Here is a 112,850-nt window from a genome sequence, read left to right on the forward strand (position 1 = left end):
GACCACAGGGCCAGCAGCACGAGCACCGGCTGGAAGAACAGCCGCACGAACCGCTTGATCTCGGTGTCGAGGCCGAAGCCGTCACGGTGGTGCACCCATTGGGCCAGGTTGCCCGGGAACACCGCGATGAAGAACAGGGCGGCGATCACCCCGACCAGTCGCCGCTTTCCGTGCGCGAACAGCAGCGCGGAGCCGAGGCCGATCTCGACGACGCCCGAGGCGAGCACGGTCGTGTCGGGGTCGAGCGGCAGCGACTCGGGCACCTGTGCCCGGAACTCCTTCCGGGCGAACGTGAGATGCGAGACCCCCGCGAACACGAGCGAGGATCCGAGGAACAGACGGCCGATCGTGCGCGCAGGTGTCGACATGTCGCGAGTCTACGCCGCGGTCAGATGAGGCGGCGGAGAGCCTCTTCGAGCGAGACGCCCTGCGCATCGGCGCGGTCGGCGAGGCGAGCGTGCTCCTCGCCCGTCAGCGTGACGCTCAGCTCGACGGGGTCGGATGCCGGGTCGTCGCCGAAGCCGTCGAACAGGTCGGGTGCCTCGGCCCACAGGGGCTCGACGAAAGACGTTGCGGAAGCGGGCGACGACGCGGATGCCGCAGCCGCACCCCCGCGCGCACCGGTGCCCCCGTTCGCTCCCGCACCGTGGTCGGCATCGGCACCGTCGTTCGCGCTCACCCGCGCCGAGTCGGCCTCGACGGCATCCGCCCATGCTGCGTCGTCGGACGGCGACCAGCCACCGGCGCTCGCGGCGATCGGTGCGGATGCGGCCGCGGCGGCTCCGGCATCCGTCGCGAGGGTGAAACCGGGGCCGCGACGGGGCTCCTGCTTCTGCTGATACGCCTTCGCGGCGGCATTCGCGCGCTCGTCAGCAGCCTCGTTGAGCGGGTGGCCGGCGTGCCCCTTCACCCACGAGAACTCGACGTCGCGGCCGCGGATCGCCTCGTCGATGCCTTCGAGCAGCTCGCGGTTGAGCACTGGGCCGCCGTCTGACTTGCGCCAGCCCTTGCGCTTCCACCCCGGCATCCACTTGGTCACCGAGTCGATCACGTAGCGGCTGTCGCACTCGATCATCAGCTTCTCGGTCGTTCCCGCGGTCGCGCGCAGCAGTTCGAGCACGGCCTGCAGCTCGCCCTGATTGTTCGTGCCGTGCGGCGAGCCGCCCGCGGCCCAGTTGGCGTCGTCGATGTACCAGGCCCATCCGTTGGGGCCCGGATTGCCCAGGGCGGAACCGTCTGCCGCGGCGGTGATCGTCATCCCTCCACCGTAGCCGCGGCGAGCGACATCGCCGGATCGGGCCGTTCGCACTCTCGCGCCCCGGTCGCAGAGTTTCGCGGAATCCGTGCGGCGCGGGCGCGATTCTGCGACGCGGCGGTCAGGCCAGGGGGTCGGGCCAGGGGGTCGGGCCAGGCGGTCAGGCCAGGCGTTCAGTCCCCGGGATCGGGGTCGGGCTCGCGATTCTCCGCCGATGCGGCCGACGGAGTGGGCGGTGCCACCGGGAACACGATCGAGCTGACACCCGCTCCGTTGTCGACGCCCAGCCCGATCGACAGCGGGTCGACCGCCGGCTCGCTGCCGAGCACCTCCGACTCCGAGCGCTCGAGCGGCTCCGAGGGCAGCGCCCACTGGTTCTCTTCTTCTTCGGGTCGTTGCTGGAACAGTCCCATGGGTCCATTGTCACCCCGGTGGTCGGGCACCGCCCCCGATTCACGCCGGATCGATCGAATGCGCCGTGCGCACCGCCGCCGGCATCCGCCCTGCCGTCCCCGCTCGTCCAGCCGGCGGTCAGAGGGCCGCGCCTAGGGTGGGGGATATGCCCGAAATCGTCTGGGAATCATGGATCGGCACCGTCGCGGCGATCGGCATCGCCCTCGTCGCGGGTGCGGCGGCCATCGCACTGATATCGCTCGTCATGGCTCTCGTGAGCCGCCGCGTCGTCTGGGTGCGTGACATCGCGCGCCGCTCGCGCGGAGCGCTGTTCACAACCGCCGCGGTGGTCGCGGTGTGGATCGCCTGCGCGGTGTCGCAGCCGGCGCAGGCCGAGTGGTGGCCGTCGCTCTCGCGGCTGTTCCTGATCGGCACCATCCTCGCGGGCTCGTGGCTGCTCGGAGCACTCGCGTCGTTCGGCTTCGAGCGGCTCATGGCGCGCGAAGACGAGGGACGCATCGGTCCGGATGCGCGTCGCCGCCGCACCCAACTGCTCGTCATCCATCGCCTCGTGCTCGTCGCCATCTCGGTGCTCGCTCTCGGAACGGTGCTGTTCACCTTCCCGGAGATGCGCGCGGTCGGCACGAGCCTCCTCGCGTCGGCCGGCATCGTCAGCATCATCGCCGGTCTCGCGGCGCAATCGATCCTCGGCAACCTCATCGCGGGAGTGCAGGTCGCTTTCACCGATGCCATCAGGGTCGGCGACGTCGTCGTGGTCGAGGGCGAATGGGGGCGCATCGGAGAGATCAACCTCTCGTACGTCGTCGTCTACATCTGGGACGAACGTCGACTCGTCGTTCCGTGCAGCTACTTCACCACGACGCCGATCGAGACGTGGACGCGGAAGTCGGACAAGATCCTCGGCACCGTGTACATGGATCTCGACTGGCGAGTGCCGATGGCAGAGGTGCGCGCCGAGTTCCAGCGCATCATCGAGGGGTCTCCGGCGTGGGACGGCCGCTCGGCCAGCGCCCTGGTGACCGACTCGCAAGGCGGTTTCGTGACCGTGCGCTTCGTCATGTCGTCGAAGGACTCCTCCGACCAGTGGGATCTGCGATGCGAAGTGCGCGAGCAGATGATGACGTGGCTGCAGGCCACGCACCCCGAAGCCCTGCCGCGCACCCGCGTCAGTATCGACTCCGTCGCTACTGCGGACTGAGCAGTACTCGGGCGGATCGGTAGCGCGGATCGGTACCGCGGTTCGAGCGCACGTCAGGCGGAGCGGGTCGCGCGGTTCGAGCGCGGGTCAGGCCGAAGCGGATGCCGTGCGCACCGCGTCGACCAGATCGCGCCACGGCCCGTCCAGGGCCGAGTCCGGCAGCTCGCGCTCGCGTCGCTCCGAGGGGGTCCGCACGCGGATCAGCCAGACGAAACGATCGGCGCCGCGCCCGGCATCCGCATCGTCGTCCCACGGCAGCCTCTCGACCATCGTGATCCAACGGGGTGCCTCGGCGGGGTCCGGTTCGACTTTCCACTGACGGCGGATGCCGGCGATCCCTCCGGTGCGCACGACCGCGATGACGACGGGACCGTCAGTCTGTCGAGGGGACTCGCTCATCCCCATAGACTCCCACGGTCGTCCACGCGCGTCGAGCGGCAGCCTCGGTGGCCTCGTCGACGGCGGCAGCCGCGGTCACCGTCGCGTCGGCGAACTCGGTGAAGTCGGCGGTGCTCGACAACCCGCCGGTGAGGGCGGAGTACCAGACCGGGCCGGCCGTCTCCCAGGCGTTGCCGCCCAGATCGATCGCGAAGAGGGCGAACGCCCGGTTGGGGATGCCGGAGTTGATGTGCACCCCGCCGTTGTCTTCGATGGTGCGGACGAATCCGTCCATGTGCGCCGGCTGCGGGTCTTTGCCGAGCTCGTCGTCGTCATACGCGGTGCCCGGTTCGATCATCGAGCGCAGCGCCCGACCCTCGACGGCGTCGGTAAAGATCTCTGCGCCGACCAGCCACGTCGCCTGGTCGGCCGTCTGCCCGAGCAGGTACTGCTCGGTGAGCGCGCCGAACACGTCTGCGACCGACTCGTTGAGCGCGCCCGGCTGGCCCTGGTACTCGAGGTTCGCGGTGAACTGCACGACGCCGTGCGCGAGCTCGTGTCCGATCACAGTGGTCGAGCGTGTGAACCCGGTGAAGACCTCGCCGTCGCCGTCGCCGAACACCATGCGCTGGCCGTCCCAGAAGGCGTTGTCGTAGTCGACCCCGTAGTGCACGGTGGCTTCGAGCGGGGCGCCGGCGTCGTCGAGCGAGTTGCGTGAGAATGCCGCGAGCAGCAGCTCGAAGGTCGCCCCGAGTCCGTCATAGGCCTCGTTGACGGACGCGTCGTCGACGGGCGGCTCGTCTTCACTGCGCACCACAGCGCCCGGCAGATTCTGGGTGCTGCCGGCGTCGCTGATCGTGCGGTTGGGGGCGTCGCTGAGCTGCGCCACGAGGTCGCCGTTCTCGTCGATGGAGAGATCGATGCGCGCGCGGAACGGAGGCCGCCCGGCGGTGAGCGTCTGCCGCGCGGCGGCCGCCGCGCGGGGGTAGCGACCGGACTCGGCCAGGCGGGCGAGCAGGTAGGACGGGACGACTCCGGGGGATGCGACGTGGCTGCTCATGGTCTGACCCTACGCCGGGGGTCGGACATCGAGGCGCGGCTGGCAGCAGTCGGCACATCCACGAGCAGCACGTCAACTTGAAACTGAGAATCATTATCAATAATGTGGAGTCCCGTGACACCTCCCCTTCTTCGCCGCGACGGCGCCCTGGCCGCTCTCGCCCTCGCGGTCGCCTTCTCTCTCGTCGCCTGCGCCGGAGCGCCGGGCCCCGACCCGAGCCCGGCACCGAGCTCGGCATCGACCGCGCTCCCGTCGAACGACGGTGTCGACGGAGGCGGAGCCGCCGAGGTCGCGTCACCGGCATCCGCTCTCGTGATCGCCGACGACGACGGCGGGCTCACCCTGCTCGACCTTGAGACCGAGCAGCGCGCGGACCTCGACGGTGACGGAACGGTGACCGGCTCGGGGCGGTTCGTGCACCGCATCCGCGAGGCCGGCGGCGAGACAGCCGTCGAGGTCGTCGACTCCGGTCGCTGGACCGTGCCGCACGGTGATCACTCCCACTCCTTCCGCGGCGAGACGCGCGTCGTCGGCACGATCGAGGGCGACGGGCCGGCCACCGCGACCGTCGGCGACCAGGCGACCGCTGTGCGCTTCGACGGCGGGGTCGTCGTGCTCGACCACGAGACGCTCGACGTCGACGACGCCCCCCGCCTCGCACTGCCCGGTGCCGGCCCGGTCATCCCCTTCGCCGCACATCTCATCTCGGTGAGCGGCTCAGCGGTCGACGTCCTCGACGCGGCGGGCGCTCCCACCGGCATCACCGTGCCGTGCACCGAACCCTCGGATGCTGACATCACGCGCGTCGGCGCCGTGATCGCCTGCGCCGAGGGGGCGGTGCTCGTCACGCGGGAGATCGGCGGGCAGCTCGCCGCCGAAAGCATCCCGTACCCGGCCGGACTCACGCCGCCAGTGCAGCTCGCCGGCCGCGCCGACCGCCCCGACCTCGCCGGGATCGCCGGCGACCAGGGCGCGCTGCTGCTCGACACCCGCGCCCGCACCTGGACCCTGCTGCCCGCCGACGCCCCGCTCGTCACGGCCACCGCCATCGGAGACGACGACAGCCGCACGGTCGTCGTCGCGCTCGACGGAACCGTGCGCGTGCTCGGGGAGGACGGCGCCGAGCGCTCCCGCACGGAGCCGCTGCTGGCAGCATCCGCGTCCGATCCCGTCGCCCGCGCCCGCATCACCGTGCTCGTCGATGCCAGGCACGCGTACGTGTCCGACCCGGCATCCGGCGCCGTCCACGAGATCGACCACCGCGACGGCACCGTCACGCGCACGTTCGACGACCTCGAACCCCGGTACGTCCAGCTCGTCGGCTGACCAGACCCACCGACGGCGCAGCCGTCACGCGCACCCGCGCATCCACCGAGAAGAAGGAGAACATCCATGTCCCGACCTGCACGCAGCCGCCTCGCGGCCGGCGCGCTCGCCACGCTCGCCGTGGTCGCGCTCGCCGGATGCGCGACCGCCGCGCCGTCGGCATCCGACGAATCCGAGGCCCCCGCGCACGATCACCAGGCCGACACCCGCGTCGCCGTCGCGTACGACGGCGGCGTCACCGTGCTCGACGGCGAGACGCTCGAACCGATCGACGCGGTCGACCTCGACGGGTTCCTGCGGGTGAACGCCGCCGGCGACCACGACGGACACGTCTTCATCACCGCGGCCGACGGATTCCATGTGCTCGACACCGGACTCGCGTCCGACACCGTCGAGCTCACCGGCGAGGTGTTCGAGGCGACAGCCGCCGGGCACGCGACCCCGCACGCCGGACGCACCGCGCTGTTCGACGACGGCACCGGCGACGTGCGCATCTTCGACACCGACGCGATCGGCACGGGAACGCTGCCCGACTACGACACCGTCACCTCGGAGCAGGCGCACCACGGCGTCGCGATCGAGCTCTCCGACGGCACCGTGCTGTCGACCATCGGCACGTCGGAGTCGCGCAGCGGCGTGCGGCACCTCGCGGCCGACGGCTCGGAGCTCGCCCGCAACGAGGAGTGCCCCGGCGTGCACGGCGAGGGAGCGCTGAAGGGCGAAGCCGTCGTGTTCGGCTGCGAGAACGGCGTGCTGCTGTTCGACGGTGGCGAGTTCACGAAGGTCGCGGCCCCCGACGCCTTCGGCCGCTCGGGCAACGCGTACGTCAGCGACACGAGCGCGATCGCCGCGATGGACTACAAGACGGATCCGGATGCCGAGGGCTACCTGCTCTCGAAGCTCGCCCTCGTCGACACCGACGCGAAGGCCCTGTCGATCGTCGACCTGCCCGTCGAGTACACGTGGCGCGGCGTGGGCCGCAGCGGTCACGACGACATCGTGCTGCTCGCCTCGGACGGATCGCTGAACGTGCTCGACGAGTCGGGCGAGATCGTCGACTCGTGGGACGTCATCGATCCCTGGGAGAGCCCCGAGGAATGGCAGCAGCCGCACCCGGGCCTGCGCGTCGTCGGCGACATCGCCTACGTGACGGAGCCGGCGAGCGACCGCATCCTCGCCGTCGATCTGCACACCGGCGAGGTCACGGCGGACGTCACCCTCGACGTCACGCCGAACGAGTTCGTCGTCGTGGGGGCTGCCGGACACTGAGGCCGGGTGCGCGGCTCGTGTCCCCGCGCGTTCGGTTGGCGCCTCCGGTGGGAATTCCGCGCGGATTCCCACCGCAGGTGCCAACTCGGCGCAGGGGGACGCGGGCCCACGGGCACGTCGCGGATCGCGTCGGAGAGCGGATGCCGTGGCAGCGCGAACACGCGCCTCCGCCGCCCAGTTCACTCGCGTAAAATCGGCACAATGACTGACGCCCACTCCGACGCCGCACCCGACCTCGGACCGGGCCTCGACCCCGCAGATCTCGCCACGACGCTGCGCGTGCTCTCCGAGCTGCACAAGGTCGACAACGAGCATCCCGACTTCATCGCCGTGCGCCAGGCGACCGCCGCGATGTTCAAGGACGTCAAGCGCGTGCGCCGCAAGCAGATCCGCGATGCGATCGCCGAGGCCGACAAGGCCGTCGTCGCGCGCACGGCCACGGGTGCCCCCGACCGCATCGACGACGAGACCCGCGGCAACGACCTCGCCACGAGCGTCGTCGACGCTCCCAGCGCGGGCGAACTGCTCAAGCCGCGCAACTGCTACATCTGCAAGCAGCCGTACACGCTCGTGGACGCGTTCTACCACCAGCTCTGCCCGGACTGCGCACGCTTCAGCCACGGCAAGCGCAACGCCCGCACCGACCTCACCGGCAAGCGCGCCCTGCTGACCGGCGGACGCGCGAAGATCGGCATGCACATCGCGCTGCGACTGCTGCGCGACGGCGCCCACACCACCATCACGACGCGATTCCCGCGGGACGCCGTGCGGCGCTTCTCGGCGCTGCCCGACTCGGCCGACTGGCTGCACCGCTTGCGCGTCGTCGGCATCGACCTGCGCGACCCCGCCCAGGTCATCGGCCTCGCGGATTCCGTCGCCGCGCAGGGACCCCTCGACATCCTCATCAACAACGCCGCGCAGACCGTGCGGCGCTCTCCGGGCGCGTACTCGCTGCTGGCGGATGCCGAGTTGCAGCCGCTTCCCGACGGTCCGCTGCCCGAGATGGAGACGTTCGGACACACCGCCGATCCGCACCCGCAGGCGCTGCAGGCGTCGGTCGACGCGCATCCGCTGCTGTCGGTGGCGGCCCTCGGCGGCACCGTCGCCGAGCAGGGCGGCCAGGCGCTGACGGCCGAAGACCTCGCGCGTCTCGCGATGGCCCCGGGGTCGTCGTCGCTCGAGAAGCACGCCGACGGCACCGCTATCGACGCCGGGGGACTCGTGCCAGACGTCAACCGCGTGAACAGCTGGGTGCAGTCGATCGACCAGGTCGATCCGCTCGAGATGCTCGAGGTGCAGCTCGCCAACACGACGGCGCCGTTCCTGCTCATCAGCCGTCTGCGCGCGTCGATGGCGGCGTCGCCGGCCCGGCGCACCTACGTCGTGAACGTCTCGGCGATGGAGGGGCAGTTCTCGCGCCGGTACAAGGGGCCGGGTCACCCGCACACGAACATGGCGAAGGCCGCGCTCAACATGCTCACGCGCACGAGCGCGGGGGAGATGCTCGAGACCGACGGCATCCTCATGACCGCGGTCGACACCGGATGGATCACCGATGAGCGCCCGCACTTCACCAAGGTGCGCCTCGCGGAAGAGGGCTTCCACGCTCCGCTCGACCTCGTCGACGGCGCAGCCCGCGTGTACGATCCGATCGTGCGCGGCGAAGCGGGCGAAGACATCCAGGGTGTGTTCCTGAAGGACTACCAGCCCAGCCCCTGGTGAGGGTGCCGCCCGCGATTCGGGGCGGATGGCGGGCGATGTCGCGGGCGGGCGCGGGGACGGATGGCTGGTGATTCCCCGGATGGCGGCGGATTCCGTGGCGTGTCGCCAGCCGGGCGGGGCATGGCCAGCCGGGTGGCACGGCGGGCGGATGCCGGGCGGGTGCCGGATGCCGGGCGGGCGCCGGGCGGATGGGGTTACCGCGCCGGGGCCCCGAGGGTCGATGACGCCCACTCGCCGAGCTGATCGAGGATCGGCAGGAGGCCGCGTCCGCCGTCGGTGAGCGCGTAGGACACCGTGACGGGCGGGCCGGCGTCGACCGACCGCTCCACGAGTCCCGCGTCGGTGAGTTCGCCGAGTCGATCCGACAGGACGGTGTCGCTGATGCCGGTGACTGCGCGGCGCAGCGCGACGAAGGTCGACTGTCCGCCGCCGAGCGAGGACACGATCATGCCGTTCCATCTCTTGCCGAGCACGCTGAAGGCCAGGGTGACGGCCGCGTCGCACCTGATCAGATCGTGGTCGGCTTCGGACATGACTCCATTGTACCTGTGCTACGTTAAAACGAGTCGCTAAGAAAAACGAAGCGACTACGAAAAACGAAAGGCTGTCACATGTCCCTGTTCCGCCTGGATGCCAGCATCCTCCCCGCGTCGTCCGCCAGCCGATCGCTCGCCGACCTCGTCGAGGCCGAGTGGACGGCATCCCACCCCGACTCCACCGTGACCCGCCGCGACCTCGCTGCCGACCCGGTTCCCGCGACCGCCTGGGCGGATGCCGTGACCGGAGGCTTCGTCGACGAGGCGCAGCGCACCCGGGCGCAGAACGACGCCCGCGCCCTCGCCACGACGTTCGCCGACGAGCTCCTCGGCGCCGACGCCCTGCTCTTCGCCGTGCCGCTGTACAACTACGGCGTCTCGCAGCACTTCAAGACCTGGTTCGACCTGGCCTACACCGACTCGCGCATCGACCCGCAGGGCACGGCGCTGCGCGGCAAGCCCGCGACCCTCGTCACGGTGCTCGGCGGCAACTACGCTCCTGGCACGCCCAAGGAGGGGTGGGACCACTCCACCGGATGGCTGCGCCGCGTGCTCGCCGACGTCTGGGGCCTCGATCTGCGCGTGGTCGAGCGTCCGTTCACGCTCGTCGGCGTCAACCCGGCGCTCGACGCTTTCGCCGACACCGCGCGCGAGCTCAAGGAGAATGCCGAGTCCGACGCCCGTACCTACGGCCGCGAGCTCGCGGCGCTGCGGGGGGAGGTCGCCTGACCCGACTCCGGCCTCCGACATCCGGTATCCGGTACGCCGGCCCTCGGCCTCCGGCCTTCGCTCCAGTTGGCACCTCCTGCCGCAATATTCGGGGAATTGCGGCAGGAGGTGCCAAGTGAGGCGGGCGGAGGGCGGCGGACGGAGCGCCAGAGGGCCGCGCGTCAGGGGGCGCGCGTCAGGGGCCGCGCGTCAGGGGGCGCGCGTCAGGGGGCGCGCGTCAGGCGGGGCGCGCGGGGTACGGATGCGGCAGCCACACCGTCACGTTCAACCCGCCGCCCTGCCGCGGGGTGAGCACGAGCGATCCGTCGTGGGCCTGCGCGATGCGCTGCACGATGGCGAGACCGAGCCCGACACCGGCGTGATCCCCGGATCGGGCCTCGGCGCGCACCCGTTCCGCGCCGCGCTGGAACGGCTCGACGAGCGTCGACACGAGGTGCGGTGCGAGCTCCTCGCCCGTGTTCTCGACGACGACCGCGACGGCCTCGGGCAGGACGTGCGTCCGCACGACCACGGAGCCGTGGGAAGCCAGGTTATGCACGATCGCGTTGTGCACGAGGTTGGTGATCAGCTGCTGCAGCAGGGCGGGTGAGCCGAGGACGTTCGCGGTGTCGCCGCCCTCGTCGATCGTCACGCCGCGGCGCTCGGCGAGCGGGAGCAGCGTCTCGACCGACTCCTCGGCCAGCAGCGACAGGTCGATCGGCTCGCGCGTGAACGCCCGCCGTTCGGCACGGCTGAGCAGCAGCAGCGCCTCGGTCAGTTCGATCGCCCTGGTGTTGACGTCCTGCAGGCGGGCGATGAGTCCGTTGACGTCGCGGTCGGGGTCGTCGCGGGCGACCTCGAGCAGGGTCTGCGAGATCGCGAGCGGGGTCCGCAGTTCATGCGAGGCGTTGGCCGCGAAGCGCTGCTGCTCCGCCACATGCGCCTCGAGCTGTTCGAGCATGGCGTCGAAGACGTCGGCGAGATCGCGGAACTCGTCGCGCGGCCCCTCCAGGTCGACGCGGTGCGAGAGCGACCCCTGGGCGGCGAGCTGAGCGGCGCGGCCGATGCGGTCGAGCGGCGCCAGCATCCGTCCGGCGAGCAGCCACCCGCCGCCGAGGCCGATCGCGAGCAGCACGAGCATCACGACGACGGCGGCAGGGACGAACGCGCGAGTGAGGTCGGAGCGGTTCGGGAACACCTCGGCCACATCGGGCACATAGCGCAGCAGCCACAGCGCGACGGCGGTGAGCAGCAGCACGCCCGCCACCACGACCACGCCCGCATAGCTGAGGGTGAGCTTCCAGCGGGCGCTGATGCCGCGCCGTCTACGCCTCGGCGCCGGCATCCGCGGTCTCCTCCGCTCCGATCCGGTAGCCGACGCCGGGCACGGTGCGGATGAGCCAGGGCTCGCCGAGGCGCTTGCGCAGCGACGACACCGTGATGCGTACGGCGTTGGTGAACGGGTCGGCGTTCTCGTCCCACGCGCGCTCCAGCAGCTCCTCGGCGCTGACGACACCGCCCGCCGCATCGACGAGCACCTCGAGCACTGCGAACTGCTTGCGGGTGAGGGCGACGTAGCGTCCGTCGCGGTACACCTCGCGGCGGAACGGGTCGAGCCGCAGCCCCGCGATCTCGAGCACCGGCGGCCGGGCCCGCTGACGGCGCCGGTCGAGGGCGCGCAGCCGCAGGACGAGCTCGCGCAGCTCGAACGGCTTGGTGAGGTAGTCGTCGGCGCCGATCTCGAAGCCGGTGGCCTTGTCGTCGAGGCGGTCGGCTGCCGTCAGCATGAGGATCGGGATGCCGCTGCCCGACGCCACGATCCACCGGGCGACGTCGTCGCCGGAGGGTCCGGGGATGTCGCGGTCGAGCACGGCGAGGTCGTAGCTGTTGACGCTCAGGAGTTCGAGCGCGGTGTCGCCGTCGCCGGCGATGTCGGCGGCGATCGCCTCGAGCCGGAGTCCGTCGCGGACGGCCTCGGCGAGATACGGCTCGTCCTCGACGATCAGCACGCGCACGACAGGACTCCCATGTGCTCAGAGCTTACGCACCCCGACATATCGCGAACGTATGCAAAACCGCATACGACCCGGCAACACGCGCGCTCGTTGACTGAGTGCCATGAACACTTCCCCCTCTCTCAGACAGCGCCGTGCGACGGTGATCGGCGCCGTGCTGCTCGCCGCCGTGATCGCCGGGTCGGCGGTGCTGATCGGACAGCAGTCGTTGGCCGCGGCATCCACTCCCCTCCGGTCAGGTCCCGTGACCGAGGCCGACGGTCTGATCCGCACCGAGGGGGCCGTGTCGGTGTTCGACGACGTGCCGGCGGTGACGAACCTCGACGCCGACCTGCTCGCCGCCGTGCGCGAGGCTGCGACGGCCGCCGCCGACCGCGACGACGTGCGCATGCACGTCAACAGCGGGTGGCGTTCGGCCGCGTACCAGCAGCAGCTTCGCGAGGATGCTGTCGCGCGATACGGCTCGGAGGAGGAGGCGGCGCGCTGGGTGGCGACGCCGGAGAACTCCGAGCACGTGTCGGGGGATGCCGTCGACCTCGGGCCCCTGGCCGCACAGGACTGGCTGTCACGGTACGGCGCCGAGTTCGGCCTCTGCCAGATCTACGCCAACGAGCGCTGGCACTTCGAGCTGCGGCCGGGCGCCGTCGCCAACGGCTGCCCGCTCATGTACGACGACCCCACCGCCGACCCGCGGGTGCAGCGATGACCCTGACGGCGCCGGTCGCGCGCCTCACCCTGTCGCGGCTGCACGCGCCGATGCTCGAGACGATTCCCGCCGCGGTCGCCGCGAACGTCGCCCGGATCCGCCAGTCGACGAACGCCCGGATCATGGCCGTCGTGAAGGCCGACGGCTACGGACTCGGCGCGCTCGCGGTCGCCGGGGCCGCGCTCGCCGCTGGGGCGGAATGGCTCGGCGTGACGGATGCCGCAGACGGCGGCGCGCTGCGCGCCGCCGGGATCGAGGCGCCGATCCTCGCCTGGCTCAACCCGTCGGGGGTGGATGCCGCGCAGGCCGCCGCCGACCGCATCGACATCGCCGTCGGCTCGGTTGACGAGCTGCGACAGCTGGCCGCGGACGCCGTGCCGGGCGCGCCTCTGCTGCGTGTGCACCTGCACCTGGACACCGGCATGACGCGCGGCGGGGTGCCGCTCGACGATTGGGCCGAGCTGCTGCGGGTCGCCCGCGGAGCGCGCGACCGCATCGACGTCGTGGGCGTCATGGGGCACCTGCCCGACGCCGACAGGGCGGACCCGGCGGCGAACGCCCCGGCCGTGCAGCGCCTGCGGCACGGCCGCGACGCGGTGCTGCGCGCAGGGTTCGGGCCGCTGCTCGTGCACCTCGCCGCGACATCCGGCGCGCTCACCGATCCTGCGACGCACTTCGACCTCGTGCGGGTCGGGGCGGGGCTCGTCGGCATCGACCCGTCGGAGACCGTCGCCCTGCACGGAGCGGCGCGGCTCTCGGCATCCGTCGTGCACAGCACTGCCGTCGCGGCCGGCACGCCGGTCGGCTACGGCGGGGCGTACACGACCGACCGTGCCACGCATCTGGCCGTGATCGGGGTCGGGTACGCCGACGGCATCCCTCGTGAGCTGGCGACGGGCGCGGCGATGGCGATCGACGGCATCCGCTGCCCGCTCGTGGGGCGGGTGTCGATGGACCAGATCGTCGTCGACACGGGAGACCGCCACGTGCCGCGCGGTGCGACGGCGGTGGTGTTCGGACCAGAGGGCGGTGCCGTGCCGAGCGTGCAGGAGTGGGCGCGGTGGGCCGGCAGCATCCCGCACACGATCGTCACGGGGATCGGGGCGCGGGTGCAGCGCGGAATCGCAGGAGATCTCGCGCATCGAAGGACGGATGGGGAGAGATCATCCTTCGTTACGGAAGATCTCCTTCGTTGCGGGCGCGGGCGCGGGCAGGGGCAGGCTGCGCGCGGGCAGGCTGCGCGCGGGCAGGCTGCGCGCGAGCACGCAGCGCACGGACCGGAGGGACTCGCATGAGGGTGCTGGTGATCGGAGGGGGACAGAACGCCGAGCACGCGGTGTCGCTCGCCTCGGCCGCCGCGGTCGCGGACGCGCTGCGGTCGCGCGGGCACGCGGTGAGCGAGGTGACGATCTCACCGGAGGGGGTGTGGCAGGTGCCGGGGCTCGCGGAGGGGGCGGATGCGGCGGCCTCGCTGGCCGCCGCACTGCCGCTACTCGGCGACGTCGACGTGGTGTTCCCGGCCGTGCACGGCCCGCTCGGGGAGGACGGAGCGCTCGCCGCGCTGTGCGCCCTCGCCGGGGTGCGGGTGGTCGGCTCGGGTCTGCGCTCCGGGGCGATCGGCATGGACAAATGGGCCACGAAGCTCACGGCTCAGGCGGCCGGTCTGCGGATCGCGCGCGGCACGGTCGTCGATGCCGCCGCGGTGGGGGATGCCGAGTTCGACGGGCCGGTCGTCGTGAAGCCCGTGTCGAGCGGATCGAGCTACGGGGTGGGGCTCGTCCGCGAGGAGCGCGAGCTCGCGGCGGCGCTGCGCGAGGCGGCGCGGTACGACCGGAGGGTGCTCGTCGAGGAGGTCGTGCGGGGGCGCGAGATCGACGTCGCCGTGATCCGAGAGGCGGGCGGTGTGCGCTGGGCGGCTCCCCCGCTCGAGATCGAGACCGTCGGCCTGTTCGACACCGCGACGAAGTACGACGGTACGGCGCGGTTCACGGTGCCGGCCCGGCTGACGACCGCCGAGCGCATGGGGCTGACCAGGGCGGCGCTGACGATGTTCGACGCCCTCGGCTGCGCCGGCGTCGCGCGCATGGACTTCTTCCTCACCGCCGACGGACCGGTGCTGAACGAGGTCAACACGATGCCCGGCCTCACCGCCGCATCCCAGGTCCCGCGCATGTTCGCCGCGGCCGACGTCGCCTACCCCGACCTGGTCGAGCGCCTCGTGCGCGCCGCCGAGGTGCCGGGGCGGTGAGCACGAGGGTCGGCTGGCCGGACGTCGCGAAGGGCCTCTGCATCATCCTCGTCGTGCTGTGGCACGTCGTCACCAAGCACGCGGTCGGGATGCCGGATGCCGGCACCGTGACCGACGTGTGGGCCACGGTGAACGCCCAGCTGCTGCCGGTGCGCATGCCGCTGTTCTTCCTGATCTCGGGGATGTTCGCAGGGCGGGCCGTGCTGGCAGCCGACGGGTCGTGGCGACGCCGCGCTGGTCGGCTGCTGGCGGTGTACGTGATCTGGGTGCTCATCCAGACCGCAGTGCTCGCACTGACGCCCGACTTCGACACGGCCAGGGCCGAGACCGGGTGGGAACTGCTCGCGCAGCTGACGATCAGTCCGACGAACCTCTGGTACCTGCTGGCGCTCGCCGCCTACCTCGCCGTGGCACGGCTCACCCGCGACGTATCGACGGTGGTCGTGCTGCCGGTGGCGTTCGCGGTGTCGGCGCTCGCCGCGGCCGGCGTCATCCCCGACCTGGGCAACCTGTGGCAGGTCGCGCAGAACCTGTTCTTCTTCCTCGCCGGGCTGCGGCTCCGAGAGGTGATCGAGCGGTTCGCCGCGGCATCCGATCCCGTGCGCGCAGTGGGTCTCGGTCTTCTGTACCTCGGGGCGGCGAGTGTGGTCGGTGTGCTGGGGATGCGGCAGTGGCCCGGGGTGTGGCCGCTGCTCGGCGTGGTGGCCGTGGCGTGCGGGGTCGCGGTGTGCGCGCTCGTCGACCGGAGTGCGGCGCCGCTCGCCCGTCCGCTGCGCTGGATCGGCCGCAGGACGCTGCCGATCTACGTGCTGCACATGATCCCGCTCGCGCTTCTCGACGCGGGGATGCGCGCCGCCGGGTGGCGGGTGGACCCCGTGACCGAGGCCGTCGGGCCCATCGTGCTCACCGCCGTCGTGATCGCGACCTGCCTCGCGCTGCACGCCCTGCTCGTGCGGTGCGGGCTGGGGATGCTGTTCGACCCGCTGCCGCTCCGCCGCGTCCGGCCGAGGCCTAGCCGGCGAGCCGCGCCCGACCCCCTCGGCGGCGGGCTGAGGTGACGTACACCGCATCCGATCCATTCGCCTGCATCTTCCGAGCGCGAAAAGCAAGCCCGAGAAACCAAGTCCTTTTCCTCCTAGCGTGGTCGCATGCCGCAGCGCGATCAGTACGACCAGGTCAATCCCGTCACCCAGTACGAGCGCGTCGAACCGCCCGTCCAGCATCAGCCCGAGCCGGGGGTGCAGGCGAAGATGACGCCCGTGCCCGACCTCGGCGAGGCCACCTACCGAGGCAGCGGTCGACTCGCCGGGCGCAGGGCGCTCATCACCGGCGGCGACTCAGGCATCGGCGCCGCCGCGGCGATCGCGTTCGCGCGCGAGGGGGCTGATGTCGTGATCGCCCACCTCCCCGGCGAGGAGGAGGATGCCGCGCACGTGCTCGCGCTGATCGAAGACGCCGGTCAGAGGGGTCGCGCCATCGTCGCCGACGTCTCGCAGGCCGAGCAGTGCCGCCGTCTCGTGTCGGAGGCCGTCGACTTCCTCGGCGGCCTGGACGTGCTGGTGAACAACGCCGGAAAGCAGATCGCTGTCGACCGGGTGGAGGACCTCAGCGACGAGCAGTTCGAGGAGACCTTCCGCACGAACGTGTTCGCGAACTTCTGGATCACCAAGGCGGCGCTCGCGCACCTCGGCGAGGGGGCGAGCATCGTCAACACCGCGTCGCTCGAGGCGTACAAGCCGTCGCCGGATCGCCTCGATTACGCGGCGACCAAGGCGGCGATCAACAACCTCTCGAAGGGTCTCGCGCTGCAGCTCGCCTCGCGCGGCATCCGCGTGAACGTCGTCGCGCCCGGTCCGGTGTGGACCGCCCTGCAGGTGTCGGACGGCGTCTCCGACGAGCAGATGCAGAACTTCGACGATGAGAACACCTACCAGCGCGCGGGTCAGCCGGCCGAACTGGCGCCGGCCTTCGTGTTCCTCGCGTCGGCGGAGTCGGGCTACGTCTCGGGCGCCACGCTCAACGTCAACGGCGGCATGGTCACCCCGTGACCGTCGCCGCGGAGTGCACGGTCGTCTTCCTTCCCGGCCTCGGGCTCGATGCCTCGGCTGTGGTCCCGGTGGCGCGCGAACTCGACGCGCGCTTCCGCGTGATCGCGATCGAGCTGCCGGGGCAGGGCGAGGCCGCCGACGCCCCGGACGGCTCGGTCACGGCGCAGGTGGATGCCGCGATCGCGGCCATCGCGGCGCGCGCCGACGGCGGACCGTGGGTGCTGTGCGCGCACAGCATGGGCGGGAAGATCGCGGCGGGGATCGCCGCGCGGGTGCGTGACGGCAGTGCCCCGCTGTTCGGGCTGCTGGGCGTCGTGCTGCTCGCGCCATCACCGCCGACGCCCGAGCCGATGCCCGAGTCGAAGCGGCACCAGATGCTCTCGTGGGTCGAGGACGGCCACATCGCCGAGGACGATGCCCACACGTTCGTCGACGACAACGTGGGTGCGCCCCTGCCGACGGAGTCGCAGGCAGCGGTTCTCGAGTCCGTGCAGGCGATGTCTCCGGTCGCGTGGCGTCGGTGGCTCGAGCAGGGCAGCGTCGAAGACGTGTCGGCCGAGGTCGGCATCCTCGACCTGCCGTGCAGAGTGCTGGGCGGAGATCAGGACGAACTGCTCGGCGCCGAGGCACAGCCGAAGTTGCTGTCCGACGTCTACCCGCGTGCGCGTTTCGTCGCGCTGCCCGGGGCCGGGCACCTGCTCTCGTACGAGCGTCCGGCCGAGGTGGCGCGGGCGCTCGCCGACCTGTGGGACGAGATCTCCGCGCACAGCGCCCTCGTGCCGCCCGAGTGGGGGCTCGTCATCGCCTCACCCCGCTCGACGCCCCGGGTGCGCAGCGCGCTCTCGCGTCGGGCGCTGCCCGACGACCCGCGCTATCGGCCGCGCGTGCTGAGTCCGGCGCAGCTCGACCTGCTGCGTCGCATCTCGGAACGCCTCGTGCCGCAGCCCGACGGCGGACGCATCGACCTCGCCGCGCGCGTCGACGCCGACCTCGCTGCCGGGGGCGGAGACGGATGGCGTCCCGCGGGGGCGCTCTCCGACGACGAGGCGTACCAGCAGGGACTGGACGCGCTCGCGACCGTGTGGCCCGAGTCTGCCGATGAGCAGGACGCACTGATCCGCGACATCATCGACGGCGATGCGGAGACGGGCGGTCGGCTGCCCGCCGACGACCTGCGCCGCTGGTTCGAAGACCTGCGAGTCGACGTGGCGCGGGAGTGGCTCACCCACCCCGCCTCTCTGGCGCGGGTGGGCTACGACGGGTTCGCGACCGGTGCGGAGGACGTCGACTTCGCCGGGTACCGTGACCTCGCGGCAGGTGTGCGGGACGAGTGGGAGCCCTCCGACCTCGGGCGCAGCACGACACCCGACGCGAGCCCCACGAAGAAGGAGGATGCCGCGTGAACCTCGACGCGATGAAGACGTACGACCTCGACGACACCGTCGACGTGGTCGTCGTCGGGACGGGAGCCGGCGGCGCCCCGCTGCTCGCCCGCCTGGCGGAGCACGGCCTGCGCGTCGTCGCCCTCGAAGCAGGACCGAACCACGACCCCGCCGACTACACCCCCGACGAGATCGACGCCACGGCGATCAACTGGATGTCGAGCCGCTTCAGCGGCGGCGACGCCCCGACCGCCTTCGGTCCCAACAACAGCGGTTTCGGGGTCGGCGGCGGCACCGTGCACTGGGGGGCGTTCACTCCGCGGCCCGACGCCCGCGACCTGCGGCTGCGCACCGAGACCGGCGTCGGCCGCGATTGGCCCGTCGACCATGCGGAGCTCACCCGCTATGTCGCGGAGGTCGAGGCGTACATCGGCGTCTCCGGCCCCACCCCGTACCCGTGGGACCCGTCTCGCACCTACCTCTACGAGCCGCCGCAGCGCAACGCCCCCGCCGACCTCATGGCCGTCGGGACGGCGGCGCTCGGCATCCGCTCCGCCGATGCGCCGGCTGCGATCATCACCCGCGACCGCGAGCAGCCGCACCACGGTCTGCGCCACGCGACCACGAACGTCGGCTCGATCCATCAGGGCGAGCGCCACGGCGCCAAGGCTACGACCGCGATCACCTACCTCCCCGCCGCGGTCGCGGCCGGGGCCGAGATCCGACCGGATGCCGTCGTGCACACGATCGAGCGGGACGCGCGCGGGCGGGTCACCGCCGTCGTGTACCGCAAGGACGGCGCCGACCATCGGCAGCGCTGCGCCGCGCTGGTGCTCGCGGGCGGCGGCATCGAGACGCCGCGCCTGCTGCTGCACAACGGGATCGCCAACTCCAGCGGCCAGGTCGGGCGCAACTTCCTCGCTCACGGCGCCGTCCAGGTGTGGGGGCGCTTCGACGAGCAGATCCGCGGATACCGCGGCTATCCGTCGGCGCTCATCACCGAGGACTTCATACGCCCCGACGACGCGGACTTCGCGGGGGGCTACCTGCTGCAGAGCCTCGGCGTCATGCCGTTCACCTATGCCACAACCCTCGTGCGCGGGGGTGAGCTGTGGGGCCCCGAGCTCATGCGGGAACTGGAGGCGTCGCGCTACAGCGCGGGCATCGGCATGAACGCCGAGTGCCTGCCGTCGGACGACAACCGGCTGGAGCTGTCGTCGGAGGAGGACGAGTGGGGGCTGCCCCGCGCGAGCATCTCGTTCTCGCAGGGAGCCAACGAGAAGGCGCTCGATCAACATGCCGTCCGCACGATGACCGCGATCCTCGAGGCCGCGGGAGCTCGCAGCACGCGGGTGCTCGCGCGCACCGCCCACACACTGGGCACGTGCCGTATGAGCGACGACCCGGGTGACGGCGTGGTCGACGGCGACGGACGCTCGCACGACATCGACAACCTCTGGGTGTGCGACAACTCGACGTTCCCGAGCGCGCTCGCCGCGAACCCGGGACTCGCCCAGATGGCGCTGTCGCTGCGCACCGCGGATCGGATGCTCGCGGCGCGATGACAGGTGGGGGATGCCGCGGCATCCCCCACCGTCAGTTCGTCGTCCGGCGGTACCCGCCCGCGTGCGGTTCGACGGCGCCGGCGGCGACGAACTCGTCGATCCAGCCGCCCATGGGCCACTCGCCCCAGCGCTCGGCGAACAGCGCGCCGTTGCGGAGGATGTCGTCGAGATGACGCCACGGCGGGGAACCTGCCGGGTGCCACTGGTGGTACGCGTGCGCGCCGCCGACCCAGTGCAGCGGGATGCCGAGCGATCGAGCGCGCCGGCCGAGATCGGTGTCTTCGGCGCCGTAGCCCTCGTAGCGCTCGTCGAACCCTCCGAGCCGAGCCCAGGTCGCTGGGGTGACGGCGAACGACAGCGACCAGAACAGGTCGTAGTCGGCGGGAGCTGCCGTGTCGACGGTGCCGGGTGCGGGGTTCGGGCGTCCGCCGTGCGGACGGGTCAGCGCGTCGAGCTCGTCGGCCGCCGACGGCCGCTGCACGCTCCGCAGGTAGGTGACCGGCCCGCACAGGATGCCGTCAGGGTGCGACTGCGACGCGGCGACGTACCCGTCGATCAGATCGGGTCCGGGCAGGCAGTCCACGTCGAGGAAGACGAGCAGGTCGGCGCCGCCGGCGAGAGCGACCTCGGCGGCAGCGTTGCGCGCGGCGCCGACGCGCATGCCGTCGCGCCCCGGCGGCATGTGCACGTGCACGGCGGCGTCGAACGCGGGCGGCTCCGACTCGTCGAGCCATGCTTCGATGCGGACGACGTCGTGCGTGGGCGTCGAGACCTCGCGGAGGAAGCGGCGTTGACGGTGCAGGTGGGCGAGCCTGTTCTCGGAGGCCGGAGTGATCACGGCGATGCGGCGTGTCATGAGGCGGCCTCCGTGATCGCGCTCGCTGCACGGGCGGAGGCGCCATCGACGCCCCATCCGGTCCAGTCCGGTGTCGAGGAGGCTGCGTGCTCGACGAGCTGCGCGACCTCCGATGCCGTCGAGTCCGCTGATGCCGTCGACGCATATCCGCCGGCCTGCAATGCCCGTCCGGTGTGCTCCTGCTCGCCGAACGGTCGATCCTGGGGGAGGACGACCGCCCTCGCCCCGGCGGCCGCGAGGTCGGCCACGCTGTTCTGGCCGGCCGCGCTCACCACCACCGTCGCGCGGCACAGCAGCGGCCAGACGTCGTCGATCCGGTCGTCGTCCCGTGCGCCGGCGGTCTCGACCGTCCACCCCTGCGCGGTCAGCAGGTCGATCGTCGCTTCGAGAGCGGTCGTTTCGAGAGTGCGACCGAGGAAGAGCGCGCGTCGCTCGCCGTCGTCCGGTGCGGTGCGACGGTCGCGTCCCTCGTGCCGTGAGATCGCGCCGACGTGACGCACGCGATCACCGCGCTCCGTCAGCTGTGCGGCCTCGATCACGCCCGGCGCCCAGGGCGCCACGATGCGATCGGCGAGGTCGTATCCGAGGGCGTGCGGGCGGTCGGTGCGCTCGCCGGGCTGCGCGAACACCACGGTCGGCACTCCGAGCAGGCGCACGAAGGCGGTGAGCTCGACGCTGACGTCTACGACGAAGACCGACACCGGGTTCCGGGCGATCCACGCGGCGATGATCGCCAGTCGCTCCTGGTGGCCGGGGTGGCCGATGGGCGCCCAGTGCAGGGCGCCGCGCGCGGTGACGTCGCCGAGCTCGCGGGCGTCGCGGGTCGCCCCGTCGGCGTCGACGACGGGGTCGGCGTCGAAGGGCAGGTGCACCCAGGTGAGGCCGTCGTCGAGCGCCTCTGGTGCAGGGAGGCTCGAGAAGACCGTGACGTCCTCGTCGAGGTGGCGGCTGATCGCCCGCATGCGCGTCACGTGTCCCCACCCGTGATGGTGGACGTACCAGCCGATCATGCGCCGACCGCTTCGACTTCCTCGACGGGCCGAACCTCGTCCGCGATCACGGCGGGACTCTGCGCGGCGACCGAGAGGACCCGTTCGACCTCTCGGTGGCGACGGGCGAGCGAATGGCGAGCGGTCGCCGCGGCGCGCACCCGGTCGCGAGCAGCGCTCGACGCGGAGCCGTGCGCGAGGGCCACGGCCGCCCGAGCGAGAGCGCCCACGTCTCCCCCCGGCACGACGGAGCATCCGGGAAGGCCGGCGAGCACCTCGCCGGCGCCCCCTTCGTCGAAGGCGACCACAGGCGTGCCCGTCATCAGCGCTTCGGCCAGCACGAGACCGAAGGGCTCCGACCAGACGGGTGTGACGAGCGCGACCGATGAGGAGCCGACGAGGGCGCAGAGCTCCGGCTGGCGGAGGGGTCCGACGTACTCGATGCCGTCGCCGAGGCGGGGCTCGACCTCGCGCGCGAAGTACTCCGGATCGCCGATGCGGCCGGCGATCTGGAGGCGCGCACCGGCCAGGCGGGCGGCCGCGATCGCGAGGTGCGGCGCCTTCTCGGGGACGATGCGGCCGAACCACACCCAGTCGTCTCCGCCGGGTCCGCGCTGCCACTGCGCACTGTCGACACCGTTGGGGAAGACGAAGGCGTCCACCCCTTCGGCCGACCACGCGCGTGCCGTGTACTGGCTCACCGCGAGGAACCGGTGCGGCGCAGACGCGGGCAGCGATCGCGCGGCCTGCACCATGTCGGGGAGCGGCGGGGTGTGCAGGGTCGTCACGACGGGCACACCGGCATCCCTGCTCCAGAGGATGGGATCGCCGTGCAGGCTGTGGTTGTCGACGACATCGACCCGGTCGAGCGGGTCGGTGATGCGCCTGCGGATGCGGTCGAACGTCTCCGACATCCGTTCCCGGTGCCCGGCGGGGTTGTCGGTGTCCGACACGTCGAGCGTGCGGTGCCAACGGGGGCTCGGCAGGTGCAGCTCGGTCGACGGTCCGAGGAAGTCCGAGCCGACGGGGGCGCACAGCTCGACGTGATGTCCGCGGCGCCGCAGCCACCTGACCCGGTTCCAGACGACGGCTTCCAGCCCACCGGCGTGGGGCTGCCGGAGCGCGTGCCGCTCCGGCGCGACAACCAGCACCCGCAACCGCTGCCCGGGGGTCACGCCGAGACCTCGGCGACGGCGTCGGTGTAGAGGCGGACGTGCGCGTCGCGGACGGCCTGCCGCTCGTCGCGCCGCTCCGCGCGCCGGGTCGCGAGATGATCGACGCCGACGGATGAGGGATGCCGCGCATCGCCCGCCCACGTCACCGCATCGGCGAGCGTGCGCGCGTCGCGGAGATCGATCACCCGGAACTCGGACGGATGCTGTGACCGGATGTGTCCGACGTCGGTTCCGGCGACCCGCACTCCGAGGTCGTAGCAGAGCTCCACCCACCCCGAGTGGGTTCCATGGCGGTAGGGCAGCACGAACAGGTCGAGCCCGTCGAGCCAGTCCTCGATCTGTGCGTCGTCGAGATAGGCGGTGCGCCGTACCCGCACGGCGGGGTGGCCGTCGGCCGCGGCGATCACGCGTTCTGCGGCCAGGTCGTCGCGCACGCGCTCGTTCAGCAGGACCTCGAACTCGACCGGCCGATCGAGATCGGCGAGCAGCGACGCCGCTTCCACCGCGACCTGCACGGCGGCCTCGGCGTCGATGTTCGGGCGCAGGTCACGCAGATGGATGCCGACACGAACGGCATCGTCGTCCTCGTGCCCGCGCGGGCTCGCGCTCGCGTCTGCCGAGGTCTCGTCGAGGAGGGTCGGATGGGCCAGCACGAGCGCCTGGCGACCCCATCGACGCTCGACCTCGTCGGCCGCAGACGACGTGAGCGTCACGAGCCGGTCGGCTGCGGGGACGATGACGTCGAGCAGCGCCCGATACGGCTCCTGATCGACGATCTGCGGATTGTCGAGGTCGTGCACCGTGAACACCACCGGCCTGCCGGCCTGCCGCGCCGCATCGAGGCCCGCGCCCAGCTCGTCCGGCGAGAACGACTCCAGGCCGAAGTGCACGTGCAACAGGTCGTATTCCGTCGCGTGTCCGCTGAGCCACGGTGCGGTCATGGCGACCGGGGGCCACCACTGCGAGGCAGGGGCGCCGGGTACCGGCGGGTCGGGGAGCACGGCGACCCGGAGCGGGTCGGCGATCGCGCGGACGTAGGGGTGGGCTGACGGGATGGAGGCGACCCGAATGGGCGCGGAGGCTGTAGCGATGGGAGTCTTTCCTTGCATGACTGAGCGCTCTGAATACACGGATCGCCGGGACGGAAGCGCCGAAATGCAACGGGGTCAAGGGAAAAAGGGGAGAGGTATACCTTCGAATCATGACCCCTTCTGCCCCTGACGTCACGACCATTGCGTCCGCCGGGTCGGCGGTGCTAGGACGCCGTCAGCACTATGGGGAGTTCTACGGTCTCTCTCCGCTTCCCGACAGTTTCGGGGTCGTCCTGGGCAACTGCCAGGCCGAATCGCTGCGGGTGGTCATGGACGCCCCTGACCGACGATTCATCCGCGTTCCGCCGGTGCACGAGATGACCGCCGAAGACGCCCGTCTCCTGCACGCTCTCGTGCCGGCTGCGCACACGGTGGTCACGCAACCGGTGCGCGACGACTACCACGATCTGCCTCTCGGCTCGCGTCAGGTCGCCGCGGCCACCTCCGCCAGGGTGCTCACGGTGACCCCGGTGAGGTTCGCCGGGCTGCACCCGTTCCAGGCGGCGATCCGGGTTCCCGGCATCGAGGAGAATCCGCCCATCGTGGCGTATCACGACATCCGCACTCTGGCCGCAGCCGCCGGCATCCCCGTCTCGTCGTCGATCGACCCTGAGGCGGTGCGGGCCATCGGCCGCGCCTCGGTCGACGTGCTGCGCACCCGGGAGGCCACCACCGACATCCGCGTCTCCGACCTCTTCGACGCCGTCACGGCCGACCACGCCCGCACCGTCAACCACCCCGGAAACGCGGTCTGGCTGCCGCTCGGAGCGCGCGTGCTCGACCTCCTGGGCGATGCCGACGGACCGATCGACCCCGGGCGCCCGCTGCTCGGCGCCGTGCGCGCACCGCTCGCTCCCGAGGTCGTCGAGGCGTGGGACCTGCCCGACGAGCCGCGGGCGCACTGGATCGTCGAGGGGGAGACCGTCGACGATGCGGAGGTGCGAGAGGCGCACCTGGCCTGGTACGCCGCGCATCCCGCCTTCGTGGCAGCGGCGATCGAGCGTCTCGCGCCACTGCTCGCCGTCTGGCGGGCCGCGTGACCGGCGCGCCGCTGCTGCTCGTCCACCCCGGCGGTCACGGTGTCGCCGTCTACGCCCGCGAGATGGCCTCCGCGATCGGCGGTCTCGCTGACGTGCGCACCGTGGAGCCGAGCGGGCTCGCCGCCCTGCCGGACGGCACCGCCGTGCACGCGCACTTCACCGACCGCCTCTGGGGTGTCTCCCCCGAGGAGGCCGCGCGGGAGTTCGCCGCTCTCGCGGCGCGATTGCGGATGAGCGTCACCCTGCACGACGTGCCGCAGGAATCGGACGGCGAGCGCAACCGCCCTCGGCGCCGGTCCGCCTATGCGCTCGTCGCCGGGGCCGCCGTCGGTGTCGTCGTGAACAGCGAGCACGAACAGGCGCTGCTGCGCGAGGAGGACGTGTGGTCGGGGCCGGCCACCGCGATCCCGCTCCCGGTGGAGGGGGATGCGGATGCCGCGCAGCCGCGCTCCGACGGGTCGGTCGGGGTGCTCGGATACTTCTACCCGGGCAAGGGACACGACGAGGCGGCGGATGCGGCGGCCGCAGCCGGCATCCCCAAGCTCACCGTGCTCGGACGAGCGTCCGACGGCCACGCCGGAGAGCTCGAGACGTTCGTGCGCCGCGCCGCCGACCGCGGCGTCGAGGTCGACGTCACCGGGTGGCTCGACGATGAGGAGATCGCCCGGCGCGGGCGCGCAGTGGCGGTGCCGGTGATCGCGCACCGTCATATCTCGGCATCCGGTTCCCTCGCCTCGTGGATCGGCTGGGGTCGGCGCCCGGTCGCCGTGCGCAACCGCTACATCGACGAGATGGCGCGCCTGCGCCCCGGCACCCTCTCCGTTGTCGACGAGCCGGTGCTCGCCCCAGCGCTGCGCGACGCCGCCGACCACCCTGCGACGACCTGGCACGGACTCGCTCGACTGCCGCACTCGCGGACGGACGCCGCAGACGCCTACCTGCGGCTGTGGGACGGGCTGGGATCGTGACCGAGCGGTGGGTCGTCGGCAACGGGTGGGATGCGATGGACGGCGTGGTACCCGACCGTCTGCCCCGCGTCTCGGTCATCGTGTCGCACTACGACCAGCCGGGCGAGCTCGCCCGCACCCTGCATGCACTCGCCGCGCAGGACTACCCGCCGGAGCTGCTCGAGATCGTCGTCGCCGACGACGGGTCGCCCGGTGATGTCGTCGTGCCCGAAGGAGTGACGCTCGTGCGGCAGGAGGACCGCGGGTTCCGCCTCGCCGCGGTGCGCAACCTCGGCGCGCGGGCGAGCAGCGGCCAGGTGCTGTGCTTCCTCGACGCCGACACCGCGCCCGAGCCCGGATACGTGCGCGCTCTCTCCCGCTTGCCCGCTCTGCTGCCGGATGCGGTCGTGGTCGGTCGCCGCCGCCACGCCGACTTCTCGGGCGTCGCGGTCGAGGTGCCGATCGTCGAGGCCGCTGCAGGTCGCGAGCTGCCGGAGCCCGCGTGGCTGGCCGACGAGTATGCAAGGAACCGGAACCTGCTCGATGCCGATGACCGCTCCTACCGGTTCGTGATCGGCGCGGTCATCGGCTGCTCCCGTCGCCTGTTCGACGAGGCGGGCGGGTTCGACGAGACCTTCACGTCCTACGGCGGCGAGGACTGGGAGTGGGCGCACCGCATGTGGCAGGCGGGCGCGGTGTTCGCGCATGTGCCGGATGCCGTCGCCTGGCACGACGGGCCCGAGTGGGCGGGTCGTGACGGCTCCGGCGTCGACCGCGCCAACGTCCAGACCCTGCGACTGCAGGCGTCGATCCCGGTGCCGGGGTCGTCGCCGCGCGCGCTGTGGTCGGGGGCGGCCGACCTCGTCGTGCGACTCCACGGCGAGCACTCGTCGGCGGCGCTGTTCATCGTCGCGGACTCGCTGTTCGAGGCCTTCCCTCGCGCACGGCTGCTGCTCGACGAGGTGCCTTCCGTGCTCGCCGATGACCCGCGAGTGCTCGTCGCGACGGACGATGTCGACGCCCGGGTCGTCTGGGAGATGCAGCGCCCCGTCGTCGTCTCGGAGGCGCCGTGGATCGTCGACGTCGTGCGGCGGCTCGGCTCGGGACACGTGGGATCGATCGAGCTCGTCACCGACGTCGACTCACCGCTCGGATACCTCCGCTCGCGCCGAGCGACGCGACGCGCGGAGCGCTGGGGTACCGAGGACGGATTCGAGACCCGGCGGATGAGGGCCGTCGGCATCCATCCGCTGCGCGCGGATCCGCGGGTCGAGGCCTGGGTCGGCGGCTGGGGCGGCGTCGGCTCGTTCTGCTGACCGACCGGCCGCCGCGGCACGGGCGTTACAGCCGGTCGACCGCCGTCACGGTGACCACGGCCGCTCCCTCCTCGTCGGAGGCCGCGAGGTCGACGGTCGCCGAGATGCCCCAGTCGTGGTCGCCGGCCGGGTCGTCGATGATCTGTCGAACGGTCCATTCGGTCGCGCCCTCCGTGAGGAGGAGCAGCTGCGAACTGCGCGCGTTCGCGGCGGTGAGGATCTCGTCGTGATCGGCGAAGTACCCGTCCAGCGCGTCCGACCATGCATCGGCGCCGAAGGCGGGGTCGAGGTCGCCGAGGGCGGCGACGTCCTCGCGGGCGGCGAGCTGCACCCGGCGGAACAGCTCGTTGCGCACGAGGATGCGGAAGGCGCGGACGTTCGCGGTGAGGCGCTTGGGGGCTGGTGGCACGATCGGCTCGTCGTCGTGGCCCTGCGGGACCCCGGCCACGAGCTCCTCCCACTCGTCGAGCAGGCTGGAATCGACCTGACGCACGAGCTCGCCGAGCCACTCGATGAGGTCACGCAGATCCTCGTCCTTCAGCTCTTCCGGGATGGTCTGCGAGGCTGCGCGGTAGGCGTCGGAGAGGTAGCGCAGCACGACGCCTTCGGAGCGAGCGATCTTGTAGAGGGCGACGTATTCCCCGAACGACATGGCCCGCTCGTACATGTCGCGCACGACGGATTTCGGATGCAGCTCGAAGTCGCGGATCCACGGCTGCGCAGCACTGTACGTCTCGAAAGCGGCCGTCAGCAGCTCGTCCAGGGGCCTCGGGTACGTCACCTCCTCGAGCAGCTCCATGCGCTCGTCGTACTCGATGCCCTCGCGCTTCATCGCCGCCACGGCCTCGCCCCGTGCCAGGAACTCCTGCTGGCCGAGCACCGCCCGGGGGTCATCGAGGGTGGCCTCGACGATCGAGATCATGTCGAGCGCATACGACCCCGTGCCCGTGCCGGCGGTGGGATCGGGGTCGAGCAGGTCGAACGCCGCGAGGGCGAATGGCGACAGCGGCTGGTTGAGGGCGAAGTTCGGCTGCAGGTCGACCGTGAGGCGGATATCTCCGTCGGGCGTGCGCTCCACGACCTCGGACTCGAGCAGGGTGCGGTAGATCCCGATCGCTCGCCGGGCCAGCTCGCGCTGCCGTGCGCGCGGCTCATGGTTGTCGTATACCAGGGAGCGCATGTTCGCGAACACGTCGCCGCCGCGGGCTATCACGTTGAGCATCATGGCGCTCGTGATCTGCATGTGCGAGGTCAGCGTCTCGGGCTCCGCGTCGATGAGCTTGCGGAACGACGGCTCGCCCCACGACACGAACCCGTCCGGAGCCTTCTTGCGGATGATCTTCCGCTTCTTCTTCGGGTCGTCGCCGGCCTTCTTGATCGCCGCGATGTTCTCGCTCTCGTGCTCCGGGGCCTGCGCCACGACCGTTCCGGCGGTGTCGTATCCGGCACGCCCCGCCCGACCCGCGATCTGGTGGAACTCGCGCGCGTTGAGCTGCCGCATCCTTGTGCCGTCGAACTTCGTCAGCGCCGTGAGCAGCACCGTGCGGATCGGCACGTTGATGCCGACGCCCAGGGTGTCGGTGCCGCAGATCACGCGCAGCAGGCCGCGCTGCGCGAGCTGTTCGACCAGGCGGCGGTACTTAGGCAGCATCCCGGCGTGGTGCACGCCGATGCCAGCGCGCAGGAAGCGCGAGAGGGTCTTGCCGAACGCCGTCGTGAAACGGAAGCCGCCGATCAGCGCCGCGATCTCGTCACGCTGCTCGCGCGTCGCGACCTTCGTGCTCGACAGCGCCTGCGCGCGCTCCATCGCCGCGGCCTGCGAGAAATGCACGACGTAGATCGGCGCCTGACCGGTGCCCAGCAGATCGTCGATGGTCTCGTGGATCGGGGTGGTCTCGTAGAAGAAGTGCAGCGGCACAGGTCGTTCGACACCGGTGACGGATGCCGTCTCGCGGCCGGTCCGCCGGGTGAGGTCGGACGCGAGCTGCGTGACGTCGCCGAGGGTCGCCGACATGAGGATGAACTGCGCCTGCGGCAGTTCGAGCAGCGGCACCTGCCACGCCCACCCGCGGTCAGGGTCGGCGTAGAAGTGGAACTCGTCCATGACGACCTGCTGCACCGCGGCATCCGGTCCTTGCCGCAGTGCGAGGTTCGCGAGGATCTCGGCCGTGCAGCAGATGATGGGGGCGTCGGGGTTCACCGACGAGTCACCGGTGATCATGCCGACGTTCGCGGCGCCGAACACGTCGACGAGGGCGAAGAACTTCTCGCTCACGAGCGCCTTGATCGGGGCGGTGTAGTACGAGCGACGCCCGGTGACGAGCGCGGCGTAGTGCGCGCCCACCGCGACCAGCGACTTCCCCGTGCCCGTCGGGGTCGAGAGGATGAGGTTGTTGCCGGAGGCGATCTCGATCAACGCCTCGTCCTGCGCGGGATACAGGGTGATGCCGGTTGACTCGACCCAGTCGACGAACGCCGTGTAGACGGCATCCGCATCGGATCCGTCGGTCAGAGTCGCGCCGAGGAGCATCCTCCGATCCTTTCATCCCGCCGCGTGCGCGGTCGCGCGTTCGCGCATTCGCGACGGGAGGCGATCTCCGCGATGGGCGGAGGAATCTCGGGGAATCGTCCGCCCGACGGCGAGAAGACCGCCTGAGCCCGTCGGATGCCGATGCCCGCCGCTCGCTCAAATGGTCATGCCCGCCAGACGCTCGGGGTCGGCGAGCACCTGCAGGTCGATGATCCGCCCGTCCTCGATGTCGAATGCCATGAGCGACACGATGCGGTCGCCGAAGGATGCCGCGACCCCGGGCCGTCCGTCGATGAGCACCGGCGAGGAATGCGCGGCGAGACGGGCGGCGAGCACAGCCTGCGCCCCGATCTCGGCGGATCCGTGCAGTGTCTGCGTGCTCGTGCCGTAGTCGGCATGGAGTGTGGCCTCGTCGTGGAGCAGCCCGAGGAGCGCGGCCAGATCGCCCTCCTGCGCCGCGGTCAGCCAGGCCTCGACCAGCGCGCGTCCTCGGCGGCGGTCGGCCCGATCGGGCACCGAGGCCTCGCGGAGCCGTCGTCGCGCCCGCGATGCCAGCTGTCGTGCGGCATCGGGAGAGCGGTCGACGGCGCGTGCGACCTCGTCGAACGGCTGGCCGAACACGTCATGCAGCACGAAGGCGATCCGCTCCGCCGGCGTCAGCGCGTCCAGCACGACGAGCAGCGCCACGTTGACGCGGTCGGACCGGTCGACGAGGTCGGCGAGATCCGGTGCCGTGTCGACGGGCTCGTCGCGCCACGGCTCGATGTTCCACGACTGCTCTCGGGTCGACCGCGGAGCCCGGAGCAGGTCGAGACTGATCCGCGACACCACGGTGGTGCACCACGCGTCGAGGTTGTCGATCGCGTCGGCATCTGATCGGGCGAGGCGCAGCCAGGTCTCCTGCACGGCATCGTCGGCATCGGCGCTCGATCCCAGCATCCTGATCGCGATCGCCCGCAGTCGTGGTCGAGCCGCTTCGAACCTCTCGGCCAGCTCTTCGTCGTTCATGTCACATCTCCCCGTCGCCGCTCGTCATGATCTCGACGGATGCGGCGGCCGAGATGTGACAGGCCATCGCGATACAAGGAAGGAAGACCATCATGAGCACTCCCATTCTCGTCACCGGAGGCACCGGGAACATCGGACGCCACACGGTTCCGCTGCTGCGCGCCGCGGGCAGCGAGGTGCGCATCCTCAGCAGGAACGCGGATGCCGACGCCGCCGGCATCCGCTCGTTCGAAGGAGACACCGTGAAGGGGACCGGTCTCGCCGAGGCGCTCGACGGCGTCGAGACGGTGCTGCACCTTGCCGGCGGCGCGAAGGGCGACGACATCGCGGCACGGAACCTCGTCGCGGCAACCCGGCGGGCGGGCGTCCGGCATCTGATCCTCATCTCGGTCGTCGGTGCGGATGGGATGCCGATCGGCTACTTCCGCATGAAGGCGGCCGCCGAACGCGCGTTCGCGGAGTCCGGCATCCCGTGGACCGTGCTGCGCGTGGCGCAGCTGCACGACTTCGCTCTGCCGATGGTGAAGGTGCTGTCGGGCATGCGTATCGCACCGCGCGGGCTGCGTTTCGAGACCGTCGGAGTGGATGCCGTCGCCGAACGCCTCGCAGAGCTGACGCTCGGTGCACCCGCCGGTCGTGTCGCGGATCTCGCCGGCCCCGAGGTGCAGGAGGTCGCGGATCTGGTGCGGGCGTTCGACGCGGCGCGCGGGCGAACCCGTCGACTGATGCCTCTGCGCATTCCCGGTGCCGTCGGTCGCGCCTACCGCGCGGGTGACAACCTCGCCGACGAGACGGCGGTGCGCGTGGGGACGACCTGGGTGGAGTTCCTGGGAGAGCGCACTGCTGTCAGCGCGTGAGAGCGCGGTCGCGCGCTCGCGAAGGGAGGCGATCTCCCCGATGGGAGGAAGGATGCGGCGGGGTTCTCCTCCCGACGGCGAGAACTCCTCCCTCGGCGCGCAGGCCGGGGCGGGACCTCAGACCGAGGTCGCGGCGCGCAGCGCGATGCGGATCATGTCGCCGAACGTCTGCTCGCGCTCCTGAGCGGTCGTCTCCTCACCGGTGACGATGTGGTCGGAGACGGTGCAGATCGCGAGAGCGCGGCGCTCGTAGTACGCGGCGAGCGTGTACAGGCCGGCGGCCTCCATCTCGACGCCGAGCACCCCGTGCTTCACGAACGGCTCGGTGAGCTCGGGGCGGGTGCTGTAGAACTGGTCGCTCGAGAAGAGCAGCCCCACGTGCACGGCCGAGTCGATCGGCTCGGACTCGCTCGCCTCGACCGCCGCGCGCAGCAGGCCGAAGTCGGCGACGGGGGCGTAGTCGAGGCCGTGGAACCGCACCCGGTTGATCCCGGAGTCCGTGCAAGCGCCGTTCGCGATGACGATGTCGCGCACCGCGAGCTTCTCGGTCAGCGCCCCGCACGACCCGACGCGCACGATGGTCTCGACGCCGTAGGAGTCGAACAGCTCGTTCGCGTAGATCGCCATCGACGGCTGCCCCATGCCCGACCCCTGCACCGAGACGCGGTGCCCCTGCCACGTGCCGGTGAATCCCAGCATCCCCCGGGTCTCCGAGTAGATCTCGGCATCCTCGAGGAAGGTCTCCGCGATCCACTTCGCCCGCAGCGGGTCGCCGGGAAACAGGACGACAGGGGCGATCTGGCCGGGCTCTGCGGCGATGTGCGTGCTCATCAGTCCAGCGTATTCGCGCCGACCGGCCCCTTTCCATGCCGCCCACCCCTCTACGGCCGCACAGAAGAGGGGTGGCTCGCGCAGAAGGGGGTGGCTCGGCACGCGAGGATGCTCAGCCCTCGCGCCTGCGGACGATCTCGTCGATCCAGATCGGCGCGAACGGCGACGTGCATCCGGGAGCGGTCGGGTAGTCGGCGAGCACCCGCAGCCGTGCGCCGATGTCACGAGCTCGAGCGCGGAGCTCCAGATGGAAGATGCCGATGTTCGCGAGCGTCTCGTTCATCGACCACTGCAGGCGGGGCGCGGCGCCGGTGAGATCCCGCTCGATGAGGTCGAGGAGGTGCGACAGGTCGAGCCCTGTGGCATCCTTCTGTACGCGCACGGTCGTGAGCGCCCAGGCGGCGGCGGCCACCGTCGGGTCGGCATCGTCGAACCACCGCACGCGCAGCTCCTCGGCGAGGGGCGTCTTCTTCGCGACGTAATTGACGAACCAGTCGTTCACCTTGGGCGCGCGGGTCTCGCGCAGCATCGCGTCGAGCTCGTCGTCACCGAAGGCCTTCGGGGTGCAGATCAGCAGGGCGAGCAGCCGCGCTCCCGTGTCTCCGGTCGTCCACAGCTCGCGCGCGAGCGCGTGATCGGTCTTGATGCGCTTGGCGAGGGCGCGAAGACGACTGAGGTTCATGCCGTGGTCGTCGCCGCGCTTCTCGTTCGCGGCGCGCATCTTCGGGTCTTCGAGCGCCGCGAGTTCGGCGAGAGCGGCGTCGACGGTCATCTCCGGCATGCTTCCAGGGTAGAGCGCGAGGTCGCGCATCGGGGCTTGTCAAGACCACTGCCCCCTCGCGCCGGGCCCCGATAAGGTCGCACAGAACATCGACCAGACCGAGAGGACCGAACATGGGCACCGAGAACGACGGCATCGACACCGACCGCACCGACATCAGCTCCGAACCGTCGCCCGGCGCGGAGGAGAACGACAACCTCGGCACCGAGGACAACAAGAGCGAGCCGCCGAAGGTCCTCCCCTCCGACGGAGACGACGACGGCCGGCACAGCAGCGACATCGAGGCCGAGCGCGACTGACCCCGGGATCATTCCTCGTCGAGGAGTTCGCCGCGGATGCGGCGCAGGTCCTCCATCAGCGAACCGACGAGGATCCAGTGCGCCGACGAGGGCGGACGGATGACGAGGGGAGCCGTCAGCGCGGGGATCGCCGAGGTCAGAGCCTCGGGTTCCCGCGCGACGTCGGCGATCTGCACGGCCAGCCGCACGTCATGGCCGGCTCGGCGCAGCTGATCGGCGATCGCGGCGACGGCAGGCTCCTCGCCGATCGAGTCGTCGTAGTGGTCGAAGTACGCGCGCGTCATGCCGATGGTCTGCGTGACGATCGGAGTGAGCTTGTCGAGCAGCGCCCGCATCTCCGCGAGGTCGGCCCGGTGGGTCGAGCGCCGCGGGTTGAGGGTCAGCGACTCCTCGCCCGCCGCGATCGCGGCCTCGGCCGCATCCCGCATCGGCCGCAGCAGTCGTACCTCGAGCATGAGCTCCTGCAGCTGTGCGGGCGACTGCGGCTCGGGCAGGGCGTCGGCGAGACGATCGAGGCTCGCGGCGAGCTCGCCGCCCAGCAGTCCGAGGTCGCGCCTGGCGGGGGCGACGAGCACGGGCGGAACGATGAGCGCATTCACGACGATGCCGATGACGACCCCGATGAGGGTCTCGAAGATCCGGGCGAGCGCGTAGTCGGGCGTCGAGCCGAGCGCCAGCACGAGCATCGCCGAGATCGCCACCTGGTTGCCGGTGCCGGGTGTGGCGCGCAGCGCCCACGCGATGAGCATCGCCACGACGATCGCGAGCAGCACGATCCAGCTGGGCGACCCGAGCAGCAGGCCGAGGGCGACCGCGATCACGACGCCGACGATCACGCCGATGCTGCGCTCGAGCGCCTTCGACAGCGACTGGTTGATACTCGGCTGCACGACGAGGAGGGCGGCGATGGCGGCGAAGACCGGCAGCTGCCCCGGCACCACCCAGCCGGCGAGCAGCCAGGCCGCGATCGTCGCTGCGGCGGATTTGACCACCTGCAGCAACGACGAGCGCTTCGAGGCGCGGATCGCGGCGGGGATGCGCATGCCTCCACGCTACTCGCGGCGGTCTCGGCATCCGGCCCCCTTGCGCTCTCGCCCCTCACCCTGTCAACCCCTTCACGTCGTGCCGCGAGAAGGCGTCGAATAGAGGAACGAACAGAAGACGAATCAGTGAGGAGCATCACATGGCGCAGATCATCGAGACCATCGACGTGCACGTCCCCGTCGACGTCGCCTACAACCAGTGGACCCAGTTCGAGAGCTTCCCGGAGTTCCTCGACGAGGTCGAGTCGATCGTGCAGATCGACGACACCCACAACCACTGGAAGGTGAACGTGGGCGGTGCGACCCGCGAGTTCGACGCCGAGATCACCGAGCAGCACCCGGACGAGCGTGTCGCGTGGAAGAGCACCGGTGGCGACACCGAGCACGCCGGCGTCGTGACGTTCCACAAGCTGGAAGACCTGACGACGCGCGTCACCGTGCAGATCGACTGGGAGCCGGAAGGCCTTCTCGAGAAGGTCGGATCCCTCGTCGGCGCCGGATCGCACGCCGTGAAGAAGGATCTTCAGAACTTCAAGGAGTTCATCGAGAAGCGCGGAGCCGAGACGGGCTCCTGGCGCGGCGACGTGGAGGCCTGAGCACCTCATCTCCCTGACGAGGCCCGGAGGCAGCATCGGCTGCCTCCGGGCCTCGTCGCGTGCGGATCGTCCGACGGCATCGAGGACGCGTCGGCCGCGAAGATAGGGCATCCTCCCGATGCCGGGGGTCGGCCTTAGAGCGGAGTGTAGGGACATCCCAACCGAGGAGATGTCATGTACGAGCACCCGTACCTCAGCCAGCAGGTCACCGAGTTCGAGCGCCGGGAACTCGCGCGCGCGGTCGAGCGCCGCCGGTTCCTCGCCGAGCACGCCGACCAGATAGTCCCTCGCCAGGCAGGCCGGCTGCGCCGGATCGTGGGGCGGATGCTGCGCGGCTCCGCCGCATCGCGCGAGAGCGCCAGGGATGCCGTCGCCGGCCGCCGCGCGACGCCCTGCGAACCCGCATCCGCCCGGTGAGATCGACCGGCTTCGCGTCGACGGCGGCGGCCCTGCCGGATGTCGGAGGGGAGTGGCACGATGAGTCCATGCTTCCGTCCGCCCCGAGCACCGCGATGGTCGGCCGCGAGGCCGAGACCAGGGTCCTGCGCGGGGGCTTCGAGCGATCGCTGGAGGACGCTCCGGTCGCACTGCTCGTCGAAGGCGAGGCGGGAATCGGCAAGTCGCGGCTCCTGCGCGAGTTCGCCGCCGATGTCGCGAACCGAGCCGACGTGCACGTCGGGTGGTGCCTCGACCTCGGGGCGTCGCGCTCTCCGTTCGGTCCGCTCGTCGGCATCCTGCGGTCGATCGTGTCGCGGCTGGGCGCCGACAGCGTCCGCGAGCAGCTGGGCGTCGGCGCCGAGGCGCTCGGCATGCTGCTCCCGGAGCTGAATCCCACCGAGCGCAGCCAGACGAGTCCCGATCGGGTGCGTGATGCGATCGCCGCGCTCATCGAGGTGGCGGCCGAGCGCAACCCGCAGGTGCTGATCGTCGAAGACCTGCACTGGGCCGACGATTCGACGCTCGCGATCCTCTCCTTCCTCCTGCGCACCCTGTCGCGCGGCCGCATCATGCTGCTGCTGTCGTGCCGCAGCGACGACGTGCGACGGGGCGATGCGGTGAGCTCGTTCATCGGCGAGTCCACGCGCGCGCGCCTGCTCGAGCGCCTGCAGGTCGACCGGCTCGACTCCGCTGCCGTGCGCGAGCTCGCCGAGTCGATAATGGGTCAGCCGCTCAGCGACGCGGCGATCGAGCGCATCCAGTCGCGGGCAGAGGGCGTGCCGTTCTTCGTCGAGGAGATCGCCGGGTGCTCGGCCGGACCACTCCCCGGCACCTTGCGCGACCTGCTGCTCGCCCGGTTCGACCGTCTCGGCGGCGATGCGCGGCGCGTGGTGCAGGTGGCCTCCGGGGCCGATCGAGCCCTGAGCCATCCGACGATCGCCGCGCTCGCCGGCATCGGTGACGACCGGCTCGACGAGGCGATCCGCGAGGCGACGCAGAGCGGCATCCTGATCGTGCTCGATGACGAGTACCGCTTCCGGCATGCGCTGCTGCGCGAGGCGGTGCACGACGACCTGCTGCCCGGCGAACGCGCCCGGCTGCACCGCGCTTACGCGGAGCTGATGGAGGAACAGGGCGACGGCGTGGCGAGTGGGGAAGCAGCCGCCTTGGCTTTCCACTGGCAGCTCGCGCAAGACCCCCGACGGGCACTGGCGGCCGCGATGGCGGCGATGAGCGATGCGAAGGCGCGATTCGCGTTCGCGAGCGCGGGGCGGTTCGGCGAGCTGGTGCTCGAGCTGTGGGCGCAGGTGCCCGATGCCGCGGAGATCGTCGACATCCCTCGACTCGAGTTCCTGCGGACGTTGGGCTCGGTGCTGCGCAACGCGGGCGACGGGGAGCGCGCGCTCGCTGTGGTGAACCTCGCGCTGTCCGAGGTCGATGCGGCGACGGCCGACCCCCGTACGCATGCCCGCCTGCTGCGAGACAAGGCCTATTACACGAGGAACCTCGGGCGCAACGGCGCGGTGCCGCTGCTGCAGGAGTCGCTGGCGGTGCTCGGGGTCCGGGTCGACGACGACCGCCTGCGCGCATCGGTCCTCAACCAGCTCGGGAGCCGGTACATGGTCGCCGGGCGTCTCGTCGAGGCCATCGAGATCGCGGCGGAGGCGGAGAGCCGGGGCGAGGCGGTGGGGTCGGACGAAGAGACGTCGATCGCCGCGAACATCCGCGCCGCCTCGCTCGCGCACCTCGGCAGGATCGCCGAGGCGCACGAGCAGTACGGACTCGCCCTGCGCCGCGCGAACACGACCAACGCCGAACTGCGGTACCGCGTGAACTACTCCGACCTGCTGGGTCTGCTCGGGCGCTACCGCGACGCGGTGCGGGTGGCCGATGAGGGGATGGAACGTGCCCGCGTGTACGGCGTCGAGCGCACGACCGGCGCGATCATGACGCAGAACATGGCGGTGCCGCTGCTGGAGATGGGCGAGATCGCGCGGGTCGAGGGGATGCTGGCGCGCGAGCTCGCGCAGGCCACCCTGCGCATCTTCCACGCCTACTCGACCATGACGCGGGTGCGCGTGCTGTCGTGGCGCGGCCGACACGTCGAGGCCGCCGAGATCGTGCGCGAGTGGCATCCGATGTTCACCGAGGCGGGGGTGGAGGAGCGGCAGATCTGGTACGACGAGATCATGATGCGTCTCTCGGTGGCCGAGAGCAGGGGAGACCTCGCAGCGGCGCTCGCAGAGGTCAGGGCGATGCTGCGCGACGACGGACCTCGGTTGCTGCACGAGCGCCGCCTCATGCTCGAGGCGGGGTGGCTGATCGCCGAGCTCGGGGCGTCGGGGGAGTCCGTCGATGATGCGAGGGACGAGGTGCGCGCCGCCTGGCTCAGTCAACCAGAGCAGCTCCTCGGCGACGCGTGGTGGAGCATGCTGTCGGCGTTCCTCGATCCGTCGATCCCCGCTCTGCAGGCCGCGGTCGGCCTGGCCGACGGCGACGACGTGCCGGTGACGTTCCGCGTCATGACGCGTCTCGAACTCGCCAGGATGCTCGTCGACGCGGGCGACCGCGGGGCCGCGGCATCCGTCCTCGACGAGGCGCTGCGCACGGCCGAGAGCCTCGCACACGTGCCCCTCGGGCGTGCCGTCGCGGATTTCGCGCACGCCGCCGGGCTCCGCACGGCCGAGGGTGAGCGCGCCCCTGGCACAGACCCGGGGCGCACCGATCCGCTCACCGCGCGCGAGCTCCAGGTGCTCGAACTCATCACCGAGGGACTCAGCAACCGGCAGATCGCGGAGCGCCTGTTCATCAGCGTGAAGACGGTGAGCGTCCACGTGTCGGCGGTGCTCCGCAAGCTCGGTGTCGCGAGCCGCACCGAGGCGGCCGTGCGTCATCGCGACCTGGCCCACCCGTTTGTCAGCCTCCCGTGATACGTTGACGGAGTGTGCGTGCCGGATGATCTGGCGCGGCGCAGGTCGCTTCAGCGGCCGTATCAACAGAAAGTAGAAACACATGGCCACTGGCACTGTGAAATGGTTCAACGCAGAAAAGGGCTTCGGCTTCATCGCTCCCGATGACGGCTCCGAAGACCTCTTCGCCCACTACTCGGCTATCGCCGGCTCCGGTTTCAAGGAGCTTCGCGAGAACCAGAAGGTCGAATTCGACGCTGAGCGTGGCCCCAAGGGCATGCAGGCGGCGAACATCACCGCTCTCTGAGCGGGCGCTGACTTCCTGGAGCCGGCCGGATCCCCTGGGGATCCGGCCGGCTTTCTGCGTACCCCCCGCGCTGCGACCACCCCGAGATGAGGGTCGCCTTACTTTCTGTTAGATTAGGCGAGGCTTACCAAAGCCGTGGCGCCCCTCTCTGCGCCGCCCCTCCACCTCCAACAGAAGGAACGCCCGTGCGCACCTCCCGTCTCCTCGCCGCCGGTGTCGCCGCGGCGCTCGCCGTGGGCCTCGCCGCCTGCTCGACTCCGTCCGGCGGCGACTCCGACTCCGCCGGTGGCAACCCGGCCGACGACGGGGCCTTCCCCGTCACGATCGAGCACGCCTACGGCGAGACCACGATCACCGAGAAGCCCGAGCGCGTGGCGACGGTGGCGTGGGCGAACCACGAGGTGCCGCTCGCACTGGGCATCGTGCCCGTGGGCATGAGCAAGGCGACGTGGGGCGACGACGACGACAACGGCATCCTGCCCTGGGTCGAGGAGAAGCTCGACGAGCTCGGCGGCGAGGCCCCCGTGCTGTTCGACGAGTCCGACGGCATCGACTTCGAGGCCGTCGCCGACACGCAGCCCGACGTGATCCTGGCGTCGTACTCGGCGCTCACCAAAGAGGAGTACGACACGCTCTCCAAGATCGCTCCGGTCGTCGCCTACCCCGACATCCCCTGGGGCACCACGGTCGACGAGATGATCGAGATGAACTCGAAGGCACTCGGCCTCGAAGACGAGGGCGACGCTCTCGTCGAGGAGCTGCATTCCGAGGCGGAGGCCGCGCTCGAGGCGCAGGGCGACCTCAAGGACAAGAAGGCGATGTTCTTCTTCGTCGACCCGTCCGACCTCAGCCAGATCGGCTACTACACGCCCATCGACCCGCGCGTCGGCTACCTGAACGAGCTCGGGATGCCGCTCTCGTCGCTGCTCGAGTCGGATGCCGACACCGATCAGTTCTACCTGCAGGTCAGCTCGGAGGAGGCGGCGAAGTTCGACGACGTTGACCTCATCATCACGTACGGCGACGACTCGCTCCTCGCCACGCTCCAGGCCGACCCGCTGCTGTCGAAGATCCCCGCGATCGCCGAGGGCCGCATCGCCGTACTGCCCGACTCCACCCCGCTCGCCGCGTCGGCCAACCCGACGCCGCTCTCCATCCCGTGGGGCATCGCGAAGTACTTCGAGACCCTGGCTGCGCCGCTCGCGCAGTGACGCTCGGCACCACCCGCTCCGCACCGTGACCGCTGTCATCGCTCCCGCGCCGGGCCTCGCAGATCTGCGACGCCCGGCGTGGGTGCGCACCCTCTGGCTCCTCGCCGGCGTCGGCGTGCTGCTCGTGCTGTGCGCGATGTCGGTGAGCTTCGGCGTGCGAGCCGTCACCCTCGACGACATCGGCGCGGCGTTCTCCGGACACGCCGACACCATCGCCGAGGCGGCCGTCGTCAAGCGCATCCCTCGCACGGTGCTCGCGCTCCTCGTCGGCGCGGCCCTCGCGCTGTCCGGGGCGACGATGCAGGCGGTGACCCGCAACCCGGTCGCCGACCCCGGCATCCTCGGGGTGTCGAACGGCGCCTCGTTCGCCGTGGTCCTGGGTCTCGCTTTCCTCGGCCTCACGAACCCGTACGGGCAGATGGCGCTGGCGATCACCGGCGCCGCGCTGGCCGCGGCGTTCGTGTACACGGTGGGTTCGCTCGGCCGCGGCGGGGCGACGCCGCTCAAGCTCGCCCTCGCCGGAGCGGCGACGTCGGCGGCGTTCGCCTCGCTCATCAGCGCCGTCATGCTGCCGCGGGTCGACCTGCTGCAGGCCTTCCAGTCGTGGCAGATCGGCGGCGTGGGTGGAGCCGAGTGGCCGCGCATCGCCCTGACCGCACCCGTCCTCGCGGTCGGCGCTCTCATCTGCCTGGCGAGCGCGCGCGGCATGAACTCCCTCGCGCTCGGCGACGACATGGCCAAGGGGCTAGGAGAGCATGTGTTCCGCACCCGGCTCGTGTCGGCGCTCGGTGCCGTGATCCTCGCCGGCGCGGCGACCGCGATCGCCGGTCCGATCGGGTTCATCGGCCTCGTCATCCCGCACGTGTGCCGGATGCTGATCGGCACCGATCACCGGTGGCTGCTCCCTTTCTCGGCCGTGGCCGGAGCGGCGCTGCTGCTCGCGAGCGACATCGCGGGCCGGGTCATCGCGCCCTCGTCGGAGGAGATCCAGGTGGGCATCATCACCGCCATCATCGGAGCGCCGTTCTTCATCTGGATCGTCCGCCGGCAGAAGGTGCGTGAGCTGTGAGCACCATGGACCGCATCATCCCCGCGCAGGCCGCCCCGGCCGACCGCGTCGCCTCCATCATCGCCGGTCGCCGCGCGCGCCACCGCCGCCATGCGGTCGCGACGATCGCGCTCGGAGCGCTGCTGCTCGTGCTCTTCGCGGTCGCGCTCATGGTGGGCAACACGTTCTATCCGCTCGACGCCGTGGTGCGTGTGATCCTCGGCGAGACCGTGCCGGGCGCGTCGTTCACGGTCGGCGAGCTGCGCCTGCCCCGCGCCGTGCTGGCGGTCCTCGCCGGGATCGCGTTCGGCATGGCCGGCGTCTCGTTCCAGACGCTGCTGCGCAACCCGCTCGCGTCGCCCGACATCATCGGCATCTCCAATGGAGCCGGCGCCGCGGCGGTGATCGGCATCATCGTGCTGTCGCTCGACGGGCCGCTCGTCTCGCTGATGGCGCTCGGCGGAGCCCTGCTCACCGCCGGCGCCATCTACCTGCTGTCGATCCGCGGCGGTTTCGCGGGCACCAGGCTGATCCTCATCGGCATCGGCGTCTCGCTCATGCTGCAGAGCGTCATCTCCTATGTGCTGTCGAGGGCCGCGTCGTGGGACATCCAGACCGCGATGCAGTGGCTCACGGGAAGTCTGAACAGCGCCTCGTGGGAGCGCGTCGCCCCGCTCGCCGTCGCCGCCGTCGTGATCGTGCCGCTACTGCTCATCCAGGGCAGAGCACTCGGCGCGATGCAGCTCGGCGACGACTCGGCATGCGGACTCGGGGTGCGGGTGAACGCGACTCGGGTGCTCTGCATCCTCGGCGCCGTGGCGCTGCTCGCCTTCGCCACCGCCGCGACCGGGCCGATCGCCTTCGTCGCCTTCATGGCGGGTCCGATCGCCGCCCGGATCACCGGCCCCGGCGCGAACCTGCTCCTGCCCAGTGCATCAGTGGGAGCCGTGCTCGTGCTCGGCAGCGATCTGCTCGGCCAGTTCGCGTTCGGCGAGCGCTACCCGGTCGGCGTCATCACCGGCGTGCTCGGGGCCCCGTATCTCATCTACCTGCTCGTCCGCACCAACCGCTCGGGAGGCTCCCTGTGACCGAGGCGCACACTCTGACGGCGGAGTCCGTCACCCTCGCCTACGGCGACCGCACCGTCATCGACGGCCTCGATCTGCAGATCGCGCCCGGAAAGATCACGACGATCGTCGGCGCGAACGGATGCGGCAAGTCGACGCTGCTCCGTTCGCTCGCCCGCCTGCTCTCGCCCACCGAGGGGCAGGTCGTGCTCGACGGCATCTCGGTGCATACGCGACCCACGAAGGAGGTCGCGCGCATCCTCGGTCTCCTTCCGCAGTCGCCGGTGGCCCCGGAGGGCATCGCTGTCGCCGACCTGGTGGGTCGCGGACGGCATCCGCATCAGAAGATGCTGTCGCGATGGAGCACGCACGACTACGAGGTCGTCGCCGACGCCCTCGCGGCGACCGGCACGACCGAGCTCGCCGATCGCAGCGTCGACGAGCTCTCAGGCGGGCAGCGTCAGCGCGTGTGGATCGCGATGGCCCTCGCCCAGGAGACCGACATCCTGCTGCTCGACGAGCCGACGACGTTCCTCGACGTCGCGCACCAGGTCGAGGTGCTCGACCTGCTGACCGACCTCAGCGTCTCGCGCGGCACGACGATCGTCATGGTGCTGCACGACCTCAACCTCGCTGCTCGGTACTCCGACGAGCTCGTCGCGATGAAGGACGGGCGCGTGCACGTGACGGGCACGCCGCAGGAGGTCGTCACCGCCCAGCACGTCGAAGAGGTCTTCGGCCTCGCGAATCAGATCACCACAGACCCGGTTTCCGGAAAACCGATGGTCACGCCGATCGGGAGGCATCATGTCCGTTGAAACCACCACCGACCGTCCGACCTACGTGCTCGCCCGCGCAGAGGTGCGCGCGGTCGACCGCGTCTCGCCGAACTTCGTGCGGGTCACGTTCGGCGGAGACGAGCTCTTCGAGTTCGGCACCCCCGGCGACGTGTTCGACTCGCGCATCAAGCTCGTTTTCCCGCCCGCCTCCGGCGTGCTGCCGCCTCTCGACCGTGAGACCGACAACTGGTGGGCCTCGTACCTCGCGGTCCCCGAGGACGAGCGTGGGTCGATGCGTACCTACTCGGTGCGCGAGCTGCGTGTGACGGACGCCGGCACCGAGCTCGACGTCGACTTCGTGCTGCACCTCGCCCCCGGCCTCTCCGGTCCCGCCTCACGCTGGGCCGATGCCGCCGCGGTCGGCCGGGAGCTGTATCTCGTCGGGCCGCGCCGAGGCGTTCCGGCGAGCGCGCACGGGGGAGCGGAGTTCGAGCCGGGCAGCGCAGCCTCCGTCGTTCTGGCGGGCGACGAGACCGCCGCTCCGGCGATCGCGCGGATCCTCGAAGACGCGCCCCGAGACCTGCGCGGCTGTGCGTTCATCGAGGTGCCGTCGGCGGACGACGTGCTGACCATCGACGCCCCGGCCGGTGTCGAGGTGCGCTGGCTGCCCCGTTCGGAGGATCAGCTGCACGGTCTGCGGCTGATCCCGTCGGTGCTCGAGTACCTCGGCGATGCGGATGCCGGCGATGACGTCGACGTGACCGACATCGAGTCGGAGGACCTGCTCTGGGAGACCCCCGACTACTCGGGCCTCGGCGAGGAGATCGACGTGGCGGACGCCCCGGCCGAGCGCTACTTCTGGATCGCCGGCGAGAGCGGCGTCGTGACGACGTTGCGCCGCCATCTGGTGAAGGATCTCGGCATCGACCGTGGGCAGGTGGCCTTCATGGGCTACTGGCGTCGCGGGGTCGCGATGCGCGGCTGATTCCGCCGGATCCCCCGATCTTCCGCGCTCCGGGGTGGCACCTACAGCCCATATCGGTATTCCACCCATCGGGACGACGGCCTCTGGCAACATTGCCGGGTCACGTCGTCGGGGGGAACCGTCATGCGGAAGAACGCGCTCATTCGATCCATCGCCATCGGGCTGTCCGGAATCCTGGCGGTGACGGGATTCACGGCTGCTCAGCTCGTGAGCGCGGCACCGGCGCGAGCCGCGGAGCAGAACGGCTACGTGTTCAACGACCCGTGGACGCTGCAGTCGCCGGGATCCGCCACCACCCAGTACACCCCGGCCGCGTACACGTCGTTCGCCACCATGCGCGCCGCCACCGTGATCCCGGTGTCGACGGGCGCCGTCTCTGTGGCCGCCGAGTTCGCGCCTCTGGGAGCGCGCTCGCCCGGATCCAACTTCCTCACCGACGGGGCGAACATGTCGACCTATGGGGCGCAGTCGTCGATGTTCGCCGGTCTGCCGACGGTCGGAGCCGTGCCGGCGATCGGTCTGCTGACGAGCGCGAGCACGGGCTGCGGCGGTCCGCTGGGCACCGCGGCGCACCAGGACTTCAACGGCACCTGTGCGGTCGGGCGGCTGACGCTCACGTTCTCGAAGCCCGTCACCGACGCGGTCGTCGACATCTCGGGTCTCGGCGGCAACGCCGAGCGCGGGGTCAACGCCTACCAGCGCGGATCCTTCAACGCCACGCTGTGGACGATCGCCAGTGCGGGAGTGTCGTTCGGCCAGGTGTCGAGCGGGGCGACGAACCTCGTGGCGACCGACAAGACACTGCGCGTGCGCAACCTCAACACGAACTTCAACTGCGCGACCGCTCCGAGCGACCGCGCGGGTACGAGGGCGGCGACTCCGGTGAAGGATGCCGCGGGCTGCGGCACCGTCGTCCTGTCGGGCACGTTCACATCGGTCACGTTCGACATCTCGTCGATCGTGACGCCGTACAGCGCCTTCTCCGCCGCCACTCACGGCACGGGAGCGGCCTACACGGCGAACGACGGCACCGCCTTCGCCGACGGCATCAACGGGCTGAACTCGAACCGCACCGAGGCGGCGCTGCTTCCGGGCGGCGCGAACCAGGACAGCAACTCCGATCTGCAGCGACTGTCTTTCCGTCTTCCGTCATTCGGGGCCATCGGCGACCGCGTCTGGAACGACGACGACGGCGACGGAGTGCAGGACGCCGGCGAGGCCGGGGTCGGGGGTGTGACGGCCACGCTCACCGACGCTGACGGCGTGGCTGTCCGCAACGCCGCGGGAGCGCCGTTCACCGCCGTGACCGCGGCGAACGGCAGCTACCGCTTCTCGGCTCTGCCCTTCGGTGACTACCGGGTGCGGTTCTCGGGATTGCCCGATCGATCGTCGTTCACGCGACAGGATGCCGGGGGTGACGCCGTGGACTCCGACGTCGATCCGGCGACAGGGCTGTCGTCGGTGGTGCGCATCGACACCGCGGCTCCGGAGAATCTGACCGTCGACGCCGGGATCGGACTGTTCGGTTCGATCGGCGACCGCGTCTGGTTCGACGAGGATCGCGACGGCGTGCAGGATGCGGGCGAGCCGGGTGCGGGCGGTGTGACGGCGGTGCTCTACGACGCGGGCGGCGCGGAGGTCGCGCGCACCGCGACCGATGACGACGGCGCCTACATGTTCACCGGTCTGCGGATGGGTGGCTACACGGTGGGCTTCGAGGGATTCCCTGATGGCGCGACCCTCACGACGCAGAAAGCAGGCAGCGACGACGACGCCGATTCCGACGCCGACCCCGAGACGGGACGGACCGGCCGCATCACGGTGACCCCCGCCGCACCCGACGTGACCGACGTGGATGCCGGACTCGTGAGGCCTCTGCTGGGCTCGATCGGTGACCGCGTGTGGCGCGACGAGGATCGCGACGGCGTACAGGATCCGGGCGAGCCCGGAGTCGGTGGGGTCACCGTGGTGCTGCTGCATCAGGGAATCATCGAGGTGGCGCGGACCACGACCGATGCCGACGGCGTGTACCTCTTCGCCGGCCTGCCTCTCGACGAGTTCACGGTCGAGTTCACCGACCTCCCCGCCGATCTGACTTTCTCTCAGCGGGGGCGTGGCGACGATCGCGCGGAGGATTCGGATGCCGATCCGGAGACCGGGAGCTCGGACATCGTCGCCCTGACCGCCGATGCTCGGGATCGCCTCGACATCGACTCGGGGCTCGTGGCGCCGCTGCGGGGGTCGATCGGCGACCGGGTGTGGCGCGACGACGACCGCGATGGCGTGCAGGACCCGCGCGAGCCCGGTGTGCCGGGGGTTCTGGTGATGTTGATCGGCGCGGAGGGAGTGGTCGCCACCGCCCGCACGGACGCCGACGGCGCATACCTCTTCGACGATCTCCCGCTGGGTGACTACCAACTGCTGTTCCGGGAATTCCCCGCGGGCTTCTCTCTGGTCGAGGACGGGCAGGGCGATGATCGCACGCGGGACTCCGATCCGAGTCAGGTCTCGGGATTCACCCGCGTCATCCCGCTCACAGCGCAGCAACCGGATCGTCTCGACATCGATGCGGGGCTGGTGGCGCCGGTCCTGGGTTCGATTGGTGATCGGGTGTGGCGTGATGAGGACCGGGATGGCGTGCAGGATGCCGGTGAACCCGGGGTGCCCGGGGTGACGGTCGTGCTGCGCGGTGCGGACGGGGCCGAGGTGGCCCGCGTGGTGACCGACGCTGACGGCGCCTACGGATTCGACGACCTGCCGCTCGGGGAGTACTCGGTGGAGTTCGCCGACCTTCCCGACGGGGTGACGCTGTCGCCGCAGGGGCGTGGCGATGATTCCGCGGAGGATTCGGATGCCGACCCGGCGACGGGTCGGACGGCGGCGGTCGTCCTCACCGCGGATGATCCGGACCGCCCTGACATCGATGCGGGGCTGATGCTGCCGGTCCTGGGTTCGATTGGTGATCGGGTGTGGCGTGATGAGGACCGGGATGGCGTGCAGGATGCCGGTGAACCCGGGGTGCCCGGGGTGACGGTCGTGCTGCGCGGTGCGGACGGGGCCGAGGTGGCCCGCGTGGTGACCGACGCTGACGGCGCCTACGGATTCGACGACCTGCCGCTCGGGGAGTACTCGGTGGAGTTCGCCGACCTTCCCGACGGGGTGACGCTGTCGCCGCAGGGGCGTGGCGATGATTCCGCGGAGGATTCGGATGCCGACCCGGCGACGGGTCGGACGGCGGCGGTCGTCCTCACCGCGGATGATCCGGACCGCCCTGACATCGATGCGGGGCTGATGCCTGAGGTCGGGTCGATCGCCACACGTGTCTGGGAGGACACGGATGCCGACGGCATCCAGGATGACGGTGAACCGGGAGTTCCGGATGTGACTGTCATCCTCTCGGAAGCCGACGGGCCGGAGGTGGCCAGGACGTCGAGCGATGCAGACGGGAGGGTCGTCTTCGACGATCTCCGCTTCGGTGACTACGAGCTCGAGATCGCGGGGGTGCCCGACGAGTTCGTGTTCGCGCCTCAGGGTGTCGGCGACGCCGAGAAGGATTCCGACGTCGACCCCGCAACCGGTCGCGCTCTGGTGTCGGTCGTCGGCGCCGCGCCCGACCAGCTCTTCATCGGTGCGGGCCTCGCCGCTGCAGACCCCACCCCGGAAAACCCCGGTGAGCCGACGCCCACCCCGACGCCCACTGTGACTCCGTCTCCGTCTCCGACGACCGGACCCACTCCGACTCCGTCGCCGACGACCGGGCCCACTCCGACTCCGTCTCCGACGACCGGACCGACCCCGACTCCGACGACCGGCCCGGCTCCCACGGTCGGCCCGACCCCTTCCCCCACCGCGGGATCGGCGTCGACCCCGGGAACCCCGGAGCCGCGTGTCCCCTCCGCGACATCACCCGGAGGTCTCCCGTCGACGGGAGCAGACGGCATCCTGGCGCTGGTGCTCGGCGCCCTCGGTGTCCTGCTCACCGGCGCCGGGATCGTGCTCCTTCGCCGGCGCCGAGGCGCCGGAGCCGGCTGATCGCTCGACGAGCGGCTGCAGACAGACGACGCGCGGTGAGGGCCCATGCCCTCACCGCGCGTCGTCTCGCTGTCGCCGATTACTTCGCGAGGAAGTCCTTCAGTGCGGCGTTGACCTCGTCGGCGTGGGTCCAGAGGAGGCCATGCGGGGCGCCCTCGACCTCGATGTACTCGGCATCCGGCACCGCCTGGTGGAAGCGACGGGCGGTCGCATCGATCGGGAGGATGTTGTCCTTCGTGCCGTGCAGGATCAGCGTCGGCTTGGCCGCGTCGCGGACCGCCTCGACGTCGCCGCGGAAGTCCTCGATCCAGGTCGGGACCACCGCATAGGCCGCGACGGGAGCGCTGCCGACCGCGACGTTCCAGCTGCCGGTGACGGCCTCCTGGCTGATGCGCGAACCGAGGTTCTCGTCGAGGTTGTAGAAGTCGTTGTAGAACTGCGTGAACCAGGCGAACCGGTCGCCCTTGGCGGCGGCGGCGATGCCGTCGAAGACATCCTGCGGAACACCCTCGGGGTTGTCGTCGCGCTGCACGAGGAACGGCTCGAGCGAGGCGAGGAACGCGAGCTTCGCGACACGGTCATGGCCGTACTTCGCGACGTAGCGGGCGAGCTCGCCGGTGCCCATCGAGAAGCCGACGAGCACGACGTCGCGCAGGTCGAGGGTCTCGAGCACGGTGTTGAGGTCGGCGGCGAACGTGTCGTAGTCGTATCCCGATCCCACCTTCGACGACTGGCCGAATCCGCGGCGGTCGTAGGTGATGACGCGGTAGCCCTGGGCGAGGAGTTCGCGGGTCTGACGCTCCCAGCTGTGGCCGTCGAGCGGGTACCCGTGGATCAGGACGACGGGCTGGCCCGAGCCCTGGTCCTCGTAGTAGAGCTCGATGGGGGAGGAATTCTCGTTTCCGACGGTGATGTAACCCATGATCCTGATCCTTTCGGTTCCGGTGAGAACGATCGTTCTCGCTCGATAGGACCAACATAGAGAACGTTCGTTCTCGTGTCAAGTAAACTTCAGGGTATGACCGAAGAAGACGCTCGCGAACGCATCCTCTCGGCGGCAGAGGAGCTCTACTACCGCAAGGGGTACGCGGCGGTGGGCATGGACGAACTCCGCACCGCGTCCGGCGTGTCTCTGCGGCGGCTCTACGCGCTCTTCCCGGCGAAGGACGACATCGTCACCGCGGTCCTCGACCGCAAGCACGGCGAATGGGAGTCGGGTCTCACCGGGGCGGTGGCGGATGCCGGAGACGATCCGCGCGACAGACTCCTCGCCGTGTACGGGTATCTCGAGGACTGGTTCTGCACCGACAGTTTCCGCGGCTGCGCGTTCATCAACGCCTTCGGCGAGCTCGGCGGCACGAACCCCGAGGTCGCTGCGCTCGTGCGCGACCACAAGGCGTCCTTCCAGCAGTACATGGCCGGTCTCGTCATAGATGTCGGCGCTCCGGCATCCCTCGCCGCCCAGCTGTCGATCCTCGCCGAGGGTGCGCAGAGCACTGCCGCGATCTCGGGAGATCCGTCGGTGGCGGTGCAGGCGCGGGGCGCCGCCGAGGTGCTGATCGACGCCGCCGTGCGTTGAGCTCTCTCGTTTAGCTAGCCAGGCTAGAGGATAGCCAGGCGAGGGTCAAGGGTCTGGGCGGCGGTTGGATGCGGGCGTAGCGTGCGGGGCATGGAATCCCGGACGCGAGACATCATCCGTCAGACCGCGATCATCGTTGCGGCGTCGTTCATGCTGATCGCCGCAGCAGTCGGGTCCGGCGCTTTCGGCGGTACCTCGGTCGACGAACTGCAGGACGGGGCGCTATCGGCATCCGGGTCGTATCTCGCGCCCGCCGGGCCCGCATTCTCGATCTGGTCGCTCATCTACCTCGGCCTGATCGCGTATACGGTGTGGCAGGCGCTGCCCGCGCAGCGGTCCGACGACCGCCAGCGCACGGTCGGCTGGTGGATCGCCGCGACCATGGTGCTCAACGGCCTCTGGCTCGTGACCGCTCAGTTCCTCACGCTGCCGCTCACGGTCATCGTCATCGCGCTGCTGCTCGCGGCTCTCGCCCGCGTCATGGTGCTGCTCGGCCGACGAGAGCCGCGCGGCGGGGTCGAGCGCATCGTCGTCGACGGCGCCAACGGCCTGCACTTCGGATGGGTCACGATCGCGACCGTGGCCAACACCGCCGCCTGGTTCACGCAGGTCGCCCCGGCGGACTGGGCTGAACAGGTTGAGGTCTGGGCGGTCGCCGTGCTCGCCGTCGTGCTCGTCATCGGCGTCGCGGCCGCGCTCGTGCTGCGGCGGATCGCTCCCGCGCTCGCCACTGCCTGGGGCCTGTCATGGCTCGCCGTGGGTCGCCTCACCGGCGAACCCGACAGCACCGTCACGGCTGTCGCAGGGATCATCGTGGCCGCGGCGCTCGTCGTCGCCGGCATCGTCGGCGCGGTGCGGCGCCGCCGAGCGGCATCCGTCTCCCGCTGACCTCTGCCGGCAGACCTGCGCCCGCGCCCGCGCTCGCCGATCCGGTCCGGGGATCCCGCCCGGCGCAACTGCGTCAGAGCACGAGCCGGTAGCCCATCCCCGACTCGGTCAGCAGGTGCGCTGGCGACCCGGGTTCGCGCTCGAGCTTCTTGCGCAGCTGCGACATGTACAGGCGCAGGTAGCCGGAATCGGACACCTGCTCGCTGCCCCAGATCTCCTTCAGCAGGTCCTGCCGGGTGACGAGGGCGCCGGGGTGCCGGGCGAGGTGCTCCAGCATCCGCCACTCGGTCGGTGTGAGGTGCACCCGCGAGCCGGAGCGCGTGACCGTCTTGGTCGCGAGGTCGACGACGACGTCTCCGAACCCGACCGTGGACTCTCCGGCGGGTGCGGCTCGGCGTGACAGCGCCCGCAACCGTGCGAGCAGCTCGTCGACCTGGAAGGGCTTGGTGACGAAGTCGTCGGCTCCGGCATCCAAGGCCTCGACCTTGTCGGCCGACCCTGTGCGTCCGGAGACGACGATGATGGGCACGCTCGTCCACCCGCGCAGTGCCTGGATGACCTCGATGCCGTCGAGGCGCGGCATGCCCAGGTCGAGCATGATGATGTCGGGGTGCGTCTGCGCGGCTGTCGCGACCGCGGCGGCCCCGTCGGCCGCGACGACCACCTCGTACCCGTGCGCGGCGAGCGTGATGCGCAGCGCCCGCACCATCTGCGGATCGTCGTCGGCGATGAGGAGCTTCACTCCGCCCCCTCCGTGTCGGCGCCGGCGAGCGGCAGCGAGATGACCATGGTGAGCCCACCGCCCGGGGTGTCCTCGGGTGTCAGGCTACCGCCCATGCCCTCGGCGAATCCGCGCGACAGGGCGAGGCCGAGACCGAGCCCGGTGGTGTTGTCGGTGTCGCCGAGCCGCTGGAAAGGCTGGAAGATCTGGTCCCGTTTCTCGGCCGGCACCCCGGCGCCGCGGTCGATCACACGGATCTCGGCGTGGTCGCCGATCGTGCTCGTCGACACGATGACCCGGCTGTCGTCGGGGGCGTGCCGGTGCGCGTTCGCGATGACGTTCACGAGCACGCGCTGCAGCAGCACCGGGTCGGCCGTCACCGCAGGCAGGTCGCCGTCGAGGGCCAGTTCGACGTCGGCGGGACCGAGCGCGAGCTCGTCGACCGCGGCGAGCACGGGGCCAGCCACGTCGAGCCGCATGGTCGAGACGGCGAGAACACCGGCCTGCACCCGGCTCACGTCGAGCAGGTCGGTCACGAGAGACGACAGCGTCGCGAGGCTCTCATCGGCCGTCGCCAGCAGTTCGTCGCGGTCGGATGCCGAGAGGCCGTGCGCTCCGCGGAGTCCGCCGATCGCGGCGACGGCGGACGCGAGGGGGCGCCGCAGGTCGTGGCTCACCGCCGACAGCAGGGCCGTGCGCACCTGGTCGGTCTCGGCGAGGGCCGCCACCTCGCGGGCCGTGGCGCGCAGGTCGGTGTGCTCGATCGCCGCGGCGAGCTGGGCCACGATCGCATCGAGCAGGCGGCGGGCCGGGGTGTCGAGCGGTTCGCCGCTGAGCTCGAGGATCGCGGGCGACGACCCCTCGACCGCCACGGTCGTGACGCGGCCGTCCGGCACGGGTTCGCCGTCGCTCGCCAGCACCTCGCCCTCGGGGGTGAGCAGACGCACCCCCGCCAGGCCGAACGCCTCGCGGGTCCGGCTGACGAGCGCGATCAGGGCGTTGTCGCCGCGCAGCACGTTGCCGGCGACGGCGGCGAGCAGCTCGGCCTCGGCGGCGGCGCGCTGCGCGGTGCGGGCGCGACGGGCCGCCTGGTCGACGATGATGCTCACGAGCACAGCGATCACGACGTACAGCGCGAGGGCGAGCACGTGCAGCGGATGCGCCACAGTGATCGTGAAGAGGGGCGCGACGAAGAGGAAGTCGAGGGTGATGCCCGACAGCACCGCCGCGAACACCGCGGGGCGCACACCTCCGACGAGCGCGACCACGACGACGAGCAGCTGGTACGCGAGCACCTCGGCCGTGATCGACTCGGGGCTGCGGAACGTGAACATGACCCACGACAGCAGCGGGCCGAAGACGAGCGCGACCGCGAAGCCCAGCGCCTGTCGCCGCCACCCCAGCGCGCCCCCGGTGATGCGAGGGAGCCGCACTCGGCCTCCCGCCGCGGCGTGCGTGACGATGTGCACGTCGATGTCGCCCGAGCGTCGGATGACCTCCGAGCCGATGCCCGGTCCGGTGAGAGCCGCGGCGAGGCGCCCGCGCCGGCTGACGCCGATCACCAGCTGCGTGGCGTCGGCGCCCTGCGCGAACTCGACGAGGGTGGCCGGGATGTCGTCGCCGATGATCTGGTGGAAACTGCCGCCGAGCGACTCGACGAGCGACCGCTGCGCGGCGAGGGCGCCCGGCGTCTCGTCGCGGAGTCCGTCTTGGGCCGCGACATGCACGGCGAGCAGTTCGCCGCCGGCCGAGCGGGCGGCGATGCGCGCTCCTCGACGCAGCAGCGTCTCACCTTCGCGCCCGCCGGTGAGCGCGACGACCACGCGCTCGCGCGCCTGCCACGTGCCCTCGATGCCGTGGTCGGCGCGGTAGCTGCGCAGCGCCGAGTCGACCTCGTCGGCGAGCCACAGCAGAGCCAGTTCACGCAACGCCGTGAGGTTGCCGAGGCGGAAGTAGTTCGACAGCGCGGCGTCGACGCGCTCGGCCGGATAGACGAGTCCGGCCGAGAGCCGGTCGCGCAGCGACTGAGGCGCGAGGTCGACGACCTCGATCTCATCGGCCGCTCGCACCACGGCATCCGGGATCGTCTCCTGCTGCGCGACGCCGGTGATCTTCTCTACGACGGCGTTGAGCGATTCGATGTGCTGGACGTTGACGGTCGTGACGACGTCGATCCCGGCATCCCGCAGCACCTCGACGTCCTGCCAGCGCTTCGCGTTCGCCGAACCAGGGGTGTTCGTGTGGGCGAGCTCGTCGACGAGCGCGATCTCCGGATGCCGGGCGAGCACCGCATCCAGGTCCATCTCCGTCAGTGGCACTCCGCGGTGCAGGTCGCTGCGGCGGGGGATCTCGGGAATGCCGACGGTCTGCGCGGCGGTCGCCGCGCGACCGTGCGTCTCGACGATCGCGATCACGACGTCGCGCCCCTCGTCGAGCAGGCGGCGCCCCTCGGCGAGCATCTCGAACGTCTTGCCGACGCCGGGTGCGGCGCCGAGCAGCACGCGGAGCCGACCCCGCCTGCCGGATGCCGTCATTCGCCCTCCCGCTCATCGAGCGCGAGATTGAGCTCGGCCGTGTTGATGCGCTCCTCGCCGAGGAATCCCAGATCCCGCCCTTGAATCCTAGACTCCACGAGGTCGCGGACCTCCTGCTCGGGCAGGTCTCGCGCCGCCGCGACACGGGGCACCTGCAGCAGCGCGTACGCGACGCTGATGTGCGGGTCGAGACCGGAGCCGGATGCCGTCACAGCGTCGGCCGGCACGGCATCCTCGCTCACGCCCTCGCGCTCGGCGATGGCGGCGCGACGTTCCTCGATCGACGCGACGAGGTCGGCGTTCTCGGGGCCGAGGTTGCTGCCGCTCGAGCCCGTGCCGTCGTAGCCGTCGCCGGCGGCGGACGGACGGGACTGGAAGTACTCCGGCAGCGCCGCCCCGTCGGCATCCGTGAACGACTGCCCGATCAGCGCGCTGCCCCTGTCGTCGGGCAGCGGTGACCCGTTGGCCTGGAACGGCAGCAGCAGCTGGCCGATTCCCGTGACGACGAGCGTGTACGCGACGCCGAGCACGAGGGTGAGGACCAGCATCGCGCGGACGGCGACCCCGGTGGTGCGGAGAGTGGAGCGGGTGGACATGAGGGGCCTTTCGGGGTGCGGGAGGGTGAGCGAGCGGGGCGACGGGAGGCTGAGCGAGCGAAGCTGCGGGTCGTTGAGCGAGCGGAGCGAGACGAAACGCCGTGACGAAACGCGGTCAGAATCCGGGGATGAGGCTGACGAGCAGGTCGATCAGCTTGATGCCGAGGAACGGCGCGATCACGCCGCCGAGGCCGTAGACGAGCAGGTTGCGCTGCAGGATCTGCGAGGCGCTCGCCGGTGTGTACTTCACGCCGCGGAGGGCCAGCGGGATGAGGAACACGATCACGATCGCGTTGAAGACGATCGCGCTGGTGACGGCGGATGCCGGGGAGTGCAGGTGCATGATGTTCAGCACCGCGAGTCCGGGGAAGACACCCATGAACATCGCCGGGATGATGGCGAAGTACTTGGCGATGTCGTTCGCGAGCGAGAAGGTCGTGAGAGCCCCGCGGGTGATGAGCAGCTGCTTGCCGATGCGCACGATGTCGATGAGCTTGGTCGGGTCGGAGTCGAGGTCGACCATGTTGCCGGCCTCCTTCGCGGCCGAGGTGCCGGTGTTCATCGCGACGCCGACGTCGGCCTGGGCGAGTGCCGGCGCGTCGTTCGTGCCGTCGCCGGTCATGGCGACGAGGCGTCCGCCCTCCTGCTCGCGCTTGATGAGCTCGAGCTTCTGCTCGGGGGTGGCCTCGGCGAGGAAGTCGTCGACACCGGCCTCCTTCGCGATCGCGGCGGCGGTGAGCGGGTTGTCGCCCGTGATCATGACTGTGCGGATGCCCATGCTGCGCAGCTCGTCGAACCGTTCGCGCAGACCGTCTTTCACGATGTCCTTGAGGTGCACGACGCCGAGGATGCGGGGGGTGGCCGTCGCCGTCTGGCTGGCCGATCCCCGGATGGCTGGCCGTTCCACGGCATCCGCCCCGCCATGCGGGGAATCGTCAGCCATCCGCCCCGCCGACGCCGACCCGGATGCCCCGAGGACGGCGACGACAAGGGGGGTGCCGCCGCTCGAGGCCACGCCGTCGACGAGGCCGGCGAGTTCGACATCCGCGTCCAGTCCGAGCCATGCGGCGACGGCGGAGCCGGCGCCCTTGCGGATCTGCGTGCCGTCGGCGAGGTCGAGGCCCGACATGCGGGTCTGCGCGGTGAAGGGCACGACGACGGCATCCGCCGGCTGCTCGACCCGGATGCCGCGGCTCGCCGCCAGATCGACGATCGACGCCCCCTCCGGAGTTGGGTCGGCGAGCGACGACAGGGCCGCGATGCGCAGCAGCTCGGCGGCGTCGACGCCCGCGAGGGGCAGCACCTCGTGGGCGCGGCGGTTTCCGTAGGTGATCGTGCCGGTCTTGTCGAGCAGCAGGGTCGTGACGTCACCGGCAGCCTCGACCGCGCGGCCCGACATCGCGAGCACGTTGCGCTGCACGAGGCGGTCCATGCCGGCGATGCCGATGGCGGACAGCAGCGCCCCGATCGTGGTCGGGATGAGGCAGATGAGAAGGGCGATCAGCACCGGGATGCTGACGGGCGATGCCGCGTACGAGGCGATCGGGTTGAGCGCGAGCACGACGACGACGAACACGATCGACAGGCTCGCGAGCAGGATGTTCAGCGCGATCTCGTTGGGGGTGCGCTGGCGGCTCGCGCCCTCGACGAGAGCGATCATGCGGTCGACGAACGTCTCGCCGGGCTTCGACGTGATGCGCACGACGATGCGGTCCGACAGCACGCGGGTGCCGCCGGTGACGGCGCTGCGGTCGCCGCCGGACTCGCGGATCACCGGGGCGCTCTCGCCCGTGATCGCCGACTCGTCGACCGTCGCGATGCCCGCGACGATGTCGCCGTCGCCCGGGATCAGGTCGCCGGCCGTGACGATCACGATGTCGTCGCGCTGCAGCTCGGCCGACGAGACCTCGACGGTCTCGGCGCGTTCTGCCACGGCATCCGTCGTCGCGTCGTAGCGGACCACGCGCCGCGCCATCGTGCTCGTGCGGGTCTTGCGCAGGGTGGCGGCCTGCGCCTTGCCGCGGCCCTCGGCGACGGATTCTGCGACATTCGCGAACAGCACGGTCAACCACAGCCAGATCGCGATGCCCCACGTGAACGGCGCCGGCACGGCCGTGCCGCCGGAGGCCGCGGGGCCGCCGAGGAACGGCTCGGCGATGGCGAGCACGGTCGTGAACGCCGCGCCGACCCAGACGAGCAGCATCACAGGGTTGCGGACCAGTGACGCGGGATTGAGCTTGCGCAACGCGCCGGGGAGCGCCTGCACGAGCTGCGCCCACCCGAACGAGCGGGGTGAGGGAGAGGGGGCGGATGCCGCAGCATCCTGCTGTTCGACCTCCTCGGTCGTTGAGCGAGCGGAGCGAGACGAAACGTGCGAAGCCATGATCAGGCGAGTCCTTCGGCGAGGGGTCCGAGTGCGAGCACGGGGAAGTAGGTGAGTGCCGTGATGATGACCGTCACGGCGGTGAGGAGTCCGACGAACTGCGGCCGGTGGGTGGGCAGCGTGCCGGTGGTCTCGGGTACGCGCTGCTGGGCGGCGAACGAGCCGGCGAGGGCGAGCACGAGCACGATCGGGATGTACCGTCCGAGCAGCATGGCTACGCCGAGGGCGGTGTTGAACCAGGGTGTGTTCGCGGTGAGCCCGCCGAACGCGGATCCGTTGTTGTTCGCCGCCGAGGTGAACGCATAGAGCACTTCGCTCATGCCGTGCACGCCGGGGTTCAGGATGCTGGTCGCTTCGACGTCGGCGCGGATGGCCGGCACCGCGAAGCTGAGGGCGGTGCCGAGCAGCACGAGCGTCGGCGTCACGAGGATGTACAGGCTTGCGAGCGTGATCTCACGCGGTCCGACCCGTTTGCCGAGGTACTCGGGCGTGCGGCCGACGAGCAGTCCGCCGACGAACACGGCGATGACGGCGAGCACCAGCATGCCGTAGAGACCCGTGCCGACGCCGCCGGGGGCGACCTCGCCGAGCATCATGTTGAGCATCGGCATCATGCCGCCGAGCGCGGTGTACGAATCGTGCATCGAGTTCACCGCACCGGTGGAGGTGAGCGTGCTGGCGCTGCCGAACAGGGCGGAGCCGAGGATGCCGAAGCGCACCTCCTTGCCCTCCATCGCCGACCCGGCCAGCTCGGGAGCGGTGCCCCGGCCGGCGAGCTCGAGAGCCGAGAGGGCGAATGTCGAGACGAGGAAGATCGTGCCCATGACGGCGGCGATCGCGTAGCCCTGGCGGTTGTCGCCCAGCATCCGTCCGAAGGTGCGCGGAAGCGCGAACGGGATCACCAGGATGAGCAGGATCTGCAGCAGGTTCGTGAAGCCGGTGGGATTCTCGAACGGGTGCGCGGAATTCGCGTTGAAGAAGCCGCCGCCGTTGGTGCCGAGCAGCTTGATGGCCTCCTGCGAGGCGACGGGGCCGCCGGGAATCGTCTGCGAGCCCCCCGAGACGGTGGTGACGTCGGTGAAACCCGCGAAGTTCTGGATCACGCCGCCCGCGAGGAGCGCGATGGCGGCGATCAGGGCGAGCGGCAGCAGGATGCGGCCGAGCCCGCGGATCAGGTCGACCCAGAAGTTGCCGATCGTCGTCGACCCGCGGCGGGCGAACCCGCGGATGAGGGCGACGGCGACGGCGAGACCCACCGCGGCCGACACGAAGTTCTGCACCGTGAGGCCGGCGAGCTGCACCGTGTAGCCCATCGTCTGCTCGGGCGAATACGACTGCCAGTTGGTGTTGGCGACGAACGAGGCGGCGGTGTTGAAGGCGAGACCCTCGGGCACGGCGGGCAGGCCGAGCGATGCGGGAAGGAACGCCTGCAGACGCTGCAGGCCGTAGACGAGCAGCAGGCCGACGACCGAGAACGCGATCACGCCGCGCGCATACGCACGCCAGGTCTGCTCGGATGCCGGATTCACGCCGATCACGCGGTACACGCCGCGCTCGATGCGCCCGTCGCGCGGCGTGCTGAACACGTGCGCCATGTAGTCGCCGAGCGGGCGGTAGAGCAGCACGAGTGCGACGATGAGCACTGCTGCCTGGAGGATGCCGAACCAGATCTCAGCGCTGGATCCGGCCCCCATCAGAACTTCTCCGGGGCGACGAGGGCGACGACGAGGTAGACGATCGCGGCGACGGCGAGGGCCGCGCCGATGATCTCGAAGACGATCACAGGCGTGCCTCTCCGTCCGTCGCTTCGCTGCGGGCGGAGCCTCGGGCCCGGGGGCCCTGACGCTCCACCCCCTTCGCGATGAGGGTGACCAGGGCGAACAGCGCGAGAGTCAGCGCGATGTAGATGATGTCGAGCACGAGAGTCGATACAACTCCCGCGCGGAGGCCGTATCCGCGATCCTCACGGATTGCCTACGGCGGTATGCCGGAATGCATGCGGGATGCTCACGGCGGGATTCCGCGGGTCGCGCCCACAGATGTCGGCGGGATGCCGCGAAAAGGTCCGACACTCGTGGGGTTGGCCCCCGGAGTGTGCGGCGAGCCGGGGGGGGTCTCGGGTCGTCCAGCCGGACTACCGCGCCGAAACAGTGCGGAAGCCGGCGTTGCCCATCGACGAGTCAGGGGTGTTGTGCGACCTTGCCGAGTTGCGGTACCGGTTGCAGTACGAGTCGTGGCACAGGTAGCTTCCCCCGCGCAGCACTCTTGTCGCGCCCGTGGCGGGCCCGGTCGGGTGGGCGCGGGGCGACGCGGCGTAGTACGCGGGATCGAACCAGTCGGCGCACCACTCCCATACGTTGCCGACGGCCTGCCACAGCCCGTACCCGTTCGGGGCGAAGGTCCGCACGGGCGCTGTCGTGAGATACCCGTCGAGCTGGGTGTTCACGGAGGGGAAGTCACCCTGCCAGATGTTGACCGCCCACCCCTCGATGCCTGGTTCGGCCTGGCCCCACGGGTACTTCTGCGCGGCGAGGCCGCCGCGCGCGGCATACTCCCATTGCGCCTCGGTGGGGAGGGCGCGGGCCGCCCAGGAGCAGTAGGCCTCAGCATCCGCATGGCTGACGTGCACCACGGGATGGTCTGAGAGGTCCGTGATGTCGGAATGACGGCCGCCGGGGTGACGCCAGTCCGCGCCTCTGACGCCCACCCACCACGGGGTCTGCGGCGGGCGCCCGAGCACGTCATCGGCATCGGCGGCCACGGCGAGATGGAACACGGCGGAGAAGCCGAAGCTCTCAGCCTCGGTGACGTATCCCGTCGCGTCGACGAACGCGGCGAACGCATCGTTCGTGACGGGCGTCGCGTCGATCTCGAACGCCGACAGCTCGACCTCGTGCACGGGGGTCTCGCCGTCTCCGGGATTCTCGTCGCCCGAGGAATCTCCCATCCGGAACACCCCCGCGGGCACGCTCACCTGCTCGATCGGGTGCGTCGCGGCGGCGGTTCCGGCGGCGCCGGCCGTGCGAGTCGGCGACAGCGCGACGAAGGCGCTGCGTGACGGCGCGCCGCAGGCGCACTCAGGGCCGCAGGGGCCGCCGCCGCCGACGGTCATCGCTCTCCCAGCACCAGCACGCAGACCACTGCGGCAGCAGCGGTCGCGGTCACGAGCAGCGCGAGCGTCAGGCCGACGGCACCGGCTGCCGGCAGGTGCGTTTTCGACGTCAATGCGCCGTAGGTCTGACGGAACCGCCGCTCGCTGACGACCTGCAGAGCGACGGCGGCGCCGATGACCGCCAGCGGCACGGGCAGCGTCCAGGGCCCGAACGCGACTGGCAGGAGCCGCAGTCCCACGAGACCCGCGACGCCCAGCGCGAGCAGGGTGCGTCGCCACGCGAGCAGCGTGCGCTCCGGTTGCAGCCCCGGGTCGTAGATCTGAGTCATCGGTCGCTACGCCAACAGGAGTCCGAGCAGGATCAGCGCGGTCACCACGACGAGCACCACCGCCAGGGGCAGCGCCATGACCGACGAGGGCAGTGGTTCCTGCCGCCGCATCGCGCGCTCGGCCCGACCCCACCCGATCCAAGCGAGCAGAGGCACGACGAGACCCGCACCGAGCAGCACGAGCGACGCGGCGAGACGGAAGGTCGGATGCAGTGGCAACCCGAGTGCTTCCAGAGCGACCCCACCCGCGATGAGTGCCAGCGCGGTGCGGATCCACGCGAGGAAGGTACGCTCGTTCGCGAGCGTGAACCGCGGATCGGGTTCGGTCCCTTCTCGGTACACCCAGGCGGGCATCCGCGATTCCCCGACAGTCATCGTCACGTCAGGCGCGCGTGGCGGCGCGCGGAGAGGCCGCCACCGCGGAGCGGTCGAGGATCGCCACGAGCTCCTCGGCGCTGGAGATCGTGTGCTCGTGGATGGCGCGTTCGATCGCCGACCGATCGCCGGAGTGCAGTGCATCGACGAGCGCATGGTGCTGGGTCGAGGCACGTGCAGGATCGGAGCGGATCGCCTGGTCTTGCGCGAGGGCCACGGTGATGTGCGCCTCGATCACGGGCCACACCCGCACCAGCACCTCGTTCTCGGAGGCCTCCCAGATCGCCCGATGGAATGCCACGTGGGCCTCGTGACGCAGCAGCGGGTCGGGGTGCGTTTCCACCGCCGCGAAGCGCTGCCAGTGCGCGTCGAGCGCGGCCATGCGCCCGCCGGTCTCGTCGGCGAGGATCGCATCGACCGCCAACAGGTCGAGGGCCTCGCGGGTGCGTGCGAGGTCGAGATGCGCCGACAGGCTGAGTTCGGCGACGCGCATGCCTCGATACGGCTCTTGCACGAGAAGTCCCTCTCGCGCGAGCTGGTTCAGTGCCTCGCGCAGGGTGGGCCGGCTGATGCCGAGTTGCGCAGCGAGTCCGACCTCGGTGACCTTCTCACCCGGTCTCAACGCGCCCTTCACGATGGCCCGGCGGATCTCCTGCACCGCGCCGTCTCGACGCGACAGTCCGGCAACCTGCTCGAGCGACATCGTGAACCTGCATTCCATCGGGGGCGGACGCTGCAGCATCCGACAATCTGGTTGTCAGGGTATCAGCGCCGCGGCCGCCGCCCACGATGGAGGAAGCGGCCGCGGACGGGCCTCAGCGGCCCGAGACCTCGACGCCCGCGGCGCGCAGCAGGCTGGCGAATTCGTCGCGGTGCTCCTGAGCGAGCGGCTGGATCGGACGACGAGTCGACCCCGCATCGTTGCCCACGAGAGAGACGCCCGCCTTGATGGCGGCGGCGTAGTTGTGGCTTTCGAGGAACACGCAGATCGGGTTGATGAGCTTCCACAGCTCGCGACCGCGAGCGAGGTCTCCGTCGACGGCGACGGCCTGGTACAGCTGCCCGGCGAGGCCAGGCATGAAGCTCGCGCCGCCCCAGACGCCTGCTTTGGCGCCGAGCGCGAGGCCCTCGAACGTGAGGGTGTCCCAGCCGTTCAAGGCGTCGATGTCATCGGGGTAGTCGAGCAGGATCGTCGCGAGCTTCGTGATGTCGCCGCCGGTGTCCTTGAAGCACGACACGTTCGTCTCGCGGGCGAGCTGCGCGAACTGCGCCGGGGTGAGGTCGACCCCCGTGGCACTCGGCAGGTTGTAGTACATGATCGGGATGTCGACGGCCTCGGAGATGGCGCCGTAGTGCGCGAGCAGCTCGTCGAAGTTCAGAGCGTCGTAGAACGGCGGCACGATCATCACGGCGTCCGCTCCGGCGTCGGCCGCGGCCTCGGTCAGTTCGATCGAGGCGTCGGTGGTGAGGGCGCCGGCACCGGCGACGGCGAAGCCGCGACCCTGAGCTGCCCGGGCGTATGCGGCGTTGACGGCCTTCTGCTCGTCCATCGACAGCGACGTGAACTCTCCCGTGCTGCCGGTGGAGACGACACCGTGCGCGCCACCGTCGAGGATGAAGTCGACCTGGCGTTCGATTCCGGGCAGGTCGACCTTGCCGTCTGCGTCGAACGGCGTCACGACCGCGGCGAGAATGCCTTCGAGGTGGAGCGTCGTCATGGGGTTCCTTCCGGAGAGGCGGGGTCGACGACAGCCGCCGACCGTTCGATAATGACAGATTGCCAGACAATCTGTCTATCTGGAACAATGAACGTACACGACAGCAAAGGAGGAGCCATGTCTCGATACCGCGTTCAGAACCCGGCCACCGGCGAGGTGGCCGAGACGTTCGAGGCCGCCGGTGATGAGGAGGTCGACGGCGCGATCGCCGCAGCTGACGCCGCCTTCCGCGAGTGGGGCGGGCGCTCGATTCAAGAGAGGGCGGGAATCGTGCACCGCGTCGCCGAACTGTTCATCGAGCGCAAGGACGAGCTCGCCCGGATCATTGCCCTCGAGATGGGCAAGCCCTTGCAGGAGGGGATCGAAGAGGTCGAGTTCGCCGCATCGATCATCGACTACTACGCCGTGCACGGCCCGAGCCTCGCGACCGACGTGGAGATCCCCAGCACCATCCCTGGCAAGGCCTGGATCGAGCGACGCCCCGTCGGCCCGCTGCTGGGAGTCATGCCGTGGAACTTCCCGTACTACCAGGTGGCTCGCTTCGCGGCGCCGAACCTCGTGCTCGGCAACACCGTCCTGCTCAAGCACGCCGAGATCTGCCCTCGCTCGTCTCAGGCGATCCACGACATCATGGCGGAGGCCGGTGTGCCGGCCGGCGCCTACACCAACCTCTACGCGACCCACGAGCAGATCGCCGCCATCATCGCCGACCCCCGCGTACAAGGCGTCTCGCTGACCGGATCGGAGCGCGCCGGAGCGATCGTCGGCGAGCAGGCGGGCCGCAACCTGAAGAAGGCAGTGCTCGAACTCGGCGGCATCGACGCGATGGTCGTGCTCTCCGCCGACGACATCGGCCAGGTGGCGCGAGATGGCTGGGACTTCCGTGTGTACAACGGCGGTCAGGTCTGCAACGGCAACAAGCGGATGATCGTGATGGACGACCTGTACGACGCTTTCGTCACCGAGCTCGTCACTCAGGCCGATGGCCTCGTCCCCGGCGATCCGCTCGACATGCCTGAGTGGGGCTACGGCCCGCTGTCGTCGCGTCAGGCTGCCGAGACGGTGCATGAGCAGGTGCAGCGGGCGGTCGCCGAGGGGGCGACACTCCTCGCCGGCGGCGTGCTGGCCGACGACGGCAGTGCGTATTACTCGCCTGCGGTGCTCGTCGACGTCGCCCGCGACTCCTCCGTCTTCCAGGAGGAGATCTTCGGACCCGTGGCGCTCGTCGTGCGGGTCTCGAGCGACGAGGAGGCTCTGGAGGTGGCGAACGACTCGGCCTTCGGGCTGGGCGGGTCGGTCTTCTCGTCGGATGCTGCGCGCGCCGCGCGCATCGCCTCGCAGCTGGATGTGGGCATGACCCACGTGAACATCATCGCGGCGGAGGCAGCCGAGCTGCCCTTCGGCGGCGTCAAGCGGTCGGGCTTCGGTCGTGAGATGGGACCGCTCGGGATGGACGAGTTCGTTAACAAGAGATTCTCGTTCGTCGCCGAGTGACGAACGTCCCGGTCCGGCGCTCCGCGGGGGATCGCGGGACCGGGACGGGGGTCAGAACCTGCTGATGCGCGACAGATCCGCCAGTCGCGCGGTGGGAAGCCGCTCGGCCGCACGCAGGAGGAAGTTGAGCTTCTCCACGCGCTCACCCGAGCGGGGAGCGCCATTCTTCTGGAAAGGCACCTGCAGGCCGAGGGAGAGATCCATCACGACGTCGTCGATCACCCCGCCCGACCGGCCGGACGGCAGCGCCAACATCCCCAGCGCGCTCGCCTTCTCGAACGTCTGCAGCGCCTCGGTGATCGTGCCGACCTGGTTGGGCTTGAGCACGAAACCGTCGACAGCCCTCTCGGCGATCGCCCGCTCGAGGCGCACGGGGTTGGTGACGATGAGGTCGTCGCCGAGCACCCAGGTGCGCGGCAGTTCACGCACGGCGAGGGCGAACCCAGCCCAGTCGTCTTCGTGGAGGGGATCCTCGACGAACAGCAGCGGGAACTCCTTGGTCAGCGCCCGCAGGTGTCCGACGAGGTCGGTCGCGTCGACGCGCTCGCCGTTCAGCTCGTAGGTGTCCGTGGCAGGGTCGTACATCTCGCTCGATGCGCAGTCGAGAGCGAACGAGACCCGGTCCGCGCAGCCGGCCGCGTCGACGGCATCCTGCAACAGCGCCAGCACCGCCCGTGGATCGGCGAAGGGGGCCGCGTAGCCGAACGAGTTCGCCATCGTGGCGCCGCGTCCGGTGGCGCGCTGAATGAGTGCGGGGAGTTCCTGGAACACCAGCACGCCCATCTCCACCGCCTCGTCGACCGACGCCGCCCCGTGCGGGACCACGAGGAACTCGTTGAACGCCTGCACCGCATCGCGGTTGCGTCCGCCGTTGAGCACGTTGAAGCACGGAACGGGCAGAGTCGTGAGCGGGCCGCGCGCGACCTGCTCGTAGACGGGCCGCCGTCGCTCGGCGGCCTGCGCGCGGAGGAAGGCGACCGATACCGGATAGATCGCATTGCCGCCGAGCACGTGCTTGTCGACGGTGCCGTCGAGGTCGAGCAGAGCACCGTCGAACATGGCCTGCGTGTCGAACCAGCGGCCGGTGAGGTGCTGCGCGATCGGCCCCGTGACGTTGGCGACGGCGCGCCGCACGCTCTGCCCGCGGTAGCTCGCCGGATCGTCGTCGCGCAGGATCGCCGCCTCGTGCACCCCCACCGACGATCCGGTGGGGGCGGCGGCGCGCCCCCACGCGCCGGTCGCCGTCTCGACCTCGACCTCGACCATCGGGCGGGCCTTGCTGTCGAGGATCTGGCGGGCACGGATGCCGGTCACGACTGTCATGCGGAGCCTCCCAGGGCGGGGATGTACAGAATGTTGAGGTCGCACAGATTGGTGCCGGTATTGCCGGTGACCACCACATCGCCGATGGCCGAGAGGGCTTCGTACGAGGCGTGGCCGCGAAGCGCCGCGCGGAGGTCGACACCGATGTCCGCGGCTCGAGCCGCGGACGTCGAGTCGGTCAGACCGCCGGCCGCGGGGGTGGTGCCGTCGGTGCCCTCAGAGTCCATGGCATACAGCGCGGCGCCCGGCACGCGGTGAGCGGACAGGGCGAAACCGACGGCCAGTTCCTGCGAGGGTCCGCCGTGGCCGGTGATCGGGGCCTCCGGACGCAGCTGCGTGACCGTCTCGCCGCCACTGACGACGACGCAGGGCGCGGCGAACGGGCGTCCCGTCGTCTGCACCTCCCGTGCGAGCGCGGCGAGGAAGGCACCTGCGTCGCGGCTCTCGCCCTCGAGGTAGGTCGTCAGCACGTGGGCCTCGACTCCGAGTGCGCGGGCCGTGTCCACGGCGGCAGCCGCGAGGTCGGGCAGCGTGTTGAGCAGGAAGTACGTGGCTCCGGGAAGCTCGGTCGGAGTCTCCCGCTCAGGACCTGCCGCGTCGAGGAAGTCGAGGATGCTGCGCGGCATCCGCCCTCGAAGGCCGTGTCCGTCGATCGCCGCGCGGGCGTCGGCCAGGGTCGTCGGATCGGGCCCGATCGGCGTGCCGGTGTAGAACGCGTCGGGCTCGCCGATGTCGCCGGTGGCCGACCGCCCGACGGCGTCGGAGATGCCGATGCCGATGAGGTCGGCACCGCGCGCGAGGATGCGCTGCGCGAGGCGGCCGCCGTTGGTGCGGGAGATGTGACGGCGCACCGCGTTGATCTCGGCGATGCCGAGGCCCGATGTGAGCAGCACCTCGGTGGCCTGAGCTTCGTCGTCGACCGTGATCGGTTCGATCGGCGCCGACATCAGAGCGGAGCTTCCGCCGCTGATCACCGCGATGACGAGGTCGCCGGGGCCGGTGCCGTCTATGAGGTCGAGCATCTCCTGCGTGGCGTCATGGCCGGCACGATCGGGCAGCGGATGTCCGCCCACCCGCACGTCGGTGCGCACGAAGTGATCGTCGGACTCTGCGATCTTGACGACCGCGAGACCCCGTGTGAGCCGGTCTCCGAGGGCGTGCTCGACCGCCATCGCCATCGCGTTGCACGCCTTGCCCGCGCCGACGAGGTAGATGTTCCGGATCGCGTCGAGGTTCCATTCACGGTGACCGACGTGCAGCGTGTCACCATCCACGCGGACGAGGCCACGGATGCGCGGGTATGCGTCGACAAGGGCGAGGGCGCCCTCCGCGATGGCGAGGACGAGAGACCGGGCCGCCTCGTCGCCGCGCGCGAGCAGGCGGTCGGCGTTCCGGACCTTCATCGGGCGGCCTCCGCGGGGACGGATGCCGGATCCGTCTCATCCGCGGCATCCGTCCCCCAGAGTTCGAGGGGTGTGCCGATGCCGAGCGCCCGGGCGCTCTGCAGCAGATCGGCCCCCCACGCCACGTCGAACACCGCCATGCCGCTCGATACGAACACGGTGCGACCGGCCGCGGGGCTGCGCTGCTCGACCATGACGGTGCCGAGGTCGACCCCGCGGTCGATGGCGGCGATGCGGCCGCGGTCGGCGAGAGCGTACAGCGGACCGCCGATCTGCGCCGCGAAGCCGGCTGCGGTGTCACCGCTGACCCTGGCATCGGCGATGTAGTCCTGGTGCAGCGGAACGTGGTCCCAGATGACCGTGCTCGACGTCCAGAGCGCGTCGTCCGACTGCATCGGACCGCTGAGCAGGATGCACGCCTCCGGAGAGAACGAGGCGGCCTCGATGCGCAGAGGCGCGGTGCGCGATGCGGCGACGGTCACCAGGTCGGCGTCCCTCACGCACTCGTGCGGGGTGTCGGCGATCTCGACGGTCCCCGAGAAGCCGTTCGCGACGATCTGCGCCGCGAACGGCTCGGCCTTCTCGCGCGACCGGTTGTGGCACACGATCGTCTCGATGTCGGGATGCTGCGAGAGCAGCGCCCGAACGACCTGTCGGTTGATCTCCCCGCAGCCGACGACGGCCACTCGTCGCGGCCGTCGTCGAGGGAGGTAACGGCTCGCGACCGCCGGAACCGCGGCGGTGCGGGAGGAGCTGAGGCGCCCCGCCGCGAGGAGGGCGAGTGGCTCACCGGTCTCCTTGTCGTTGAGCATGACGGTGAGAACCGAGCGCGGCAGACCCTTGGAGCGGTTCTCGGCATTGGACCCGTACCATTTCACGCCGCACAGATCGAAGCGTCCGCCGAGATAGGCGGGCATGGCCGAGAAGCGGCGATCAGGACCGTCCAGCGGCATGTTCGGGAATGGAGACCACTTCGGGAACGACACCACGAGGCCGTGGCTGTTGCGCCGCGGTCCGCCCATCAGGTAGTCGCCTCGGTGCAGGAGCCGGAAGACCTCGTCGGCGACGCGAACGCTGCGGGCGGCGTCATCGACTCCGGCCGCGATCATGTCGGCCTCGGAGAGGAAGAGGAAGGGAGAGCGCGGAGACATGGCACCTCGGAGTTTGTGCGTGCGGACCCGTTCAGCTTCGAGGGACCCGATCGTGCGGCACAAGCAGACCTTTTCCGATATGACCATTCGAAGTGATCGAAAGATAGGGTAAGTCGCATGTTGAATCTCGACCGCCTCCTCCTCCTGCAGGAACTCCACCGCCGGGGGTCGGTGATCGCGGTCGGGGAGTCCCTCTCCTTCAGTCCGTCGACCGTGTCGCACCAGCTCAAGGTGCTCGAGCGCGAGGTCGGAGCGGCGCTCACCGAGCGCGTCGGACGCGGCATCCGCCTCACGCGCGAGGGCGAGATCCTCGCCGAGCACGCCGTGCGCATCTTCGGTGAGGTCGAACGGGCCGAGGCCGCCGTGGCCGCGGTGCGGTCGGCACCGGCGGGGGACGTGCGCGTGGCAGCGCTGCAGACGGCATCCCTCGCGCTGCTGCCCCGCGCGATCGAGGCGCTCGAGCGGCGCTCGCCGCATCCGCGAACCTTCGTCAGTCGCATCGAGCCGGGAAGAGCTCTGGGTGCCCTCGCCGCGCGCGAGTTCGACATCGTCATCGGCGAGGAGTATCCAGGGCTGGTGATCGCCGCAGTGCCGGGTGTGGAGCGCCGCCCGCTGGTCGAGGATCCGCTGGTGCTGGCCTCCCCGGCGGGGCGCGCCGGGGCGATCGTGGCGGGCGACCCCGACGCCCTGCCCTGGGTGATGGAGCCGCAGGGAAGTCACGCACGGTCGTGGTGTCTTGCCATGTGCCGGCGCCTGGGAGTGGAGCCCGAGGTGCGGTACGAATCGGATGACCTGCTCGTACAGCTGCGGCTGGTCGAAACCGGGCATGCCATTGCCATCCTGCCGAAGCTGCTGCTCGACAGCGAGGGTGCCGCGGTCGGGCGCACGGCGCTGCCTGGATGCCCGACGCGGTCGGTGTTCACGGCGCATCGGACCGGATCGGACCAGATTCCCGCCGTGCGCGCGGTGCTCGACGCGCTCGCCGAGGCGGCGTCGGCTGCCGGAGGCCGAGAGTTGTGAGTGCGAACCGAGTACCGTATGGTCAGATTGTTTGACAACACGAGCGTGCCGTCATGGTCGCTCCAGCGAAGCGAGGGCGCATGCACACTGTCGTGATCGGTGGCGGGATCATCGGACTCACCACCGCCTACCATCTGCTGCAGGCGGGCGGCACGGTCACCGTCGTCGACGCACGGGCCACGGGCCTCGGCGCGGCCGACGTCAACGCCGGATGGGTCGTCCCGGGCGATGCGATGCCGCTGCCCGGACCCGGCGCCGTCGCGAATGCGCTCAAGTGGATGACGCGGTCCGACAGCCCGCTCTACATCCGTCCGTCGCTCAAGCTCGACTTCCTGTCGTTCATGTTCGGCATGTTCCGTGCCTCGAACGGGAGGGCGCAGCGCGCAGGACTCGAAGCGAGCTTGAAGCTCGCCGAGGACTCCGTTCACCTGTTCGACGACTACCGCGCCGACGGCATGGACTACGAGCTGCACCACGAGGGCATGCTCATGGCTTTCCAGGATCAGGAGCTGATGGGGCATCACCTCGGCTACGTCGATCTGACCAGCCGCTTCGGTCTCGAACCGACGGTGCTGCTCGGCGACGATGTGCGCGCGCACGAGCCGTTGCTGAACGACAGCGTCCGTGGCGGGCTCTACTACCCGAAGGATCTGCATCTCGATCCCGGTGCCTTCACGAAAGCGCTCGTCGCGCGACTGCGCGCACTCGGCGCGGAGATCGTCGAGAACGCGCCGATCGACGGCGCCGAGGTGCGCGACGGGCGGGTGCGCAGCGTGTCCTCCGGTGCCCGCACATTCACAGGCGACGCGTTCCTCGTCGCGGCCGGCGCCTGGAGCGGCAACGTCTCGAAGCTGTTCGGCGCGGGCGTCGGCATCCCGATCAGACCCGGCAAGGGATACTGCATCGAGATGGCGCCATACGGCCTGCGCTCAGCGACCAACCTCTACGACTCGAAGGTCGCGATCACGCCTTTCGACGGTCGCCTGCGGATCGCCGGAACCATGGAGTTCGGACCCCTCGACGAGACGATCAATCAGGTGCGGGTGCAGGCGATCCTGCGGGCGCCCTCCGGGTGGCTGCGCGACTGGGAGCCGCCCACCGCGACCGAGATCTCGCCGCGGGCCGGGATGCGCCCGATGGCGCCCGACGGCATGGCCGTGCTGGGTCGCCTGCGCAAGCTCGACAACGGCTACGTGGCCACCGGCCACGGAATGATGGGCGTCACCCTCGCGCCCGGAACAGCGCGGGTCATGACCGATCTGATCCTGCACGGACGTGAGAACGCGGTGCTCGATCCGTTCTCTCCTGCGCGGTTCCGCGGGGGTCGCTGACAGACCCAAGTTCCGGTTGGGAGCCTCGAAGGTAAACCGATCTACCTGCCCCCGAAGGCGGCTGGGAGACTCGACAAGCCCGAGTCCCAGACCGAAGGATACGAAGATGAATCCCGCCCCGATCGCCATCGCCGTCGAGCGGCGCGCCGCGTGAGCGCGATCGCGCTGGAGACCGTCGAGGTGCACGCCGAGGGCGAACCGGGGCGCATCGTGATGAACGCCGACGCGCTGGTGCGCGGTGACACCATGGCAGCGAAGTTCGCCTACTGCCGCGACAACCTCGATGATGTGCGGCGGATGCTGCTGCGCGAGCCCCGCGGATATCCGGGCCTCTGCGCCGTCTTCGTGCTGGACCCGGTGAACCCCGGCTCCGACTTCGGCATCATCGTGCTCGAACACGGCGGTTTCACACCCATGTCGGGCAGCAACACGATGTGTGCCGTGACGGCGGTGCTCGAGACCGGCCGCATCCCGGTGCAGGAGCCGGTCACCGAGCTCACCATCGACACCGCCGTCGGTGTCATCAGGGCCAAGGCGCATGTCTCGGGCGGCAGGGTCGAGTCGGTGACCGTGATCAACGTGCCGGCGTACGTCGTCGAGCTCGACCGCACCCTCGTCGTACCCGAGATCGGGAACGTGGCAGCCGACATCGTGTTCGGCGGGCAGTTCTTCGCCCAGGTGCGTGCCGCCGACCTCGGCGTCGAGCTGCGACCGGAGAACGGTCGCGAGCTGGCACGTCTGGGAGCGCTAATCAAGCTCGCCGCACAGGATCAGGTCGCTGTCGCCCACCCCCTCAACCCCGAGATCGATCGGGTGTCGCTGGTGATGCTGCACAGCGGCGATCCCGAGCCCGGCCGCGAAAACCGCAACACTGTCATCATGACCAACGGACTGCTTCTCGCCGATCGCCCGGCGACCTGGACCGGTGCCCTCGACCGCTCGCCCTGTGGCACCGGCACCAGTGCCCGGATGGCGGCGCTCCACGCCAGGGGCGTGCTCGGCGTCGGCGAAGACTTCGTGCACCGCAGCATCATCGGCAGCGAGTTCACCGGGCGCCTCACCGGCACGACCGAGATCGCCGGCAGCCCCGCCGTGCTCCCGACCGTCAACGGGCGTGCATGGGTGACCGGTCGTGCGAGCTGGACGGTCGACCGGACCGACCTGTTCCCCGCCGGCTTCACAGTCGGCGACATCTGGTCGCCGGAGCTGGCGTGACCGCATCCGACTCCGAGACGACGGACTGGTCCGACCGCTACGCCGCGGTCCAGCATCTTTTCGACGTCGACGCCCTCGTGCAGAACGCCTCCGTGTACCCGCGGTGGATCGAGGGGGCCTCGGCGTTCTGGTACGAGCGGCAGACCGATGAGGGCGTCGAGTACCGGGTGGTCGATGCGACAACCGGTGACAATCGGCTCGTCGTCACGCACCGCACCCTTATCGATGCGATGGGTGAGCATCTCGGCGAGGCTCTGTCCGCAGCCGATGTGATCCTGCGCGACCTCGAGGTGCGCCTCGATCCTGCCGACACGGTCGAGTTCGCCTGGGCGGGACGTTCTTGGGCCTTCGGCCACGCGAGCGGTCTCACCGCACGCGACGGTCACGTCGCTCGCGGCGACCTGTCGGTGTCGCCCGACGGTCGCCTCGCGATCTCGGTGCGCGACCATGACCTGTGGATGCACGACCTGACCGACGGGTCGGAGCGCCGCGTCACCGCCGACGGCGCGGAGGACAACGCGTACGGCATGGGCGTCGGCTCGATGCGCCAGGTGTACGCGAAGTACGGTCTGCGCACCGCGCCCGACGGCCTCTGGTCGAAGGATTCGCGCCACTTCTTCACGCTGCAGACCGACGAGCGACTTGTCGCGGACCTCCCCGCGATGACATTCGTGCCCGCCGACGGTCAGCGACCCATCGCGCACCGCAACAAGACGAGTGCGCCAGGTGACGAGCACATCGCCCGCTTCCGCATGTTCGTTCTGGATGCCGTGGAGGGCGCCCAACTCGTGCCGGAACGGGCACCGATCGCTGCAACGCGCATGGGTGACACCCCGTTCGCCGCCGAGCTCGCGTGGTGGTCGGCCGACGGGCGCACCGCCTACTTCGTCGATGTCGAGCGCGGTGAATGCGCGGCCGAGGTCGTGGCCTTCGAGATCAGCACGGGGCACACCTCGACGGTGTTCCGCGAGCAGGCCGCGGAGCCGCTCGAGCTGAGCGTCAGCGTGTACGACCCGGCCCTCGTGATTCCCCTTCCCGATACCGATGAGCTGATCTGGTTCTCGGAGCGCACCGGTCGCGGGCATCTCTATCTGTACGACCTCGTCACCGGATGCGAGGTGCGCGCGCTCACCTCAGGCGAGTGGCAGGTGCGAGAACTGCTTCGTGTCGACCCGGTCCGCCGAGAGGTGGCCTTCCTCGCGGGCGGCGTCGACCCCCATGACAATCCGTACCTGCGCAGTGTGGCGGTCTCAGGTCTCGACGACGGCGTCGTGCGCATCGTGTCCGGGGGCGGCGGCGACCACCGCGTGTGGCGCCCGCAGTCCTGGGACATCGCCGTGCTCTCGCGCACCCGCGGAGCCGATATCGGACGCATCAGCGGCTACGCACCGGCCGGCGAGTACTTCGTCGAGACTGTCGGCGCCGTGGATGCGTTGCCGCGCTCCGTGCTCCGCCGGCGCGACGGCAGTGAGGTGTGCGTGGTGGAGCAGGCGCGGGCCATCGGGTTCCCCGACGGCTGGCGCTGGCCGCGATCCGTGCAGGTCACTGCGTCCGACGGCGTCACCGAACTCTGGGGTCTACTTTTCGAGCCCGTCGCCGTGGACGCAGGCGAGCGGCATCCGCTCATCGACCTCGTCTACGGGGCGCCACAGGAATCGCTCGTGCCGACGAGTGCGTTCGTCGATCACCCGACCACGACCACCTACGTCGAGGCAGCCGGGTATGCCGCGTTGGGCGCGTACTGCCTGCTGCTCGACGGGCGGGGAACGGCGAACCGCGAGCGCTCGTTCCGCCTCGCGTCGTATCGGGCGACCGAGACGGCATCCGACCTCGACGACCACGTCGCGGCGATCCGCCAACTCGCCGAGACCCATCCGATCGACCTCGGTCGTCTGGGCATCACCGGCTTCTCGGGCGGAGGCACGCTCGCCGCGCGTGCTGCGCTGCAGCGCAGCGATGTCTTCTCCGTGGCCGTCGCGGCGTCGGGCAACTACGACCTGCGGCTCTTCGGGCACGCGTACGGTGAGCGCTACCAGGGGCTCTTCGACGCGGAGGCGTACGAGCGGCAGGCGGTCAAGACGCACGCGGCGCAGGCGTCTGGAAAGCTGCTGCTGATCCATGGACTGATGGATTTCGGCGTGCATCCGGCCGGGCTGTTCCAGCTCGTGCAGGCACTGATCGACGAGAACAAGGACGTCGATCTCGTCGTGCTGCCGACCACCGGCCATGAAGTCACCGGCTATGGCACCCGCCGCCGCCTCGACTACTTCGTCACGCACCTCTTCGGCGGCACGCCACCGCCGCCCGTGCGTATGCAGGACCTGCGCGGCATCGTCATGCAGCGCGAACAGACCGACGCCGCGATCGTGGCGTACCTCGACCCGGAAGAGTGACAGCATGCACATCGATGACGCCTACTGGACCGGGCCGCTGCCGGAGTCGGTCTTCGACGACTTCGAGGTCGAGAAGGAGATCCACGTGCGCATGCGCGACGGCGTGCACCTCTCCACCGACCTCTACCTGCCGAACGGCGCCGAGGGCCCGCTGCCCACCGTGCTGGTCAAGACGCCCTACGACAAGGACGTCGGCGAAGGGGCGGTGCGTACGAAGTGGGTCGACTACTTCGTGCGGCAGGGGTACGCCGTCGTCGTGCAGAACGAGCGCGGCTTCCTGTTCTCCGAGGGACGCTTCATCGACTACCTCGCCGGAGCGCGTTTCGACGGCTCCGACACGATCGACTGGATCGTCGCGCAGCCCTGGTCGAACGGGCGGGTCGGCACCATCGGATGCTCCAGCTCGGGCGAGCACCAGTGGCCGCTCGCCGCGGGCAACAACCCGGCGCACGCCGCGATGGTGCCCGGCGCCTCGGGAACGGCCGTCGGCAGTGTGCCCGGCAACGACACGCAGGGCGCGTTCTACCGCGGTGGCATCCCGATGCTCGCGAACTGGGCGCACTGGTACGGCCTGCTCGCGCCGACCGACAAGCCCCTCCTGCCCGAGGGGGCGACGCAGGACGAGCGGCAGCGGCTGCGCAACTATGCGACGTTCGCCGCGCGTCGGACGTGGCGCCCGATCACGCCCGAGAACCTGCGGCACCTGCCGAGCGGCGACGTGCTGCGCCACGCCGGCGCACCGGCATCCCCGTTCGACGCCTACATGACCCGCACCCCGGCCGACCCGGCGTGGGCCGAGGTCGAGCTGGTCGGCGCCGAGGACCAGCCGCGGGTGCCCGCGATCCACATCAACAGCTGGCATGACATCGCGATCGGCGAGACCACCCGGCTGTTCTCGCACCTGCAGAGCCTTGCCACCCCCGACCAGCACCTCATCATCGGCGGCGGGCCGCACTGCGCGATCTGGCAGGAGCTGCCCTACGATCTGACGAAGAAGACCGCGAAGGCGATGTTCGCCGGTCTCACGACCACCGAGATCGACGCGATGCCCGCGCCGGACATGCGCGACTTCTCGTTCGGAGACGTGCACCTCGGCGACGTGCGCTACCGCGGCGTCGACCACGGCTTCCCGAAGCTCTATCTGGCCTGGTTCGACCGCTTCGTGCGGGGCGCCGACACCGATGTGACGGACATGCCGCCCGTGCAGCTGTTCGTGATGAACCAGGGGTGGATCGCGGCCGAGTCGTGGCCGCCGCCCGCGGTGGTGCCGACGTCCTACTACCTGACCGGAGACGCCGACGCGTGGCAGCGCAACGAGGCCGGGGGCCTCTCGACCGAGCCGCCCGCAGAGGAGTCGAGCGAGAGCTGGGTGTACGACCCGATGAACCCGACCCCGAGTGTCGGAGGCGATCTCGGCTTCCACGCGGCGCTCGATCAGCGCGCGGTCTCGGCGCGGCGCGATGTGGTCGTCTTCAGCACGCCGCCGCTCGACGAGGCCGTCACGGTGGTCGGGCCGATCGAGGTCGAGCTGCACGTATCGACCTCGGCCGCCGACACCGACTTCATCGTGCGGCTGATCGACGTGCACCCCGACGGCACCGCGATCAACCTCGCCGACGACGGCCTCCGGCTGCGCTACCGCGACGGGTTCGACAGCCCGGCGCTCGCCGTGGCGGGCGAGGTGTACCGCCTCACCCTGCCGAACATGGTGACCGGCAACCGGTTCGGCGCGGGGCACCGCATCCGCATCGAGATCGCGTCGAGCAGCTTCCCCGTGTACGAGCGCAACCTCAATACGGGAGGGGCCAACTTCGACGAGACCGAAGCGGTGATCGCCCGTAACACCGTGCACTGGGGCGGCGCGCGCACGTCGCGCGTGATCCTGCCTCTGCTGCCAGACGACAGCTGATCAACTCGGCTGCTCCGCGGCGCTCTGCCGCGGCGTCCGTACGGGTTCGGTGACCGCACGCATGTGACGCACGATCCGGCGCAGCAGTTCGCGGGTGGCGGGGGAGACCCGCACCCCGCGGCGCGTGATCACGGCGAAGGTGTCGTACATGGGCGGGGCGAACGAGCAGGTCACGAGGTTCTCCGGGAAGCTGCTCGATTGGGTGACGGCGCGCGGCACATAGGTGTCGGCGAGGCCGCTCGCGGCAAGCTGCACGGCCGTGTCGAGGTGCTCGACCTCGAAGTGGTTCTCGAGACGGATGCCGGCGGCCTGCGCGCGTTCGGCGAGCTGCCGGCGCGTGGGGTCGTCGTCGGCGTACTGCGCTTCGTACAACACGAGCGACCCGGAGGCGAAGTCGACGATGGACTTCGGCTGTGCGACGGATTCCGGGCGGGAGGAGACGAAGAGCACCTCGTCGCGGGCGATCGGCTCGACGTCGATGCCCTTGTCGTCGACCGGCAGCACCACGAGCGCTGCTTCGACATCGCCGGCGCGCACGGCATCCGCGATCTCCGAAGAGTTGCGCCCCTTCAATCGCATGCGCACCTCGGGGTGGGCCGCCGCGAAGTCGCGGATCAGCCCGGCGAAGCCGTAGTGCGCGGGGGCGCCGAAGACGCCGAGCGTGACGGTGCCGCCGAGCAGTCCGCGCATCTCGGCGACGCTGTTCGTCGCCTCTTCGGCAGCGGCGACGACGCGGCGGGCGTGCAGGAGGAACTCCTCGCCCGCCGGCGTGAGGCGAAGGCCGCGCCCGAGTCGCACGAACAGGTCGATCTCGAGGAAGCGCTCGAGCTGTCGGATCTGCTCGGCGACCGCCGGCTGGGTGACCTGCATGCGGGCGGCGACAGCCGTGAACGATCCGAGATCGGCCGCGCCGAGGAAGTACAGGAGCTGTCGAAGAGTCAAAAGCCGTCCTTGGGTTTTGATGAGAAGACTAAAGGTAGCATCGAGTTCTGCGGGACATTCGAGCCGCAAGATCGGCTGTTGCGAGGCCAAGGAAAAGGCCGGTACCTCCCCGCGACGAGCCGTGACACTCTCGACGAGGAAGTATCGTCGCGCGAAGGAATGAGAGAACATCGTGGTGGAGTATCAGGGTCTCGAACCGCTCGAGCCGCAGCTGTCGGCACGGGCGCGGCTGAAGTACGAGTTCGTGCAGCGGCAGGAGACCGGATTCGACCCCTCTGCGGTGGAGCAGAGGTTCGCGGCGCTCGGCGAAGACGCACCCGAGACCGAGGTCTACGCTCTCTTCGACGCTCTCGACGACCTGCCGCGCGACGCGTCTTGGTCGTACGACGAGCCGGAGGGTCGCGACGCGATCGAGGCGTCCCTCCCGCCCGCCGACGCGCCCGTGCCGGTGAGCGCGTCCGATGTCGAGGATCGCGTGCACGGCGGGTGGCTCGGGCGCCTGGCCGGCTGCAACCTCGGCAAGCCCGTCGAGGGCGGCAACCACTGGACCAGGGCGCACATCCGCGCCTACCTCGAATCGGTCGATGCCTACCCGCTGCGCGATTATGTGCCGAAGGCCGACGACGACGATCCCGCCTACATGTTCCGCGACAACTGGCCCGAGACGACCCTCGGCCGCATCAGCGGGTCGGCGCGCGACGACGACATCGACTATTCGATCCTCGGCCTGCACGTGCTCGAGACCTACGGACGCGGATACACCGGCGAGGACGTCGCGACGGAGTGGCTGAGCAGGCTGCCTATCCTGCTCACCTTCACGGCCGAGATCATCGCGATCGCCAACCTGGTCGAGGGCGTGCGCCCGCCGGCGACCGGCGGCCACCACAACCCGCACCGGGAGTGGATCGGCGCGCAGATCCGTGCCGACATCCACGGCTGGACCAATCCCGGCGACCCGCGGGCCGCCGCGCTGCAGGTCATCGAGGACGCCACCCTCTCGCACCGCGGCAACGGCGTCTACGGCGAGATGTGGGCCGCGGCGCTCATCGCCGCCGCCTTCACCGCTCCCTCCCCGCGCGACGCTGTCGTCGAGTCGCTGCGGCACGTGCCGCCGGGGTCCCGTCTGGCTGAAGCCGTGCGTTCGGTGCTCGACTCCTACGACGAGGGCCTCGAGTGGGATGCGGCGATGGACCGCGTCGACGAGCGCTACGGGCACTATCACTGGGTGCACGCCGTCAACAACGCCGCCGCCGCGACCGCGGGGGTGCTGTGGTCGGAGGGCGACTTCACGACCGGTATCGGACTCACGGTGCAGGCCGGCATGGACACCGACTCGAACGGCGCCACGGTCGGCTCGGTGCTCGGCGTGATGAGCGGCACCGCCGGCATCCCGTCACACTGGACCGATCCGCTCGACGACCGCATCGACAGCGGGGTGCGCGGTTTCGATGGCTCCCGCATCAGCGACCTCGCCGCCCGCACCGCGCGCATCGCGCTGAGCTGACCGCGATGCGCCGCCCGAACGTCGTGGTGGTCGTGCTCGACGACCTGGGTTTCGCCGAGCTCGGATGCTTCGGCTCCGGCATCGCGACTCCCGTGATCGACGGGCTGGCGCGGCAGGGTCTCCGGTACACGAACTTCCACGCCACCCCGCTGTGCTCGCCGACGCGGGCGAGTCTGCTGACCGGTCGCAACCATCATGCGATCGGGATGGGGATGCTGTCGGACCTGCCGGCGCAGGCGCCGGGGTACACCGGGCGCATCCCCCGTTCAGCCGCGACGTTGTCGCATCACCTGCGCGCCTCGGGGTACGGCACGTTCGCGGTCGGGAAGTGGCACATCGCTCCGCGTGACGATTCAGGCCCCGCGGGTCCGTACGACCGGTGGCCGCTGCAGATGGGTTTCGATCGCTTCTACGGGTTCATGCGCGGACTCACGGACCAGTGGTTCCCGGCGCTCGTGCGCGACAACTCGAGCGTGGACCAGCCGCAGACGCCCGACGAGGGTTACCACCTGACCGAGGACCTCACCACGCAGGCGCTCGAGATGATGCAGACCCATCGAGCGGGCCGCCCCGAGGACCCGTTCTTCCTCTATTACGCGCCCGGTGCGATGCATTCGCCGCACCAGGCGCCCGCTTCGTTCATCGAACGCTATCGGGGCGCATTCGACCACGGGTGGGACGAGGAGCGCGAGCGCCGGTTCCAGCGACAGCTCGCCGAGGGCGTGATCCCGCCCGGGACGGTGAACACCCCGCGTCCGCCGTCTGTGCCGGCGTGGGACGACCTCGACGACGATGCGCACCGGGTCTTCGCGCGGCAGATGGAGGTCTACGCGGGCTTCCTCGAGCACACCGACCAGCAGATCGGACGCCTCGTCGACTACCTCGAACTCAGCGGACAGCTCGACGACACCATCATCTGGGTGACGTCCGACAACGGCGCCGCTCACCATCCGTCGCGGGCGGGGACCTGGGCGAAATTCGCCGCGAACGACGTCCCCACGATGCTCGAGCACCTCGACGAGTTCGGTGGTGTGGGCACGGCGAACCACTATGCGCGCGGCTGGACCTGGGCCGGCACGACGCCCTTCCAGTACTGGAAGGGATACTCGTGGCTCGGCGGCGTGCGGACGCCCCTGATCCTGCACTGGCCGGCGCGCATCGGCGACGGCGCAGCCGCCGTACGCAGCCAGTTCGCGCACGTGATCGACGTGATGCCGACGATCCTCGATGCCGTGGGCGTCGCCGCCGAGCCGGTGGTCGACGGGGTCGAGCAGCAGCCGATCGACGGCGCGAGCATGATGGCGACCGTCGACGACGAGCAGGCTCCGAGCCCTCGTCGCACGCAGTACTTCGAGATGCTCGGGTCGCGATCCGTGTACCACGACGGATGGCGCGCGACCACCGACCACCTGCCCTACCCCGACATGTGGGAACAGCCGATGGAGGGCAGCACCGACTTCGCGGCCGACCACTGGTCGCTGTTCGATCTCGCCGCAGACTTCTCCGAGGCGCGCGACCTCTCGGCACAGGAGCCGGAGCGGCTGCAGAGGATGATCGAACTGTGGGATGCCGAGGCGGCGGCCAACCAGGTTCTTCCCTTCTCGGACTCGCCCGACCGCCCTGATTCGGTCCGGGCGGATGCCGGTGGCCCCGGCCCGTCGCGTCGTATCCTCTTCCCGGCCGAGGTGCCGGTCACGACGACCGACCTGTTCGCGTCGTCGTTCGATCTGACGGTCGAGATCGAGGCGGGTGCGGCGCCGTCGGGGGTGCTGTGGGCGCATCACCCGAGCCCCTACACGTTCTCGACGAGGCCGATCTGGGCGGGGTACGTCGCTGAGGGGCGGCCGACGGTGACGTTCGGATTCGACGCCGATCATGTGCTCACAGGCGGGGCGCTGGCCGGGGGGCGTCACACATTGTCCGTCACCGTCGAGCGTGCGTCCTCCGGCGAGGTCGCACTGAAGTTGCTCGTCGACGGGGAGGAGAGTGACGCCGCGGTTCTGAACGAGCTCGCACTGCCACCCGTGTCGCAGCTGTACATCGGTCGGGGAACGGGTCTGCCACGCGGCGACTATCACCCGGATCGGCGCTTCGACGGTCGGATTCATCGTGTGGTGATCGATCGCCGCTGACGGGCGTGGCGGGCCGCATCGTGCCTAAAGCTATTCTTGGGATTTGCGAAGGAAACTAAACGTACCTCGCTAGCTGAGCGTGTGAAAGACTCGCAGAAATCGTGCAGGGAACGTCCTCCACGGACGTCTCGATGGGGAGTGACATGGCAACGGTTCCGTTGAACGGCGCGGTGATCGCCGGCAGCCACAACGCCGAGATCGGTCTGCCGGACGGGTGGCGAATCCTCGCCCAGGGCGGCTCAGCCGTCGAGGCCGTCGAGGCGGTCACCCGGGTGGTCGAAGACAACGAAGCCGACCATTCCGTGGGCTACACCGGGTTCCCCAACCTCATCGGTGACGTGCAGCTCGATGCCGCGATCATGGACGGCGCCCGTCGGCGCGTCGGCGCGGTCGGCGCGCTCGAGGGGTACCGGCATCCGATCACCGTCGCGCGCGCCGTGATGGAGAAGCTGCCGCACACCTTCCTCGTCGGAGCCGGGGCCGCCCGCTTCGCCGACGAGATCGGCCAGACCGCCGAAGATCTGCTCACAGACGAGACGCGCGAGATCTGGCGCTCGGGCATCGCCGGCCACCTCCCGGGCAAGCTCGAGATGTTCCGCGGTCCACTCGCGCAGCTGACCGCGCTCGCCGCCGACCCCGAGCACGTGCACGGCACGGTCAACGTGGTCGCCCGCGACGCGCAGGGCGATCTCGCCGTGGCTGTGAGCACCAGCGGATGGGCATGGAAGTACCCCGGACGGATCGGTGATTCGCCGGTGATCGGCACCGGCATCTACGCCGACAACCGCTACGGCGCGGCCGGCTGCACCGGCCTCGGCGAGGTATCGATCCGCGGGGGGCTCGTGCGCGACATCATCTCCCGGATCGCCGCGGGTCAGGATGCCGAGGCCGCCGCGCGCGCCGCGATCGAGGATCTGCTGCCGATCGCCCTCGACTTCCCCGACTCGGCGATCATGAACACGATCCTGCTGACCCCCGACGGGCAGGTCCGGTCGTTCACCACCGGCCCCGCCCTGCAGCACGTGTCGATGCGCGCCGGCGACGAGGCGCCCGTACGGTCGGACAGCATCACCGTGGCCTGGCCCGGGGTCGAGCTGCAGCGATGAGCGTCCCTCCGCTCGCGCTGTACATCGGCCGCCGAGTTCTCACGGTTCTCGTGCTGCTGCTCTTCATCTCGTTCGTCGTCTTCTCCCTGCTGTATCTCGCCCCGGGTTCGGCGGTCGACATCCTGCTCGGCAACCAGCCGCGCACCCCCGAGACGGTGGCGGCGCTCGAGGCGAAGTATCACCTCGACCAGCCTTTCTTGACCCAGTACTGGATCTGGCTGGAGGGTGCGCTGCGCTTCGACTTCGGTGAGAGCATCCAATCGACCCTCCCGGTGGCCGATGAGATCATCAGCCGGTTCCCGGTGACGATCTTCCTCGCACTGTTCGCGTTCGTCCTCGAGATGACCTTCGGCATCACGATCGGCGTGATCACCGCGCTTCGTCAGCAGAGTGCCCTCGACCGCGGACTCGTCACGATGACCGTCGTCGGCGTGAGCACCCCCGCCTTCGTGAGCGGCATCTTCGTGCTCTTCATCTTCTCGATCACGCTCGGCTGGTTTCCCGCCTTCGGAGCGGGGGAGCCGGAGTTCTTCGACAGGCTCTGGCACCTGGCCCTCCCCGCTCTATCGCTCGCGATCGTCGGCTCGGCGTTCATCGTCAAGCACACCCGCGCCGCCGTGATCGCCGTCGTCGATCAGGACTTCGTCGCCTTCGCGCGAGCCCGCGGGCTCACGCGCTCCGAGGTGCTGTTCCGCTACATCCTGCGAAACGCGATGATCCCCATCCTCGGCGTCACGGCGATGACGCTCGTCTACCTGCTCATCGGCGCCGTGTTCGTCGAGGTGACCTACTCGGTGTCCGGGCTCGGGCAGCTGATCGTGCAGGCCGCGAACGCCCAGGACATGCCGATGATCCAGGGCACCGCGCTCGTCATCGCGACCATCGTGATGGGCTTCACCCTGCTCGCAGACCTCGCCTACATGGCGGCCGACCCCCGCATCAGGAAGCAGGTGCTGGCATGACCATCGACATCGCCATCACCCCGCGGCTCGACAGGCCGCGCCGACGGCCGAACGGGCTGATCGCGATCTGCGTCGTGCTGCTCGCCGCCGTCGTGTTCCTCGCGTTCTTCGGGCGCCTGGTCAGCCCGTACGACCCTGGGCAGCAGGATCTCGGCCTCGGGCTGTCCGGTCCGTCCGCCGCGCATCTGTTCGGCACCGACGCACTCGGCCGCGACATCCTCTCGAGGCTGCTCGCCGGCACGGCCAGCGCGGTCGCCGGCCCCCTCACGATCGCGGTCGGCTCGCTGTTGATCGGAAGCATCCTGGGCCTCATCGCCGGGTATCGGGGTGGCGTGATCGATGCGATCATCATGCGCACCGCCGACCTCGTGTTCTCGCTGCCCGGCACGCTCGTCATCATCGTCGTGGCCGGAGCGTTCGGCGGTGGATATTGGCTCGCCGTCGCGCTGCTTGTCGTGCTCACCGTGCCCGCCGACATCCGCCTGGTGCGCGGTGCCGTGCTCGAGCAGGTGCCGCGCCCCTATGTCGAGGCGGCGAAGTCGATCGGCGTGAGCGACCTGCGCGTCATGATCTGGCACATCGGCCCCAACGTCGCGCCGGTCGCGATCGCCAACCTGAGCATCCAGTTCGCCGGCGCCCTCGTGGCCCTGGCCGGCCTCTCGTTCCTCGGCTTGGGCGTGCCCCCGGGAACCGCGGACTGGGGTCTGATGGTCGCGGAGGGGCGGAGTCTGCTGTTCGTCAACCCTGTGGCCGTGCTCGCGCCCGCTGTGCTGATCGTCGTGACCGCGACGATCGTGAGCATCCTGGGCGACTGGGGATACGAACGACTGTCGAGCAAGGGAGCGACCCGATGAGCGCTGCACAGGTCGAACAGGGACTCCGCGTCACCGGGCTGGGGGTCACCGGCGGATCCAAGGATCGGATGATCGTCTCGGACGTCGATCTCACTCTCGCCCCCGGGGAGTCGATCGCGATCGTCGGCGAATCGGGCAGTGGTAAGTCGATGACCGCGAAGGCCCTGATCGGTCTGCTCCCTCGCGGTGTGGTCGCAGAGGGATCGGCTGACTTCGAGGGCACCGAGCTGATCGGCCTGCCCGAGAAGGTCTGGCAGTCGGTGCGCGGGCGTCGCATCGGCCTCATCATGCAGAACCCGTTCACGATGCTGAACCCCGTCTACCGTTGCGGTCGCATCATCGAGGAGTCGCTGCGCCGTGAGGAACGGCAGCGGATGAGCCGCGCCGAGCGTCGACAGGAGGTCCTGCGGCGTCTGGCCGAGGTCGGCATCACCGATGAGAGCGTGCTCGACCGCTACCCGTTCCAGTTGTCCGGGGGGATGCGGCAGCGCATCGCCATCGCCGCCGCGCTCGCGCGCGAACCCGACCTGCTGATCGCCGACGAACCGTCGACAGCGCTCGACGTCACGACGCAACGCGAGATCCTGGCCCTGATCAAGCAGCTGCAGGTATCACGCGGGATGAGTCTCATCCTCATCACCCACGATCTGCGCATCGCGTTCTCGATGTGCGACCGCGCCTACGTCATGTACGCCGGCGTCATGGTCGAGACCGCAGCAGCCGAGAAGCTGGAACAGGAGCCGCTGCATCCGTACACTCTGGGCCTGCTGCTGTCGGAATCGCCCGCGGACCGGCGTGTGGCCGAGCTCGTCGCGATCCCTGGCTCCGTACCGGCCGCGGCGGACGTGGCGCATGTGTGCCCGTTTGCGAGCCGCTGCGCCTGGGCCGCGCCGGAGTGCACGACTGAGCGGCCAGCGCTGCGAGAGGCCGAACCGGGACGCGAGACACGGTGCGTGCGCGTCGAGCAGATCCGCGACGAGATGCGCCGTGAGCGCTCGGTCGCGCAATCGTCGGTGCCGGTGCCCCATGTCGTCGAGAATCCGGACTCGCTCGTCATGGTGGCGGACGCCCGCAAGGAGTTCCGTGGCGCGCGCGGCCCGGTCGTAGCCCTCGACTCCGTGTCGATCGCGCTCGATGCCGGTGAGGGTGTCGGACTCGTCGGCGAATCGGGGTCGGGCAAGACCACTCTCGGCCGGGCGATCGCCGGGCTCGAGACCCTCAGCTCCGGCACTCTCGAGATCGCCGGGATCGATGCGTCGAACCGCGCCCGGCTGTCGAAACGCGACCAGCGCACCCTGCGCGGCACGGTGCAGATGATCTTCCAGGACGCGTACTCGTCACTCAACCCATCGCATACGATCGGCGCCGCGCTCTCGGAGGCGATATCGATCAACGATCCCGACGGACGTCGCACTGACCAGCGCGTGATCGAGCTGCTCGCCTCGGTCGGGTTAGAGGCGGAGTTCGCGCAGCGCAAACCGGTCGCCCTCTCGGGTGGCCAGCATCAGCGCGTCGCCATCGCTCGGGCCCTCGCGGCGCGCCCGAAACTGCTGGTCTGTGACGAGCCGGTGGCCGCGCTCGACGTGTCGGTGCAGGCGCAGGTGCTGAATCTGTTCTCACGCATCCGCGATGAGCAGGGCATCGGCTATCTCTTCATCACGCACGACCTCTCGATCGTGAGACAGGTCGTCGAACGTGTCTATGTCATGCACCGCGGCAGGGTGGTGGAGTCGGGCGCGGTCGTCGACGTGCTCGACGACCCGCAGCACGACTACACGAAGAAGCTCATGGCCTCGGTGCCGCAGGCGTCGGGAGCATGGCTCGACGGCGGCGCCGTGCCCGTAGCCCGCGGCTGATCGTGATGGACTTCTCCTAGCCCAAAGATCGCCCTTCGGCTGCACAAACAAGGATCGACTACCTCGCGGTGCGAGGCCCGTGACAGCGTGTGGTCAACGTCCCGCACCCGAGAGAAAAGGTGGACAGCAACGATGCGCACACGATTCATGAGACGAGCACGATGGGCAGCCGTCGGGGCCGTCTCGACGGCTCTGGTGCTGGCCGGCTGCGCCGGCGGCAAGGGCGGCGGTCAGGGCGGCGGAGGCGATGAGCTGCGTGTCGGCATCGTCGGTCTCGACTTCTCCAACATCGACCCTGGGCAGGGCTTCGCCCGGCAGGTCGATGCGTTCATGCTCGAATACCTGATGAAGCTCAGTGCCACCGGTGAGGTCGAGCCCAATCTCGCCGAATCGGTCGAGCAGCGCGACGACGTGACCTACGTCTACACGCTCCGGGACGATGTCTCTTTCTCGAACGGCGAGAAGCTCACCGCCGACGACGTCGCAGGCTCGATCAACTACGCCCGAAACCCGGAGTTCTCGGAATCGTTCCGCTACGGCGACATCGCCGACGTCGTCGCCGAAGACGACAAGACCGTTGTCGTCACCCTGAACGCGCCGACCGCGAGCTTCCAGTACGTGCTCGCCATGAACGGCTACATCTTCGACGTCTCGGAGCAGGAGAGCGCCGGCGACGACTTCGGCAAGGCCGGAGCGGGGCTCGTCGGCACGGGTCCCTATGTGCTCGACGACCTGAACACCTCGAACGGCAAGGCGACGTACTCGGCCAACGAGGACTACTGGGGTGGCGACACCGAGTTCGACTCGGTCACCCTCACGGGCTTCGCCGATGAGAACAGCGAGGCGCTGGCCTTCCGCACCGGTGCGCTCGACGTGGCGTTCCCCGCCGACCCGCGGGCCTTCGCGTCGGCAGCGGACGTCGAGGTGACGACGGTTCCGGGCACGCGTCAGGGGCTCTTCGTCATGAACACGCAGGTCGCGCCGTGGAACGACGTGCACGTGCGTCGCGCCGTCGCCTACGCGATCAACAAAGACGACATCGTCAACGTGATCGGTGGCAACGCCGAACCCGACTCGACGATCATCCCGCCGTCGCAGCTGCTCTCCATCGCCACGCAGGACGAGGTGGACTCTCTGCTCGGGTCCATCGAGACGTACGACTTCGACCTCGAGGCCGCGAAGGCTGAGATGGCGCAGTCGACAGTGCCCGACGGCTTCGAGGCCGAGCTGCAGACGCCGTCCTACGGCGGTTATGTCGAGGCGTCGCAGGCCATCGCCGGGCAGCTCAGCGAGCTCGGCATCACGCTGACCGTCCGGGTCCTGTCTGAGGCGGAGTACACGAACACGTTCTCGCAGCCGCACACCGAGGTGCCCGTGCAGTACTCGTTCTTCAACAACCGCACGCCCGACCCCGGTGGCATGCCGAAGAACGCGCTGTCGAGCTCGGCGACAGAGATCGGCCAGAACAACTTCGCCGATTACGTCAACCCTCAGGTGGACGAGCTCATCGCGAAGGGCGACGCCACGACCGATCCGGCCGAGCGATTCGCCGCGTACTCCGAGCTGCTCGCAATCGTCGCCGACGACGTGCCCTACGTGCCGCTCTACGCGGGCAACATCAACGTCGCGCTGGGGGATGCGGTGGAATGGCCGACGTTCAACGCGTTCTCGACGGATGTCGCGCCGTACGTGCTGGAGATCAAGAAGAAGTAGCGGGCGACGCCCGCGTCAGCGAGGGCACCGGTCGGATCGTCGGCCGGTGCCCTCTCCGTGGGGCGATGGCGGTCGCCGGCGTCGAACACTCGCACTCGAACAAGGAGAGACATGCGTCTTCTGCTCATCGGCGGTACAGGCACGATCGGTGCCGCGGTCGCCGACGCCTTCACGGAGCTCGGCGACGAGGTCGTCTCGGCCAGCCGCTCCGGCGACCACTCCGTCGACATCGTCGACCGCGAGTCGATCGATCGACTCTTCGGCGCCGTCGGCGAGATCGACGCCGTCGTGGTGGCAGCCGGCAAAGTGCCGTCCGTGGCGCTGGCCGACGCTACCGGCGAGGACTTCGATGCGGGATTCGCGAGCAAGCTCGGGGGACAGATCTCGGTGGTGCTGGCCGCGCTGCCGCGTCTTGCCGACGGCGGCTCCATTACGCTGACCTCCGGCATCCTGGCGCAGCATGCCGTGCCGGGCAGCGTCGTCACAGCCGCGGTGAACGGTGCCCTCGAAGGGTTCGTCGCGCGAGCCGCCCTGGACCTGCCGCGCGGACTGCGGATCAACGCGGTCAGCCCCACGATCGTCCTCGAACCAGGCGAGACGAGCGAGGCGTTCCGGGGCTTCCGCTCGGTCACGGCGCCCGAGGTGGCGCAGGCGTATGTGCGGTCCGCCTACGGGATCGAGACGGGGCAGGTCTTCCGCGTCTGGTGAGTGCGTCGCACATCCCGACCCCGAAACGAACGCCCCGCACCCCCGCATCCGCCCCGACCGGCCGTACACTCACGAAGTGAGCGCGACGCGACGCCGGCTGGGGCCGGGCACCATCATCGTCCTGGTGCTCGTCGCGGTCGCCCTGATCTGCCTCGTCACCGATCTCTTGCCCGCACCGGATGCCGGAGCCCTCGGCGCCCGCATCACCCCCGTCCTCGGGTTCGTCGTCGCGATCACGATCGTCGCCGAGCTGGCGCGCGACGCGGCGGTGTTCGACGTCGTCGCGCAGCGTCTCGCCCGCTGGGGCAGGAGCCGCGTGATCTCGCTGTGGGCCTCGGTCGTGCTGCTCGCGGTCGTGAGCACGGTGTTCCTGTCGCTCGACACGACCGCGGTCATCGTCACCCCGGTCGTGGTGGTGCTGGCGCAGAGCATCGGCGTCTCGCCGCTCCCGTTCGCGCTCGCGACCGTGTGGCTCGCGAACACGGCATCCCTCGCGCTGCCCGTCTCGAACCTCACGAACCTGCTCGCGGCGCCGGCCATCGGCGAGTCTCCGGCATCCTTCCTCGCCCTGAGCTGGGCGCCCACCCTCGTCGGCGTCGTCGTGCCGGTCGCGCTGCTCACGATCGTGCACCGCCGCACGCTCTTCGGCGGATATCGGATGCCGTCGGCCGGAGCCCCGTCAGACCGGGTGCTGTTCTGGGGAGCCGCCGGCATCCTCATCCTCCTCATGCCGCTGCTCGCGCTCACCCATGACGTGTGGATCCCGGCGACCGTCGCTGCCGTGCTGCTCGTGGTCCTGTTCGCCGTGCGGCGGCGTCACGTGCTGCGGTTGTCGCTCGTGCCGTGGCAGGCGATCGGTCTCGCCACATCGCTGTTCGTCCTCGTCGAGACGGCGCACGCGAACGGCATCCTCGATTTCCTCTCCGCCCTCGCGACCGACGGGCACGGGGTCGCGCAACTGCTCGGGCTCGCCTCTGCCGGGGCACTCGCCGCGAACGGCGTCAACAACCTGCCCGCGTATCTGATCCTCGAGCCAGCGGCATCCGATCCCGTCACCCTGATGGCGCTGCTGATCGGCGTGAACCTCGGGCCGCTCATCACGCCGTGGGCGTCGCTCGCGACGCTCCTCTGGCACCACCGGGTCGTGTCGCTGGGCGTCGAGATCCGCTGGCGCACCCTCATGCTGTGGGGCGCGGCGGTCGCGGTGCCGACCGTGGTGATCGCGACTCTCGCGCTCGCTCTCGTCGCCGGCTGACGGTGGCCCGGGCGCGCAGCGCCGCATCCGGGCATGGAGAAGGGCAGCGGCCCAGGTCAAAGGGAACTGGGGAGGTCCTCGGCACGGTGGGGGAGGTGTGCCGGAAATGTGAGCCGCTGCCCTACGTCTTCGACGGTACCCACGAGACCGGGGCGGGAGTGAAACTTCAGTCTCCGATATGCGGTGCCCCGATATGACGGCGACTTAGAGTGTGCCCGTGGACGAGAACAGCGGGCATCCTCCGATCCGGCCGCGACAGCTCATCCGTGACCAGGTCTTCGCCACGATTGCGGAAGAGATCGTGTCGGGCCGCATGCGCGCGTACGAGGAGATCAGGGATCAGGATCTGCAGGCCGAGTACGGCGTCTCCCGCACCCCGATCCGCGAGGCCCTCAACCGCCTCGCCGACCTGGGACTCGTCGAGGTGCGCACCAACCGCTTCACCCGCGTCGCGCCCGTCGACCTGAACTCCCAGGCTGACCGGGCCGAAGCCGCGGCAGCGATGATCGGCTATTGCGCGATGGCTTCCGTATCGGAGTACTCCGATGCGCAGATCGCGTCGCTGCAACGCCGGATCGATGCCATGCTCGAAACCGACCTGGCGTGGGCGGCGACGCGGGAGGGTCTGCAGCACTGGTACGCCCTCTGGGCCGAGATCGTGATGAACGCCGGCAACCGCACGATGATCGACATCCTCGACGGCCAGCTCGCCCCGCACCTCACCCGCACCGTCCCCGGTGAGCGCGTGCCGGAGGCGTTCGCCGTGCACATGCGCACGGCCCTCGAGCAGTTGCGCGAAGCGGTCGCCCGTCGCGACGGTCGCGGGATGCGCGACGTCATCGAGCCGCTCTTCGCCCACGTCACGATCGCGCCGCTGCGCGAGGCCGCGGCTGCTGCCGCCGCGTCGGGCGGGCAGGCGTGACGTGAGCCCCGATGCGCCGGACGACGGCCTCTCGTACACCCGGTTGATCGGAGGAGCCGAGCCGTCGGTGCCGCTCGTCTCCTCCCGAGCGGATGCCGTGGTCGACAGTCTCGGGCGATCCATCCTCTCGGGGGAGATCGGGCAGGGCGAGCCCCTGTCGGTCTCCGCGCTCGCCCAGCGTCTCTCGGTCTCGGCGGCCACGGTGCGCGCCGCGCTCGCCGCACTCGAGTCGATGCACCTGGTCGAGCCGCGCTTCAACCGCGCCTCCGTCGTCACGACCCCTACCCCGGCGTGGTTCGTCGCCGTCGCGGCCGAGTGCGTCGGACTGTCCGCCACCGCGGTCGACCTGGGTCTCGCACACGCGACGGATGCCGAGATGAACGCCTTCGTCGAGCGGGCGTCCGAGGTCGCCGCGCTCTGGACGGATGCTGATCAGGACCAGAACGTCGGAGCCGAAGGCCTCTGGGACCTCCTCGACCTGCTCGCCGCCTTCTCACGCAACGACTATCTGCGGGCGCTGCACACGGCGAAGCGCCGGGCGCTGCTGTTCGGCATCCGCTCGTTGAGTCGTCCGCGCAATCCCGCGATGCTGCAGTCGGTGGTCGAGGCGCTTGTCGCGGCCGCCCGCGAGCGCGATCGAGTGGAAGCGGCCGATATCGTGCGCGACCTCTACACCTTCGTCGTCGACGGCGTCACCGAGCCCTGAGGGCCGCCCATTCCTCGGCGAGGATGCCGTAGTTCAGCCCGTCGAGCCACTCGCCCGAGCGGTGGAGGGCGGTCTTGCGACTGAACTCCTCGCGCCGCATGCCGAGGCGTTCCATGAGGCGCCACGACGGCTCGTTGTCGGCGAAGCATCCGGCGTGCACGCGGCGCAGTCCGAGGGGTCCGAGGCACGTGTCGATGACCGCGCGGATCGCCTCGGTCGCATAGCCCCGCCCGGTGTATTCGGGGTCGAGCACCCACCCGAGCTCCGCCTCGACGCCTTTCGCCTGGTCCGCGACCTCGAGCTGCGCCCATCCGTCGCCGACCCTGATCATCACGTCGCCGATCGGCCGGGGAGCGTCGCCGCCGTCTTCGGGGAGCAGGTCGACGAGGTACATCGCGCGCAACCGGTCGGGGTCGAGGTAGCGCTCGCGGAAGGCTTCGATCGTGTCGGGCGCGAGCCCCAGCCAGCGGTTCACCTGGGGCAGGCGTCGCCACTCCCACATCACGTCGACGTCGTCCGCCGTCATCGGTCGCACCTGCAGCCGGTCGGTGCGGACAGGCCAGACGTCGTGCGAGCTCATCACCCCAGCCTAGAGACGAGGCTGCGTCTTCTTCCCGCCCAGTTCTGCGCCGAGACCCATCATCCGCGTCCAGACCCACCACGAACGACGTCGCGGATGGTGGGTCTCGGCGCGGATGGTGGGTCTCGGCGCGGGGTGCTCCCGTTCCCGGCCCGCTCCCGGCCCCGGCCTACGCCTCGGGCGGGCCTTCCGGCCGATGCGCGCGGCGTCCGTTCACCACGACGGGGCCGACAACCGGGCGGCCGGCGCGTTCCTGACCGGGCAACGGACGCGACCTCCGCCCGTAGATCAGCTCCGACGAGTCGAGCAGCCACGGCACGAGCGTGATCGTCACGCCGTGCACGAGCATCAGCTGGTTGGCCATGCGGCGGGCGCGACGGTTGTGCAGGAACGTCTCCCACCAGTGCCCGACGATGTACTGCGGCAGGTAGACGGTCACGACCGAGGCGCCGTGCTTCGCCCGGTATTGCTTGATGAACTGCGCCACGGGCTGCGCGAACGCGCGATACGGCGACTCGGCGATCACGAGCGGAATGGGCACCTGATGCTCTCGCCAGTCGCGCTGCAGCTCGGCCACGTCGTCGGATGCCACGGCGACGTGCAGTCCGATCGTCTTATCGTGCTTCGCGGCCACGGCATAGTCGATCGCCTTCGCGACCGGCTTCTGCAGTCGGTTGACGAGCACGATCGCCAGATCGCCCGTCGCACCGAACTTCGTCGTGTCGTCGATCGCGATCTCGTGCTCGACGTCGCGGTAGTACCGTTTCACGCCCATCATGAGAAACGCGAGGATCGGGATCGCGAAGAACACCAGGTACGCGCCGTGCGTGAACTTGGTGATCGTCACGATCACCAGCACGAGCACCGTCAGGATGGCGCCGGCGGTGTTGATGACCAGTCCGATCTTGGCCGAGCGCCGGTCGGATGCCGAGGCGCCGTCGATCCCGGCATCCGACGTCTTCTCCGCCGGCCCCCGCAGCACACGCCGCCAATGCCGCACCATGCCGATCTGTCCGAGCGAGAACGACACGAACACGCCGATGATGTAGAGCTGGATGAGGGTCGTCAGCCGCGCCTGGAATACGACGAGAACCGCGATCGCGGCGATCCCGAGCACGATCATGCCGTTCGAGAACACGAGCCGGTCGCCGCGGGTGTTCAGCGACTTCGGGGCGTAGCCGTCGCGGGCGAGCACCGAGCCGAGCAGCGGGAACCCGTTGAACGCCGTGTTAGCGGCGAGCAGCAGCACGCACGCGGTCGCCGCCTGGATGACGAAGAAGAGGATGCTGCCGCCGCCGAACGTCGCCGAGGCGATCTGCGCCATCAGGCTCGGCTGCGGGTTCGAGCAGTCGAAGCCGACGAGGTCGCAGGGGTTCTCGGCGTAGTGCACACCGGCGATCAGCGCGAGCGCGGTGAGGCCGGCGAACAGGCACGCCGCGATCGACCCCATGAGCACGAGCGTGGTCTGGGCGTTGCGGATCTTCGGGGTGCGGAACGCGGGCACGCCGTTCGACACGGCCTCGACGCCGGTGAGGGCGGAGCATCCGCTCGAGAACGCCCGGAGGATCAGCAGGATCACAGCTGCCTGACCGAGGTCCTCGGAGTGCACGGCGAACTCGGCGCTCGACGCCACGGGCGCGTCGCCGAGGAACGTGCGGATGAGACCCGTCACGATCATGAACCCGACCGAGCCGATGAACACGTAGGTCGGGATCGCGAACACGAGCGACGCCTCGCGCACCCCGCGGAGGTTCACGATGATGATCAGGATCACGAAGCCGACGGCGAGCTCGACGCGGAACGGGTCGAGGCCCGGCACCGCGGAGATGATGTTGTCGACGCCCGAGGCGACCGACACCGCGACGGTAAGGATGTAGTCGACCAGCAGCGCCGCCGCCACGATCACGCCCGGGATCTCGCCGAGATTCCTCGACGCGACCTCGTAGTCGCCACCGCCCGACGGGTAGGCCTTGATGAGCTGGCGGTAGCTCAGCACCACGACGATGAGCAGCACGACGACGGCCGTGGCGACGAGCGGCGTGAAGGAGAGGAACGTCAGGCCGCCGATGAGCAGGATCATCACGAGCTCCTGCGGCGCATAGGCCACGGAGCTCAGCGCATCCGATGCGAAGATCGGCAGCGCCATCTTCTTGGGCAACAGCTGATCGTCGACCTGCTGACTCGTCAGCGGTTCGCCGATGAGGATGCGCTTGGCGAGCGGAGGAGCATCCGTGGTCTCGCGTGATTCTTCTGACACGTCCGGCGACTTTACGCTCGCTGACGCTTCCCTCACGTCATCCTCACGGAATCCCTACGGCGCGTCGTGCCTCCCTAACGGAATCCTCACGGGCGAACGGCCCGCCGCGAGGGGCGACGCGCCCCGTTCAGTCCTCGTGGGGACGCGGCATGTACCACTCGGTGAACTCGGTCGCCCTGCCCTCGGCATCCAGTCGCACGATCCAGAGGTTCAGGTAGTCGCGCTCCGCGGGGTATTCGGTGCGGCCCTCGACGGCGACGAATCCGGCATCCTCCCGCACGATCCACCACCTGAACGACCACGAGCCCGGCTCGTCGAGATCGTCGAGCCACCCGGCGACGATCGCGTCGCGCCCGAGCCGCGGCTCGGCATCGGGGCGGGTCAGGTATCGCGCGTCATCGGCGAACAGCGCGCCGATCTGCTCCGGATCGTTCGATCGCCACGCCTCGACGTACGCCTCAGTCCACTTCTCTCCCGCAGTCGTCATGTGCTCCGTTCTAGACCGACCTCCGCGACCGGGTCAAGGGAGGGCGACACGCGTCATCGCGGATCCACAGCCCATTCCGATCACGAACGCGTAACGTCGGGAGCATGACGTCTCTTCAGGTCACCGACGACGCGATACAGCAGACTCGGGAGCTCCGCGACGAGTTCCAGCGGTTCCTGCGGGAGTACGAATTCGGGATGCGCGAGGTCGAGACGAAGATCGGCATCCTCCGCGACGAGTTCACCCATCACCACTCGTACAACCCGATCGAGCACGTCAAGAGTCGTCTGAAGACGCCGGACAGCATCGTCGAGAAGATCGCCCGCAAGGGCATCGAGGAACCCGACTTCGAGCGCATCAGGTCGGAGATCACCGACATCGCCGGCGTGCGCGTCACCTGCAGCTTCGTCGCCGACGTCTACCGTCTGTTCGATCTGCTCACCGCGCAGGACGACGTCACGGTCCGCACGGTCAAGGACTACATCGCCCAGCCGAAGGACAACGGCTACAAGAGCCTGCACGCGATCATCGAGGTTCCGGTCTTCCTCTCGACCGGGGCCCTGTCGGTGCCCGTCGAGGTGCAGTTCCGGACAATCGCCATGGACTTCTGGGCCAGCCTCGAGCACAAGATCTACTACAAGTTCTCGAACCAGGTGCCCTCGCACCTCGTCGAGAGTCTGACGGATGCCGCGCAGGCCGCCGCCGAACTCGACAGCCGCATGGAGCGTCTGCACCGCGAGGCGCACGGCGTTCCCCAGCGGGAGCTGCCGCCGCCGCCGCCCCCGCACGTCGTCCAGGTCTGACGTCGCGCGCCCGGCGGCGCCTCGCGCCTCGCGTGCCTCGCCCCGCGCCTCGCCCGGCATCTCCCCTTGAGTTGGCACCTGCTGCGGGAATTTCCTGGGAATTGCGACAAGACGTGCCAAATGAGGATGGCGCGTCGATCTTCGCCAGCTCGCCCGCGACGCGCTCCGACCTCACCGACCGCTGAGTTGGCACCTGTTGCGGGGATTCCCCGGGAATTGCGACAAGAGGTGCCAAGTGAGAAGGACGGATGGCGCCCCGCGCGTCGCGCGCCGCGGCATCCGATCCTCCCTCCGCTCCGAATACAGTGAGACACACGGCGGAGGGATGCATCATGGCGCAGCGCAGCACGCAGGGGGGCAAGCGGTTCTTCGCTTGGGCCGCCCTGGCCGGACTCGTCAGCGGGGCGGTGTTCCTCGCGGTGGCTGAGCTCTTCGCGCTGATCCTCGCTCGATCGGCGAGCCCTGTGCTCGCGGTCGGCGGATTCGTCATCGACATCGTGCCGCAGCCGTTCAAGGAGTTCGCGATCGCGACCTTCGGCGAATACGACAAGATCGCCCTCCTCGCCGGCCTCGGCCTGGCCGTGGTGATCGCCTCGGCGATCGGCGGCATCCTCGAGTACGTGCGTCCGCCGCTCGGCGTCATCGTCATCGCGATCGCTGGCGCCCTCTCGACCGCTGCCGTCGTGACGCGCGCCGGAGTCAGCCCGCTCGGCTTCCTGCCCCCGATCCTCGGTGCCGCGGCAGGCGCCGTCATCCTCGTGATGCTGTCGCGCCGCCTCCGTGCGTGGAAGGGCGCGGCCGCTCCCGCCGACAGCGAAGAAGCCCCGAAGGCCCTGGGTCGCCGTCAGTTCTTCGTGCTCGCCGGCATCGCCGGGGCGGCAGCCGTCGTCGTCGGCGTCGCCTCGCGCGCTGTAAGCATGGCCGTGACCTCGGTCGAGGCCATCCGCGACAACCTCACGCTGCCGAAGCCGAACTCGACCGTCACGATCCCCGACGGCGCCGAGCTCGACGTGCAGGGCATCAGCCCGCTCTTCACCCCGAACAAGGACTTCTACCGCGTCGACACCGCGCTGACGGTGCCGACGGTCGACCCCGCCACCTGGCGTCTCGTGATCGACGGCATGGTCGACGAGCGCGTCGAGATCAGCTTCCAGGACCTGCTCGACATGGGCCTCGACGAGTACGTCATCACGCTCACATGCGTGTCGAACGAGGTCGGCGGCGAGCTCGTCGGCAACGCCAAGTGGCTCGGCGTGCCGGTGCGCGACGTGCTGAAGAAAGCGGGCGTGAAGGCGGATGCCGACATGGTGCTCTCGAAGAGCGTCGACGGCTACACCGCCAGCACGCCGCTGTCGGCCCTGACCGACGACAACCTCGACGCCATCTTCGCTGTGGCGATGAACGGTGAGCCGCTGCCGCCCGAGCACGGATTCCCCGTGCGCATGGTGGTGCCGGGTCTGTACGGTTACGTCTCGGCGACCAAGTGGGTCACCGAGCTCAAGGTCACGACGTTCGAGAAGGACGAGGCGTACTGGACCCCGCGCGGGTACAGCGCCGAAGCTCCGATCAAGTTCTCGTCGCGCATCGACACCCCGAAGCTCGGCTCGGCTGTCGAGGCGGGCAAGGTCGCGATCGCCGGCGTCGCCTGGGCGCAGACGGTGGGCATCGACCGCGTCGAGGTCAGCATCGACGACGGCGACTGGACCCCCGCGACCCTGTCGGCCCCGATCAACGAGAACACCTGGGTGCAGTGGTTCATGGAGTGGGACGCGACCCCCGGCACCCACTACGTGGCGGTGCGCGCCGTCAACAAGAACGGCGACCTGCAGATCGAGGAACGTGCACCGATCGCCCCCGATGGATCGTCGGGATGGCAGCGGTCCCTGATCCGCGTCGCCTGAGTCGTGCGCCCGTGTCGGCCCTCCCCTGGGGCCACGCGGCGACGTGCCCCTAGGGTGGAGCCATGACGTCGCTTCCCGCGTGTGTGATCACCGTGTCCGATCGCTCTTTCGCGGGCGAGCGGGAGGACCGCGGCGGTCCGATCGCCGTCGGCCTGCTGCGGGATGCCGGGTGGCACTGCCCGGATGCCGAGATCATCGCGGACGGGGTGGAGTCGGTCGCCGACGCATTGCGCCGCGCCGTCGCCAGGGGTGTGCGTCTCATCGTCACCACCGGCGGCACCGGTGTCGCGCCCCGAGACCTGACGCCCGAGGGCACCAGGCAGGTCATCACGAGGGAGCTGCCCGGCATCGCCGAGGAACTGCGCCGCAGCGGGCTCGCCGACACGCCGCTCTCGGTGCTGTCCCGCGGACTCGCGGGCGTGGTCGACCCGGCCGGTGCGCTGGTCGTGAATCTTCCCGGATCGACGCGTGCCGTCGCCTCCGGGGTGCCGATCGTGGTGGGCGTCGCCCGGCACATCGTGGATCAGGTCGACGGGGGGGACCACTGATGAACACAGTCCAGCTGGTAGCGATCTCGGAGCAGCCGCTCGATCTCGACGCGCACCTGCGCGCGGTCGAGCATCCGGCGCTCGGCGGGGTCACGACCTTCATCGGTCGCGTGCGCGATAACGACCCCGACGCCGACACCCCGGTCGTCGGCCTCGAATACAGCGCGCATCCCGACGCCGAGGCCGTGCTGCGGTCGATCGCCGAGAAGGCCGGGGCGGATGCCGTGGGCGGAGCGCGCGTCGACGTCGCCGTCAGTCACCGCATCGGCCGCCTTGAGGTCGGCGACGCCGCGGTGATCATCGCCGTCGCCGCCGAGCACCGCGCCGAGGCGTTCGAAGTGTGCCGCGCGGTCATCGAAGACATCAAGCGCGATCTGCCGGTGTGGAAGCGTCAGCTGGAGTCCGACGGCTCGACGCTGTGGAAGGGCATCGGCGGCTGACCCTCCGGGATCCCCGCCGCGTTTCGTCTCGCTTCGCTCGCTCAACGACCGGGTTTTCCGCGGGTCGTTGAGCGAGGGAGCGGAGCGACCGAGACGAAACGCGCTACGTCCCGCGGGGCACATCACCGCGGGTCGTCTCGCTGCGCTGGCTCGACGACCGGGGGGGGGGGGGGGGGGGCACCGCGCTTCGTCCCGCGTGACCCCGCCGCTCAGCCTCCGGCGAAGGGCGGCAGCACGTCGATGAGCAGCGCGTCATCGAGGGCGCGGTCGTCGTCGCTTCGCACGCCGTCGACCATGACGGCGCAGCGCGGCAGGATGTCTGCGAGCGCCGGGTGCTCGGCCACGACGGCATCACGGAGCTGCTGCAGGGTCGGCTCGGACCGCTCCTCGGCATCCGTCCCCGCGGCCTCCGCAGCGGCGGCGAAGTAGCGCACGCGGGTCATCGCGTCTCTCCCTCGCGCACCCAGTCGCCGGAACGTCCGCCCGACTTCGCGACGATGCGCACGTCTTCGATCACGACCGAGCGGTCGAGGCCCTTGATCATGTCGACGATGGCGAGGGCTGCGACCGACACCGCGGTGAGCGCCTCCATCTCGACGCCGGTGCGGTCCGCCGTGCCGACCGTGGCCTCGACGTGCACACCGTCGTCGACGATGTCGAGCTCGACGCTCGCACGGTGCACGCCGATCACGTGGGCGAGGGGCAGCAGCGCCGGTGTCGACTTCGCGGCCTGGATGCCGGCGATCCGGGCGACCGCGAGCACGTCGCCCTTCGGCGCGGTGCCGTCGCGCAGAGCAGCGACGACCTCGGGGCTGCACCGCACGAAGCCGCGGGCGGTGGCGGTGCGGACCGTCGGCTGCTTGCCGGTCACGTCGACCATGTGCGCACGGCCGGAGGTGTCGAGATGCGGGAAGCTCATCCGACCAGCATGACATCGATCACGTCACCCACGGCGACCCGCTCGACCTCGGCCGGCACGATCGCGAACGCGTGCGCGCGGGCGAGGCCGCCGGCGAGGTGTGAGCCCGAACCGCCGGCCGTCGCCGGTCGCACGGTGCGCGCCGTGAGGTCGACCACCGCAGGCAGGTACTGGCGGCGTCCGGGCGGCGTGTTCCAGTCGGCGTCGGCGGTGAAGGAGGCACGCGGTCGGTGGATCTCGCTGCGACCCTGCAGAGCGAGCAGCGCCGGTCGCACGAACACCTCGAACGACACCGCCACGCTCACGGGGTTGCCGGGCAGCCCGAAGACGAGGGTGCCCGAGCCCAGCGCGCCGAAGGCCTGAGGCTTGCCCGGCTGCATGGCCACGCTCGCGAACTCCACCTCCCCGCGGCCGTCGAAGGCGCCGCGCACCGGCTCGTAGGCCCCTGCGCTCACGCCACCGGTGAACACGATGACGTCGGCGTCGAGAGACACCGCCTCAGCGGTGACGGCCGCCACGGCATCCGCCTCGTCGGCGACGCGGGCGACGAGCACGACGACGGCGTCGGCATCCGTCACGAGCTGTTGTAGCAGCGGTCCGTTGGAATCGGGGATGCGTCCGCGCGTGGGCATTTCGCCGGGGGAGAGCAGCTCGCTGCCCGTCGAGACGACGGCGACGCGCGGTGCGCGGGTGACGGCGACGCGGTCGATGCCCGCTGCGACGGCCGCCGCGAGCTGGAACGCACCCAGGCGCTCACCGGCGCGCACGACGGTGTCGCCGGCCTGCAGGTCGGCGCCGCGGCGACGCACGAAGGCGCCGGATGCCGGGGCGCGCAGCACCTGCACCTCGCCCAGCGAGTCGGCGAGCCCACCAGCGGTGTCTTCGAAGGGCACGATCGCGTCGGCAGCGGTCGGCGCCGGAGACCCGGTCATGATCCGCGCGGCCTCGCCCGCGCCGAGCGCAGGGTCGTCAGAGACCCCCGCAGGCAGGTCGGCGACCACCCGCAGCGTCACGGGGTTTTCGGCGGAGGCCGTGGCGACATCGGCCGCTCTTACGGCGAATCCGTCCATCGCGGAGTTGTCGAACAGGGGGATGTCGTGGGCGGCGGTGGCGTCGGCCGCGAGGGTGCGGCCGGCGGCATCCTGGGTCGCCACCTGCTCGACATCGAGCGTGTGCACCGCGTCGAGCACGCGGGCGAGCTGTTCCTCGACCGTACGCCGGGCGCTCATGCCGCCACCGCCGGGCGGATCGCGATCTCGTGCTGCCGCGCCGTGAGCGCGTCGATCATGGCGAGGCGACCGAGCAGCGGCTCGCCCGCGCCGGTGATGAGCTTCACGACCTCGCCGGCGAGGATGCCGCCGACCTGCACGCACAGCGCTCCGAGCACGCCGACCTGCGCGCAGCTCGGCGGCTCGCCCTCGGTGCCAGGGGGGAAGAGGTCGGCGAGCACGACCGGCTCATGCCCGGCGGGCGGCGACGACCAGAACACGGTCGCCTGCGCATGCCACTCCTGCACGGCGCCCCAGACGAGGGGGATGCCGAGCTGCTCCGCCGCTGCCGCCACCTCACGCCTGGTCGCGAAGGAGTCGCTGGTGTCGACCACGACGTCGGCGGTGTCGAACAGCTCGGTCGCATTCGAGGCGTCGAGGCGCACGGTCTGCGGCACCACCACCGCACCGGGCGACAGCGCCGTGATCGCCCGCTCGGCGGAGAGCGTCTTCGCAGTGCCGATGTCTTCGGCGCGGTGTGCGAGCTGCCGCTGCAGGTTCGTGAGCTCGACCACGTCGTCGTCGATCACGGCGATGGTGCCGACGCCGGCCGCCGCGAGGGCGAGCAGCACGGGGGAGCCGAGGCCACCAGCGCCGACCACGACCACTCGGGATGCCGAGAGGCGACGCTGCCCCTCCTCGCCGATGCCGGCGAGGACGGCGTGGCGGGCCGTGCGGACGAGCTCCGCCGGATCGAGGGCTGGCGCGGGGGCGACGAGCGGCTGCATGGGACCAGGCTAAGGGGCGCTCGCGGGTTACCGGCGCGTCGAGACCCCCATCCGCGTCCCGCGTCCCGCGTCGAGACCCACCATCCGCGTCGAGACCCACCATCCGCGTCGAGACCCACCACCCGCGACGTACGGGGCGGTGGGTCTCGACGCCGGGGGATGGGCTTCGACGAATCGGAACGCCGCGTCAACGCGACGACGCGTCGCCGCATCCTCCTCAGTCCGAGACGATGCGCAGTGCGCAAAAGATCCGCCTGTGCGGATAATCCGACTCCGATAACCCTCACCTGCGGTACGTTTGACCCATGCAGAGCTTCCGGATCGCACGTGCCGCCCAGCTGCTGGGTGTGAGCGATGACACCGTGCGCCGCTGGATCGACCAGGGGGTGCTCCCCACGACCGACGCGGTGCCCGCAGAGATCCCCGGTGACGCGCTCGCCGCCCGCGCGATCGCCCTCGCCGACGAGGTCACCGACCCGAGCGGTGCGCAGTCGAGCGCCCGCAACCGGTTCGTCGGCATCGTCACCCGCGTGCAGATCGATGGCCTGATGGCGCAGATCGACCTGCAGTCCGGTCCGCACCGCGTCGTCTCGCTCATGTCGGCCGAGGCCGCCCGCGAGCTCCATCTGGAGGTCGGATCCCTGGCCACCGCGTCCGTCAAGGCGACGCAGGTCGTCGTCGAAGTGCCGAAGGGCTGACATGAACCGCTCGCTCCTCCGATCCGCCGCCGTGCTGGCGCTCGCCGCGCTCGCCCTGACCGGGTGCTCGTCGCCGTCCGCCGAGCCGACCCCGGATGAGACAGCCCCTCCCGCCAGCAGCACGCTGAGCGGTGACCTCACGGTCTACGCCGCGGCGTCGCTGAAGAACGCGTTCGACGAGATCGGGGCCGCCTTCACCGATGAGAACCCCGACGTGAGCTTCAGCCCCGTATACGACGGCTCATCGACGCTCGTCACGCAGCTGCAGGAGGGGGCGCCCGGCGACGTGTTCGCGTCGGCCGACGAGAAGAACATGGACAAGCTCGGGGACCTCGCCATCGACCCGGCGCTGTTCGCGTCGAACACGCTCGTGATCGCCGTGCCGGCCGGGAACCCGGGCGGCGTCGAGGCCTTGGCCGATCTCGCCGACGTCACGACGGTGCTGTGCGCTCCGGAGGTGCCGTGCGGAGCGGCATCCACCACCCTGTTGTCGAATGCCGGCCTGAGCGTCGAACCGGCCAGCCTGGAACAGAACGTCACCGCCGTGCTCACCAAGGTCGCCGCCGGAGAGGCGGATGCCGGACTCGTCTACGCGACCGACGTGGTCGGCCGTGACGACGTCGAGGTCATCGTGCCCGACGGCGCCGACGACGTCGTGAACCACTACCCGATCGCCGCGCTCGATGGCGCGCCGAACAGCGACGCGGCCGAGGCGTTCGTCGCCTTCGTGCTGTCGGACGCCGGGCAGACGATCCTCGCGGACCACGGCTTCGGAGCCCCGTGAGCGCCGACGCGCGCGGCTACGCGCCGCGTGCGATCGTCGTGCCGGCGCTCCTCGGGCTGGCCTTCCTGATCCTTCCCCTCGCGGCGCTCGTCGCGCGCGTGCAGTGGTCGACCTTCCTCACCGACGTGACGTCTGAGGCGGCGCGGTCGGCCCTTGTCCTCTCCCTCGGCACCGGGCTGCTCGCGACCGTCATCTGCGTGATCGTGGGAGTCCCGCTCGCGCTCACGATCGCCCGCTCGGGCGCGCGTATCGCAGCCGTCCTGCGCGCCGCCGTCACGGTGCCGCTCGTGCTGCCGCCCATGGTCGGCGGTGTCGCCCTGCTCTATCTCTTCGGCCGCGCCGGCTGGTTCGGGGGACTCGGGCTCTCGTTCAGCACTCCTGCCGTCGTGTTGGCGCAGACGTTCGTGGCGCTGCCCTTCCTCGTGCTCGCCGTCGAAGGGGCCGTGCGCACCTCGGGGGTCGACTACGAGCGCACCGCCGCCGCACTCGGAGCGAGCCGCTGGACGATCCTGCGCCGCATCACGCTCCCGCTCGCCGCGCCGGGCATCGTCGCCGGCGTCGTGCTGTGCTTCGCCCGCGCGATCGGGGAGTTCGGCGCGACTGCGCTGTTCGCCGGCAACCGCCCCGGCGTCACGCAGACCATGCCGCTCGCGATCTACACCGCGTTCAACGGCGCCGGCGTCTCGCAGGGCACGGCCGTCGCCCTCGCTCTGCTGCTGTTGGCGGCGGCGATCGCCGTGCTGCTGCTCGTGCGCGGCTGGCGTCCGGGGGCGGCGCGGTGAACGCTCAGGATGCCGGTCTGCGCGCCCACGTCGTCGTCGGCCGTGAGCACTTCGCCGTCGACGTCGCGCTGCAGGTCGCCGGCGGAGAGACCGTGGCCGTCATGGGCCCGAGCGGTGCCGGCAAGTCGACGCTGCTGCAGGCGCTCGCCGGATTCGACGCGCTCGACGACGGCGAGATCGCGGTCGACGGTCAGGTGGTCGACAGGGTCACGGCACCCCGGGTTCGCACGGAGCCGATGCGACGCGGCATCGTGCTGCTCGGGCAGAATCCGCGTCTCTTCCCGCATCTCAGCGCGCGCGAGAACGTCGCGTTCGGCCCGCGAGCCGCCGGCGTCTCGGCGACCGAGGCTCGTCGGGATGCCGACGACTGGCTCGCCCGCGTCGGCCTCCCCGGGGCGGGCGACCGACGTCCGCACCAGCTCTCGGGCGGCGAAGCACAGCGGGTCGCGGTCGCCCGGGCGCTCGCCGCGGCACCGAGCGTCGTGCTCCTCGACGAGCCGCTCGTCGCCCTCGACCCCGAGACCGCCGGCGACATCAGACGGATGCTGCGCGACCAGCTCGCGGACACCACCACGGTCGCGGTGACACACGACGCCGCCGACGCGGTGGCCCTCGCCGACCGCCTCGTCGTGCTCGAATCGGGGCGGGTCACGCAGGAGGGCGACGTGCGCGGGGTGCTCGCCGCCCCGGCATCCGGATTCGTCGCCTCGATAGCCGGGGTGAACCGGATCGACGGACTCAGTGCCGGCGGTGCATGGACCCGCGGTGAGGTCAGGTTGCTGGCCGCGGATGCCGCCTCCCAGGCGCTCGCCGCCGTCGACGGTATCGCGCTCGCCGCCGTCTTCCGCCCCGGCGACGTGCGGGTGGGGTCGAACGTCGCGGCGGGAGTCGGCGTAGCGAACTCGTGGCGGGCCGTCGTGACCCGCGTCGAGCCGACGATCGCCGGAGTGCGCGCTCTCACCGACCTCGGCGCCATCGATCTGTCGCTGACGGATGCCACCGCGCTGCGCCCCGGTGACGCCCTCACGCTGCACGTCGATCCCGCACACGTGCGGTTCGTCGCGGCATCCTGACCCTTGGCCCGGCCCTCCGTCGCTGCTCTCGCGCCGACTCGCCCCCCGTCATCCGATCAACCCCTGTGCAGTCGTCGCGGACGAGGGGAGGGGCGCGGATCGCGGGGGCGGGTCGGCGCAGGTGAGGATGCCGGAACGGCCCCCGCACCGTCGGCGCGGGCTAGGGTCGAACCATGGCGAACGGGGAGAGGCGATGACCGCGGTGCCGGTCGCGATCGGGCGGCGGACGACCGCTCCCGACGCCGCGCTCGCCGCGATGGGCGATCGGCTCGTCGACACCCACGGCCGCGTGCACCGCGATCTGCGCATCTCGCTCACCGACCGCTGCTCGCTGCGGTGCACCTACTGCATGCCCGAGCAGGGCAACGAGTGGCTCGCGCGCTCCAGCATCCTGTCCACCGATGAGATCGTCGAGGTGGCCGAGGTCGCCGCAGGCCTCGGCATCCGCACCTTCCGCCTCACCGGAGGTGAGCCGCTGCTGCGTCGCGACATCGTCGACGTCGTGCGCCGCATCTCGCGTATCGAAGGCCCGGACGGCCGGGTCGAGGTCGCAATGACGACGAACGGCATCAGCCTCGCCGACAAACTCCCCGACCTCGTCGACGCGGGGCTCACGCGACTCAACATCAGCATCGACACGGTCGACCGGCAGAAGTTCGCCGACCTGACGCGCCGCGATCGCATCGACGACGTCTTCGCGGGCATCGCCGCCGCCGCGGCATCCGAGCTCCGCCCGCTCAAGCTCAACGCGGTCGCGATGCGCGGGGTGAACGACGACGAGCTGCCTGACCTCGTCGCCTTCGCCATGGAGGTCGGCGCCCAGCTGCGCTTCATCGAACAGATGCCGCTGGATGCCGGCCACACCTGGGACCGCACCACGATGGTCACCCGGGAGGAGATCCTCGAGAAGCTCGGGGAGCGCTGGAGCCTCGAACCCGTGCCCGGCCGTGGCGGGGCGCCGGCCGAGAAGTGGCGCATCGACGGCGGCCCGCACGAGGTCGGCGTGATCGCCTCGGTCACCGCGCCGTTCTGCGGGGCGTGCGACCGGCTGCGCCTCACCGCCGACGGGCAGTTCCGCAACTGCCTGTTCTCCAACGCCGAATACGACCTCACGGCAGTTCTCCGCGACGAGGATGCCGCGTCGGCGACAGCGTCTGAGCGCGCCGCCGCGATCGAGGCACTGCTGCGCTCGTGCGTGCACGGCAAGCTCCCCGGGCACGCGATCAACGATCCCTCGTTCTTGCAGCCTGCGCGCGGCATGAACGCCATCGGCGGCTGATCCACGCGCGGCCTCGGCTTGCGGTGCCCGCGGAGTCCTGGGAGCATCGCCTGGTGACGACTGCGGCGCAAGACACCGAGAGCGTCGTCGACGTGAGCGAGCTCGGCGGCCTCGAGCGTGGGCGGCAGCGGTGCGAGTGCGATCACGGCGACGACAGCGGATATGCACCGTGCGGGCGCCGCGCCAAGTGGCGGGTCTCGATCGACTGCCTCTGCGGCGAAGGCCATCCGCGTCAGGTCGAGATCCTCTGCTCGCGCTGCCTGCGCACCCTGCGTCAGTCGCACGGCGACGAGGCGATCACCGCGCGTCGGCTCTGAGCCCGCGTCTCATCGCGTGACGGCTCTGCGCCCGCGTCCCACCGCGCGCCGGCTCTGAAGCCGCGTATCACCGAGTGACGGCGGTGCGGGCGGCGAGCGCCGTCGCTGTCTCGTGGTCGGGCTGCGCGCCTACGCCCCCGCTCCCGCGGGTGGAGGCCGTGCCGCAGGCCACTGCGAAGGCGATGGCTTCATCGAGGTCGCCGTGGCGCAGGCGTGCGGCGAGGAACCCGGCAGCCAGCGTGTCGCCGGCGCCGACGGTGTCGACCAACGCGCCGTCGAGGGGCGGAACAGCGGCGCGCACGCGCTCGACCCGTTTATCCGAGAGGCGGCCGGCGTACGCGCCATCTGCGCCGAGCTTCGCCACGACGACGGCATCCCGCGGCATGATCGCGAGCAGCTGCTCGACGGCCGCGTCGATCCCCTCGGCCTTCGTGATGCCCGTCAGCTCCTCCTCGTTGCCGAAGAAGACGTCCACGTGCGGCAGAAGGGAGAGGATGCCGGAGTCCCACTGCTCCGTCGGATCGAAGTTTCCGTCGAGCGAGGTGGTCAGGCCGGCCGCGCGCGCAGCGCGGAACAGCGCCGGCGCATCGCCGTGCAATGCGTGCTGCAGGAAGTAGCTGCCGACGTGCAGGTGCACGGCTGTCGCGAGATCGGCGTCGGTGACGTCGGCCGCACGCACCGTGCCGATCGACCCCATCGACGTGAGGATCGCGCGGTCTCCGCTCGGGCGGGTGAGGTGGGTCGATGCCCCGGTGGGCAGCGCGTCGTCGACGCGCACCCGAGCGGTGTCGACGGCCCGGCGGCGCAGCTCCTCGTCGAGGAACCGCCCGAACGTGTCGTCGCCCCGGACGCTGATCAGACGGGTATCGATGCCGAGCGCCGCCGCGCCGCACGCCGTGATCGCCGACGAGCTGCCCATGGTGAGGGTCGTCCGCGGCACGATGTGCTCGTGCTGACCGAAACGGATCTCGTCGCCGGTCTCGATGATCAGGTCGACGCACAACTCGCCGACCACGAGCAGACGACCTACGGATGCTGCGGCAGCAGCCATTCGCACCACACCCCTTCGAGGTATCCGTCGACATCGCCCGGTGCGGCGTGCCGACGACTCCAGTCTGTCGCGGCTGCACCGGCCGCCGCGCGCGCACGCCGCGTGGCCTCCGCCCCGCGGTCGGAGCCGTGGATGCTGATGAGGGCCCACGGTTTCGCCGCGGCATCCGCTCCCGCCCCGTTCACGACGACGGCGGACGCGGGGGTCGACAGGGCGATGACGTCGCCGGGTGCGAGGTCGAGCGCGTCGGCGACCGCGTCGGCGACAGTCAGGAGCAGCTCGTGCGAGGCCGCGTGGGCGGGCGCGGCGACCGTGACGACCGGCATCGTCAGTCGGTGACGAGCACCGAGCGGTTCAGGAACGGGGGAGTGTCGGGGTTGCGTCCGCGGAGGGCCGCGAGGTCGACGGCCAGACGGTGCGCGAGCGGCAGGTTCGCCTGCGCATCGAGGTCGTCGACGTATACCGTGGCACCGGTCGAGCGCACGTCGTCGGCGACGACGTCTGGAGCATCGCCGAGGAACCAGACGAGGGAGTTCGGGCCGGCGCACGAGATGGGGCCGTGCTGGTACTCCCACATCGAGTACGCCTCGGTCCAGAAGCCGGCGGATTCGCGCACTTTCAGCGCCGCCTCCTGAGCGAGCCCGACCGACCAGCGGTGGCCGAGGAAGACGATGTGCTGCACCTCTGCCGGGTCGACGGGCAGCTCGGCGGCGAGGGCCGCCCGGGCATCATCGACGAGGGTCGACGGCGCCTGATCGATCGAGGCGCGGAGCACGGTGAGCACGGTCGTGGCGAAGCGGGTCTGCACGATCGACTGCTCGTCGGCGAAGCCGAGGTGCACCGTGCGGTCGGCGCACAGTCGTCCGAGAGGGGTGTCGGTGTCGCCGAGGATCGCGGTGATGCGATGGGTCTCGCCGTAGCGCTCGACGAGCTCGACGACGTCGAGCGTCGTACCGGAGCGCGAGATCACCACGATGTGCTCGTCGTCGTCGACCCAGTCGAGCTCGCTGGGGATGGCTGCGCGTGTGCGCCCGAGTCCGGCATCGTTGCGGAGGTACGCGTAGGAGTCGCCGATGTAGTACGACGTGCCGCACCCGACGATCAGCACCTTCTCGCCCGCGGCGGGGAGGAGCTCGCGATGATGTTCGGCGAGGTCGAGCGCCTGCTGCCAGATCTCGGGCTGGCTGGTGAGCTCTGCCCGTGTGACGGTTCCCGTTCCGACGATGCTGTCGTTCATGGCGTGGTCCTTCAGGTCTCTCCGTCGTCGCGCATGTGGCGGCGATCTGTGCAGATTCAATCAGAAATGAGCACAGAATGAAAGTTCTTGACGGATTGGCGACATCTGTTGTTGAATGTCGCCACAGCAAAGACGCCGCGCAGACCCGAGCTGCAGGCAGGCCCTCGAGAAGGAGATCTACCGTGAGATTCAGGAATCAGCGCCTCACCGGCATCATCGGACTCGGTGCCGCCAGCGCACTGGTGCTCTCCGGCTGCGCCGGCTTCGGGGGCGGTGGGGGCGGCGACGACGAAGGCGGCGATCAGAGCCTCACCTTCACGACCTGGGGCAGCGAGGCCGAAGAGGCGACCTTCAAGGACCTCATCGCGAAGTTCGAGGCCGACAACGACGGCGTCGACATCAAGCTCAACGTCGTCCCCTACGACCAGATGTTCTCGAACATCGACGCCCAGCTCTCCTCCGGCAAGGCCCCCGACCTGTTCCGTGTCGATTACGGCAACCTCGGCGTCTACTCCAGCCAGGGGCAGCTGCTCGATCTGAGCGAGTACTTCTCCGACGACGAGGTCGCCGAGTTCACCCCCGCGATGTGGGAGGCGGTGTCGTTCGACGGCGCCCCGTACGGAGTGCCGCACCAGACCGACGTCTCGGCGCTGCTCGTCAACACCCAGATGCTCACGGATGCCGGGATCGATCCTGCGTCGCTCCCCACCACCCAGGACGACGCGTGGAGCTGGGACGAGTTCGCCGACATCGCCACACAGCTCCGGGGTTCCCTGCCCGCCGACAAGTACCCCTTCGCCTACAACTGGCAGCTCGGAGGCGCGCCGCGCTGGCTGAGCTGGCTGTTCGAGGCGAACGGCACCTTCCTCGACGGCACGTCCGCGACCATCGACTCGCCCGCCGGCGAGAAGGCGCTCGACTTCACGAAGAGCTTCTTCGAGAACGAGTGGGTGCCGCCGACCAGCTCGACGAAGGGAACCGTCTACGCCGACAACCTCTTCACCGAGGGCACCGTCGCGATGGCCTTCGCCGGCTCCTTCCTCGTGCCCGACATCGATTCGCTCGCGAAGTTCGACTGGACCGCCATCCCGATGCCGAAGGATGAGCGCGGTGCGACCGACCTCGGCGGCAACGCCCTCGTCGCCACGAAGGACACGAAGAACCCCGAACTGGCCGCGAAGTTCCTGAAGTACATGGTGTCGTCTGATGCGATGAGCGAGTTCTGCGCGAACACCAACGAGCTTCCCACGCGCCTGGACCTCGAGGGTGACGCCGTGGAATTCAAGGTGCGTCCCGATGTGATGCCGGTGTTCGTCGATCAGGCCGGCACCATCGAGCCCAGCGATGTCTCGCAGCTCACGTCCCCCGCCATGGCAGCGATCAACACGGCGCTGCAGGATCAGCTCGAGGCGGCCTTCATCGGCGGTCAGTCCACCGCGGACACGCTCGCCAATCTGTCGGCCGCCATCGAGGAAGCCGCCAAGTAATGACCGCCCTGTCGACCCGCGGCCGGGAAGGCGTCGTGGCGCCGCCGTCCCGTCCGCGGGCGGGGCAGCGGACCGCCCGCCTGCGAGAGTCCCTCGTCGGCTGGAGCTTCACTGCGCCGAACCTCATCCTGATGTCGCTGTTCCTGTTCGTCCCGATCATCTGGGCGGCGATCATCTCCTTCCAGGAGACCAAGGGGTTCGGCGACCCGGAGTGGGTGGGGCTCGACAACTACGCCCGGCTCGTCTCCGACCCGGTGTTCTGGCAGAGCCTGCTGCAGACCATGCTCTTCACCGTCGTGACGGTGCCCATCGAGCTGCTCGGCGGTCTCGGGCTCGCGGTTCTGCTCAACTCGGTGCTCCCCGCCCGCGGCGTGTTCCGTACGATGATCGTGCTGCCGATGGTCATCTCGGGCGTCGCCTCGGGCATGATCGCCGTGATCATGTTCTACGAGTCGAACGGCCTCGTGAACAAGATCCTGAACGCCATCGGCCTGGACTCCGTCGGCTGGCAGTCGCAGGGCGGCCCCGCGATGATCTCGGTGATGATCGCCGCCGTCTGGCTGCGACTCGGCTTCAACATGATCATCTACCTCGCCGGCCTGCAATCGATCTCGCCCGAGCTCTACGAGGCCGCGCGCATCGACGGTGCGACCCGCTGGCAGCAATTCCGCTCGGTCACGGTGCCGCTGGTCGGCCCGTCGACGTTCTTCCTGCTGATCATGAACGTGATCGCGTCGTTCCAGGTGTTCGACCTGATCTTCGTGATGACCGGCGGCGGCCCTGGCAACTCGACTTCGGTGCTCGTGACGTACGCGTACCGCAACGGCTTTCAGATCAGGGAACAGGGCTACGGTGCCGCGATCGGCATCGTGATCCTCATCATCACGCTCATCTTCACCTTCATCCAGTGGAAGACGAGCCGCACCCGGGACCTGGCGGAGTAGGAGCGCACCATGGCTGAAACCACCACTGTCGTGCAGATCGCCGACGCGGCGCTGCTCGGCGAGAAGGGCGCAGCGCGCGTGCAGCGTCGCCGGCGACGTCAGGGGCAATCCCGCAAGGGGATCGTGTGGCGCACGGTGATCGCCGCCGTCGTCTCACTGATCGTGATCTTCCCTCTCTACTGGATGCTGGTCGTTGCGTTCTCGCCGCGCGGCGAGGTCTTCGAGCCGGGTCTGCGCCTCTGGCCGAGCACGCTGACCCTCGAGAATTTCGCGAAGGTGTTCGACCGCGTGCCCGTCGTCGACTGGTTCGGCAACTCGGTCGTGATCGGTGCGTTCGTCACGGTGCTCACGGTGTTCGTGAACCTCCTCGCCGGGTACGCCTTCGCCCGCCTGCGCTTCGGCGGCCGCAATGCGGTCTTCATCCTCGCCCTCGCGACGATGATGATCCCCGTGCAGGCCATCATGGTCGCGCAGTTCAAACTCGTCTCCGGCCTCGGCATCTTCGGCACCTACTGGGGTGTGATCCTCCCGGGCGCCGCTGCGGCGTTCGGCATCTTCCTCGCGCGGCAGTTCTTCATCGGCATCCCCGACGAGATCATCGAGGCCGCGCGCATCGACGGCGCCGGGCACTTCCGCATCTTCCTGCAGGTCGTGCTGCCCCTGTGCAAGCCTCTGATCGCGGTGCTCACGCTGCTCACGCTCATGGGAAGCTGGAACGACTTCGCCTGGCCGTTGATCGCCCTCAACGACAACCAGCTGTTCACCCTTCCGATCGGACTGCTGTATCTCAAGAATCAGACGTCGCCCGACTACAACGCGATCATGGCTCTGTCGCTGATCGCGGTGCTGCCGATGGTGCTGCTGTTCATCTTCTTCCAGCGCTACTTCGTGCAGGGCTTCGCCCGGAGCGGGATCAAATGACACTGTCGTACCTCTGCTCGCTGCCGCTGCCGGATTCCTGGTTCGCCGAGCTGAGCGAGCGGATGCCGCAGGTCGCCGTGCACCGCATGACCCCCGACTCGCCGCCGCCCGCCGAGGTCCTCGCGACCGTGGATCTGCTGCACACGAGCGAATGGCTGCCGGCATCCGACGACGTCCCCGCCCTGCGACTCGTGCAGCTCGACACCTCGGGGGTCGACCATGTGCGCGGCACCACGCTGTGGGAGAGCGGTGTGCCGATCGCGACCCTCGGCGGCATCGCGCCCGTGCCGATGGCCGAGTACGCGCTGATGTCGATCCTCGAGCTCGCGCATCGGATGCCGCTCATCGAGCGTCACCGGGCGGAGCGGACCTGGCCGTCGAACGCCGAACGCCTCGCCTCGCTCACGCCGCGACAGCTCGCCGGGTCGACCGTCGGCATCGTCGGCTACGGCCGGATCGGGCGCGAGATCTCCCGACTCGCATCGACGTTCGGGATGCATGTGCTGGGCGTGAGCCGATCGGGGGCGCGCGGTGCGGCAGTCGGTCCGGGTGCCGAGAAGTTCGACACCGGGCGTCAGGCCGCCGCCGACGATCCGGCCGAGCTCTTCCCGATCGATCGGCTCGACGAGGTGCTCCGACGCAGCGACTTCCTCGTGGTCGTCGTGCCGCTCACCGAGCTCACCCGCGGACTCATCGGGCCGGCGCAGCTCGACCTGCTCCCGCACGGGGCGTTCGTCGTCAACATCGCCCGCGGCGGCATCGTCGACGAGCATGCGCTCGTGGAGAGGCTCCGCGACGGACGCATCGCCGGCGTCGCCCTCGACGTCTTCGACGAGGAGCCGCTGGGGGCGGACTCGCCATGGTGGACGGAACCCGGCGCGCTGATCACGCCCCACGTCGCGGGACTGGCCCCGCAGTATCATGCACAGACACTCGACCTCGTCGTCGAGAACCTGACCCGACTGGCCGAGAACCGGCCCTTGCTGAATGAGGTGGACCGTGCAGCCGGTTACTGAGACCCTGATCGGGCCGAAGCGTCAGCGCGAGCTGCTCAACTACATCCGCACCTACGGCGCCGGCTCGGTCAGCGAGATGGCGAAGATGCTGGGTGTCAGCACGTCGACCGTCCGCCGCGACCTGAACGAGCTGCAGGACAAGAAGCTCGTCGAGCGCGTGCACGGCGGGGCGGCGCAGGTCGACGACGACGTCGAGCCGCTGCGGCCGCAGCGCGAGATCGCTTTCGCCGAAGAGAAGCAGCGCATCGGCCGCGCGGCATCCGCCTACATCACCCCGAACTCGACCGTGCTGATCACCGGCGGCACCACCACCGAGGCGATGCTGCCGTTCCTGGGCGGCATCCCCGGCCTCACCGTTCTCACCAACAGCCTCAGCGTCGTCAGCCGCTTGTCGCAGTTCCCCGACATCGACATCATCGTGCTCGGCGGACTGCTGCGCCGCACCGAGATGAGCCTGCTCGGACACCTCACGATCGCCGGGCTCGACGAGTTCGGCATCGATCGGGTGTTCACCGGCGCCTTCGGAGTGGATGCCGAGATGGGCGTGACCGGTACGAACCTCTCCGAGACGCAGACCGACCGGTCGCTCGCCTCGTCGGCGAGGGAGCTCATCGTGCTCGCCGACCACTCGAAGCTCGCTCGTCGCGGACCAGCCCGGCTGGTTCCGATCGAGGGGATCTCGCGTCTGATCGTCGACGACGGAGCGGATGCCGCGCTGCTCGGCCGCCTCCGCGATGCGGGGGTGACCGTCGAGACATGCTGATCCCACCCGCCCTGACGGCGGTGGGGCTGGGCGGGAGCCTGCCCTCCATCGCCGCCTTCAACGTCATCACCCTCGAATACGCGGAGGGGATCGTCGCCGGCGCCGAGCGCGCGGGGCTCCCCGTGCTGCTCTCGATCAGCCACAACGCCGTGCGGTTCCACGGTGGCCTCGCCCCTCTCGCGGCGGCCTGTCAAGCACTCGCGGACAGCGCCTCGGTCCCCGTCGCGCTGCACCTGGATCACTGCGAATCCGAGGACCTCGTCCTCGAATCCGCCGGTCTCGGGTTCGCGTCCGCCATGTTCGACGCGTCGACGCTGCCGTATGCCGAGAACGTGGCGGCCACGGCTCGTGTCACAGCCCGCGGTCAGGAGCGCGGACTGTGGATCGAGGCGGAGCTCGGCGAGATCGGGGGCAAGGACGGCGCCCACGCTCCCGGTGTGCGCACCGACGCCGCGGAGGCCGCGGCGT

The 112,850-nt window shown here is 70.2% G+C and carries 106 protein-coding genes (2 of these 106 cut by a window edge); 62 read left to right on the top strand and 44 right to left on the bottom strand.

Going from position 1 to position 112,850, the window contains the following annotated elements:
* The 3 genes from FSY98_RS09620 to FSY98_RS09630 form a co-directional block, all read right to left on the bottom strand.
* Positions 1 to 368: the 5' portion of a DoxX family membrane protein gene (locus FSY98_RS09620; RefSeq protein WP_144876086.1), read on the bottom strand. It extends 22 nt beyond the left edge of the window; only the first 368 of its 390 coding nucleotides appear in the window; its start codon is at positions 366 to 368; the stop codon falls past the left edge of the window.
* Positions 369 to 388: 20 nt separating this feature from the next.
* Positions 389 to 1,258, bottom strand: a complete 870-nt coding sequence (locus FSY98_RS09625; protein ID WP_144876088.1) for a ribonuclease H — start codon at positions 1,256 to 1,258, stop codon at positions 389 to 391.
* A gap of 170 nt (positions 1,259 to 1,428) precedes the next feature.
* On the bottom strand, positions 1,429 to 1,668 hold the full coding sequence (locus FSY98_RS09630; RefSeq protein ID WP_144876090.1) for a hypothetical protein: 240 nt from the start codon (positions 1,666 to 1,668) through the stop codon (positions 1,429 to 1,431).
* Positions 1,669 to 1,814: 146 nt separating this feature from the next.
* Between FSY98_RS09630 and FSY98_RS09635 the strand changes: the two genes are divergently transcribed.
* Complete coding sequence (locus tag FSY98_RS09635) at positions 1,815 to 2,867, top strand: mechanosensitive ion channel family protein (protein ID WP_144876092.1); 1,053 nt, start codon at positions 1,815 to 1,817, stop codon at positions 2,865 to 2,867.
* A gap of 87 nt (positions 2,868 to 2,954) precedes the next feature.
* Here FSY98_RS09635 and FSY98_RS09640 read toward each other — a convergent pair whose 3' ends face one another.
* Positions 2,955 to 3,266 carry a protealysin inhibitor emfourin gene (locus tag FSY98_RS09640; RefSeq protein WP_144876094.1) on the bottom strand — a complete coding sequence of 104 codons (312 nt, stop codon included), beginning with the start codon at positions 3,264 to 3,266 and terminating at the stop codon, positions 2,955 to 2,957.
* Positions 3,241 to 4,305, bottom strand: a complete 1,065-nt coding sequence (locus FSY98_RS09645) for a M4 family metallopeptidase (protein WP_144876096.1) — start codon at positions 4,303 to 4,305, stop codon at positions 3,241 to 3,243. Before FSY98_RS09645 ends, FSY98_RS09640 begins: the two co-directional genes overlap by 26 nt.
* Positions 4,306 to 4,419: 114 nt before the next feature.
* Here FSY98_RS09645 and FSY98_RS16695 point away from each other — a divergent pair, with 114 nt between their 5' ends.
* From FSY98_RS16695 to FSY98_RS09660, 3 genes are all read left to right on the top strand, one after another.
* The gene (locus tag FSY98_RS16695) at positions 4,420 to 5,631 is read left to right on the top strand and encodes an ABC transporter (RefSeq protein ID WP_186307604.1); all 1,212 of its coding nucleotides are present in this window, start codon (positions 4,420 to 4,422) and stop codon (positions 5,629 to 5,631) included.
* 66 nt (positions 5,632 to 5,697) lie between these two features.
* Entirely contained in the window at positions 5,698 to 6,900 is a 1,203-nt protein-coding gene (locus FSY98_RS09655; RefSeq protein WP_144876098.1) for a hypothetical protein, read from the top strand.
* 201 nt (positions 6,901 to 7,101) lie between these two features.
* Complete coding sequence (locus FSY98_RS09660; RefSeq protein ID WP_144876100.1) at positions 7,102 to 8,622, top strand: SDR family NAD(P)-dependent oxidoreductase; 1,521 nt, start codon at positions 7,102 to 7,104, stop codon at positions 8,620 to 8,622.
* Between the two features lie 194 nt (positions 8,623 to 8,816).
* On the opposite strand, the gene FSY98_RS09665 is transcribed toward FSY98_RS09660, so the two are convergent.
* On the bottom strand, positions 8,817 to 9,155 hold the full coding sequence (locus FSY98_RS09665) for a helix-turn-helix domain-containing protein (RefSeq protein ID WP_144876102.1): 339 nt from the start codon (positions 9,153 to 9,155) through the stop codon (positions 8,817 to 8,819).
* A gap of 78 nt (positions 9,156 to 9,233) precedes the next feature.
* On the opposite strand from FSY98_RS09665, the gene FSY98_RS09670 reads away from it, so the two are divergent.
* The gene (locus FSY98_RS09670) at positions 9,234 to 9,887 is read left to right on the top strand and encodes an FMN-dependent NADH-azoreductase (RefSeq protein WP_144876104.1); all 654 of its coding nucleotides are present in this window, start codon (positions 9,234 to 9,236) and stop codon (positions 9,885 to 9,887) included.
* A gap of 217 nt (positions 9,888 to 10,104) precedes the next feature.
* Here the strand turns inward: FSY98_RS09670 and FSY98_RS09675 are convergent, their stop codons facing one another.
* Together FSY98_RS09675 and FSY98_RS09680 are read right to left on the bottom strand one after the other, a co-directional pair.
* Positions 10,105 to 11,211 (bottom strand): HAMP domain-containing sensor histidine kinase, encoded by a 1,107-nt coding sequence (locus FSY98_RS09675; RefSeq protein WP_222119143.1) that lies wholly within the window; start codon positions 11,209 to 11,211, stop codon positions 10,105 to 10,107.
* The gene (locus FSY98_RS09680; protein ID WP_144876106.1) at positions 11,192 to 11,881 is read right to left on the bottom strand and encodes a response regulator transcription factor; all 690 of its coding nucleotides are present in this window, start codon (positions 11,879 to 11,881) and stop codon (positions 11,192 to 11,194) included. Before FSY98_RS09680 ends, FSY98_RS09675 begins: the two co-directional genes overlap by 20 nt.
* 103 nt (positions 11,882 to 11,984) lie before the next feature.
* On the opposite strand from FSY98_RS09680, the gene FSY98_RS09685 reads away from it, so the two are divergent.
* The 7 genes from FSY98_RS09685 to FSY98_RS09715 all read left to right on the top strand — a co-directional run bounded on the left by FSY98_RS09685 (position 11,985) and on the right by FSY98_RS09715 (position 19,830).
* Positions 11,985 to 12,587, top strand: a complete 603-nt coding sequence (locus FSY98_RS09685; protein ID WP_144876108.1) for a M15 family metallopeptidase — start codon at positions 11,985 to 11,987, stop codon at positions 12,585 to 12,587.
* The gene (alr, locus tag FSY98_RS09690) at positions 12,584 to 13,882 is read left to right on the top strand and encodes an alanine racemase (protein ID WP_144876110.1); all 1,299 of its coding nucleotides are present in this window, start codon (positions 12,584 to 12,586) and stop codon (positions 13,880 to 13,882) included. The genes FSY98_RS09685 and alr overlap by 4 nt, the downstream gene beginning before the upstream one ends.
* The gene (locus FSY98_RS09695) at positions 13,879 to 14,835 is read left to right on the top strand and encodes a D-alanine--D-alanine ligase (protein ID WP_144876112.1); all 957 of its coding nucleotides are present in this window, start codon (positions 13,879 to 13,881) and stop codon (positions 14,833 to 14,835) included. The genes alr and FSY98_RS09695 overlap by 4 nt, the downstream gene beginning before the upstream one ends.
* Complete coding sequence (locus FSY98_RS16700; RefSeq protein WP_186307605.1) at positions 14,832 to 15,893, top strand: acyltransferase family protein; 1,062 nt, start codon at positions 14,832 to 14,834, stop codon at positions 15,891 to 15,893. Before FSY98_RS09695 ends, FSY98_RS16700 begins: the two co-directional genes overlap by 4 nt.
* Before the next feature lie 90 nt (positions 15,894 to 15,983).
* Positions 15,984 to 16,883 carry an SDR family oxidoreductase gene (locus FSY98_RS09705; RefSeq protein WP_144876116.1) on the top strand — a complete coding sequence of 300 codons (900 nt, stop codon included), beginning with the start codon at positions 15,984 to 15,986 and terminating at the stop codon, positions 16,881 to 16,883.
* Positions 16,880 to 18,286, top strand: a complete 1,407-nt coding sequence (locus tag FSY98_RS09710; RefSeq protein WP_144876118.1) for an alpha/beta fold hydrolase — start codon at positions 16,880 to 16,882, stop codon at positions 18,284 to 18,286. Before FSY98_RS09705 ends, FSY98_RS09710 begins: the two co-directional genes overlap by 4 nt.
* On the top strand, positions 18,283 to 19,830 hold the full coding sequence (locus tag FSY98_RS09715; protein WP_260857345.1) for a GMC family oxidoreductase: 1,548 nt from the start codon (positions 18,283 to 18,285) through the stop codon (positions 19,828 to 19,830). Before FSY98_RS09710 ends, FSY98_RS09715 begins: the two co-directional genes overlap by 4 nt.
* Before the next feature lie 31 nt (positions 19,831 to 19,861).
* On the opposite strand, the gene FSY98_RS09720 is transcribed toward FSY98_RS09715, so the two are convergent.
* Genes FSY98_RS09720 through FSY98_RS09735 form a run of 4 tightly spaced genes read right to left on the bottom strand, consistent with a single transcriptional unit; the run spans position 19,862 to position 23,959 of the window.
* Complete coding sequence (locus tag FSY98_RS09720) at positions 19,862 to 20,686, bottom strand: galactosyltransferase-related protein (protein WP_144876120.1); 825 nt, start codon at positions 20,684 to 20,686, stop codon at positions 19,862 to 19,864.
* On the bottom strand, positions 20,683 to 21,696 hold the full coding sequence (locus tag FSY98_RS09725; protein ID WP_144876122.1) for a glycosyltransferase: 1,014 nt from the start codon (positions 21,694 to 21,696) through the stop codon (positions 20,683 to 20,685). The genes FSY98_RS09720 and FSY98_RS09725 overlap by 4 nt, the downstream gene beginning before the upstream one ends.
* Complete coding sequence (locus FSY98_RS09730) at positions 21,693 to 22,850, bottom strand: glycosyltransferase (protein WP_144876125.1); 1,158 nt, start codon at positions 22,848 to 22,850, stop codon at positions 21,693 to 21,695. Before FSY98_RS09730 ends, FSY98_RS09725 begins: the two co-directional genes overlap by 4 nt.
* Positions 22,847 to 23,959, bottom strand: coding sequence for a glycosyltransferase (locus FSY98_RS09735; protein WP_144876127.1), 1,113 nt, complete (start codon positions 23,957 to 23,959; stop codon positions 22,847 to 22,849). Before FSY98_RS09735 ends, FSY98_RS09730 begins: the two co-directional genes overlap by 4 nt.
* Before the next feature lie 92 nt (positions 23,960 to 24,051).
* Here FSY98_RS09735 and FSY98_RS09740 point away from each other — a divergent pair, with 92 nt between their 5' ends.
* The 3 genes from FSY98_RS09740 to FSY98_RS09750 are packed head-to-tail and all read left to right on the top strand — an operon-like array spanning position 24,052 to position 27,244.
* Positions 24,052 to 24,981, top strand: a complete 930-nt coding sequence (locus FSY98_RS09740; protein ID WP_144876128.1) for a WcbI family polysaccharide biosynthesis putative acetyltransferase — start codon at positions 24,052 to 24,054, stop codon at positions 24,979 to 24,981.
* Complete coding sequence (locus FSY98_RS09745) at positions 24,978 to 25,949, top strand: hypothetical protein (RefSeq protein ID WP_144876130.1); 972 nt, start codon at positions 24,978 to 24,980, stop codon at positions 25,947 to 25,949. Before FSY98_RS09740 ends, FSY98_RS09745 begins: the two co-directional genes overlap by 4 nt.
* On the top strand, positions 25,946 to 27,244 hold the full coding sequence (locus tag FSY98_RS09750; protein WP_144876132.1) for a glycosyltransferase family 2 protein: 1,299 nt from the start codon (positions 25,946 to 25,948) through the stop codon (positions 27,242 to 27,244). Before FSY98_RS09745 ends, FSY98_RS09750 begins: the two co-directional genes overlap by 4 nt.
* A gap of 25 nt (positions 27,245 to 27,269) precedes the next feature.
* On the opposite strand, the gene FSY98_RS09755 is transcribed toward FSY98_RS09750, so the two are convergent.
* Entirely contained in the window at positions 27,270 to 29,774 is a 2,505-nt protein-coding gene (locus FSY98_RS09755; RefSeq protein WP_144876134.1) for an RNA helicase, read from the bottom strand.
* Between the two features lie 156 nt (positions 29,775 to 29,930).
* Positions 29,931 to 30,782 carry a sigma-70 family RNA polymerase sigma factor gene (locus FSY98_RS09760; protein WP_144876136.1) on the bottom strand — a complete coding sequence of 284 codons (852 nt, stop codon included), beginning with the start codon at positions 30,780 to 30,782 and terminating at the stop codon, positions 29,931 to 29,933.
* A gap of 92 nt (positions 30,783 to 30,874) precedes the next feature.
* On the opposite strand from FSY98_RS09760, the gene FSY98_RS09765 reads away from it, so the two are divergent.
* Entirely contained in the window at positions 30,875 to 31,639 is a 765-nt protein-coding gene (locus FSY98_RS09765) for an SDR family oxidoreductase (RefSeq protein WP_144876138.1), read from the top strand.
* Between the two features lie 117 nt (positions 31,640 to 31,756).
* On the opposite strand, the gene deoD is transcribed toward FSY98_RS09765, so the two are convergent.
* Together deoD and FSY98_RS09775 are read right to left on the bottom strand one after the other, a co-directional pair.
* A complete protein-coding gene (gene deoD / locus FSY98_RS09770) occupies positions 31,757 to 32,470 on the bottom strand; it encodes a purine-nucleoside phosphorylase (protein ID WP_144876140.1) in 714 nt (237 codons plus the stop codon).
* 112 nt (positions 32,471 to 32,582) lie between these two features.
* Positions 32,583 to 33,251: a DNA alkylation repair protein gene (locus FSY98_RS09775; RefSeq protein WP_144876142.1), complete on the bottom strand. Its 669-nt coding sequence runs from the start codon at positions 33,249 to 33,251 to the stop codon at positions 32,583 to 32,585.
* Between the two features lie 113 nt (positions 33,252 to 33,364).
* Between FSY98_RS09775 and FSY98_RS09780 the strand changes: the two genes are divergently transcribed.
* Positions 33,365 to 33,550 carry a hypothetical protein gene (locus FSY98_RS09780; RefSeq protein ID WP_144876144.1) on the top strand — a complete coding sequence of 62 codons (186 nt, stop codon included), beginning with the start codon at positions 33,365 to 33,367 and terminating at the stop codon, positions 33,548 to 33,550.
* A gap of 8 nt (positions 33,551 to 33,558) precedes the next feature.
* On the opposite strand, the gene FSY98_RS09785 is transcribed toward FSY98_RS09780, so the two are convergent.
* Positions 33,559 to 34,593 carry an aromatic acid exporter family protein gene (locus FSY98_RS09785; protein WP_144876146.1) on the bottom strand — a complete coding sequence of 345 codons (1,035 nt, stop codon included), beginning with the start codon at positions 34,591 to 34,593 and terminating at the stop codon, positions 33,559 to 33,561.
* A gap of 140 nt (positions 34,594 to 34,733) precedes the next feature.
* Between FSY98_RS09785 and FSY98_RS09790 the strand changes: the two genes are divergently transcribed.
* The 10 genes from FSY98_RS09790 (at position 34,734) to FSY98_RS09835 (ending at position 47,965) form a co-directional block, all read left to right on the top strand.
* Positions 34,734 to 35,189, top strand: a complete 456-nt coding sequence (locus FSY98_RS09790) for an SRPBCC family protein (RefSeq protein ID WP_144876148.1) — start codon at positions 34,734 to 34,736, stop codon at positions 35,187 to 35,189.
* Between the two features lie 174 nt (positions 35,190 to 35,363).
* Positions 35,364 to 35,606 (top strand): hypothetical protein, encoded by a 243-nt coding sequence (locus tag FSY98_RS09795; RefSeq protein WP_144876150.1) that lies wholly within the window; start codon positions 35,364 to 35,366, stop codon positions 35,604 to 35,606.
* A 68-nt stretch (positions 35,607 to 35,674) separates the two neighbouring features.
* Positions 35,675 to 38,557: a helix-turn-helix transcriptional regulator gene (locus FSY98_RS09800; RefSeq protein ID WP_144876152.1), complete on the top strand. Its 2,883-nt coding sequence runs from the start codon at positions 35,675 to 35,677 to the stop codon at positions 38,555 to 38,557.
* 82 nt (positions 38,558 to 38,639) lie between these two features.
* The gene (locus FSY98_RS09805; RefSeq protein ID WP_144876154.1) at positions 38,640 to 38,843 is read left to right on the top strand and encodes a cold-shock protein; all 204 of its coding nucleotides are present in this window, start codon (positions 38,640 to 38,642) and stop codon (positions 38,841 to 38,843) included.
* Between the two features lie 185 nt (positions 38,844 to 39,028).
* Positions 39,029 to 40,054, top strand: a complete 1,026-nt coding sequence (locus FSY98_RS09810) for an iron-siderophore ABC transporter substrate-binding protein (RefSeq protein ID WP_144876156.1) — start codon at positions 39,029 to 39,031, stop codon at positions 40,052 to 40,054.
* 25 nt (positions 40,055 to 40,079) lie between these two features.
* On the top strand, positions 40,080 to 41,123 hold the full coding sequence (locus FSY98_RS09815) for an iron ABC transporter permease (protein WP_144876158.1): 1,044 nt from the start codon (positions 40,080 to 40,082) through the stop codon (positions 41,121 to 41,123).
* Positions 41,124 to 41,128: 5 nt separating this feature from the next.
* On the top strand, positions 41,129 to 42,190 hold the full coding sequence (locus tag FSY98_RS09820; RefSeq protein WP_144876700.1) for an iron chelate uptake ABC transporter family permease subunit: 1,062 nt from the start codon (positions 41,129 to 41,131) through the stop codon (positions 42,188 to 42,190).
* On the top strand, positions 42,187 to 42,987 hold the full coding sequence (locus tag FSY98_RS09825; protein ID WP_144876160.1) for an ABC transporter ATP-binding protein: 801 nt from the start codon (positions 42,187 to 42,189) through the stop codon (positions 42,985 to 42,987). The genes FSY98_RS09820 and FSY98_RS09825 overlap by 4 nt, the downstream gene beginning before the upstream one ends.
* Complete coding sequence (locus FSY98_RS09830; protein WP_144876162.1) at positions 42,977 to 43,933, top strand: siderophore-interacting protein; 957 nt, start codon at positions 42,977 to 42,979, stop codon at positions 43,931 to 43,933. Before FSY98_RS09825 ends, FSY98_RS09830 begins: the two co-directional genes overlap by 11 nt.
* 123 nt (positions 43,934 to 44,056) lie before the next feature.
* The gene (locus FSY98_RS09835) at positions 44,057 to 47,965 is read left to right on the top strand and encodes an SdrD B-like domain-containing protein (RefSeq protein ID WP_144876164.1); all 3,909 of its coding nucleotides are present in this window, start codon (positions 44,057 to 44,059) and stop codon (positions 47,963 to 47,965) included.
* Positions 47,966 to 48,044: 79 nt separating this feature from the next.
* Here FSY98_RS09835 and FSY98_RS09840 read toward each other — a convergent pair whose 3' ends face one another.
* The gene (locus FSY98_RS09840; protein WP_144876166.1) at positions 48,045 to 48,887 is read right to left on the bottom strand and encodes an alpha/beta fold hydrolase; all 843 of its coding nucleotides are present in this window, start codon (positions 48,885 to 48,887) and stop codon (positions 48,045 to 48,047) included.
* Between the two features lie 96 nt (positions 48,888 to 48,983).
* On the opposite strand from FSY98_RS09840, the gene FSY98_RS09845 reads away from it, so the two are divergent.
* Positions 48,984 to 49,544 (top strand): TetR/AcrR family transcriptional regulator, encoded by a 561-nt coding sequence (locus tag FSY98_RS09845; protein ID WP_144876168.1) that lies wholly within the window; start codon positions 48,984 to 48,986, stop codon positions 49,542 to 49,544.
* A 90-nt stretch (positions 49,545 to 49,634) separates the two neighbouring features.
* Positions 49,635 to 50,432, top strand: a complete 798-nt coding sequence (locus tag FSY98_RS09850; protein WP_144876169.1) for a tryptophan-rich sensory protein — start codon at positions 49,635 to 49,637, stop codon at positions 50,430 to 50,432.
* Positions 50,433 to 50,505: 73 nt separating this feature from the next.
* Here FSY98_RS09850 and FSY98_RS09855 read toward each other — a convergent pair whose 3' ends face one another.
* From FSY98_RS09855 to FSY98_RS09905, 12 genes are all read right to left on the bottom strand, one after another.
* A complete protein-coding gene (locus tag FSY98_RS09855) occupies positions 50,506 to 51,174 on the bottom strand; it encodes a response regulator (RefSeq protein WP_144876171.1) in 669 nt (222 codons plus the stop codon).
* Positions 51,171 to 53,687, bottom strand: coding sequence for an ATP-binding protein (locus FSY98_RS09860; RefSeq protein ID WP_144876173.1), 2,517 nt, complete (start codon positions 53,685 to 53,687; stop codon positions 51,171 to 51,173). Before FSY98_RS09860 ends, FSY98_RS09855 begins: the two co-directional genes overlap by 4 nt.
* A complete protein-coding gene (gene kdpC, locus FSY98_RS09865) occupies positions 53,684 to 54,283 on the bottom strand; it encodes a potassium-transporting ATPase subunit KdpC (RefSeq protein ID WP_144876175.1) in 600 nt (199 codons plus the stop codon). The genes FSY98_RS09860 and kdpC overlap by 4 nt, the downstream gene beginning before the upstream one ends.
* A gap of 115 nt (positions 54,284 to 54,398) precedes the next feature.
* A complete protein-coding gene (gene kdpB, locus FSY98_RS09870) occupies positions 54,399 to 56,666 on the bottom strand; it encodes a potassium-transporting ATPase subunit KdpB (protein ID WP_144876177.1) in 2,268 nt (755 codons plus the stop codon).
* Between the two features lie 2 nt (positions 56,667 to 56,668).
* Positions 56,669 to 58,360: a potassium-transporting ATPase subunit KdpA gene (kdpA, locus tag FSY98_RS09875; RefSeq protein WP_144876178.1), complete on the bottom strand. Its 1,692-nt coding sequence runs from the start codon at positions 58,358 to 58,360 to the stop codon at positions 56,669 to 56,671.
* Entirely contained in the window at positions 58,360 to 58,449 is a 90-nt protein-coding gene (locus FSY98_RS09880; RefSeq protein WP_050723188.1) for a potassium-transporting ATPase subunit F, read from the bottom strand. Before FSY98_RS09880 ends, kdpA begins: the two co-directional genes overlap by 1 nt.
* A complete protein-coding gene (locus tag FSY98_RS16705; protein WP_186307606.1) occupies positions 58,446 to 58,586 on the bottom strand; it encodes a hypothetical protein in 141 nt (46 codons plus the stop codon). Before FSY98_RS16705 ends, FSY98_RS09880 begins: the two co-directional genes overlap by 4 nt.
* 214 nt (positions 58,587 to 58,800) lie before the next feature.
* Positions 58,801 to 59,778, bottom strand: coding sequence for a formylglycine-generating enzyme family protein (locus FSY98_RS09885; RefSeq protein WP_186307607.1), 978 nt, complete (start codon positions 59,776 to 59,778; stop codon positions 58,801 to 58,803).
* Positions 59,775 to 60,107: a DUF202 domain-containing protein gene (locus FSY98_RS09890; protein WP_144876180.1), complete on the bottom strand. Its 333-nt coding sequence runs from the start codon at positions 60,105 to 60,107 to the stop codon at positions 59,775 to 59,777. Before FSY98_RS09890 ends, FSY98_RS09885 begins: the two co-directional genes overlap by 4 nt.
* 6 nt (positions 60,108 to 60,113) lie before the next feature.
* Complete coding sequence (locus FSY98_RS09895; protein WP_260857346.1) at positions 60,114 to 60,461, bottom strand: YidH family protein; 348 nt, start codon at positions 60,459 to 60,461, stop codon at positions 60,114 to 60,116.
* A gap of 28 nt (positions 60,462 to 60,489) precedes the next feature.
* Positions 60,490 to 61,185 (bottom strand): GntR family transcriptional regulator, encoded by a 696-nt coding sequence (locus FSY98_RS09900; protein ID WP_260857347.1) that lies wholly within the window; start codon positions 61,183 to 61,185, stop codon positions 60,490 to 60,492.
* Positions 61,186 to 61,297: 112 nt separating this feature from the next.
* A complete protein-coding gene (locus FSY98_RS09905) occupies positions 61,298 to 62,200 on the bottom strand; it encodes a dihydrodipicolinate synthase family protein (protein WP_144876186.1) in 903 nt (300 codons plus the stop codon).
* Between the two features lie 117 nt (positions 62,201 to 62,317).
* Between FSY98_RS09905 and FSY98_RS09910 the strand changes: the two genes are divergently transcribed.
* Positions 62,318 to 63,694 (top strand): NAD-dependent succinate-semialdehyde dehydrogenase, encoded by a 1,377-nt coding sequence (locus FSY98_RS09910; RefSeq protein WP_144876188.1) that lies wholly within the window; start codon positions 62,318 to 62,320, stop codon positions 63,692 to 63,694.
* Positions 63,695 to 63,745: 51 nt separating this feature from the next.
* Here the strand turns inward: FSY98_RS09910 and FSY98_RS09915 are convergent, their stop codons facing one another.
* Genes FSY98_RS09915 through FSY98_RS09925 form a run of 3 tightly spaced genes read right to left on the bottom strand, consistent with a single transcriptional unit; the run spans position 63,746 to position 67,571 of the window.
* On the bottom strand, positions 63,746 to 65,017 hold the full coding sequence (locus FSY98_RS09915; RefSeq protein ID WP_144876190.1) for an enolase C-terminal domain-like protein: 1,272 nt from the start codon (positions 65,015 to 65,017) through the stop codon (positions 63,746 to 63,748).
* Positions 65,014 to 66,420 carry a glycerate kinase gene (locus FSY98_RS09920; protein ID WP_144876192.1) on the bottom strand — a complete coding sequence of 469 codons (1,407 nt, stop codon included), beginning with the start codon at positions 66,418 to 66,420 and terminating at the stop codon, positions 65,014 to 65,016. Before FSY98_RS09920 ends, FSY98_RS09915 begins: the two co-directional genes overlap by 4 nt.
* On the bottom strand, positions 66,417 to 67,571 hold the full coding sequence (locus FSY98_RS09925) for an ornithine cyclodeaminase (RefSeq protein ID WP_144876194.1): 1,155 nt from the start codon (positions 67,569 to 67,571) through the stop codon (positions 66,417 to 66,419). The genes FSY98_RS09920 and FSY98_RS09925 overlap by 4 nt, the downstream gene beginning before the upstream one ends.
* 117 nt (positions 67,572 to 67,688) lie before the next feature.
* On the opposite strand from FSY98_RS09925, the gene FSY98_RS09930 reads away from it, so the two are divergent.
* The 5 genes from FSY98_RS09930 to FSY98_RS09950 all read left to right on the top strand — a co-directional run bounded on the left by FSY98_RS09930 (position 67,689) and on the right by FSY98_RS09950 (position 75,439).
* The gene (locus FSY98_RS09930; RefSeq protein ID WP_144876196.1) at positions 67,689 to 68,591 is read left to right on the top strand and encodes a LysR family transcriptional regulator; all 903 of its coding nucleotides are present in this window, start codon (positions 67,689 to 67,691) and stop codon (positions 68,589 to 68,591) included.
* An 80-nt stretch (positions 68,592 to 68,671) separates the two neighbouring features.
* Complete coding sequence (locus FSY98_RS09935; protein ID WP_144876198.1) at positions 68,672 to 69,922, top strand: FAD-binding oxidoreductase; 1,251 nt, start codon at positions 68,672 to 68,674, stop codon at positions 69,920 to 69,922.
* Positions 69,923 to 70,072: 150 nt separating this feature from the next.
* Entirely contained in the window at positions 70,073 to 71,137 is a 1,065-nt protein-coding gene (locus FSY98_RS09940; protein WP_222119144.1) for a proline racemase family protein, read from the top strand.
* Positions 71,134 to 73,530: a prolyl oligopeptidase family serine peptidase gene (locus FSY98_RS09945; RefSeq protein ID WP_186307609.1), complete on the top strand. Its 2,397-nt coding sequence runs from the start codon at positions 71,134 to 71,136 to the stop codon at positions 73,528 to 73,530. The genes FSY98_RS09940 and FSY98_RS09945 overlap by 4 nt, the downstream gene beginning before the upstream one ends.
* A 4-nt stretch (positions 73,531 to 73,534) precedes the next feature.
* Positions 73,535 to 75,439: a CocE/NonD family hydrolase gene (locus FSY98_RS09950; protein ID WP_186307610.1), complete on the top strand. Its 1,905-nt coding sequence runs from the start codon at positions 73,535 to 73,537 to the stop codon at positions 75,437 to 75,439.
* Here FSY98_RS09950 and FSY98_RS09955 read toward each other — a convergent pair whose 3' ends face one another.
* Positions 75,440 to 76,381, bottom strand: coding sequence for a LysR family transcriptional regulator (locus tag FSY98_RS09955; RefSeq protein ID WP_222119145.1), 942 nt, complete (start codon positions 76,379 to 76,381; stop codon positions 75,440 to 75,442).
* A gap of 172 nt (positions 76,382 to 76,553) precedes the next feature.
* On the opposite strand from FSY98_RS09955, the gene FSY98_RS09960 reads away from it, so the two are divergent.
* The 11 genes from FSY98_RS09960 (at position 76,554) to FSY98_RS10010 (ending at position 90,099) form a co-directional block, all read left to right on the top strand.
* Entirely contained in the window at positions 76,554 to 77,885 is a 1,332-nt protein-coding gene (locus tag FSY98_RS09960) for an ADP-ribosylglycohydrolase family protein (protein ID WP_222119146.1), read from the top strand.
* Between the two features lie 5 nt (positions 77,886 to 77,890).
* Positions 77,891 to 80,017, top strand: coding sequence for an arylsulfatase (locus FSY98_RS09965; RefSeq protein ID WP_144876206.1), 2,127 nt, complete (start codon positions 77,891 to 77,893; stop codon positions 80,015 to 80,017).
* Between the two features lie 143 nt (positions 80,018 to 80,160).
* The gene (locus tag FSY98_RS09970; protein WP_144876208.1) at positions 80,161 to 81,123 is read left to right on the top strand and encodes an isoaspartyl peptidase/L-asparaginase; all 963 of its coding nucleotides are present in this window, start codon (positions 80,161 to 80,163) and stop codon (positions 81,121 to 81,123) included.
* The gene (locus tag FSY98_RS09975; RefSeq protein ID WP_144876210.1) at positions 81,120 to 82,085 is read left to right on the top strand and encodes an ABC transporter permease; all 966 of its coding nucleotides are present in this window, start codon (positions 81,120 to 81,122) and stop codon (positions 82,083 to 82,085) included. The genes FSY98_RS09970 and FSY98_RS09975 overlap by 4 nt, the downstream gene beginning before the upstream one ends.
* Positions 82,082 to 82,939, top strand: coding sequence for an ABC transporter permease (locus FSY98_RS09980; protein ID WP_144876212.1), 858 nt, complete (start codon positions 82,082 to 82,084; stop codon positions 82,937 to 82,939). The genes FSY98_RS09975 and FSY98_RS09980 overlap by 4 nt, the downstream gene beginning before the upstream one ends.
* Positions 82,936 to 84,795: an ABC transporter ATP-binding protein gene (locus FSY98_RS09985; RefSeq protein WP_144876214.1), complete on the top strand. Its 1,860-nt coding sequence runs from the start codon at positions 82,936 to 82,938 to the stop codon at positions 84,793 to 84,795. Before FSY98_RS09980 ends, FSY98_RS09985 begins: the two co-directional genes overlap by 4 nt.
* Positions 84,796 to 84,942: 147 nt before the next feature.
* Positions 84,943 to 86,508, top strand: a complete 1,566-nt coding sequence (locus FSY98_RS09990) for an ABC transporter substrate-binding protein (RefSeq protein ID WP_186307611.1) — start codon at positions 84,943 to 84,945, stop codon at positions 86,506 to 86,508.
* 111 nt (positions 86,509 to 86,619) lie between these two features.
* Positions 86,620 to 87,216: a short chain dehydrogenase gene (locus FSY98_RS09995; RefSeq protein ID WP_144876218.1), complete on the top strand. Its 597-nt coding sequence runs from the start codon at positions 86,620 to 86,622 to the stop codon at positions 87,214 to 87,216.
* A gap of 76 nt (positions 87,217 to 87,292) precedes the next feature.
* Positions 87,293 to 88,471, top strand: a complete 1,179-nt coding sequence (locus FSY98_RS10000) for an SLC13 family permease (RefSeq protein ID WP_260857348.1) — start codon at positions 87,293 to 87,295, stop codon at positions 88,469 to 88,471.
* 217 nt (positions 88,472 to 88,688) lie between these two features.
* A complete protein-coding gene (locus tag FSY98_RS10005) occupies positions 88,689 to 89,393 on the top strand; it encodes a GntR family transcriptional regulator (RefSeq protein WP_144876222.1) in 705 nt (234 codons plus the stop codon).
* Between the two features lies 1 nt (position 89,394).
* Complete coding sequence (locus tag FSY98_RS10010) at positions 89,395 to 90,099, top strand: GntR family transcriptional regulator (RefSeq protein ID WP_186307612.1); 705 nt, start codon at positions 89,395 to 89,397, stop codon at positions 90,097 to 90,099.
* Here the strand turns inward: FSY98_RS10010 and FSY98_RS10015 are convergent.
* From FSY98_RS10015 to FSY98_RS10025, 3 genes are all read right to left on the bottom strand, one after another.
* Positions 90,086 to 90,679 carry a GNAT family N-acetyltransferase gene (locus FSY98_RS10015; protein ID WP_144876226.1) on the bottom strand — a complete coding sequence of 198 codons (594 nt, stop codon included), beginning with the start codon at positions 90,677 to 90,679 and terminating at the stop codon, positions 90,086 to 90,088. The genes FSY98_RS10010 and FSY98_RS10015 overlap by 14 nt on opposite strands.
* A gap of 169 nt (positions 90,680 to 90,848) precedes the next feature.
* Positions 90,849 to 92,825, bottom strand: a complete 1,977-nt coding sequence (locus FSY98_RS10020; RefSeq protein WP_260857373.1) for an APC family permease — start codon at positions 92,823 to 92,825, stop codon at positions 90,849 to 90,851.
* Between the two features lie 238 nt (positions 92,826 to 93,063).
* Positions 93,064 to 93,423 carry a nuclear transport factor 2 family protein gene (locus FSY98_RS10025; RefSeq protein ID WP_144876230.1) on the bottom strand — a complete coding sequence of 120 codons (360 nt, stop codon included), beginning with the start codon at positions 93,421 to 93,423 and terminating at the stop codon, positions 93,064 to 93,066.
* A gap of 104 nt (positions 93,424 to 93,527) precedes the next feature.
* Between FSY98_RS10025 and FSY98_RS10030 the strand changes: the two genes are divergently transcribed.
* The 4 genes from FSY98_RS10030 to FSY98_RS10045 all read left to right on the top strand — a co-directional run bounded on the left by FSY98_RS10030 (position 93,528) and on the right by FSY98_RS10045 (position 97,115).
* On the top strand, positions 93,528 to 94,226 hold the full coding sequence (locus FSY98_RS10030; protein ID WP_144876232.1) for a GTP pyrophosphokinase family protein: 699 nt from the start codon (positions 93,528 to 93,530) through the stop codon (positions 94,224 to 94,226).
* A 332-nt stretch (positions 94,227 to 94,558) separates the two neighbouring features.
* On the top strand, positions 94,559 to 96,127 hold the full coding sequence (locus FSY98_RS10035) for a molybdopterin-dependent oxidoreductase (RefSeq protein WP_144876234.1): 1,569 nt from the start codon (positions 94,559 to 94,561) through the stop codon (positions 96,125 to 96,127).
* Positions 96,128 to 96,189: 62 nt separating this feature from the next.
* The gene (locus tag FSY98_RS10040; RefSeq protein ID WP_144876236.1) at positions 96,190 to 96,675 is read left to right on the top strand and encodes a molybdenum cofactor biosynthesis protein B; all 486 of its coding nucleotides are present in this window, start codon (positions 96,190 to 96,192) and stop codon (positions 96,673 to 96,675) included.
* A complete protein-coding gene (locus tag FSY98_RS10045; RefSeq protein WP_144876238.1) occupies positions 96,675 to 97,115 on the top strand; it encodes a molybdenum cofactor biosynthesis protein MoaE in 441 nt (146 codons plus the stop codon). The genes FSY98_RS10040 and FSY98_RS10045 overlap by 1 nt, the downstream gene beginning before the upstream one ends.
* A gap of 209 nt (positions 97,116 to 97,324) precedes the next feature.
* Here FSY98_RS10045 and FSY98_RS10050 read toward each other — a convergent pair whose 3' ends face one another.
* From FSY98_RS10050 to FSY98_RS10065, 4 genes are read right to left on the bottom strand one after another with little or no spacing between them, the layout of a single operon-like run.
* On the bottom strand, positions 97,325 to 97,558 hold the full coding sequence (locus FSY98_RS10050; protein ID WP_144876240.1) for a MoaD/ThiS family protein: 234 nt from the start codon (positions 97,556 to 97,558) through the stop codon (positions 97,325 to 97,327).
* Complete coding sequence (gene moaC / locus FSY98_RS10055; RefSeq protein WP_144876242.1) at positions 97,555 to 98,034, bottom strand: cyclic pyranopterin monophosphate synthase MoaC; 480 nt, start codon at positions 98,032 to 98,034, stop codon at positions 97,555 to 97,557. Before moaC ends, FSY98_RS10050 begins: the two co-directional genes overlap by 4 nt.
* A complete protein-coding gene (gene glp, locus FSY98_RS10060) occupies positions 98,031 to 99,263 on the bottom strand; it encodes a gephyrin-like molybdotransferase Glp (protein ID WP_144876244.1) in 1,233 nt (410 codons plus the stop codon). Before glp ends, moaC begins: the two co-directional genes overlap by 4 nt.
* The gene (locus tag FSY98_RS10065; RefSeq protein WP_144876246.1) at positions 99,260 to 100,030 is read right to left on the bottom strand and encodes a HesA/MoeB/ThiF family protein; all 771 of its coding nucleotides are present in this window, start codon (positions 100,028 to 100,030) and stop codon (positions 99,260 to 99,262) included. Before FSY98_RS10065 ends, glp begins: the two co-directional genes overlap by 4 nt.
* Positions 100,031 to 100,335: 305 nt before the next feature.
* Between FSY98_RS10065 and FSY98_RS10070 the strand changes: the two genes are divergently transcribed.
* The 6 genes from FSY98_RS10070 to FSY98_RS10095 all read left to right on the top strand — a co-directional run bounded on the left by FSY98_RS10070 (position 100,336) and on the right by FSY98_RS10095 (position 104,963).
* Positions 100,336 to 100,728, top strand: a complete 393-nt coding sequence (locus tag FSY98_RS10070) for a molybdopterin-binding protein (RefSeq protein ID WP_144876248.1) — start codon at positions 100,336 to 100,338, stop codon at positions 100,726 to 100,728.
* Between the two features lies 1 nt (position 100,729).
* The gene (gene modA, locus FSY98_RS10075) at positions 100,730 to 101,512 is read left to right on the top strand and encodes a molybdate ABC transporter substrate-binding protein (RefSeq protein ID WP_144876250.1); all 783 of its coding nucleotides are present in this window, start codon (positions 100,730 to 100,732) and stop codon (positions 101,510 to 101,512) included.
* On the top strand, positions 101,509 to 102,294 hold the full coding sequence (gene modB, locus FSY98_RS10080; protein WP_144876253.1) for a molybdate ABC transporter permease subunit: 786 nt from the start codon (positions 101,509 to 101,511) through the stop codon (positions 102,292 to 102,294). Before modA ends, modB begins: the two co-directional genes overlap by 4 nt.
* Positions 102,291 to 103,367, top strand: a complete 1,077-nt coding sequence (locus FSY98_RS10085) for a sulfate/molybdate ABC transporter ATP-binding protein (protein WP_260857349.1) — start codon at positions 102,291 to 102,293, stop codon at positions 103,365 to 103,367. Before modB ends, FSY98_RS10085 begins: the two co-directional genes overlap by 4 nt.
* Positions 103,368 to 103,560: 193 nt before the next feature.
* On the top strand, positions 103,561 to 104,646 hold the full coding sequence (gene moaA, locus FSY98_RS10090) for a GTP 3',8-cyclase MoaA (RefSeq protein ID WP_144876255.1): 1,086 nt from the start codon (positions 103,561 to 103,563) through the stop codon (positions 104,644 to 104,646).
* 53 nt (positions 104,647 to 104,699) lie between these two features.
* A complete protein-coding gene (locus tag FSY98_RS10095) occupies positions 104,700 to 104,963 on the top strand; it encodes a hypothetical protein (RefSeq protein WP_144876257.1) in 264 nt (87 codons plus the stop codon).
* 67 nt (positions 104,964 to 105,030) lie between these two features.
* Here FSY98_RS10095 and FSY98_RS10100 read toward each other — a convergent pair whose 3' ends face one another.
* The 3 genes from FSY98_RS10100 to FSY98_RS10110 are packed head-to-tail and all read right to left on the bottom strand — an operon-like array spanning position 105,031 to position 107,251.
* Positions 105,031 to 106,014, bottom strand: a complete 984-nt coding sequence (locus FSY98_RS10100; RefSeq protein WP_144876259.1) for a carbohydrate kinase family protein — start codon at positions 106,012 to 106,014, stop codon at positions 105,031 to 105,033.
* Positions 105,990 to 106,340 (bottom strand): hypothetical protein, encoded by a 351-nt coding sequence (locus FSY98_RS10105; RefSeq protein WP_144876261.1) that lies wholly within the window; start codon positions 106,338 to 106,340, stop codon positions 105,990 to 105,992. Before FSY98_RS10105 ends, FSY98_RS10100 begins: the two co-directional genes overlap by 25 nt.
* Positions 106,341 to 106,342: 2 nt before the next feature.
* A complete protein-coding gene (locus tag FSY98_RS10110; protein ID WP_144876263.1) occupies positions 106,343 to 107,251 on the bottom strand; it encodes an SIS domain-containing protein in 909 nt (302 codons plus the stop codon).
* Positions 107,252 to 107,433: 182 nt separating this feature from the next.
* Here FSY98_RS10110 and FSY98_RS10115 point away from each other — a divergent pair, with 182 nt between their 5' ends.
* The 6 genes in view from FSY98_RS10115 to FSY98_RS10140 are tightly spaced (at most 9 nt apart) and all read left to right on the top strand, a layout consistent with a single transcriptional unit that may run on beyond the window.
* Complete coding sequence (locus tag FSY98_RS10115; protein WP_260857350.1) at positions 107,434 to 108,738, top strand: sugar ABC transporter substrate-binding protein; 1,305 nt, start codon at positions 107,434 to 107,436, stop codon at positions 108,736 to 108,738.
* Positions 108,738 to 109,682 carry a carbohydrate ABC transporter permease gene (locus FSY98_RS10120; RefSeq protein WP_144876267.1) on the top strand — a complete coding sequence of 315 codons (945 nt, stop codon included), beginning with the start codon at positions 108,738 to 108,740 and terminating at the stop codon, positions 109,680 to 109,682. The genes FSY98_RS10115 and FSY98_RS10120 overlap by 1 nt, the downstream gene beginning before the upstream one ends.
* Before the next feature lie 9 nt (positions 109,683 to 109,691).
* Positions 109,692 to 110,603 carry a carbohydrate ABC transporter permease gene (locus tag FSY98_RS10125; protein ID WP_144876269.1) on the top strand — a complete coding sequence of 304 codons (912 nt, stop codon included), beginning with the start codon at positions 109,692 to 109,694 and terminating at the stop codon, positions 110,601 to 110,603.
* Entirely contained in the window at positions 110,600 to 111,619 is a 1,020-nt protein-coding gene (locus FSY98_RS10130; RefSeq protein WP_144876271.1) for a D-2-hydroxyacid dehydrogenase, read from the top strand. Before FSY98_RS10125 ends, FSY98_RS10130 begins: the two co-directional genes overlap by 4 nt.
* On the top strand, positions 111,591 to 112,382 hold the full coding sequence (locus FSY98_RS10135) for a DeoR/GlpR family DNA-binding transcription regulator (RefSeq protein ID WP_144876273.1): 792 nt from the start codon (positions 111,591 to 111,593) through the stop codon (positions 112,380 to 112,382). Before FSY98_RS10130 ends, FSY98_RS10135 begins: the two co-directional genes overlap by 29 nt.
* Positions 112,376 to 112,850, top strand: partial view of a class II fructose-bisphosphate aldolase gene (locus FSY98_RS10140; RefSeq protein ID WP_144876275.1) — the 5' portion only. The gene runs 398 nt beyond the window's last position; only the first 475 of its 873 coding nucleotides appear in the window; its start codon is at positions 112,376 to 112,378; the stop codon falls past the right edge of the window. Before FSY98_RS10135 ends, FSY98_RS10140 begins: the two co-directional genes overlap by 7 nt.

It is taken from the genome of Microbacterium sp. 1.5R (assembly GCF_007667425.1).
Lineage (GTDB): Bacteria > Actinomycetota > Actinomycetes > Actinomycetales > Microbacteriaceae > Microbacterium.

What these genes read in the sequence shown, in the direction of transcription:
- FSY98_RS09760 (WP_144876136.1), bottom strand. Translation starts at nt 30,782, where the DNA reads ATGAACGACGAAGAGCTGGCCGAGAGGTTCGAAGCGGCTCGACCACGA.
- FSY98_RS09780 (WP_144876144.1), top strand. Translation starts at nt 33,365, where the DNA reads ATGGGCACCGAGAACGACGGCATCGACACCGACCGCACCGACATCAGC.
- FSY98_RS09935 (WP_144876198.1), top strand. Translation starts at nt 68,672, where the DNA reads ATGCACACTGTCGTGATCGGTGGCGGGATCATCGGACTCACCACCGCC.
- FSY98_RS09885 (WP_186307607.1), bottom strand. Translation starts at nt 59,778, where the DNA reads ATGACCGTCGGCGGCGGCGGCCCCTGCGGCCCTGAGTGCGCCTGCGGC.
- FSY98_RS09840 (WP_144876166.1), bottom strand. Translation starts at nt 48,887, where the DNA reads ATGGGTTACATCACCGTCGGAAACGAGAATTCCTCCCCCATCGAGCTC.
- kdpA (WP_144876178.1), bottom strand. Translation starts at nt 58,360, where the DNA reads ATGGGGGCCGGATCCAGCGCTGAGATCTGGTTCGGCATCCTCCAGGCA.
- FSY98_RS09695 (WP_144876112.1), top strand. Translation starts at nt 13,879, where the DNA reads ATGAGGGTGCTGGTGATCGGAGGGGGACAGAACGCCGAGCACGCGGTG.
- FSY98_RS09740 (WP_144876128.1), top strand. Translation starts at nt 24,052, where the DNA reads ATGACCCCTTCTGCCCCTGACGTCACGACCATTGCGTCCGCCGGGTCG.
- FSY98_RS09915 (WP_144876190.1), bottom strand. Translation starts at nt 65,017, where the DNA reads ATGACAGTCGTGACCGGCATCCGTGCCCGCCAGATCCTCGACAGCAAG.
- moaA (WP_144876255.1), top strand. Translation starts at nt 103,561, where the DNA reads ATGACCGCGGTGCCGGTCGCGATCGGGCGGCGGACGACCGCTCCCGAC.
- FSY98_RS09970 (WP_144876208.1), top strand. Translation starts at nt 80,161, where the DNA reads ATGGCAACGGTTCCGTTGAACGGCGCGGTGATCGCCGGCAGCCACAAC.
- FSY98_RS09685 (WP_144876108.1), top strand. Translation starts at nt 11,985, where the DNA reads ATGAACACTTCCCCCTCTCTCAGACAGCGCCGTGCGACGGTGATCGGC.
- FSY98_RS10135 (WP_144876273.1), top strand. Translation starts at nt 111,591, where the DNA reads ATGAGGTGGACCGTGCAGCCGGTTACTGAGACCCTGATCGGGCCGAAG.
- FSY98_RS09895 (WP_260857346.1), bottom strand. Translation starts at nt 60,461, where the DNA reads ATGCCCGCCTGGGTGTACCGAGAAGGGACCGAACCCGATCCGCGGTTC.
- glp (WP_144876244.1), bottom strand. Translation starts at nt 99,263, where the DNA reads ATGAGCGCCCGGCGTACGGTCGAGGAACAGCTCGCCCGCGTGCTCGAC.
- FSY98_RS09795 (WP_144876150.1), top strand. Translation starts at nt 35,364, where the DNA reads ATGTACGAGCACCCGTACCTCAGCCAGCAGGTCACCGAGTTCGAGCGC.
- FSY98_RS09985 (WP_144876214.1), top strand. Translation starts at nt 82,936, where the DNA reads ATGAGCGCTGCACAGGTCGAACAGGGACTCCGCGTCACCGGGCTGGGG.
- FSY98_RS09755 (WP_144876134.1), bottom strand. Translation starts at nt 29,774, where the DNA reads ATGCTCCTCGGCGCGACTCTGACCGACGGATCCGATGCGGATGCCGTC.
- FSY98_RS09800 (WP_144876152.1), top strand. Translation starts at nt 35,675, where the DNA reads ATGCTTCCGTCCGCCCCGAGCACCGCGATGGTCGGCCGCGAGGCCGAG.
- FSY98_RS09905 (WP_144876186.1), bottom strand. Translation starts at nt 62,200, where the DNA reads ATGACGACGCTCCACCTCGAAGGCATTCTCGCCGCGGTCGTGACGCCG.
- kdpB (WP_144876177.1), bottom strand. Translation starts at nt 56,666, where the DNA reads ATGGCTTCGCACGTTTCGTCTCGCTCCGCTCGCTCAACGACCGAGGAG.
- FSY98_RS10030 (WP_144876232.1), top strand. Translation starts at nt 93,528, where the DNA reads ATGACGTCTCTTCAGGTCACCGACGACGCGATACAGCAGACTCGGGAG.
- FSY98_RS09900 (WP_260857347.1), bottom strand. Translation starts at nt 61,185, where the DNA reads ATGTCGCTCGAGCAGGTTGCCGGACTGTCGCGTCGAGACGGCGCGGTG.
- FSY98_RS09925 (WP_144876194.1), bottom strand. Translation starts at nt 67,571, where the DNA reads ATGTCTCCGCGCTCTCCCTTCCTCTTCCTCTCCGAGGCCGACATGATC.
- FSY98_RS10120 (WP_144876267.1), top strand. Translation starts at nt 108,738, where the DNA reads ATGACCGCCCTGTCGACCCGCGGCCGGGAAGGCGTCGTGGCGCCGCCG.
- FSY98_RS09965 (WP_144876206.1), top strand. Translation starts at nt 77,891, where the DNA reads ATGCGCCGCCCGAACGTCGTGGTGGTCGTGCTCGACGACCTGGGTTTC.
- FSY98_RS10050 (WP_144876240.1), bottom strand. Translation starts at nt 97,558, where the DNA reads ATGACCCGCGTGCGCTACTTCGCCGCCGCTGCGGAGGCCGCGGGGACG.
- FSY98_RS09720 (WP_144876120.1), bottom strand. Translation starts at nt 20,686, where the DNA reads ATGACACGCCGCATCGCCGTGATCACTCCGGCCTCCGAGAACAGGCTC.
- modA (WP_144876250.1), top strand. Translation starts at nt 100,730, where the DNA reads ATGAACCGCTCGCTCCTCCGATCCGCCGCCGTGCTGGCGCTCGCCGCG.
- FSY98_RS09850 (WP_144876169.1), top strand. Translation starts at nt 49,635, where the DNA reads ATGGAATCCCGGACGCGAGACATCATCCGTCAGACCGCGATCATCGTT.
- FSY98_RS10025 (WP_144876230.1), bottom strand. Translation starts at nt 93,423, where the DNA reads ATGACGACTGCGGGAGAGAAGTGGACTGAGGCGTACGTCGAGGCGTGG.
- FSY98_RS10105 (WP_144876261.1), bottom strand. Translation starts at nt 106,340, where the DNA reads ATGCCGGTCGTCACGGTCGCCGCGCCCGCCCACGCGGCCTCGCACGAG.
- FSY98_RS10110 (WP_144876263.1), bottom strand. Translation starts at nt 107,251, where the DNA reads ATGAACGACAGCATCGTCGGAACGGGAACCGTCACACGGGCAGAGCTC.
- FSY98_RS09640 (WP_144876094.1), bottom strand. Translation starts at nt 3,266, where the DNA reads ATGAGCGAGTCCCCTCGACAGACTGACGGTCCCGTCGTCATCGCGGTC.
- FSY98_RS10130 (WP_144876271.1), top strand. Translation starts at nt 110,600, where the DNA reads ATGACACTGTCGTACCTCTGCTCGCTGCCGCTGCCGGATTCCTGGTTC.
- FSY98_RS10015 (WP_144876226.1), bottom strand. Translation starts at nt 90,679, where the DNA reads ATGAGCTCGCACGACGTCTGGCCTGTCCGCACCGACCGGCTGCAGGTG.
- kdpC (WP_144876175.1), bottom strand. Translation starts at nt 54,283, where the DNA reads ATGTCCACCCGCTCCACTCTCCGCACCACCGGGGTCGCCGTCCGCGCG.
- alr (WP_144876110.1), top strand. Translation starts at nt 12,584, where the DNA reads ATGACCCTGACGGCGCCGGTCGCGCGCCTCACCCTGTCGCGGCTGCAC.
- FSY98_RS09790 (WP_144876148.1), top strand. Translation starts at nt 34,734, where the DNA reads ATGGCGCAGATCATCGAGACCATCGACGTGCACGTCCCCGTCGACGTC.
- FSY98_RS09975 (WP_144876210.1), top strand. Translation starts at nt 81,120, where the DNA reads ATGAGCGTCCCTCCGCTCGCGCTGTACATCGGCCGCCGAGTTCTCACG.
- FSY98_RS09635 (WP_144876092.1), top strand. Translation starts at nt 1,815, where the DNA reads ATGCCCGAAATCGTCTGGGAATCATGGATCGGCACCGTCGCGGCGATC.
- FSY98_RS10100 (WP_144876259.1), bottom strand. Translation starts at nt 106,014, where the DNA reads ATGGCTGCTGCCGCAGCATCCGTAGGTCGTCTGCTCGTGGTCGGCGAG.
- FSY98_RS09845 (WP_144876168.1), top strand. Translation starts at nt 48,984, where the DNA reads ATGACCGAAGAAGACGCTCGCGAACGCATCCTCTCGGCGGCAGAGGAG.
- FSY98_RS10065 (WP_144876246.1), bottom strand. Translation starts at nt 100,030, where the DNA reads ATGCAGCCGCTCGTCGCCCCCGCGCCAGCCCTCGATCCGGCGGAGCTC.
- FSY98_RS09670 (WP_144876104.1), top strand. Translation starts at nt 9,234, where the DNA reads ATGTCCCTGTTCCGCCTGGATGCCAGCATCCTCCCCGCGTCGTCCGCC.
- FSY98_RS09910 (WP_144876188.1), top strand. Translation starts at nt 62,318, where the DNA reads ATGTCTCGATACCGCGTTCAGAACCCGGCCACCGGCGAGGTGGCCGAG.
- FSY98_RS09775 (WP_144876142.1), bottom strand. Translation starts at nt 33,251, where the DNA reads ATGCCGGAGATGACCGTCGACGCCGCTCTCGCCGAACTCGCGGCGCTC.
- FSY98_RS10040 (WP_144876236.1), top strand. Translation starts at nt 96,190, where the DNA reads ATGACGTCGCTTCCCGCGTGTGTGATCACCGTGTCCGATCGCTCTTTC.
- FSY98_RS09950 (WP_186307610.1), top strand. Translation starts at nt 73,535, where the DNA reads ATGCACATCGATGACGCCTACTGGACCGGGCCGCTGCCGGAGTCGGTC.
- FSY98_RS09675 (WP_222119143.1), bottom strand. Translation starts at nt 11,211, where the DNA reads ATGCCGGCGCCGAGGCGTAGACGGCGCGGCATCAGCGCCCGCTGGAAG.
- FSY98_RS09830 (WP_144876162.1), top strand. Translation starts at nt 42,977, where the DNA reads ATGTCCGTTGAAACCACCACCGACCGTCCGACCTACGTGCTCGCCCGC.
- FSY98_RS09890 (WP_144876180.1), bottom strand. Translation starts at nt 60,107, where the DNA reads ATGACTCAGATCTACGACCCGGGGCTGCAACCGGAGCGCACGCTGCTC.
- FSY98_RS09625 (WP_144876088.1), bottom strand. Translation starts at nt 1,258, where the DNA reads ATGACGATCACCGCCGCGGCAGACGGTTCCGCCCTGGGCAATCCGGGC.
- FSY98_RS10070 (WP_144876248.1), top strand. Translation starts at nt 100,336, where the DNA reads ATGCAGAGCTTCCGGATCGCACGTGCCGCCCAGCTGCTGGGTGTGAGC.
- FSY98_RS10035 (WP_144876234.1), top strand. Translation starts at nt 94,559, where the DNA reads ATGGCGCAGCGCAGCACGCAGGGGGGCAAGCGGTTCTTCGCTTGGGCC.
- moaC (WP_144876242.1), bottom strand. Translation starts at nt 98,034, where the DNA reads ATGAGCTTCCCGCATCTCGACACCTCCGGCCGTGCGCACATGGTCGAC.
- FSY98_RS09860 (WP_144876173.1), bottom strand. Translation starts at nt 53,687, where the DNA reads ATGACGGCATCCGGCAGGCGGGGTCGGCTCCGCGTGCTGCTCGGCGCC.
- FSY98_RS09655 (WP_144876098.1), top strand. Translation starts at nt 5,698, where the DNA reads ATGTCCCGACCTGCACGCAGCCGCCTCGCGGCCGGCGCGCTCGCCACG.
- FSY98_RS09765 (WP_144876138.1), top strand. Translation starts at nt 30,875, where the DNA reads ATGAGCACTCCCATTCTCGTCACCGGAGGCACCGGGAACATCGGACGC.
- FSY98_RS09660 (WP_144876100.1), top strand. Translation starts at nt 7,102, where the DNA reads ATGACTGACGCCCACTCCGACGCCGCACCCGACCTCGGACCGGGCCTC.
- FSY98_RS09990 (WP_186307611.1), top strand. Translation starts at nt 84,943, where the DNA reads ATGAGACGAGCACGATGGGCAGCCGTCGGGGCCGTCTCGACGGCTCTG.
- FSY98_RS09725 (WP_144876122.1), bottom strand. Translation starts at nt 21,696, where the DNA reads ATGATCGGCTGGTACGTCCACCATCACGGGTGGGGACACGTGACGCGC.
- FSY98_RS09920 (WP_144876192.1), bottom strand. Translation starts at nt 66,420, where the DNA reads ATGAAGGTCCGGAACGCCGACCGCCTGCTCGCGCGCGGCGACGAGGCG.
- FSY98_RS09835 (WP_144876164.1), top strand. Translation starts at nt 44,057, where the DNA reads ATGCGGAAGAACGCGCTCATTCGATCCATCGCCATCGGGCTGTCCGGA.
- FSY98_RS09645 (WP_144876096.1), bottom strand. Translation starts at nt 4,305, where the DNA reads ATGAGCAGCCACGTCGCATCCCCCGGAGTCGTCCCGTCCTACCTGCTC.
- FSY98_RS09805 (WP_144876154.1), top strand. Translation starts at nt 38,640, where the DNA reads ATGGCCACTGGCACTGTGAAATGGTTCAACGCAGAAAAGGGCTTCGGC.
- FSY98_RS10020 (WP_260857373.1), bottom strand. Translation starts at nt 92,825, where the DNA reads ATGGCGCTGCCGATCTTCGCATCGGATGCGCTGAGCTCCGTGGCCTAT.
- FSY98_RS10045 (WP_144876238.1), top strand. Translation starts at nt 96,675, where the DNA reads ATGAACACAGTCCAGCTGGTAGCGATCTCGGAGCAGCCGCTCGATCTC.
- FSY98_RS10125 (WP_144876269.1), top strand. Translation starts at nt 109,692, where the DNA reads ATGGCTGAAACCACCACTGTCGTGCAGATCGCCGACGCGGCGCTGCTC.
- FSY98_RS09665 (WP_144876102.1), bottom strand. Translation starts at nt 9,155, where the DNA reads ATGTCCGAAGCCGACCACGATCTGATCAGGTGCGACGCGGCCGTCACC.
- FSY98_RS09980 (WP_144876212.1), top strand. Translation starts at nt 82,082, where the DNA reads ATGACCATCGACATCGCCATCACCCCGCGGCTCGACAGGCCGCGCCGA.
- FSY98_RS09930 (WP_144876196.1), top strand. Translation starts at nt 67,689, where the DNA reads ATGTTGAATCTCGACCGCCTCCTCCTCCTGCAGGAACTCCACCGCCGG.
- FSY98_RS09785 (WP_144876146.1), bottom strand. Translation starts at nt 34,593, where the DNA reads ATGCGCATCCCCGCCGCGATCCGCGCCTCGAAGCGCTCGTCGTTGCTG.
- FSY98_RS09995 (WP_144876218.1), top strand. Translation starts at nt 86,620, where the DNA reads ATGCGTCTTCTGCTCATCGGCGGTACAGGCACGATCGGTGCCGCGGTC.
- FSY98_RS09735 (WP_144876127.1), bottom strand. Translation starts at nt 23,959, where the DNA reads ATGCAAGGAAAGACTCCCATCGCTACAGCCTCCGCGCCCATTCGGGTC.
- FSY98_RS09705 (WP_144876116.1), top strand. Translation starts at nt 15,984, where the DNA reads ATGCCGCAGCGCGATCAGTACGACCAGGTCAATCCCGTCACCCAGTAC.
- FSY98_RS09630 (WP_144876090.1), bottom strand. Translation starts at nt 1,668, where the DNA reads ATGGGACTGTTCCAGCAACGACCCGAAGAAGAAGAGAACCAGTGGGCG.
- deoD (WP_144876140.1), bottom strand. Translation starts at nt 32,470, where the DNA reads ATGAGCACGCACATCGCCGCAGAGCCCGGCCAGATCGCCCCTGTCGTC.
- FSY98_RS09820 (WP_144876700.1), top strand. Translation starts at nt 41,129, where the DNA reads ATGGACCGCATCATCCCCGCGCAGGCCGCCCCGGCCGACCGCGTCGCC.